Raw genomic sequence first — 115,343 nt, forward strand, 5'->3', positions numbered from 1 at the left:
TCTATTTAAATTTAATTCTCATCGCGTCTGCATTAATACCCTTGTTCACTGGGTACCCCATGGTCGATACAACCATTGATATATAAGGATCAATATGTGAAAAGAACTGTTTCCAGCCTGCACACAAATAGTTCAGCCCTGTTTCACCATCGAGGGTTTTGATAAAGCGATTTTTCGGGCACTCACCAAAACAAGCAAACTGATAAGTACACTCTCGGCATTGTTTAGGTAACGTTGACTCTTTTGCTCGACCAAATTCTTCTTGGCCTTTTGAAAATTGCAGGTCTTCAAGCTTGGCATCATTGATGTTGCCGAGCTTGTATTCTGGGTAAACATAGTGGTCACACGCGAATACATCACCGTTGTGCTCAATAGCTAATCCTTTGCCACACATAGGAGCCAGTGTACAAAGCGGGTTAACTCGGCCCATCCAAGTTTCAACACAAGATTCAAAATACGGAACATTCACTTTGCCGATGTCATTTTCCAACCACTCATCAAAAATGGTGCACAGGAAATCTCCCCATTGATGAGCAGAAACACACCAAGACTCTACAATTGAGTTCGGGTGGCTAGGCTCAGTTTCAGGCATGCCTTGAAAAAGAATCTCTTCTTCAGACCATTTCTGTGGCGCTGTCTCTCGGAATGATTTCGGTTCGACGATAGGGATGAATTGCATCTGTGGCGAACGAATCTCATCGCGTAAAAAGCGGTAGACTTCGAGTGGGTTTGAACCAGTGAGGTTGTTTACACAAGTCAGCGTTGCAAAATTCACGTTGTGTTTATGAAGAAACGCAACACCTTTCATAGTTTGCTTAAAAGTGCCTCGTCCCGAGCGGTTGGTGCGATAAGCGTTGTGGATCATTTCAGGTCCATCAATGCTTAAGCCGACCATAAAATTGTTTTTACTTAAGAACTTGCCCCAATCATCATTAAGTAACGTCCCGTTAGTCTGCAGGTTGTTCTCAATTTTCACGCCTTTCGGGCAATATTTTTTTTGCAGGCGAACTACGTCACGAAAGAAATTAACACCTAGTAACGTCGGTTCTCCGCCTTGCCAATGGAAAACAATCTCAGGAAAATTTTGCTGCTCAATATAGGTCTTGATGTAGGTGTCGAGCATCTCTTCGCTCATTTGAGTCGCGCAACCACGCTCATGGCCTAGCAACTCTTCTTTACTTAGGTAGTAACAGTAAGTGCAATCAATATTACATGCTGACCCAATGGGCTTAGTCATAATATTCATACGTTTCGCGGGTGCTGCTTTTGGCAACATAATGGTGTTGTGTTGAGCTGATTGGGTCATTGTTATTCCTCTTCTCGTTCACTCACATTCACTGTGCGATTACTTCCCTAAGATGGAAACCGATAACGGTTATCTATGACCATTATTCAACAACACTTGTCAGCCGTAATCAGTAGTATTACTGATTCTGTTTTATGGCTTCTTCAACAAACAAGCGAAAACAAAAAGAGCGATCACAAGGATCGCTCTTTTAAGTGGTTCGTCAGCTTTTCAGCGGGGGCTGATTTGACTCGCCAGTTAACTCAATAATATGGATTTGTTACTCAGTACTATTGGTATTGAGCACGCTGCCAAATACTCATCTTCTCAACAATTTTGTCGATAGAGAACGAACCAGGAACTTGGCGTGGCGGGAACTCTTGGAATGTTTTCAAGAATTGGAATGTGTAAGCTGCGCCCAAGTACATGTATGGAACATGCTCAACACGCCATTGAGAGTAACCAATGCCATCTTTATGCGCATTTTCATACGGGTCTTGACGCAGGTTAAAGATGTACGGGAAACGCAGTTCTTCGAACTGACACTGCCAAGTTTCAATGCCGTGACATTGGTTTGCCGTAAACATCACTTTAAAGTCGCCCATACGAACGGCTGAAATATGACCGTCATCAGCCGCATAAACGAAGCCCTTACGAGGCCAATCAGCAGAGTTGTCTGCCGTTGTATTATTGCCTTTCTTAAGTGCTGGCATTAAGTCAAAGCCATCTAGATGAACTTTGTACTCTTTACCATTAAGCTCTTTGCCTTTCTTCAGGTCAGCGACAATGTTTTTCTCGCCAGCGGCACCTAAGAATGTTGGAGCCCAGTCATTGTGCGCCGCAATTTCGTTTGCAACAGAGCCTGCTGGGATCTTGTTCGGCCAACGCATCATTGCTGGTACACGGAAGCCGCCTTCCCACGTTGAGTTCTTCTCACCGTAGTAACGCGATGTTGCGCCATCTGGCCAAGACCATTTCTCTGCACCATTATCGGTCGTGTACGAAACAATGGTGTTATCAGCAATCTTCAGTTCGTCCAGCTTATCAAGTAATTGACCGACCATGTTGTCGTGCTCAACTAGACCATCACCGTAAAGACCACCACGTTGTGACAAACCTTTTGATTCTTCTTTTAGATGAGTCCAAACATGCATACGCGTTGAGTTAAACCAAACGAAGAATGGCTTTTTCTCTTTATGAGCACGGTCAATAAAGTCTAAAGCGCCTTCTAGGAATTCTTCATCCACCGTTTCCATACGTTTAATCGTTAGAGCACCTGTATCTTCGATACGGCCATCAGCGTATGAATGGATAACGCCACGCGGCCCAAATTTTTTCTTAAAGCCAGGCGCTTGTGGGTAATCCGGATGCTCTGGTTCTTCTTCAGCGTTCAGGTGGTAAAGGCTACCCATGAACTCATCAAAACCATTAGCGGTTGGTAGATGCTCATCACGGTCACCGAGGTGGTTCTTACCGAACTGACCTGTCATGTAACCTTTAGCCTTGAGCATGGTTGCAATGGTTGGGTCCTCTTGACGAATACCTTCAGCAGCGCCTGGCATGCCTACTTTTGTCAAACCAGTACGCATTGGATGCTGACCAGTAATGAATGCACTACGACCAGCAGTACAAGAGTTTTCTCCGTAAAAGTCAGTAAATAGCACGCCTTCGTTCGCGATACGATCGATATTCGGAGTCCAGTGACCCGCTTGGCCTCGTGTGTACGCCGAAATATTATCGATGCCAATATCATCGCCCCAAATGGCTAGGATATTAGGGCGGCTTGTATCCGTCGTCGCGTAACTCGCCATTGCAGTCGATGCTAGTACAGCACCTATCGCAAGTTGTAGGAAGGTTTTCTTTTTGAACATAGCTCAAGACCTTTTGTAATTTTAAAAGTAATTTCTTTCCGGGAGCTATTATTTAAGAAACGTAAAACGTGGTAATCAGTAGTATTACTGATTTGAATAATAATGGGATACCTAAGCGAGTAATAATCACCCGTTATTTAGGCAAAAAATTGACTTATAACCCAATAAAAAGCTAGCTTATACATAGAATTATTGTTGATAAGGTTGACTGTATAAGATGAGAAATACCACTGAAATGTCTTTTGAAGATTTGGTAACACAGCAGTCCGACGCCTTAATTGGATCGCCGCCTAAAGACTTTGATGAAACTTGGCAAAGAATTGCTCACACAGTTTTAGATTGGTTCGAAATAGACAGAGTTACACTGTTTCCCAACTCAATGATTATGCTGAACGACGGTAAAACCGTCACTATCTCTCGTGACAACATTCCTAAGCTCAACCCACAAAGCTTTATCAGCGGTAATTATTTAGATTACTTGAAACAGCTCAGAACCAAGAAACGTTGGCTCACTTTTGACGAACATGACATGAGCAATCATAAAATCTCGGTAATCACTACCTTGTATCAAGAAGGTGGACGATGGCATGGCATTATTCCACTGAAGCTATTTGGGCAAGATTGGGGGGCTTTATCATTCTCTAGGTTCCACAGCAATGTAGAACCTCTCTCCGACCAAGATATGAAACGCCTCAAGCTTATTTGCGACATTTGGCTCTGCTATTGGCAACACTCAACAATGGCTAGAAATTTAAAACAAGATCAGCCTACTAATGCAAATGAAGGTGAAAAGCTTCTTTTGTTATCGCCCAAACAGTGCTCGGTTCTAACTCTACTTGCTCAAGGTTTTACGGCAAAACAATGCGCAGAAAAGCTCTTTTTAAGCCCTCGAACCATCGAATCGCACAAGTACCGCATGATCGACATCCTCGAGCTTGAAAACAATACCGAGCTTATCCAATTTGCATTGCGCAATGGTCTTGGTATTGATCAATAGCCCTCTCATATACACAAATATCACTCCTGCTTTGTCCAACTAACACAAACCACTACAGTAGTGGTTTGTATTATTGCAGTAATACTACAGCTTACAAAATCAAGACCATAAATTAATTTAAAGCATCAAGTAAACCTGCTTCACTTAAAGCATTGTCACCTAAACCAATATCGTTTGAAGCAATGCCATCTAAAACAATAAAACCGAAACCAACTTGAAACGCACTTGTCCATAAATAAGTAGTAGCCTCGACCTTCTTTGGCTCATCCAGATCATGCTTTTATTATTCTTCCAGAGTTATCCGTATTTTTACTGATTCCCTCATCCCACTCTCCCCGTAACATTTCGATACATGTCCACTATCAGTGGATTCTCTCTAGCTCAATTTTTTAATTACCCCTTTTAGGAAGCTTTATGAGTTTAATTAGCATGCCGTTTGTTGAAACAGGATTCGACACAGGCTTACACGTTGTCGCAGGGATTGTGCTCATTGGTACCGTAATTGGTGCTTTGTATGCATTTTGGAAGTTTCATGAACTGCCTATTCACCATGCAGATAAAAAGAAACACGGTCAGTTAGGGCTCGTTACTATTTTGACTTGGATTGGTTTTATCTGGCATTGGGTATGGGTAATTGCGGTCATTATTGCTTTTGTCGATGCAGAACAAAGTATTCGCCGTGTCCGCCATATTTGGCATGACGCTTCACCAATTAAAGCGGAAAGCACTGGAGAATAAAAATGTTAGAAGGTTTGGCTATTTGGGCTTTATTTATATATCTACTTAGATTGATTGGTGTGCCTTGGGGAACTCCTTTTAAAACGTTCGCTTATGGCGGCGGAAGCATTTGGCTGCTTTTTGTTTGGGTTGGCTTAATTACATGGGCACCGATGGATCTGTCCGGTGGCTCCGTTGTTCAATCACCTCATATTCAATTACGCCCGGGGTCTACTCGCGTTACAGGGAATATTGAACATCTGTATATATCCCCTAACCAAGAGATCAAAAGCGGTGAGCTGATCTATGACATTGTTAATGACTCATATGAAATTGCGGTTGAGAAAGCTGAATCTCAAGTATCTATCGCACAAACTGCTTATCAACTGGCTGTGCAAGACACCAATATCGCTAATACAAATTTCCGCTCATCTCTTGAAGATATAAAAATCATCAAGAACCAAATATCCGCTGCTAATCAAGACCTCACATTAAAGGTACGTACTTTAAAGCGCTATGTAGACCAAAACACTAAGGTCAAAAATACGGTTACTGAGAGTAATCTTGATCAACAAAGAACCATTGTAGAAGTCGCTCACAGCCAAGTTTTTATCTTAGAGTCGCAGTATGACAAAGCTTTAATCACGGCCGAAAAAAATAAAAACCTAATGGAAAAATCTAAACTGACAGTGATCAGCAAAGAAGCGGATTACCAAAATAAACAAGCTTCTTTAGCTCAAGCTAAGTGGGACCTGTCACAAACCAAGATTTATGCACCAACCGATGGATATGTCACCAACTTTATGGCTCGTGAAGGTCAGTTTGTTGGGGCAATGCCTCGCTTGAAAATGTACAGCAATGAAAAATTCGTATTGATGCGAATTAACCATCAAGCATTTCGAAACATCAAAGTGGGACAGGAAGCTGAATTCGCGACTGCTATTTACCCGGGCAAGATCTTCAATGCTGAAGTAGAAGGTATTGTCGAAGCAACCGGTGAGTCACAAGGTTCATTACTCGCAAGAGAAACTAATGTACGAGCGACAACGGGTAAGAATGTAATGAACAAACACCATTTTGTTCGACTGCGTATATCAGAACCAGAAGGCTACGACATTCCTGTTGGAGCGGTCGGTCTTGCTTGGGTCAATGCAGAAAAGCCAATTCCTTTCCTTAATTTCTTGAATGTTATTCGCGGCATCATCATCCGAATGAAAGCTCAGATTTACTTCTTATATAGCATGTAGGTATGCCATGAACACTTTTCACAAACTATGCGACTTTATTGATGTATCCCACAGAAGAAAAAGTCAGGCAGTACTCTTCATCGTATTTCTATGCCTGCTTAGTACTCACCTATAGCGGCACTTTTATCCAATAAAATTTCCTACTATTCACGCTCCCAAAGGAGCGTGTTGGGCTTAATTCAAACCTAAGTGATACAAATATGAAAAAACTAATTTTACCGCTGCTCATCTGCTCATCATTTGCTAATGCAAGTGGACTACTGTTGCAAGAAGCTGTCACTGCTAATGCAGGAACTGCAGGAGCTGGAGACGGGGTATACACCGGAACTGCAACGGCTAGTTGGACAAACCCTGCAACAATGAGCCACATGGGTGAGAGCAAGACGACGGTTAATATCATGGCACTTTATCTGCAGATGGATTATACCGACTATCAAGCCGATACGAGCGTTATTAATACGCCAGATGGAAATGCGAGTGCCAATACCCTGATGCCATCTATCGGTATATTTCATGTTCAGCAAGTCAGCGAAAAAACACATGTAGGTGTTAATTTTGGTGCGGTTGGTGGGTCATCTATTGAATATGGTGACAACTGGGATGGCGCAAATCACCTAGACAAAGCTTTTATGTCGGCGTTACAACTCAACCCAAATATCAGCTACCAGTTAGATGATAACTGGTCTGTTGCTGCTGGCGTGCAAGTCAACTATGGCATGATCGAAGTAAGTACGACAGGTTTCCAATCAGACATGGGGACAGATTGGGCATTTGGCTATAACTTCGGCGCAATGTATAAAGCTCAAAAATGGTCACTTGGTCTAAGCTACCGTTCGAAGTTGGCACACGATTTTGATGATATTTCAGCCGATCTATCCAATGGCAGTAGCGCTGTGGTTGGCACTGAGCTTGTGGTTCCAGCCATTATTGATTTAAGTGTTAGCTATGATCTTAATACTGATCTCACGTTGCTCTCATCTGTACAATTCCACCAGTGGAGTGAATTTTCAGACACTCCGGTTTACAACGACACACTCAACTCACAACCTAATCTACCTCAGTCAATCGACCGAGATTGGGATGACGTTTGGAAGTTTTCAGTAGGTGCCGATTATCAAGTTAACTCCGACTGGGCTCTAAAAGCTGGTTTCTCTTACGAAACATCACCTCAAGACGATCCAACCAAACAGTGGGTCGATTTACCAGTGGGTGAACAGTACCGTTACTCGATGGGTGCAAGTACTCATTGGGGCACCACTCGTATCGATATTTTCTATGAATATGCTGATTTCGGCACGATGGAAATCGATCGCACAGAAAAAGCCTATACACAAATATACGGAAACTTCGAAGGCAGCATTCACTTTATTGGAATCAACGCCACCTATTAATAAATATATCTTTTTTAAGTGCAGCCCCCGTATAAGCATATTTGTATCACTTTGCTTTAGGTTTTATCGCATCCGTGCAATGAAGACCATTGGGGGCTAGAAGTTAAAAGCTAGAAGCGGTAATCAATACCTACAGATGCGGTCACTTCTTCAGAATTAATGTCGCCCGCTGTCGTGTTTTTGATTTCAATGACGTCGTATTTGAACTCAAACATAATATTTATGTCTTTGTCTGCCACTTTGGTTTTAATTCCTTGAAGCCACATCAGGTTTGCAACGTTCATGTCGACACCACCATACGAAGAGCCAAGGTTTACATTAAACACTGAAAAATGTGTGTCGTTCCATGGGTGCAATGCATACAGATTAACTGATCCTAAGTGTGCATCTTTACCCCCTAAAGCCTGAGTAACTTGATTCGACGTAATTGAAGGAATTGGAGAGCCAGGCATACCGTTAGCTAAGTTGGCAATGTCATCAGTTTTAAAGTCTACATAGGTGTAATTCAATGACGGAAAAAATAAAGTACCATCATCGCTGGAAAGAGGAAGCATGTAACCGGTTGTGTACATACCAGCTGCTTCATCTAAATGATAAACATCAACATAAACACCACCAAACCGGTCGAAATGAGCAGCTCGAAGCCTTGCATTGTGTGACTGTGTGTAATATTCAGCAAACCCTACAGTTTGTGAAATATCACTGGTTAATCCACCAGCACCGCCACCAGCTAGAAGCTTGAGTTCACCTTGTTCATCTGAGAAAACAGCGGCTCTTGCTGAGCTATTCCTTGGATCTGCATCGTGATACTGCTGCTCGTTGTCACTGGCAAATGAAGCTGACGAAACAACCGTTGATGCCATAATCACTGCCGCTGTAATGATATTAAGTCTATTCATTGGAAACCTTAAGAGATGTTCTAAAAACCGATGAGAAGAACTTTAAATAAACTCAGTTTTAGACACTACTTATTTGAATTATTAGCAATGCTAATTCACCAAACCTAGCATTCTCAGTTTCACTAATTTCCTTTAGTTGGTATTTACATGTACAGAAAATATAACGAACAGTTAAATTTAAATTACCTTCGAATTTTTAATGCCATTTATATTTATAGAAGCACTAAAAAAGCAGCTCAAGCTCTTGGAATAACTCAATCAGCGGTAAGTCAGACATTGGCTAAATTACGGGAGTTCACAAACGACAGGCTATTCTATATGTCGGGGAATGAATTAATTTCAACTCACAGGGCAGATGAAATAGGAACCGATCTCAATGAGCATATTGAAATTTTAGATAACCGCCTTTCATCACACCTATTCTCAGACCCTCATCAATTCGACGGAGAGCTGACAATCGCAGTATCAAGTGTATTTCTTGAAGCTATTGCAACGGAACTCACCAGCTCGGTAGTCTTTGATTTGTTCCCTAATGCAAAACTCAATATCACGACTTGGAGCGACAAAACATTTGAGGCAATGCAAAATGGAGAAGTTCACATTGGCCTTAACTTTTATCCAATTGAAGCGCCAAAATCAATCCGCTCAGTCCCGCTAACCAGAAGTGAGCCGGTCATCATAGCGAGAAAAGATCATCCTTGGAGCCTATCTAACCTCAAAAAAGAACAGTTCGGCTCTTACCCTACGGGCGGCATTCTCGTACCTGGGCTCACCGATTTTAATGCGATCCTAGAAAAACAGCACCCCAAATTATTCAACTTTAAATATCGTTCAGCAAGTATGTCTGTCTTAAGTATTCTTGCTGAACATTCGGATATTTTGGCGATAACTGAAACACTTGCCGCATCTATGTGTAGCGAGTCGCTACAATGTTTCCGACCAGAATGGTTAAATGAATTACTGCCTAAACAAATCAGCCACGCCGTATATTACCTTGAGCGAAACCACTCTCACCCACTTTATCAATACGCAAGTGAAGTAGTAAAAAAATCCCTTCAGCAAAAACTTAATGAACTGTCTACGAAGGTCATTGATTGCTAAAAAATACCGTATTTATACTGATGTAGGGTGCTGTTATTCCTATTAATATTCTCAATATAGATTTTTCTGGCTTTATTTATGACTCCTTTACAAGGTTTTGTCATCGCCCCTACTCTAAGACGATAATTAATGAAAAAATTGATTCTAGCCGTTTGTTTAACAAGCCTACTTACGGGTTGCCAAACAACACAAAGACAAAACGCAACCACAGGTGAAATGGAAACCAATTCTGCGACTAAAGGCGTAATGGTAGGTGTGTTAGCTGGAGCTGCCATTGGAGCAGCAACTGGCGATAGCTCTAGTGAACGTAAGAAACGAGCGCTCCGAGGTGCTGCTGCTGGTGGTCTTATTGGCGGTAGCGCAGGTTATTACATGGACAAGCAAGAAGAAGCACTGAGAAATCAGTTAGTTCACTCAGGCGTTCAAGTGAAACGGGTGAGTGAAAATGAACTTCAACTCATAATGGAAAATGGGATCGGGTTTGACTCAGGCTCCTATTACCTATCTTCAGACATCTATTCAACTTTAAATAGTGTGGCACTGATTCTTGGGGAATACCCTGAAACTCAGTTAGATATCAAAGGACATACAGACAGTTCAGGTAGTGATGCAACAAATCAAAAACTATCCGAGCAGCGTGCGCGTTCTGTTGGCGAATACTTAGTAAATCAAAAAGTGGCTTCAGGGCGAGTAGCCACTCAAGGGTTTGGGGAGAGATACCCGATTTGTGATAACAATACTCAGCAAGGTCGTGCATGTAACCGACGTGTTGAAATCAATATTCTATCACTACAGTAATTCTATTTTTTTGAGATGAGTTCTGTGTTTTTTAACCGTTTTCTAAAGCCATTCCTGCTTATTGGGGGGCGTCACTATGTACGCTGGCATCTATGCACTCAACCCAGAAACAGCACACCTCAACGCAAGTTTTATCCCCCTTTGCAATTACTGACATTACCATCGTGACTTACACATTGAGGGACTGGTATGAGAATTACAAACAACGTTCAGTATCGGAAAATTGACTATTTCTCATACCATTTTTCATAAGTGGAATGCTTATTTTAAAGAGCTTACACAGCCTTACAAAGCTAAGTTCTTTAAGTATTAGTTTCAAATCATTGATAAATATAAATAATAAGTTACAAACACTTAACCTTCATCATCTCACGAGGCATTCATACCTACTGAATGTCTCGCCTTTGTTTTATTCTTCCTCCCGCATCACTTTTCAAAAAATTGAACTATGGGCGTCCACGAACTTAGTTTTGATGCCTGCTTATTTTGATGATCACTTAGCATAAACTCGCCGGCGATTAACATGCGATTAAAACAACCTAGTAAATTCAGACATCAACGCGGGTTTACCCTCATCGAACTTATTGCTTGCCTTATTATTTTGGCAATAGTCTCCGCCGTAGCTACGGTAAAAATCAGAAACCTTCAAAGTGATGCACGTATCAGTAAAATACGCGGGATTGCCGGCAACCTGCGTACAGGCATCGATATGATTTACGCAAGGTCTGTTATCGAAGCTGTTGAAAATGAATGCAATGTTGAGGAGGGTAAAAAAACGGAAGTCGAAGGTTTTTTTGTCTGCCATGGCTACCCTATTGCCTACATTGATTCGGTTGTTCGCCTAATGAACATCGACAATAAAGAAACCTTGTACGTCCGAAACAAAACCATTGATGGGCACCGTGTCGCCTCTATTTCCTTCAGTGGTACTCCTTATACATACGAGCCACAGGGCGATTTTTGCCAAGTCCTTTATCAGCCAGAAAAACAGCCCCAAGTCGTGACCCTGCTTGATGCATGCTAAACATTATTCTCACTGGCTTCTGATCCTTTCTGTAAGCATTCCTACTTTTAAGTCATAAAACACTTGAAATATTCTGTATAAAGCATACCGTTATAGTCATGTATAACACCATAAGTTAATAATCATGACTCAATGGAACGATAATCAACCCATATTCAGACAGCTTGCCGATCAAATCATCGCTCAGATCCAGCAAGGGATATGGCAAGAAGAACAGGCTTTGCCTTCCATTCGTTCAGTCGCGGCTGATCTCAAGATCAACCACTTAACTGTGATGAAAAGCTATCAGCTTCTAGTAGATGATGGCTTGGTAGAAAAAAGGCGTGGGCAAGGTATGTTTGTTGCGAAAGGAGCGGTAGAGCAATTGAAACAAGTTTCGAGAGAAGCCTTCCTCAATGAACGTATTCCTGAAATCGCCACCACCTTACAAAATATTGATATGAGTATTGATGACTTCGTTCAGCAACTGACTCTGTGCATGAAGGACAAATAATGACGGCTTTATTATCTGTAGAAAAAGTGACTAAAACCTATTCAAATCATGTAGGTGTGAAAGACATTAGCTTCGAATTAAAAGCAGGCCAAGTACTTGGTTTACTTGGGCATAATGGCGCGGGGAAATCGACACTTATTAAAGCACTACTAGGTGGTCACCATTATAGCGGTGACATCTCAGTCAATGGCTGCCACCCTATTAAACAGCATACAGAAATGATGAAGCACCTGTCTTACATTTCAGATGTGAACGTTTTACCTGAGTGGATGACGGTTAAGCAAATCATCAAATACACAGCCGGCGTTCACCCAAGCTTTAATAAAGAAAAAGCACTCAAAACATTAGAAAGCACCAACATAAAATTGTCCTCTAAGATCAAGCAACTTTCTAAAGGAATGAAAGTTCAGCTACATCTTGCCATCATTATCGCGACAGACACTAAAGTGTTAATTTTGGATGAGCCAACGCTCGGGCTTGACCTCATTTATCGCGACACTTTCTACCGACACTTGTTGGAATGGTTCCATGACGGCGAACGCACTTTAATCATTGCCAGCCATGAAGTCTCTGAGATTGAACATTTACTGACAGATGTTCTCATCCTTAAACAAGGTGAATGTATATTGCAGCAAAGTATGGAAACCATAGATCAAGATTACTTTATTCTTGATGCCGCCACTTCCCATTCAAATGACATAGAAGCACTTAATCCGCTTTCAAGCCAACAAGGGCTAGGCACAACAAAATGGTTACTGAAAGGTCAATATAGAACTCAAGTTGAAAACCTTGGTCAATGCTATCAAGTCAAACTTGCTGATTTGTTTCTTGCCACTCAAACGGGGAAAGCATAATGCATCCAACTCTACATATGCTTGAAAAAGAACTTATCGAGCACAAAATCGTTACGCGCTTACCTTTGTTTGTTGTGCTATGCGGCGTGTTGCTTTTCGTCAGTTTAATCACGAGCAATACAGCCCAACACAGCTTCTTTTTTGAGATGAACGTCACCGGTGATGTGAGCGATATTCATATGGACTTTGCTCGTGATCTTAATATGGTGATCACCTTTGGAGCAGGAGTTATTGCCCTTCTACTAACCACTTTATACATTCCTAAAACATTACGTAAAGAGCGCCAAGAAGGCAGTTCTATGTTTTGGCGTAGTATGCCGGTGTCTAACACCACCACTCACTTAGTGAAGCTTGGTTTTGGTTTAGTCGCTATTCCTGCTATATGCGCGCTTTTAGTTCTGAGTGCCGACCTACTGCTATGGGCACTGAACATGACCAATGACAAACAGCTAGCACTCTTAGTTCACCAAGAATCATTGTTTTATGTATTAACCAATTGGATAGTCTTTTTTGCGCGTATGCTTGTGGTTGGTATAGCTTTGCTTCCTCTCGCAGCAATAACGCTGGCAATATCTCAGCTAGTCAGCTCGCCTATTTTAGTCATCTTAGTATCAGGCTATGCCATTAAGTGGCTGACTATTGGCTTATTCGGCTTTTATGGCATTAGTGAGTTTTTCTCTGAAATACTGTCTCTGCCCCTTAACCTTCTTCTTGCCAGCAATCTGCTTAACGTTTTTGCCAACGTTCATATTTTGTCACTGGTGATATATATCGCTTTGGGTGTAGTGGGTTTTATTGCAAGCCGTAAGCTATATCAAACAGATGATGTGAGCTTAAAAAGCTTATTCAATCGTTAACAACGACTAACTAATTCTAGCTTCTAGCTTCTAGCTTCTAGCTTCTAGCTTCTAGCAAGAAAATCAAAGCTCCTGAGAAATCGGGAGTTTTTTATATGTGAGGTAAAAAGTATAAGTGATTAAAGTCTGTAAGGAGTACAAAAGGGAGGGTTTTAAAGAGCTGACATAAGATGCAAAGGATTATGCGATGTCAGCTCGATGGTGTGTAACGTAATACTTCAAATTTCGATAATGAATCCATTACTTTACGTTTTGACCAAACTTAGCTTTTGATAGCGTGTTGTTTGGCTTATTTCTTTGCTACTTCTTTCGCTGTGTCTTTCCAGTATTGGATGCGAACGCGATGTAATTGTGCTCTTCTCATTTTTTTCATTTTCATTTCCTTTTCATTTATCAGCAGCTCTTCATGAGCTTTTGTTTGCCGACTAATCGAATCTAGCCGTGTTTCACCTTGAAAGCAATGATTCACATCACAAAATATAAAGAGTGATGAGTACCATATACATGACGATATGATCTAGTTATCAATATTCGTCTTTGCATACTTGTTTGTATACTTAGAAGATTAACGAGCCTAAATGACAAAATCATTTCAATCCTACGACAATTCAATGAACGAAAAAGTTCAAACTAGCGTGCATAACTTCGTACAAGCATTACCACAAAGCTTATTACTTAACGTCATTTAAATAACGTGTAATTGCCTCTATCGCCATTTTTACGCTGCTAGGAATTGCCCCTGAATATGGATGCAAAACATATACCGGAGTGGGCTCTAATTGGTATTCAGGTAACCACTCAATGAAAGAATCAGCGTATTCATTAAAGATAAAGTCAGGAAGAATACCCACACCAAGCCCTTGTTTTAGCATGGATATACAACCATAAACGGTATTTGATCTATGCACCATATTGGGCTTCCACACCAAAGATTCTTTGGTATGTTTGTTAAATAACTTGTGCTCAATATTTTTAGGTTGCCAATTATTTGCCACATAAGGAAGCAGCTCTCTGCTTAATAATGCTTCTTTCTCATTTTTGCTGCAGCACAGCACATCAACAAAACTTCCAATGCGTCTTTGTTTTAAGTTGCTTACTGGTGATTCACCAATTCTAATCGCAAGGTCGATATCCTCTTGCATTAAGTCCAACTGAGTATCATGCCCAATGAATTCAAGGCTAAGGTTCGGGTAGCCTTTAAATACATTAGATAGTGCAGGCACAACAATCGAGTCCATCAATGCATGAGAAGCAGTGATCTTCAGCTTGCCTCTTGGTTCAATTTGCTGCTGTTTCACTTCATCCCAAGCTTGTTCCGCGACTTGGTGAATAGCGCAGCAGTGTTCATAAAACCGTTCCCCTTCGGAGGTGAGGCTCTGTTTGCGTGTGGTGCGTTTTAGCAAGGTGACGTCTAAGTCAGACTCAAGCTGCTTAATGTGCTGGCTGACTACCGACTTTGACAGTTCCAACTTTTCTGCCGCTTTCGTGATCGAACCAGACTCCACCACTTTCATGAACACCATCATCTGTCTTAGTTTTTTCATTGTTCTATTTTTCCAAACAGTCTTTTATTTTTACTTTGTTTTTCCAAGCCAATCATAACGGTAAAGTAAGCGACATACACGGTTTAGGAGAAACAAAATGACAAACGAACAAGTATTAGACGCATGTAAAGCCGCTATTTCAGCATGGCAACAAGCATTCAACTCTCAAGACGCTGCTGGCTGTGCTGCACAATATGCAGAAGGAACAGTAATGGAAGCGCGCCCATTTGGTACATTTAATGGCCGTGAAGAGATTCAAGCATTCTGGCAAAACATTATCGACCAAGGCTTTGCTGACGTAGATTACACTGAAGTAAAATGGGAGCCAATTGAAGACGATGGCTTCATTTTGACTGCAAACTGGACGATGAATAAAGCATTTGGTGTGGTTCACCGTGAACATTGGAAAATCCAAGATGATGGCAAAGCACGCCTAGTTTTTGATGATTTCGAAGTACAAGGTGAGCGATAAGCTCAACCAAGGTTCAGTTCCTGTAGCCTCAACACGAGGTGCCAGAACTGAATTCGAAACTAGAAAACCTGCCTGAAATGGTTTCCAACTGAAACCGCAGGCAGGTTTTGTTATTTCAGAGTGATGTTTCTGCTGTTAGCTTGTTAGCTTAAAGATATTCGTTTATTCACCCCAACCTCTTCAACAAAGTCCTCATCATGACTCACCAAAATAAAACTGCCTTTGTATTGGTTCAACGCTTCAGCAAGGATTTGCTTAGACTCTATATCCAGATGGTTATCAGGCTCATCAAGCAGTAAAAGTGGCGCATCTTCAATGTGGCTCACCATCAACATAGACAGTTTCATTTTCTCACCACCACTCAAGTGCTTAACTTCTCGATGAACACTGTCTCTGCGAAAGCCGATACCTGCCAATAACGTTCGAGCTTCACTTTCAATCAACCCTCGGCAAGTGTGCATAATGCTATCAAGCATCGAATCTTCATTTTCAAACAAGCCAAAGTGTTGATCTAAATACATGGTTTTAGTCATGACTTTAAGATCACCTTTGTAGCGGTTGTGCAGACCTTGAATTGCTTTCAGCAATGTAGATTTCCCACACCCATTACTCCCTTGAAGATAACAGCGATCTGATTGTGAAATAGCCATAGATATAGGGATACCCGAACCAAAATCTAATCGACATTCTTCAAGGTTAACTAAGGTTCGCTTCTTTACTTCACTTGATGATTGGAGGTACATGGCTTGAGGTTTAAGGATCTCTTTCTGTTTCATCAGTGATTGCAGCTTTTCTTGGTTACGTCCCATCTGGTTGTGCTGGTTCGTTAGCAAAGCCGAACGGGTTTTCTCGGCTTTCCCTTTCATGGCATCCATTAAAATCTTCGGCTGACTACCAGATTTTCGGATGCGATTACCATGCGCTTCACGCTGCTCCGCTTTTTCTCGGTTAATCTGCGCTTGGCGTTCTATCTTTTTCTTTTCCGTTTTTAAGTGATCAATCTGGCGATTAAGCGCAATACTTTGCTGAGTCATTTGCTCCACGAAGTGATCGTAATTTCCTTTAAAGTATCGCAAACCTAGCTTAGTGAGTTGGTAAATGCCGCCAACTTGTCTAAGTAAGCTTCTATCATGGCTAACCAAAAGCACGCTTCGATGTGACCCTGAATTTGAACTCTCTTGAGAGAAGGTCTGTAAACGCTGAGCTAGCCAAGCTTTACCTACCGAATCCAAATGGTTAGAAGGTTCATCCAACAATAAAATATCGGTGTCAGACTCAAACAATTTATACAATTGCAGCAAAGCTAACTGACCACCACTTAGCGTTGAGCACTGAGTGTCTAAATCACAAGGCACTCTTAAGCCTGCAAGTATGGACTGAGTTCGAGATTCAATATCCCAATCTTCACCAATCAGATCGAAAAATTGATCATCACAGTGCCCTTTTTCTATTGCTCGCAAAGCCAAACGGATTTCAGTTAGCCCTAAATAGTCCGAGATGGTGGTATCACTTGATAAAAGTTCAGAGGGAAGTTGCGAATAGAACCCAATCTTTCCTTGGCGTTGAACGTAACCTTCTGTCGCCACTTGGTTACCATTTAAAAGTGATACCAATACAGATTTCCCAGAGCCATTACGCCCAACTAAACCCGTGAGCCCTGGCTCTAAATTGAAATTAATGTCTTTAAACAACCATTCACCCGTAGAAAGTTGAAAAGACAATTGATGTGAAATTAATGCAGGCATGTGAATACCTCCTTTTACGAAAAAAATGCAAAAGGGGTTATTCCTTCATTCGAATAGTTCGAATATAAAAGGCAGAGCGTCGGATATTTGTGTGCAGATCTAGTCTTGCTGCTGAAAAGCTCTTACTGTTAGTTCTTAGCTGCAATTGCTTAGCTTTTTACATATAGCTTTCAATTACTAGCTGAAGAACTGGCTAAAAGCCGAATGCTGAATTCACTCATACTAATAAATTAGCTTATGAGTAAGCCAACTCGAATGAGAAAATCTACAGCGATATACAAGATAGGTATGACGAAAAGCAACGCCCACTAACCCCGAGAGTCTAAAATTTGATTTAAAAATGACTGTCAGGACGTTAGTACTTCATTATGGCGTTAGCTCCGAAAGATATGATGGCGAGATTATAAGCAATGATGCTGAGTAATTTCAAGGAGAGTTCACCTTAGATGAAATTTTTGATGAATAGCCCTCAAACCAGTAGAATCAACGCCCAATAATACCCTAGCGCGACTTGCTAGCATGATTTACCTTTTCACGAGTTGACGTACCCATATGCCTTCATCAAACACGCTGTTTACCCGCTTTAATCAATCTATCGAGGCATATTCGCTCCCTGAAAAATTCACCTTCCCTTTTTACTACGAGCCGCACCCTTTATGTGAGCTCGCCGCCCAACAGCTGCAAGATCATTTGCTTGAGCAAACAGAGTGGGTTCATGACTTTGGCCTAGAAGAACGCACAGCTTCTGCTAAACAAGAAACGTCAGCTAAACATGAAACGAAAGCCACTAAAGAGCGTGGCAAAATGTTTGGCGTCTTGATTGTGAAAAATGAGCAAGGTGAATTCGGGTTTCTTTCGGCTTTCTCAGGTAAAATTGCTGACCAAAATTTACTTCCAGGCTTTGTGCCACCAGTCTTTGATATGCTAGCTGAAGGCAGTTTTTATCGAGGTCAATTAGCGGGTGTAACAAAAGTCAGCGACCAATATAAAGCCCTGCTGATAGCCCCTGAATATCTCGCATTAAAAGATCAATTGGCTCAAAACGTTACGCAATCTGAGATTGAATTAGAAGCACAGCGCCAGTCCATTATTGAAGGCAGAAAAGAGCGCAAAGCACAGCGTGCAGAAGGCGAAGCTAAACTAGATAAAGACGCGTTACTTGAGCTTACTGATAAGCTGGGAAAACAAAGTGTTGCAGACAAAAACAAACTTAAGTATCTCAAACTAGATTGGGATAATAGGCTGAAAGCATTAAGTGATAAGTTAAGTATTTTCACTGATGAAATAGCACAATTCAAAGAAGAACGTGCTCGTTTGTCGAATGTCTTACAACATAAGCTCTTCCAGCAATACGCTTTTTTGAACACCCACGGTGACATTAAAGATCTGAATGAGATATTTGTGAATACGCCTAATCAAGTTCCACCAGCAGGCTCTGGCGAATGCGCCGCCCCTAAGCTGTTGCAGTATGCTTTTTCACACAATTTCACCCCAATTGCGATGGCAGAATTTTGGTGGGGAGCCTCACCTAAATCTGAAGTCCGTAAACATAAAAAATATTATGCATCTTGCCAAAGCAAATGTGAGCCAATACTCGGACACATGCTGCAAGGCATTGAGATGGACAGCAACCCACTATTAGAAAACCCTGCGGAAGGCAAAGATCTCGATATCATTTATCAAGACGATCATATTGTTGTGGTGAACAAGCCTGCCGAGTTTTTATCTGTACCAGGACGTACAATTAAAGATTCAGCGGCTCTGCGTATTGAGCAGCAATTTACAGATGTGGAAGGACCCTTTGTTATCCACCGATTGGATATGTCGACCTCCGGAATCTTGATTTTTGCATTAACCAAACGCGCTAACAAAAGCCTACAAAAACAGTTCATGGCAAGAGAAGTTAAAAAACGCTATGTGGCTTTGGTAGAAGGCGTATTGAGTGATGATGAAGGTTTTATCCACTTGCCGCTTAGAGGTGACATTAACGATAGACCAAGACAGATGGTGTGTCACGAGCACGGTAAAGTAGCCGAAACCAAATGGGAAGTGGTTGAACGATATGAAGACTCAACCAAAGTTTATTTATACCCAAAAACAGGCCGGACTCATCAGCTACGCGTTCATTGTTCACATACTGAAGGTTTGCATATGCCAATTAGAGGTGACGATTTATACGGTCATAAATCTAACCGTTTGCACTTACATGCTGAAACCCTTGAAGTTGAACACCCCGTAACAAAAGAGTGGTTAGTCTTTAAGGTTGAAGAGGATTTCTGATTAAGCATTAAGCATTAAGCATTAAGCATTAAGCATTAAGCATTAAGCATTAAGCATTAAGCATTAAGCATTAATAGTTGAAATGACTATGTCTGTCATTTCAACTTCTTTCCCACACAGCCTACCCCTTTTGGCTATTTCTGCTCTTATCTTGCACTAAATCAAACTGCGAACAGTAAACGAGACTAGGATAGCCCGCTCGTTTTCTATTGAGTTATGACCATGCTACAAGCAGTAACTATTGCGAGCTCTAATGAGCATCAAGCAGCCAACATTCACACCATTACTGACCGTAAGCCCAGCCTAAAAACTGCAATGTTGAGCTTGATAGAAGAAGTGAAGACCGAGCTCCCTCTCTATGAGTCCGAGACTTTTATTTGCGGACCTAAAGGAAGCTGTATTGGCTGTTCTAAAAAACTGCTGGAACTAGTCGACTCTGAATTGGTGTATTGGGAACACAGCATCGCAAGGGGTGAAGCACCTAACTTTGAAGAGCTTCGCCGATTTGGCAAGCTGTGCAACAGTGTTAGACGCGGGCTTCAGCGCAATGGGTTACTCAAGAAACGTTAATCCAAAAGCAAATCGAAGCATCACTAGTCTGTTGACCATACCCCTTTAAATTCCGGCCATCCCCAATTGGTAATCGCCACATTTTTAAGGATGCCTTGAAAGCGAACCGTTTGCAGATGATGAAACATGGGCAGCAACCAGTAATCCGAAACCAGAGTTGAAGCGATAGGCTCTAACCTTTCTAAGTAGTCAGATAACTCTACTGATGCTTTATGATTGTCCAACTGTCGCTTTAACCAATCGCTGTTTAATGGCCCTAACGCCGAATGAAGCACTGGGTCATTCATGAGCCATGAAAAAAGTGACGAAGGTGCATTATCGTCTAAGTTTAAATTACACAGCACCAAGTCTTCAGTTAACTCATTAGCTTGTGAACGCTGCGCTAATTCTCGATAACTGTAAGTATTCACTTCCACTTCTACTCCATATCTTTTCAAGATATCCGAAATACTTATTGCACAGCGATATAACGCGTAATAGTCATAAACAGCAATCGACAGTTGCTTAGGAATATCGACAGCATTCGATGGAGATCGGTGTATTTTTTGCCACTTAGGAAGAATATTATCGGCATATTCAACGCTAAATGTCCCCTTGTTCGCTTCCAATTGAGACTGAATAGCGTCGGAGCTGACAATTTGAGCGAGGTACTTTCTTTGCTCATGCGTTAAAGGTACCTTTTCCGTCGTCTGGTTAAATAAGATAAACAAGCACCCGTCTTCAACTCTACTGTATTGCTCATCACTCTCAGAAGAAGCAAGATCTGTATCCGTCTTCCCTAATTGATGAAAACAGGCTGAGTTTTGCTCAGAAGACACCTGCATTTGGCTGTCATCAAAACGGGCAGAGCCTGTCATTGATTCCTCAAATTGCCAAATGGTGACTTCATCCGTAAGCGAACGGCAGCCGTAGTAATGATCAAACGCAGCCAGTTTAAGCCTGTCGTGATTTCGCTCCACGATCCTAAATGGTCCGGTACCAATAATATGTTGGGGCGCTGTTTTATGTTGATGGACTGATTTATGTTGGGAGGCAACTTTATGTTGAGGTACAGCTTTCACGGCTTTGCGAGTCACTTGCTCCACTGGTTGAATGGAATACTTCACGCCCGCTAATAAACCCGCAAACCCTTTATCCGCTTTCGATAACTTAAAGCATAGTTGCAGTGGTTGCTCACTGTATACCGACTCAACATGCTCAAGCTCAGCCTGATAAAAAGACAATTCCTTTAGTGCATTAAAAAGAGCAACCAGCTGCTTGGCTTCTATAGTTTGCCCATCATGAAAAGTTAAGCCCGGTCTAAGGTAGAAGATCCACAAATAACGCTCAGAATCATACTGCCAATGATGCGCCAATTCAGGCTCAAGCTTCCCTTCCGAATTGCAACTGGCTAAGCAACTGAATACTTGTCTTAATAGAAAGCGTTCACTACTGCGCTGGATATGGTGGGGAAAAAGATCTTCAAATTTACGCTTGTAAGTGAGCTGGACATGCAATAATCCTTCACGCATGGTCGCGCCAGATGTTTCTTGCAATAGAGAACCAAACACGCTGCGGTCTCCATCAAGAATAGAAAGTGCTTTCTCGTACTTTCCCTCTTCAATAAATTTCGCGGCAATATGCTGTTTTAAGCCAAGCATTGAATATCGCAACGTTAAATTGGAACGCTGGTTTCGCCCAGGTTTCGGTTCCCAAATAATCCATTCTTCTTGATGCATTTTTCCTAATAACGTTCGAGCATGCCTTAAGCTTGTAAAAAGTAACTCGGCAATTTCAGGCAGAGTCACACTCACCTTCACTTCGGCTTCTAAACTCTCCAGCCTCAGGTAGTAACGCATTAAATTTAAATCTGACAAATGGTGAACCTTCTAATAACAAGTCGTTCCGCTTTATGGCTATTGTAATAGAAATTAGCCATGTATCTTTAATAAAGCCAAAAAATAGGAACAATTAATTATTTTAATCTCTGTTTTTATCATCCTATTTATTAATCATAATACTTCCATACCAAGCCACCACTCCTGATAAAGAGTAATGATTATGAAGATACGAACTGAAAAATCAGAACTGAATAAACACTATTTACTCCGTCTTAAATCGGCTAAAACGCAATTTGAGAAAGAGGCGCTTAAAGCACTCATCCAACTATGTCAGTGGAGTAATTAGTACACTGAGAGACTTAAGATTAAGTGAGGCGAGGAATACCGTTTATGCTCCTACCCCCAATATGAGTTAGGACTCGGCTCACTTTCCCTTCAAAAACACCTTAAAACTCCCCGTACCAATAACTCAAACACTCGATAAAAAAACATTGTCGAATCGACAAAATTTATTCGTTTTCCTAAATTCAGCAAAAGCCTTAAGGTGCGCTCCTAAGCCGAGAAGGGAGCAAGAAATAACCCTCTCCTAACTTGGAAACAGATATTAATAAGCAGAGTTAAATAGGCGAAGTTCCAACCATGAACACGCCCATACACTGTTTAAACACGAATGATTTATTACAAAACATTTTTTATTTCGCAGTTACCAACCGGGTATTTACTAAGGAAACGCCATGCGTATCGCAATTCTTTCTCGTAACGAAAATCTATACTCTACTTCTCGCTTAAAAGCGGCTGGAGAAGCTCGTGGTCATCAGGTCGATGTTATCGACACGCTGCACTGTGATATAGATATCGCGAGTAACAATCCGAAGATTCGCTACATGGGTGAAGAGCTACCTCAATACGATGCAGTTATCCCACGTATTGGTGCTTCTATTACCTTTTACGGTACTGCAGTTGTACGCCAATTCGAAATGATGGGCACTTTTTGTATTAATGAATCCGTAGCAATTAGCCGTTCACGCGACAAACTACGCTCGCTACAGCTATTGTCTCGTAAAGGTATTGGCTTACCAAAAACAGGGTTCGCTAGCCGCCCAGACAAGATTCAAGACTTAATCAAAAACGTAGGTGGTGCGCCACTTGTGATTAAGCTTCTTGAAGGTACGCAAGGTATCGGCGTTGTTCTAGCAGAAACAAACAAAGCAGCTGAAAGCGTTATTGAAGCGTTCATGGGGCTTAAAGCGAACATCTTGGTTCAAGAGTTCATTGAAGAAGCAAATGGTGCTGATATCCGCTGCTTCGTAGTTGGCAACAAAGTAATCGCAGCAATGAAACGCCAAGCAGGTGAAGGTGAGTTCCGCTCTAACCTGCACCGTGGTGGTACTGCGCAACTGGTTAAACTAACCAAAGAAGAACGTGCGACGGCAATTAATGCTGCGAAGATCATGGGGTTAAACCTATGTGGTGTAGATATTCTACAATCTAAGAATGGACCAGTAGTAATGGAAGTAAACTCTTCACCTGGTTTAGAAGGCATTGAGAAAGCAACGGGCAAAGACGTTGCTGACATGATTTTCGAATTTATCGAAAAAAACGCAAAGCCAAATGCGAACCGTACTCGCGGTAAAGGCTGATTGAACACCGTTAACTCATGATTGGAAAGAAAATGAACAATAAAATGATCATAGGGAATACTGAAGCATTATGCTTACCTGAGTTAGGGATTGCTCGTTTACATACTCGTGTTGATACGGGTGCAAAAACATCTTCACTGCATGTAGACAATATTGTCTGCTTGAAAGAAGACGGTGAAAAGTACGTTGAATTCGATTTACACCCAGATATCTATCATTTAGAAGAAACGGTGCGTTGTAAAAGTAAGTTAAAGGCGAGCAGAAAGATTAAATCATCGAATGGTGAATCTGAACATCGCTGCGTGATTGAAACCATGCTAGAAATTGGCGGAAAACAGTGGCCTATCGATATTACATTGAGCAACCGTCAAGATATGACTTACATGATGCTGCTTGGCAGACAAGGGATGAGCGATAAAGTGATCGTTGATCCAAATGAGTCATTCTTGCTTCGCAGCGACAGTTAATTCGGCATAATCTGGGTAAGCTGATGCTCCACAAAAGCTTACCCCATGAGAGATGATTGCCCAATTAAAAATGGCGAACCATTATATGGTTCGCCTTTTTTTATTCTTAATTTCACTGTCTAGCTTTTGTCTGGTTATCGAGATTTAAAAGCAAGCGACCACATATATTTCACCAAGCTTTTCGATTTTATTTTTGTCACTCGCCAGTGGGTAACAGGGCTCCGCGGAGCGCTTTCCATTAAGTGTGTAAATGCTTGTTCAGTTAATTGAATTTGCACACCATGCGCCGCAAGTAAAGTATCCACCTCTAGTTTAAAAATACGTTCTACGGATATTCGGTACTGATTCGGATGAAAAATTGGAAATGGTGGGATCAATTTTTTCTTCACTTCAACCATTAAGTCAGCCACATAAGCAATCTTATGCGAAGGGCAATACACGGTTAAGTCACGGTCAGTATGACCTGGAGTTTCAAGTACCTGCCACTCTAAAAATTCAGGAATAGCATCACCATCTTCTAACGTGAAATCCGGCTTCAACTTGCGTGAATACCACAAGTTCGCTTTGGGCTTCCCCAATCGGTTTGCCATCCACCGAGCCAAAGCCAAGTCAGTTAAATGCATTAGAAACCCATCCCAACCGTGGTACCAATCTTTATCTCGCTTGGCTGCGACCAGTCGGCATCCAGTCAAAGCTCTCAATTTATGCGCAGCGCCCGCATGGTCAGGGTGCATGTGAGTAACCACCACAGTGTGTAGATCACTAAAAGGCCGATCTAAGTTCGATTCAATGAAGTCTTTTAGGTGAGGTATATCCGCTCGACATGCTCCATCTAGAAGTAATAATTTATCGGGATATTCCACCAAATACATGACTTGGATATAGCCTTTGATCGTATGAAGTTGCAAATCACATCCTTGTAAAAAAGCTAATTTTAACAAACTAGCAACACATGGTCTGACCAGAATATAGCAGAGATATGGAAATAATGACTTTGCAAAGGTGATTTTAGATACGTTTATTGATACTGATAACAAAAAGCGAGCACAACGCTCGCCTCTTTCCTATCACTCTACCTTCATTGGTTTAAACAAATACACTCTTTACCCCAAAGTCTCGAACTTACTTTCTATCGACGTGAGCAATTCCAAAGCTTCGTCGAACTCATAGTCTGAAACATACTTTTCAAGCTTCATCACTTCTTCACTCAGCCCTGTCCCCGTTAATAAGTCCACTAGTGCTTCGCATGTTTCATTAGCATTCATATCGTACCCATCAATTTCAACCGCTAACTTTCTCATTAAGCTTTGAACCTGAACCATATCGATATTTTGCTGATTGCTTTCAGCTCCTTCTGTATCAGAAGTTCCTTGCGATAACGTATTTAAGTAATCAGTAATCACATTCAACGCTTGTATTGCTGCGCTTTCAATTTGATCAAATAGAGCATTGGTTTGGGGATTCATGGTTTGAGTCGATACAAGAGCATCAGCTTGAGCTTCTGTTTCTAAGAGCGCTAATTCTAGAGCTTCAGTTGCTTCAAAAAGATCAGTACAACTTATGTTGCCTGAAACCCCCTTCAAGGTATGAGTCACAAGAACAGCTTGAGTAATGTCATCACTTTCCAGTGCTTGTTTAATCTCCTCTACAGAGTTCAGCAACGTTTCACTCACCATGCTTAAGGCTTTGTTATAGGACTTCAGTCGTCCTCCCATTCTTGCAACTGCACTTTCAACATCGAAGCCTTCTAGAATAGGAAGTTCAGCTTCGGTTTCACTTAATTCAGATTCTTCCATACCAATAAGCTCTGGCAAGTCACGAGCTTTCGGAGTAATCCATTGGTTTAACACACGGAATAAGACATTCGGATCAATCGGCTTTGCGACGTGATCATTCATACCCGCGTTCAAGCATTTCTCTTTATCGCTTGCCATTGCATTGGCTGTCATCGCGATGATGGGAAGATCGACCATTTTCAGTTCATTTCGTATTTTATCCGTAGCAAGGTAACCATCCATCACAGGCATTTGAATATCCATTAACACCATATCAAACGTGCCATTTTGCACCGCTTCTACCGCTTCTAAACCATTGTTCGCGATAGTCACATTAAATTGTGCCAGCTCAAGTAGTTCAGTGGCGACTTGCTGATTCACTTCATTATCCTCCACCAGCAATATATCCGCTCCACGTACACCTTCTATGATGTCTACATCCATCAGGTTAGTTTGGTTAATCGCAATAGGGTTATTTGTCGCTCTATCATCAAACGCATCAGAAATCGTATCGAATAGGCTGGAGGAAGAAACCGGCTTAGCTAAAAAACCATCTAAGTGAAGCTTTTGCGCTTGTTCTCTTACTTCGTCTTCAGCATATGCCGTTACCATGATGACTTTTGGAGATAAAGAGAGCTTAAGCTTTCGAAGGGATTCAATCGTATCGATACCACTCATATGCGGCATCTTGTAATCCATGATCACCAAGTCATAAGGCTGACCATTCCCATCAGCTTCGGTTAACTCAACGAGAGAAAGCATCCCCGAGCTGACGGCTTCTGCTCGCAGCCCCATAGACTGAGTCATACTAATTAAGATATCGCGAGATTCTTCTGAGTCATCCACTATCAAGGTTTTTAAGCCTTGGTAGTCATTGGATAAACGTGGCAATTTCGCATAGGCATTTACATCAACTGGCAAGTCAACCGTGAAGAAAAAGGTACTTCCAACACCTTCTGTACTCTCACAGCCAATTTCGCCATCCATCAGCTCAACTAGGTTTTTCGAAATGGTTAGTCCTAACCCTGTACCACCATATTGCCGCGTTACAGAGCTGTCCGCTTGAGAGAACGCGGTAAATAGGCGCTGCATCTGTTCATCCGTCATTCCGATTCCAGAATCTTGCACCGTAAAACGAAGCTGAACGGTATTACCCTGGCGGGCAACCAACTCAACTTTTACGACCACTTCCCCTTCTTTTGTAAACTTCACCGCGTTATTAGCTAAGTTCAGTAAGACTTGACCAATACGCAGAGGATCACCCAATAAAACAGGTGGCACGTCAGGGTCAATCGCAATCAAAAACTCTAAGTTCTTCTCGCGTGACTTCACGGTCACAATGTTGGAAATATTATCCATTACTCCATCAACAGAAAATGGAATCACTTCTAAATCCAGTTTTCCTGCTTCAATTTTAGAGAAATCCAAAATATCGTTAATAACGCCCAATAATGAATTTGAGGCATTGAGAATTTTATTGAGATAGTCACCTTGCTTGCGCGTGAGTTCAGTTTGAAGTGCTAAATAGCTCATACCAATAATGGCATTCATCGGAGTGCGAATTTCATGGCTCATATTGGCTAAGAAATCACTCTTAGATTTGGTTGCGTCTTCCGCTGTATTTTTGGCTTGCTCTAGGGCATCTTGCGTCGCTTTACGCTGAGTAATATCACGCACTATGCACGTATAAAAAAACTGCTCGCCAATAATGGCTTTTGCTGAAGATATTTCTATCGCGACGACACTCCCATCTTTACATTTCGCCAAGTATTCCAGCTCTTTACATACGCTAGGCTCTATAACGGTATCTTCAGCAGTATCAATTGGTTTCATTAACATATTGATATTTGCATGGAGTACTTCTAATTTCTGGTAACCAAAAATGCGTTCAGCAGCGGGGCTGAATTCAACAATATCGCCATTTTCATCCAGTACAATAATGCCATCGATCGCCGTTTCAATAATGCTAGTTAAGCTCAAAGTACGCTCGCGAACACTTTGCTCAAGTTCTTCATTCGATTTCATTAATACGGTTTGTGTACGCCTGCCTAGCCATAAGCTCAAGCCTGTTAAACCAATGGTTAGAAAAACGGTGAAAGACAGCAAAGAAACAATCAGGTTTCGAGTAAAGATGTAGCCTTTCAGTGCTTCTTGTTCATCAATTTCCGTTACAAATCCAAACTGGTCGTTTTCTCGCCATACCCAACTGCCCAGTACCGGAATGCCTCGATAATCTAAATAGCCTTCTCCGCTACTGCCTTTCGTATCACGAATGGCTCCTACATAAGCTTTGGTGAAACGCTCATCATCGGTTAAAAACTTATCTTCCGGAATGGCACCCGACACTGCTACTTTCGGTTTCAAAAGCTGCATATTTAAAATGGCATTAGACTCTTTTCCCAATAAATTAGCGTCTTTAAGCGTCTCTTCAAACCGACTTCGAGAAAGGAACATGCCTTGCTTATCAAAAGCATAAGATTCTCCAGATAACCCTACGCTGCCTGACGAAAAAATTTGGCTGAACTCGAAAGCAGGATCATAACGAATCGTCATAGCCGCGATCACTTCTCCTACACCATCAAAAATAGGTGCGGCGATAAACATGGTGGCATCCACATCTTCACCACCATCAGAAAGATCAGAAGCGATCGGCGTGATCAACACAGTTTCACCTAAGAAAACTCTATCCAAAAGTTCCGGTCTTTGCTGTTGAATAACATTCACTTCCCCAAGATTACTGTCGCGCATTGAAGCAATGTTGATTCTATCTTTCGAAATAATGAAGAAGCCTCGGTCGCCGTGCAATGCTTGTTGAGAAGCAAAGTACACACGCAAATCAATGAGCACCGTTGAGAATTTAATTTCTTCTTTGATCGGCTCCACAAGTAATAACTCATCAACCATTGGGTGAAGTGCTGGGTCATTCGCAATAGAGTTAATATAAGAGACTCGGCCATCAATCCATATATCAATACTGGTATTCAGTGCCTCGGTAATGCCTGATAACGAGATTTGGATATTGTGCCTAGTTTGTTGTTCCACTTTTTCAATCACCACATACGCTGCTACCGAAACAATCGACAATACAGCGACAATAAAAGCGCTCGCGACAAGCATCAGTTTATTGGTGTATAAATTACTGATGGTATTATTCGATAGATAGCGATTCAGCAACAGAGGAAACAAGAAAAGAGCGGCAATAACTACCACTATTCCCACTGCGATTTTTAAGATAAGGCTAGTATTAATTTGGCTGGTTGATAGCAACTCTTTTTGCTTCACTTGACCTTCATTTGGCGTTACTGCAAGTGTATTATTTTCGGCATAGATTGCCGTGTACTCATCTTCTGACAGGCGCTTCTGCGCTTTATTTAATGCAGAAATCACGCCTTTATCTACATGATTATTGAACGCCATTAAATATTGAATCTTCTTGCTTGTGACAAGAGCAATGTCCAGATCAACCCATTCATTTTTATAAATAAAATGCTCTAAATTCAACCCGTCAGCAATCAAACCATCTAAGCCACCATTACGTACTTCTTCTAAGCCTGATTGTTCGTCCATGACTTTGCCAAAAAAGACATCAGGATAGAGATTATTAAGCTCGGCAATGTAACGGTTAGAGCCAACGACTCCAATGATTCGTTCTGAAGACAAATCACTTAAGGAGGTGATGGGATTTGATGTATGACGCATTGCCACCGCGTAATAAGACGTGAGAATAGGCTTTTTAATCGAATAGTCTTTGGCTGAATCAAAAAAGTCGCTGTTACCAATGATGATATCTAGATTATCGTTACTGAATGATTCAAACCCGCCATTCAGCATTCCGTCATTATGATATTCAAACGCAACACCAACTTTTTGACCAATCGCTTCTAACACCGCTTGATGAACATCAAACCTAAGCTCACTTGAAACAAACTGGTCGCTGTCATTAATTGCGCTAACAGTAAGTGTTGGCTTTTTCATGACAGATGCTATTTCATCTCGGTTTAATCGCACTGATCCTGCGATATCAAGCGCCAGAATGTTTTGTCGCAATTCGTCCACATCATTCATATCAATATGCTGCATCGCTTTGACCAATATGGAGTGTAATAACGGCTTTTGCTTCGGTACGCCGATATTCATGTTATCCAGCTCACTATTACCGGTGTCTAGCTCACTTTTAATTTCTAAGTCGTAAAGCGCATTTTCGTTGATCACTTGTCTGGCAATAACTACACGGGATAGAACCGCATCCACCTCACCAAATTGCAGAGCTTTAAAGGCTTGTAACGAATCCGGACGAGGCGACAGTGTGACATCATAATCGTCTAACACTTCAGCCAAAAATGACCCTTCAACGAATGAGACTGTTTTTCCTTTCAAAGAATTCAAATCAGTATAAATAGCTGATTTTTTTGTCACGATCGCATTTGGATTACGAGCATAAGGTGGTGTGTATAAAAAAGAGTTTTTTTCACGCTCAGGGGTCTTAATGAGGTCTAGAATCAGATCAAATTCATTATTTGTGGCTTGCTCGTAAACTTTGCTCCAAGGTCCTGAATAAAATTCAAACTCAGCCCCTATTAGGTCAGACAGCAAACGAGCATATTCCACCGAAAACCCTTTCGATTGACCGTTGTAAGTAAAACTAAACGGCTTCCAATCTTGATCGTGACCAACTTTGATAATTGGATTGTCACTTAGCCATTTCGATTCTTGCTCGGTGAGGTCTAGCTTTTTACCTCCAGAGCCCATCGTGCTATTTTTCAGCCACTTAGACAAAATAGCTTGTTTTACGTGTGGAGGGATTTCAGATAATGTCTTCTGAAGAATTGAATGCAATAGAGGCAATGAATTGTGAATAGCCATTGCCCCATCAATTTCATTGGTGCGACCTGCAATACGAACACTACCAATTCCCCTTTGAACTAACTCATAGGAGGCTACAGGAAAGTAATGGATCATGGCATCTGCATGACCAAACAATAACTTATCAATGGCTTCACGAGAACTACCAGCCACCAGCATCTCAATCTCGGGGTAGTTTTCTTTTATATCATGCTCAGCAGACCATTCTGATACCACAACCACTTTTCGCCCTTTTAAATCATCAAGCGAAGTGACGCCTTGGGTGTCATTCCTAACCAGAATAACACTTGGATAATCTAAGTAGCTCTCGGTAAAAAGTAACGGCTGGTCAGTACGCCCATGTGATGAAATCAAAGGCAGAATATCTACCTTACCCGTATTTAATAGCTCGACAGACTGCTTCCAACTTTGCGTTTGTTTTACCTCAAAGCTCAGCCCGGTTTGCGCACTCACATAAGATAATACGTCCGCGACAATACCAATGTAATTGCCTTGCTCATCAAAAAATTCAACAGGGGCAAAATCAGGATCAGCAGCAAATTTAATTACCGAGTTCTTGCTAATCCAGTCTTGCTCGGCTTTCGAAAACAACACCTGTTTAAGAGATGTAGAAGTGCTGTTCTGATCTTCATTATGGATAGCTCGAGGTGAGTGAGCAGAGCCTAAAGTATGGGAGTCACCCCAACTTGGTTGAGATAGAAAAAGTGATGTGAAAAGTACGATCAAAAATGATCGGATCATGCTGCTCATGAAACTGTCCCTGTCAAAATAAAACTTACTTTCCTAGCCTTCGTTCCGTGAAGGTTTCATAACATTAACAGTCTTGCGAACATCATTCTATTAAAGTTATAAATTTCATCATTCACGATGATTAATTTACCACTACTCAGAAATCATCGCCGAGCTTCCCTCAGCATAGCAAAGGCAACATAAAACGATCAGCACCATCATTTACTGGTGAGTAATTTATAAATACGCCGCATAATTAAATAATTTATGCTCAATTATACGGTAACTGTGTTTTTTTATTGCACTCCACTCATAACTCGCATAGTTTTTAATTAAGCTTTGCCTCCGGCACTGCACAATAATTAGATTCAACACGGACGCTGAAGACTCCCTACTTATGAACAGTTTACTATTAAATCAAGAACCCAAAGAGCCAACCTACAATTCAAAAAGGGTGCTGATTGTTGACGACTTCGAGTCAATAACTAAAACTTTGGTCACCATTTTAGAAACTCTAGAATTCAAAAAAATTCATAGAGCCAAAAACGGTCGAGAAGCCTTATCAGTGCTGAAAGACTATAACGTTGATCTAATCATTTCTGATTGGAATATGCCTAAAATGGATGGTCTGGAATTATTAAAAACGATTCGTCGTGATAAGGATTTAGCCCATATCCCTTTTGTCATGGTGACAGGAAATATAGATCAAAGTGATGTAATGACAGCGATTAGTGAGGGAGTGACTGGTTACTTGGTAAAACCATTCTCTCATACCATGCTCATCAACCGAGTTCACAAAGCCTTTAAAGCACCGATACCTCAATTAATCGAAGAGGTTAACGGCCCTGCTGACTTATCACGTCGAGTTAATACCGCTCCTCAACCTGCACCTAATAGTATTCTTCTCGTCGATGATGAACCAAATAACTTAATGGTTCTGGGGGAATTATTAAAAGGGGATTATAAACTGCAAGCATGTCGGTCGGGTAAGAAAGCATTAGAGATATGCGGTAAAGACACCCCACCAGATTTGATTCTTCTAGACATAATGATGCCTGAAATGTCTGGTTTAGAAGTCTGTGAAATTCTTAAGAAAAACCCTTTAACCGAACATATTCCCATTATCTTTGTTTCTGCATTATCACAAACTGACGATGTATTAAAAGGACTAGCTCTAGGCGCTGTGGATTACATCACCAAGCCAGTTACCCCTGAAATTGTGAAAGCTCGTGTAAAAAATCACATAAAGATCGTGCAGCAGCGAATGACAATGCAACAGCAAATTGAAGCCATGGTAGAAAACACACGTATTCGTGATGATATGCATCGTATTTTCAGACACGACCTAAGCAACCCACTGACAGCAATCATTGCTAACCTACCGGTATTAGAAGAAAAAGCCAGCCATTGTGTAGACGAACTGGATATGATTCGAGAGTCATCATTAATGATACAAAAAATGATGAGCAGTCAACAAACTCTGATGAAGCTTGAAGAAAATAAAGGCGCCATTCAATTAGAGCCAATTGATGCGCACTCACTAATCAATAAACTCTGTTTTGGTTTACAAGCTAAATGTGAGAAGAGCAATATCTTCATCCAATACTCTGTACCACCAGAACATCAGTACATGGGAGACTCACTGCTAAGCTACACGATGTTTTCCAACTTAATTAACAATGCAGTAGAAGCTGCGCCATCGGGAAGTAGTGTAAAAATATCAAGTATTCTCGATGCTGAATCTAACACTGTACGCTTTAATATCCACAACTTGGGTGAAATTCCGCCTTCAATTCATTCGACTTTCTTCAATAAATTTGTGACTAATGGAAAAGTAACAGGCACAGGCATTGGCACTTATTCTGCTCGCTTAGCCGCTGAAGCACAAAATGGTGAAATCAGCTTCAAGACGTCTTATGAAGAAGGCACTACGCTGATGATTGTCTTCCCGCTTTTGGAGTAAAGCCCAGCTCCACTATGAAAAACTCAAATAAGTTGATTAAAGCAAGCTGAAGTACGCTTGCTTTAATTTTTAGTAATCCTAAAACTAAAAAGCCTCTCTTTCTATCTTCATACTGGCTCATTACTTGTGAACTAAGCCCTACAAAATAGTAACATCTGCGTTACATCATATATTTAAAAATTATGCAGCGATCTGCTCATGCCTTTGACTAAAGTCTAATAACCTTTGGTCTTAAGTTAGGATTAGGCTTGGATCAAGTTCTGCCTTTTCTTGATACTTTTATAGGCAGGGATTAACCACCGCATAGGACGCTAATATAATGAAAAATTTATCCAAAAAAGTCATTGCTGCATTTATTTCAGGCGCTGTATCTTTTTCTGCTTTTGCTGACAACTTTACGATTGGCACTGGTAGTCAAAGCGGTACCTATTATCCACTAGGGGGCACACTGGCTAAGATTTGGGGTGAAACAATTCCTGACTTTAACATGCGGGCAGAAGTAACGGCTGGCTCTGTTGAAAACAGCATTAAGGTGGCAACAAATAAACAGCTAGCGGGTATTGCAATGGGCAGCGTGGTTCAAAAAGCCCATGATGGTAAAAAGCCGTTTCCAATGAAAATGGATGTCGCTGTCGTTTCAGCACTTTATCCAAATGTGGTGCATTTCATGGTGCCAGCTGCCTCTGACATCAAAAGTATCTCTGATTTAAAAGGTAAAAAAGTATCACTTGGTGCTCCGGGGTCAGGTACACGTACTAGCGCGATTGGTATTTTAGGGGCTCTTGGCATGTCTGAAGATGACCTTAAAGCGCAAAGCTTAAACTATACGGCAACAACGTCTGCTCTTGCGAATGGTCAGATTGATGCTGGCGTTATCGTAGGTAGCTTAGGGGTTGGTGCTGTAACCGAGTTAACTTTAACGCGTGATATTCGAGTTCTATCATTCTCTGCTGATGAGCTAGCAAAAATTTCTGAAGCTATGCCTTCTTTCCAAGCTCTTGAAGTACCTGCGAACAGCTACAATAATGTGCCAGCGTTCAACACTCCTGCGGTTTGGAACGTATTAGTAGTCAACAAAAATGCGGATACAGAACTCGTCTATAACATGACTAAATCTATGTTTGAGAACATCGACCAAGTACGCCAAAGCATAAAAGTAACGAGCTACACAACCGTTGATAACATGCAAATGTTAGGTGGTGTTCCTCTACATGCTGGCGCTCAAAAATACTTAGATGAAGTAAAATAAAGGATTACTATATGCCAGATTCTAAGCCGTCTACTCTGGTTAATATTCCTCTAAAAGTAGCCGCATTTGCGGCTATTGCTTTATCTGTATTTCAAATATGGCAAGGAATAACGGCTGAAATATCAGCACCAGTCTTCAGACCCGTACATTTAAGCTGGGTCATTGTTCTCGTCTTCTTGACTTATCCATTGTTCATGCGTCATCAAGAGTCCGCTTTATTTAGATTGGGACGCATTATTGATTTTAGTTTTTCAGTCGCTCTGATATGGGCTACCTGGAGAATTGCCAATTTTGATTACGATGACATCATGTTTCTTATCGAAGGTGTCAATGGTGCCGATAAGCTTGCAGGTTGCATAACCATTGTCTTATTGCTTGAAGCTACACGTCGAACGGTTGGCCTTGTCATGGTTTCAATCGCGCTTTTGTTTTTAGCATATGCAATGTTTGGTAACTACTTGCCAGCCCAGGTTGCCAGCAATGGGTTCCCATTAGAAGATATTATTCGATTCCATATTTTTTCAACGAATGGGGTATTTGGCGCACCTCTTGCAATTGCCGCAGGCGTGGTATTTATTTTCGTTTTATTCGGCGCTTTCCTACAAGTCACAGGTGCCGGCAATTTCTTTATTGATAGTGCGTTTGCGATTGCTGGGAAATACAGGGGTGGACCTGCGAAAGCCAGCGTTATTTCATCCGCTGCATTAGGGTCTATCTCTGGTTCTGCCATTGCAAATACCGTAACAACTGGTTCGTTAACCATTCCAATGATGAAAAAGCTCGGCTATAAGCCCGAGCAAGCGGCAGGGATTGAAGCGGCAGCTTCAACAGGTGGGCAAATAATGCCACCGGTTATGGGCGCTGGAGCATTTGTTATGGCTCAATTCACAGGCATTCCCTACAGTGAAATATTAGTTGTTTCTATCATGCCAGCCATCCTCTACTTTGCTTGCACCCTGCTATATGTGCACATTATGGCGTGTAAGCTTGGGTTACGTGGGATGGAAACCTATGAAAAGCTTAGCGTTGTCATGGAGCGTGGCTGGCACTTCCTCGTTCCATTAGTACTTATCACTGTATTGCTAATGATGAGCTATTCGCCCGTATTAGTTGGTATTGCAGGGTGCGCAGCAATTCTAGTTGCGTCCATGCTGCGTAAACATAGCAGAATCACTTTAAGTCTGTTCCTAGAAGGCATGAAGCAAGGGGCGCTATTAGCGCTGCCAATTTCGGTTGCGTGCGCTACGGCTGGTATTGTGGTGGGTGTTGTTGGGCAAACAGGTATTGGTTTACAGTTTACTCAATTCTTGATTTCGCTCTCTGGCGGTCACCTGTTTACTGCCCTTGCATTAATCGCAGTGGCGGCTGTAATCCTTGGTATGGGGCTCCCTGTTACTGCCGCCTATATTGTTCTGTCGATCATGGCAGTGCCTACTCTACTTGATTTTGGGGTTGGGTTATTGGCCGCACACATGATTGTCTTTTGGCTATCACAAACTTCAAATGTTACACCACCAATTGCACTCGCAGCTTTTGCAGGAGCCGGTATTGCCAAGTCATCCCCTATGAAATCTGCCGTTCAAGCTTTCAAATTGGCACAAGGGTTTTTCCTTATCCCAATGATGATGGCTTTTTCTGGCTTAATCTGGGTCGATGGCGAGGTTGGTTCATTTGCGATTGCGACCATTAGTACCATTGCTTTAATCATTGCTTTTGCAGGTAGTATTGAGGGTTATATGTTCGGCTACTTAACCAAAGTCGAGCGAATTTTATGGCTATTGGTAGCGGTATGTATGGTGCTCGGATCAAACCTGATTGAGTTTGCTGCAATGGGGTTATTAGCTGTACTCATGGTATGGAACATTAAGAAAGGAAAAGCAAAAGTTACCGTAACACCAGCGACTTAACTCTTATTAGAACTTTAACTTCTATGCACAGCGCATTAAAGTGCTAGTGGAAAACTTAACGCAGGCAGCAGTGATGAACGATTACTGCTGCCTGCGCTATTATCCCCACTTTATAGTATTTTCGCCTACCCTTATTCATTGTTTTTACTAACTTTACTCTAATTACTTCCTTTCTATTCTTGTCAATTCGTCCTATCAATAACTCAACCTGAATACTCATTTATCGTAACGACAAATAAGTCGAATTGTTCACATGCACAATTAGGACTATATAAGTGCTCCTTTTTATAGTCTGGATACAAACACATGAATCAAATGATCGACTCACTAGCAACCCAAGGTTATTACCTATGGGATGGCTTCTTAACGCCCAAAGAAGTGACCGATTTGAGGGACTGCATTCCAGACGATTGGAAGAAAGCACGAATTGGGCGTAATGACGAAGTTGTGAGAGAAGCCGAGATTCGTAGCGATAAGATTCAATGGTTACGTAGAGGCATGGGGACGCCTGTTCAAGAGTTCCTAGATAAAATGGAAGCCATTCGCCTTGCTGCTAACCAAGCTTTCTTCTTGGGTTTATTTGAATATGAAGCTCACTTTGCTAAGTATGAAAAAGGTGACTTTTACCAAAAGCATTTAGATTGTTTTAAAGGAAATGAAAATCGCCGTTTGACTACAGTCTTCTATATGAATGACGAATGGTCTGAAGAAGATGCTGGAGAGTTAGTGGTGTACGACTTAAATGACAAACACATTGCAACAATTCCTCCAAAAGCTGGCCGCTTACTGATTTTCTTGTCAGAGCAATTTCCACACGAAGTTCTACCAACTAATACAGAACGCTTCAGTATTGCAGGGTGGTTTCGAATTAATGGCGTAAAAGATAACCAATTGGATATTGCACATTAAGACCAAAGGTAACGGTAGGAGCTAAACACCACTGAGAGTTTACTCGGTTAAATTCTATTATTTGGGATTAGCCTAACAGTTGAGCTAGGTCTTGTAAGGTATACAGTGGTGACAGTTAGATTTTTCTTAATAGCGTACTATTCGACTTTCTGACAAACCTCTAAAAATACAATTAGATATGTCAGTTATACTTGTCTTTTTTCCGATTTAGTTTCTGATCTGATCCAGTGCGAACCGATCATATCAGCTAAAAAATAAAAGCAGTTAGCCATATTCTTCAATTAAGGATTCAATATGTCACCTATCATTGTTGGTCATCGTGGTGTTTCAGGTACTCATCCAGAAAACACTCGAGCGAGTATCCAAAATGCGATAGATCTTGGTCTTTCATGGATTGAAGTTGATATACAACCAACTAAAGATGATGTGTTAGTCATTTGCCACGATCACAACTTAGAACGTTGTAGTGATGGTAAAGGTCGATTAGATGAACACACTTTGGCTGAATTAAAACAATTAGATTTTGGTAGCTGGTTCTCGCCTGAATTTGCAGGGGAACAACTCTTAACGCTTTCGGAATTATTAGAGTTAGCCGAGCATTCTAAGCTCCAAGTGAATTTAGAGATTAAAATCGATACACACGATCCTGCTCATGTTGTGGCTCTGTTAGCTCAGGAACTTGCATCGACTACTTTACCAAGTAGCCAGTTACTGCTTTCCAGCTTCAGCCACGATGTTATCGAAGAACTCGCACAACATTGCTCTCAATTTCGTATTGGGCTCATCACTGAAAGCTTATCAAACCAAGATAAAGCGGCATTAATAAAAAATAAAGCATTCAGTTGTCATTTGAATTATCAAAATCTCACCAATGAACAGCTAGATTACCTAACAAATTTGGGCTTTGAAGTATGGTGCTACACAGTAAACCATAGTGATACTTTTCCATTAATGAATAAAGTAAACGCCATATTCACTGATTTCCCGACTCGCTTTACCAAAACGCAATAAATGGATAGCCCATTTTCATTGTCACAGCTTTGACAGGCACTAATGTGGCAATGAATAGATAAATACTAGTCAACCATCAATATCAATTGTTGCTTTCAATCGAACCATTTTGAGTTTCCCATGGACATTATCCTTAGCTCCACTTTTCCAGCACTCTTTGCTATTTTCATTTTCGCAGCGATGGTTAGGGGGTTTTCAGGCTTTGGTTTTACCTTAGTCGCTTTACCACTCAGCGCTTTGTTCATGCCAGTTATTGAATTGGTTCCCGTATTCATGCTGATCGACTTACTCGGTAATGTTCAATTGCTTCCTAAGGTGCGCCGTCATGTAGATTGGAAATGGGTTGCTAAAGTTTTTATACCTTGTTTAGTCTTCACACCTGTCGGCTTGCTTCTGCTGAAGTCCGTTGAGCAAGACACCATAGTCTTAATTATTAGCGTATTTATATTTGCTTCTGCACTAATGATTCAAAAAGGTTTTCAATACTCTAAAGAGCCTAAATTCGCCCCCTTTATTCTCGGAAGCTTAGCGGGAGTCATGAATGGCGCCGCTTCAATGTCTGGACCTCCAGTGGGTGCCCATGCCCTGGCTAGCCCAGTTGCACCACACATCGCACGAGCAGGATTGATCGCCTTTTTTGTTCTTGCGGATTCGAGTGCCTTTGTTTCTGCTTCTATTGCGGGTTTGGTCAACAGTAATATTGTCATTCTAACTGCCGCCTTGCTACCCAGTAGCATGCTCGGAGGTTATTTAGGGAGTCAACTATTTGAAAGGTATGGCGGGGAAAAGTTTAAACCGGTTACCGTGATACTGCTAATCACCATAGCCATATTCAGTATACTGAGAGTGATCTAAAGGGCTAACAATCTTAAGAGAAATCACTAAATATTAGATATTGGTGACAAACTAATTGTCCAATTGCTCCTTCTAACGCAATTAATAAAGCATTAGTGCTCGTTATTTAACACAAATGAGTAGATTAAATTTAAGCTCGTTTTCGCCAAGATCTAGTGAGTAACTGGCTAAACGAGCTTATGCTATATATTAAATCGCTTTTAATTAACTTGAAGCACTAAACCATCATTGGTTTCAAGAAGCGTATAATTTTTATTACTGTCACATTCAACCTGATAGCCTTTTACATTCGTAGCAACTTTAAAGTCAGTAATCTGTGAACACTCAATACCGCCATCTTGAATAACTTCTAATGCAGAAATGATATTTTGTGCATCTGTGCTGATACTTGGAATTTCAATATCTGGCAGGCCAAAAGCCATAACATTAAAAGATGTGATCAAAGTTGCGGAAACAATAAATGATTTTTTCATAGTAAGCTCTTTATTATAAATTTCGAAGGAAAATATACGGAGCAATATATTTAATCAATATATATTAACTTTGACACTTCACATTCATGATCTCTATCACCCATATTACAAATGATTTAAAATACAAAACGCTTTCAGTGATCAAGGTGGCAATTTTTAAATTAATCTTTATTATCATGCATTTAAAAAATTAATTTTATAAATTTGGAATGTACCGTTAAAAAAAACATGAATTACAACGTCATTAATGGGGTTTCATCACAGGTAAGGTTGTCCATATTCTAAAATTAAGCATGTTCATCAAAATCATTTATGCCTGCTCATATAGATCACACAATACTCAAGGAAAATTAGATCAATAGTTCACCATTCAATATATATAGGTGTCCCCATCTCAACAAGATTTATAAAATCATCTAACTGTTCATTTGTAATTGCAATACAGCCATTGGTCCAATCAAAACTCTGGATAAAAAGTGGCGAACGAGATTCACCGTTCTTTAAACCATGAATTTTTATATCACCGCCAGCTAACTCACCTCGCTTCTTTGCTTCTTGAGTGTCACTATAATTAGGGTAACTAATATGGACAGAACGATAGAAGCTTGAGTCTTCAGTGACATATTCTAAGATATACCGACCTTCAGGTGTCCGATTATCACCTTCAACTTGCTTATGCCCCTTAGGTTCATCCCCTAGTGCAATCCTATATTCACGGATGACTTCTTTACCACTCAACAGATACATACGTCTCTTTGATTTATCCACTAGAACCAAAGTGATCGTATTTTTTGTCGAGCCACCTTTCAGCGCTTGGTTGCTGTCTAAAGGGAGTGATTTGGCTAAAGGTTGCTTCTTAAACACTGTCTTCTTAAACACAGGCTTATTAACAGTTATCGGTTTGGGATGCTCATAATTAAGTGAAGATGGGTCCGGGATTTGGGATTCTGGAATATCTAATTGCGAGAAGATGTGTGAGGAAGTATTAGCTTTAGAATGAATTACTTTTGAAGACTGTGTTAGCCAGTCTTCAGATGCTTTATCTTTAGCAAAAGTATTTGCCGTTATCAGTAGTAAACATAACAAAGATAAAGCAAATTTAAATGGCATTAAGCCTCCAGATTCATCGACATGGTTCGTGACTGTGTTTCTAACCCAAGAGACTCATAGAAAGCTTGAGCCTGTTGGTTAAATTCCATCACCTCAAGTCGCATTTCAATGGCACCCTCTGATTGAGCCCATTCCTTAAACTTCAACATTAAGGCTTTACCAACCCCTTTATTTTGTATGGTGTCTCGCACCACAATAGTATTCACTCTGCCAATTTTATGAGGTTGGATAAAACTCACACCGCGATTTTGAGACACTTTGCCAACAACGAAGCCGACGACTTGGTTATCACTTACGGCAACGTAAAAAACACCTTGGCGATCAATCATTAAACTTAGCCAATATTCTTCGCTGTCAACGAGACACATACTCGGTGAAGCAAACACCATTGGTGCCCCTGCATGATGCTGACGATTAATTTGGTCAGACAGTTCAAGAATAGACCGAATATCCGCCACTTTCGCAATACGTATTTGCATAACAACCACTTACAATGAATTCTCAATTACCATAGCAAAATCTCCTGCAATGCCCAACCAACAAACCTACGCTTTATTCCGGTCACTTAAATTAATGAACTTAATGCCATTCTCTTTTATTTTAGAGTGTTAATATACTTTCTACATTAATCTTTGAGCCAAAAGATCGGCGCAAAGTCAGCGTGCTCTTCAATACAATACACAAATTAGGTAGCTCAACATGATTAGACTTGCCGTCATTGGTACCAACTGGATAACACAAAAATTTGTACAAGCCGCTTTAGGCACCATGAGCTTTCAACTCAGTGCGGTATATTCACGATCGCTCTCTAGTGCAAAAGATTTCGCAGATGAGTTTGTGACAGCTTCTGCCGACATTTGTCTATTTGATAATTTAGATGAGTTAGCCAAATCGGACAACGTAGATGCAGTGTATATCGCTTCTCCAAACTCTCTACATGCGGAGCAAGCGATGTTGATGATGGACAATGGTAAGCATGTCATTTGTGAAAAGCCAATCGCATCAAACCTCGAACAGGCGCTTCAAGCCGTCGAAAATGCCGAACGTAATCAAGTCGTATTTTTTGAAGCATATAAATCGGAGTTCCTACCTAACTTTAAACAAATCCAAGCAGGGGTATCTAAAATTGGTCGCCTGCACAAAGCACACCTTAGCTACTGCCAATACTCCTCTCGCTACCAAAAGTATTTGAATGGCGAAAACCCGAATACTTTTAACCCAAAGTTTTCTAATGGCTCTCTTATGGATATAGGCTTCTATTGTGTTTCCGCAGCAGTGGCTCTTTTTGGAAAGCCAACTAAAGTGCAAGCCTCAGGAGTATTGCTTAATTCAGGAGTAGATGGGCATGGTGACGCGATATTTTCATACCCAGAATTTAACGTAACCCTATCACACTCAAAAGTGTCTGATTCACACCAACCAAGTGAGATTCAAGGTGAGAATGGTTCTATCATCATTGATCACATAGCCGAATGCACTAAGGTCACGATTGAATATAGAGATGGTAGAACCGAAGAGTTAAGTGTCGAGCAAGCCGATAACTCTATGAGCTATGAAGCAGAAGAGTTTGCTCGCAGAATTAAGCAGAAAGACTTCACACGTGACAAGCGTGCCTTGATTGTTTCGGAAGTTACCACAGAAATGAGAAAGCAGATTGGTGTTCAATTCCCTGCCGATGCCTAGCTTAAGAACACACAGACTTTAGTTCGCATAGGTTTCAGTTCGCGAGAAGGAGCAGAAAAGGTTGTTGGAGCTCTTTGTTCAACAACCTTTATGTTTACATAAAATAGCTCACTCTTTACTTAAACTGCCTTGGTAAATAGTCTGGTTTATCTTCAGGGCGACGTTCTCTTTTCCCAGCAATGATTCGGTTTTTACCAATTCCAACCTTAATTTGATACCAGGTTTCTAAAAATAGCGCCAAACCGGGGCTTGTCCACCATGTTTTGTGATACAGCTTTTTGGTAGCAGCTAATACATCAGGAGATCGTTCAATACATTCTTGAGCGAGTTTATAAGCTTCAGCGTATGGATCTTCAGCTATTTTAGTCACTAGCCCATAATCTTTAGCTTGTTGGCTATCGATGACTTTGGCTGTCATCGACATTTCTAATGTGTGGTCTTGGCGCATTAATTCTCGAAACGCCAACGCGCCACCCATATCTGGAATCAATCCCCATTTGGCTTCCATAATGGAGAAGTTGGCATCTGGGCTAGCAATACGAAAATCCCCACCACTGGCAAGCTGTAAACCACCACCCCAGCACCTTCCATGAATCGCGAAGATCACAGGGCAAGGAATGTCTCGCCAGCCAACAGAAAAACGCTGGGCATCATTAGGTAAAGTAGGCCACCACTTAAATAATAATTTGAGTGCACCTGTCTTACTTGTCAGCAATGATTTTACGTCCAAGCCCGAGCAAAAATCGCTGCCATCACCTTTTACAATAACGGCGCGTACGTGCTTATTACGGCTTAACGATTTCGTGAGATGATTGACGGCTTGAAACATCGGCATATCAATCGCATTGAGTTTATCTGCTCGATTAAGGATCACGGTCGCGATTTGGTTATCATCAATGGTACAAGTCACACGAGGTTGCTCAGACATAGTCCTACTCTAATTAAGAAGTCGTACCAGTAACATATACAAAGATTTAACATTTAGAAAGGAAGCACTTTCAACGTAGAGATGAAGGTCAAAAAACAAACACTCTAGAAAAAAAAAGCCGACCCAATGGATCGGCTTCTGAATTTTGCGCGACGTTTTTAACCGTCACTTATCAATATTTAATCGTCACTTATCAATCTGACGACCCGATGCCCAAGCGTACATCAACTCAAGTGCCACCGTTGCGCCGGCTAAAGCGGTAAGATCGCTGTGATCATAAGGTGGCGAGACTTCGACCACATCCATGCCCACAATGTTCACACCCGCTAGACCACGTAGGATCTTAAGCACTTTGTCTGAATTCAAGCCACCGCATACTGGTGTTCCCGTACCCGGTGCAAATGCAGGATCTAGGCAATCAATATCGAACGTGACATACACGGGCTTGTCACCAATGATGTCACGAATACGAGCAACAATATCATCCGCACTCAGATCGTTTACTTCCATCGCATTGATGACATTGAAACCATGATCATGTTTGTCATACTCAGTGCGAATACCAATTTGCACTGAATGCTTAGGCGAGATAAGCCCTTCATTCGGCGCATGGTAAAACATAGTACCGTGATCATAATTACTGCCATTAGCATACGTATCGGTATGTGCATCGAAATGAATCAATGCCATTTCACCGTGATGCTTTGCGTAAGCACGTAAGATCGGCAATGTGATAAAGTGATCACCACCTAAAGCCAGCATGGTTTTGCCACTTTTTAGTATTTCATTGGTTGCCGCTTCTAAACGATAAGTGAAATCTTCAGCGTCACCACAATCAAAGACTAAATCACCAGCATCAATGACTTTAGCACGATCAAATACGTTGAAATCCCAAGGGAATTTATTACCTTCCCACGCTAAATTTACCGATGCACGGCGAATAGCATCAGGTCCCATTCGAGCACCGGGTCGACCTGACGTTGCCATGTCCAGCGGCACACCTAACACAACAAGATCCGCATCTGATGATATTGGATTCCGAAGATAAGGCTGGCGCATAAAACTCATCGAATTCGAGTAAAGCGAATAATCAGTTTTAGTGAACAAATCATTCATTTAGAAATCCTCTAAATAGGTGTAACCCGCTAGGCCACCTTCTAATTCTTGTAGTATTGTTTGCTGTTCTTTTACATCTACACGTTCCGCAACAAGCTCACGATAATTATCACGAATCTTATCTACATCAATGTGGACATAACGCATCATGTCTTCAACAGTATCGCCTTCGTCTACTCGCTCGATAACCGCTTCACCATTCTCATCAACAGTCACCACGGCACTGTGAGTGTCTCCAAATAGGTTATGCATATCACCAAGAATCTCTTGGTATGCACCCACTAAAAAGAAACCCATCAAGTACGGTTTATCTGCGTTCCAAGCTGGCACTGGCAGAGTCGTTTCAATACCCTGACCTTCCACGTATTGATCAATGGCGCCATCTGAATCACAAGTGATATCTAACATCACGGCACGACGATCTTCTACCTCTTCCAAACCAGACAATGGTAAAACAGGAAATACCTGATCAATACCCCATGCATCTGGTAGGGATTGGAACAAAGAAAAGTTCACGAAAAACTTATCAGCCAACCGCTCATTCAGCTCATCCAAAATTGGACGATGGAAACGATTTTTAGTGCTCATCTGGCGGCTGAGTTCAAAGTAAATTCTCAGCGCTAACTGCTCTGCCCATGCTCTTTGCTGTAGGTTCAAAACACCTGTAGCAAACTGAGAGTGCACTTCAGCCAAGTCACTTTGCGTGTCATTGTAAATTTCAATCAACGCACGAGCATCGCTGCCATCTTGAAGGTTTTTCCAGTTACGCCACATATTTTGTAATAGCGTTGGAGAATCTTCTTCTAAAGCATGGATGTCTTCAGGATGATAAGCTTCTGTCCCGATCACATTGGTGATCAGCACGGCATGGTGCGCCGTCAAAGAGCGCCCCGATTCCGAGATAATCACCGGTACAGGCTGCTGATATTGCAGGCAGACATCACCGACTGTACTCACAATATTACGAGCGTACTCAATCAAGCCATAGTTCATAGAGCTTGAAGACTGGCTACGTGTTCCATCGTAGTCGACCGCTAAACCGCCACCGATATCGAAGTATTTGATATCAGCCCCCATACCACGCAGTTCACAGTAAAAACGCGCTGATTCATTCACACCGTTTCGAATGTCACGAATATTCGCCATTTGTGAACCAAGATGGAAATGGACAAGCTGCATCGCTTCCAATTGGTCTTCTTGTTTTAGGCGTTCAATTACCGTAAGCACTTGCGATGCAGAAAGCCCAAACTTAGACTTTTCACCCCCGCTTGACTGCCATTTACCAGCGCCTTGAGAAGCTAAGCGAATACGAATGCCCAAACGTGGTTTTACACCTAGGCTCTGCGCTTCCTTAAGCACTAGATCAAGCTCTGAAAGCTTCTCTAGCACGATAAAAACTTTGTGCCCGAGCTTTTCACCGATTAATGCTAAGCGAACATATTCTCTGTCTTTGTAGCCATTACATACGATAACCGAACTCGCTTTTTGAGCCAGAGCAAGCACCGCTAAGAGTTCCGGTTTGCTGCCCGCTTCTAGACCAAGTTGCTTAGTTTCTAGCTGAGCTTGGCTTTCTAAAATCTCATCAACCACTTCTTTTTGCTGGTTCACTTTAATCGGATAAACCAACAAGTAATTATTCTGATATTGGTATTCTTCAATCGCTTGGTTAAACGCCTGACACACCCCATGCACACGTTGGTGCAGTATTTGAGGGAATCGAACCAGTACCGGCAGGTTTAGCTGCTTTTGTTCAAGCAGGGAAACGATATTACTGAGAGGAACCTGGTGCGCATTGTCACTACGAGGTGATACATAAACCTCACCTTGGTTATCGATACCATAGAAGCCTTGGCTCCAGTAATGAACGTTATAATCAGCGCGAACACGGTCTAGTTTAGAAATGTTTTCCACATCTAATCTCACATTTAGCAGGGAGAATAAAACATGAATCAGAAGGTCCTGAAATCATACCCGACACAGTGTTTTACACTTTCAAAAACTCTGTGGCGGGCACATTAACGGATAATTTGCAGATAGAATCCAACAAAACAATTTTGTCGTAACGACAAGCAATTTAAGTAATCAAGCCCCGCTTACGGTACAAGGTTACCGTCTGCCAAATTTGATAGAAAATTAATAAATTGAAGCCATTAATCTCAAATAAATTAAAAAATCGGAGTGTTAAAAATCAGAGCTCATAGTTAATTAGAGTTCTTATTGGATTAGAGGCATTAATGAGTAAAAAGCATCAAAGTAATCGCCTTCTTAAGCCTGTTCGCTCAAGGATTCGAGTTGAAATCTCTTCCACCGACAGTGAAGACGTATTGATATAAGGCACCGCTTCTCGGCGGAACATTGCTTCTACGGTTTGTAATTCATAGACACATTGCGAGTCACTCGCGTAGTCACTGCCCGCTAAACGGTTCTCACGGATCTCTGTCAGGCGCTCTGCATCTATGGTTAAACCAAACAATTTGTGCCTATAAATCTCAAACTCCGGTAATAACTTCAAACGCGCTAAATCATCATGAATGAATGGGTAATTCGCGACTCTCAAGCCAAACTGCATTGCCATATAGAGGCTAGTTGGTGTTTTACCACTGCGAGAGACGCCGAGCAAAATAATGTCGGCTTCTTCTAACCCTTTTAAGGTGATGCCATCATCATGGGCTAACGTATATTCAATAGCAGCAATCCTATCAAAATACTTATCAGAATCTTTATTCACGCTACGCGAGCGTTGCAATTTTGGCTTGGGTGCCATCTGAATATCGTCTTGTACTTTTTGCACAATGCTTTCCAGCACGTCATAACAATGTGCAGGAGCTGTCAGCAACTTGGTTTTAATGTCCGGAATAACGATAGAGAAAAACACCAAAGGCTCGATACCTGTAGTGCGATAGGAAATATCGATTTCTTTTAATAAGTCAGAAAGTTTGTCCTCACTTTCGACAAATGGAAAGGTTTTCTCATTTGCTTTAAATGGAAATTGACCTAGAACAACATGCCCTAAAGTCTCACATGTTATGGCCGTTCCATCAGAAACATAGAATACATCACGACTTTGAATATCAATTTGCATATTTTATTTAATTTTTAAAATTATTTTGAGTAGGATGAACACCATAATATCGATAATAAAACCCTGCTGACTATTACGTCCCCCACAGCTTTGAAAAATATCTTCGTTTTTTTTAGCTTTTGACGTAATCGTTTGCCTTTTAAATCCCTACAATGCTTGCGAGAAACAAATGCAAAATAATACTCTTTGGTTTAATGGTCTATCCATGGAAGATGTCGACAAAGTCGGCGGTAAGAATGCTTCACTTGGCGAAATGGTTTCTAACCTAGCCAACGCTGGCGTATCTGTACCTAATGGTTTTGCTACCACATCTTATGCGTTTAATAACTTTCTTGACTACAAAGGTCTTGATGAGCGTATCCACCAACTTCTTGATGAACTTGATGTTGAAGACGTTGACGCACTGCGTAAGACAGGTGCAACGATTCGACAATGGGTTCTAGACGCGCCATTCCCAGAATCACTAGAGCAAGATATCCGAGATAACTACCGCGAACTGATTGAAGGCAACGAAGAATTGTCTGTTGCGGTTCGTTCATCGGCAACGGCTGAAGACCTTCCAGATGCTTCTTTTGCAGGCCAGCAAGAAACCTTCCTTAACGTGAAAGGTATCGATGCGGTTATCGAAGCGACTAAACACGTGTTCGCTTCACTCTTTAACGACCGTGCTATTTCTTATCGAGTACACCAAGGCTTTGATCACCGAGGCATTTCATTGTCTGCGGGTATCCAGCGTATGGTTCGCTCAGACAAAGCCGCTTCAGGTGTTATGTTTACTCTTGATACTGAGTCAGGCTTCGACCAAGTGGTGTTCATCACCTCTTCTTGGGGCTTAGGTGAAATGGTCGTACAAGGGGCTGTGAACCCAGACGAGTTCTACGTTCACAAGCCAATGTTAGAAGCGGGGCATTACCCAGTCGTTAAAAAGACGTTTGGTTCTAAGTTGATCAAGATGATCTACTCAACCAATCAAGAGATCGGCAAGCAAGTTGATATCATCGACACCGATACTCAAGAACGTAACGAGTTCTCATTAAACGATGAAGAGATCAAAGAATTAGCAAAACAAGCGATGATCATCGAGAAGCACTACCAACGTCCGATGGACATTGAGTGGGCAAAAGATGGCATCGACGGTAAGCTTTACATCGTTCAAGCTCGTCCTGAGACAGTATGTTCTCAAAGTGACCAAAACGTCATTGAACGTTACGAGCTAAACAACAAAGCGGATGTCTTGGTTGAAGGTCGCGCTATCGGTCAACGTATCGGTTCTGGTCCTGTACGCTTGGTTGACTCGCTAGACCAAATGTCACTGGTTCAAGATGGTGACGTACTGGTAACCGACATGACAGACCCAGACTGGGAACCTGTGATGAAGAAAGCTTCTGCGATTGTCACTAACCGTGGTGGCCGTACTTGTCACGCAGCCATCATTGCTCGTGAACTCGGTATCCCTGCAATTGTGGGCTGTGGTACAGCAACAAGTAGCCTAAATGATGGCGACACCGTGACAGTGTCATGTTCAGAGGGTGAAACAGGCTACGTTTACAACGGCGAACTCGACTTTGAGATCAAACGTTCTGAGGTTGATGAGCTACCAATGCTGCCAACTAAAGTCATGATGAACGTTGGTAACCCAGACCGTGCCTTCGACTTTGCACAAATCCCGAATGAAGGTGTTGGTCTTGCTCGTCTGGAATTCATCATCAACAAGATGATCGGTATTCACCCTAAAGCTCTGCTGAACTTTGATGAACAAACGGAAGAGATCAAAGCGGAAATCAACGAACGTATTCGTGGCTACAAAGATCCAATCGATTTCTATGTAAGCAAGCTAACAGAAGGCATCGCGACTATCGCTTCCGCGTTCTGGCCTAAGCGAGTAATCGTGCGTATGTCTGACTTTAAGTCGAACGAATACAGCAACCTTGTTGGCGGTAAAACATTTGAACCACATGAAGAGAACCCAATGCTGGGCTTCCGTGGTGCATCTCGCTACATCTCCCCGGTATTTGAAGACTGTTTTGAGCTTGAAACTCAAGCGCTAAAACGCGTTCGTAACGAGATGGGACTGAAAAACGTTGAAATCATGATTCCATTCGTTCGTACTCCAAGCGAAGCGGCATCTGTTATCGACATTCTGGCTAAGTTCGACCTGCGTCGTGGCGACCAGGGTCTGAAAGTCATCATGATGTGTGAGCTACCATCAAATGCAATTTTAGCGGATGAGTTCTTGAAATACTTCGATGGCTTCTCTATCGGTTCAAACGACATGACTCAACTGACTCTTGGCTTAGACCGTGATTCAGGCGATGTTGCGCACCTATTTGACGAGCGTAACCCTGCGGTTAAAGCGATGCTCAAAATGGCTATCGATGCCGCGGCTAAGGCAGGTAAATACGTGGGTATTTGTGGCCAAGGTCCATCTGACCATGACGACCTAGCCGAGTGGTTGATGGAGCAAGGCATCAGCTCTGTTTCACTAAACCCAGATACGGTTATCGACACATGGTTGAAACTGGGTACTGTTGCCAGTAAATAACGCTTCACGCGATACCTAAACCACAAAAGCCAGTCACGATGACTGGCTTTTTTAATGACGCTTCATCCATACAAAATATTATTGGTTTTCCTTTAACTACTACGTCATCAGATCAACATTAGCCGCAACCTAGTTAGGTCTAAAAGATAGAACTAGTAACTATTATTGGTATCAAGCTAACCTTACGTTATCCTTGTCGCCAATCAACACTGAGTGATTCATCACAGTGATGTACCTATCTTCAATACTAATAAGAATGTTATGACTTCTATTACCGCAACTCCTGTACCTTCTCTCGGTCGACAGCTATTTACTATGACATGGCCAATGCTCTTTGGGGTGCTTTCCCTCATGAGCTTTCAACTTGTCGACAGTGCCTTCATTGGTCAATTAGGCGTGCTACCTCTCGCTGTTCAAGGTTTTACGTTACCTATACAGATGATCATCATTGGAATTCAAGTTGGTTTAGGAATCGCAACTACTGCTGTCATTGCTAGAGCCATTGGAGCAAACGAAACACGTTACGCTAAGCAGCTTGGTGGATTAGTCATCGTGATGGGAAGCGTGAGCGTTGCAGTTTTCTCTGTGATCATTTACCTGCTTCGTAACCCTATTTTTCAGCTATTAGATGCACCAGATACTGTATTACCAATAATTGATTCTTACTGGATATACTGGCTGGTGAGCTCTTGGATAGGTGCACTGCTGTATTTCTTTTACAGTGTTTGTCGTGCTAATGGTAATACGATGTTGCCAGGCACAATGATGATCGCAACCAGTGTCATTAACCTTATCCTAGACCCCATTTTTATTTTTACGCTCGATCTGGGTATTAACGGTGCTGCAATTGCAACGATCTTGGCCTTTGGTACTGGTATTTTGATTGTCGCGCCAAAAGTAACAAAGAAGCATTGGATGACGTTTGACTGGCACGATCTCAACATTGGTAAAAGTGTTCAATCAATCGGTCATATCATGGGACCGGCGATGATCAGCCAGTTACTTCCACCAGTATCTTCTATGTTCGCAACAAAACTGTTGGCAGGTTATGGCGCGACAGCCGTTGCAGCTTGGGCACTAGGTTCACGGTTCGAATTCTTTTCAATTGTCGCTGTACTCGCGCTTACTATGTCTATGCCTCCAATGATTGGTCGCATGTTAGGCGAAAAGAAACTGGATGACATTCGTAAGCTAGTTAAGATTGCAGTCATGTTCGTATTAGGGTTTCAAATCACCATTGCGCTAGTCACTTTACTGTTCTCAAGCGGGCTAGCTAGCCTGATGACCAGCGAAGCAGAAGTGTCTACAATTTTAAACTATCACCTACTCATCGTGCCTATCAGCTTAGGTCCTTTAGGCATATGTATGTTGATGGTTTCAGTCTCAAATGCACTAGGTAAATCTTACACTGCACTTACGATCTCAGCATTGCGCTTATTCGCCTTCTTCTTACCATGTTTATGGTTAGGTTCTCAGCTTGCTGGAATAGAGGGTCTGTTCTGGGGAGCCATGGTAGGCAACGTTCTAGCAGGGATATGTGCATGGTTCATGTATCAGCGAGTGATTCAGAAGATAGAGGCTCACTTGACCAATTAGCTACTAACTACTAACTACTAACTACTAACTACTAACTATTGGCTAATAGTTAGTCACATCAACGATTCGTCTCGTCGGTCTAAAAAGCAGCTCATTTGAGGGCTGCTTTTTTTGTTCTACCCTATATTTATCTGACTCTCCATATTATTCATAGTGATCTGGAAATCTCCACGACTTGGCATCATCTCACCTCAATATTCCCAATCGACGCTTTTCTTTTCCCAAGGTATCGAAAATTACCGCACATTATTTTTATGACGTTTAGAAATTGTTCTAGATCATCAAAACCTCCAAAAACAAAAGCTTTGACTTTAATTATGTAAACCTTGATGGAGTTTAAGAAATTAAACTCACATCTCTGGTTTTTGGTGATCACGCTCAAATAATAGTCGTCATTTACGCCATAAATACCTTTATGGAAGATGTTTTAATCAAATTATAGTGGTTTAAAGAAGTTTACTGCACCTTGCTGAAATACCACTAAAGGAGTAGGTTTTAATCATTGAGTTCAAAAATGTAAACCGAAATCATGAATGTAAAACAAGTTCGATTCACAGATGAAGACAGAGAGTGCTTAAGCAATTACTTCCGCTTAGCAGAGACTATTGCTGATTTGATTGGTCCCTACTGCGAAGTGGTCATTCATTCATTTGAAAGCCTAGAAAACTCGGTCGTAAAGATCGTCAATGGTCACCACACGGGTCGTGAAATCGGCTCACCTATCACCGATTTAGGTTTACGCATGTGGAGTACATTCGAGAAAACTGGCGAAGTTTCTCCAAAGAGTTATTTCACTAATGCAGCAGACGGCTCCCTACTAAAATCGACGACCTGTGTGCTAGCTGGTCCACAGAAAAAGCCTATCGGCATGCTGTGTATAAACATGAACTTATCTTTCCCATTTCCAGAAATCGTCAAAACGCTGATGCCTCAGTGTAATGTGCCGCAAACCATTGTCAGCGAAACATTCAGCAACAATGCAAACGACGTGATTCAACAAGCATTGCATTCAGCCATTAAAGAAGTTGATCAAGATGAATCAGTTTCTTCCAAAGGTCGTAATAAAGCCATTATTCGCTGTTTATTTGATAACGGAGTATTTGAGCTAAAAGAGACGACAACACAAGTTTCAGAGCAACTTGGGATCAGCCGACAGGCCGTTTACAAGTTTATCCGTGAATTTAAATCAGAATAAAACCAATAATTTAGGAGTTACATCGTGAAACAGATCATTGCCACTGAACAAGCACCTGCAGCTATCGGCCCTTATTCACAAGGTACGTCTTATGGCGACATGGTTTATACATCAGGTCAATTACCTCTAGTCCCAGAAACCATGCAGTTTGTTGAGGGCGGAATTAAAGAGCAAGCTCGTCAATCTCTTGAAAATTTGAAGGCTGTTTTAGAAGCAAGCGGGGCTGGCTTAGACACAGTATTGAAGACTACCTGCTTCTTATCAGACATGGAGAACTTCGTTGCCTTTAACGAAGTGTATACCGAGGTGTTTGGGGTAGAGAACGCACCTGCACGTTCTTGTGTTGAAGCAGCAAGATTACCAAAAGACGCACTGGTTGAAGTTGAAGCCATCGCATACAGAAAATAACCGACTTAGGTATTAATGGGTATCATAGGAGATTCTCATGAGTGTTTCATTTATCGCATTAAGCGTACTGTTCTTTGGGTTCTACGCACTGCTATCGAACTTCAAAAAGCAAAAGAAAAGTTTTAACTTCCGCGTACTCAGTGCACTTGCTGCTGGCTTGTTGTTCGGTGGCGCAATTCAACTTGTTTTCGGTGTCGGCAACGTTGCGACATCTGGCTTTGCTGAACTAATTTCAGTGTTCGGTAAAGGTTACATCAAACTTCTACAAATGATCGTTATCCCACTTGTATTCGTAGCGATGATCTCTTCGATCATGAACGTTGAAGGCGGTGGCGCGTTATCTCGAATCGCACCAAAGATCATCGGTATTCTACTTTTCACTTGTGCAATCTCAGCGGCAGTTGGTATCGCAAGTATTTACCTATTTGGTATCGATGCAAATGCGCTAGTAAGCACTATCGGCACAAACAGTGCGATTGAAGCTCGCGGTGACTCACTGGTAGCAACACAAGATGCAATGGCGAGTAGTGGTCTGTCAGGTATGGCTCTGTCTATCATTCCAACCAACATCTTCGACATGCTAACGGGCTCTCAACGTACTTCTACGCTATCAACTGTACTGTTCGGTATGTTCCTTGGTTACTGTATCCTTCAAGTGAAGAATCGTAAGCCTGAAAAAGTGCAAAACTTCGTTGATTTCATCAACTCTGCAAAAGAAGTGGTACTTTCAATGGTTCGTGAAATTCTGAAGCTAACGCCTTACGGTGTATTCGCTCTGATGACCACGTTCATGATGACGAACGACCTGTTCGCACTGGCTGAAATGGGCCGCTTCCTTCTAGCAAGCTATGTAGCAATCGGCGTTATGTTCGGCATCCACTTCGTCATGGTATCAATGTTCGGTCTTTCTCCGGCTAAGTTCATGAAGAAAATCTGGCCAGTATTAGTATTCGGTTTCGGCTCTCGCTCAAGCATGGCAGCTATCCCGCTAAACGTTGAAACACAAACTCAACGCCTAGGCGTTGATGAAGAAACAGCAAACATGTCAGCGACATTTGGTACCAGTATCGGTCAAAACGGTTGTGCGGGTATCTACCCAGCAATGCTCGCTATCATGGCAGCACAAGTAATGGGTATGCCTGTTGATTTAAGCTTCATCCTACAACTAATTGCTGTTATCGCGATTGCTTCATTCGGTATCGCAGGTGTCGGTGGCGGTGCAACATTCGCAGCAGTAGCGGTACTGACCATCATGGGTCTAGATATCACAGTGGTTGCGATTCTAGTATCTATCGAAGCGCTAATTGACATGGCTCGCACAGCACTAAACATCTCTGGTTCTATGCTATCAGGTGTTCTAACGGCGAAGAAAAACGGCTCACTGAATACTGAGCAATACGACGCTGATGTTACAGCGACAGTTTCAAAAGAAGCAACAGTATAATTCCCAAACTTAATTAAGAGCACTCCACTTGAGTGCTCTTCTGTTTTTCCTGAGTTCAGGTTATTTAGGTAGTAAATATGAAAGTTGTTGTTATAGGTGGTAGCGCCGCCGGTATGAGTTTCGCAGCAAAATACAAACGTAATCAGCCATCAGACGAAGTCATCGTTTTAGATAAGCGTAGCTACATCTCTTTCGGAGCATGTGGTTTACCTTATTTTGCAGGCGGCATGTTTGATGACACAGAAAGAATGATCTCACGTACACCAGAACAAGCCATCAAATCAGGCTTAGATGTGCGTGTAGAAACAGAAATGGTATCGTTCGACCGTATTGAAAAACAAATTACGGTGCGTAGCCAAGGTGAAGAAAGCACTATTGATTACGATATGCTGGTGATTGCGACAGGCGCACGCCCGATCGTACCATCATTCGGTGAGTTCAATCCAAAACACGTATACACTCTAACGAGCATGGAAGATGGCTTAGCAGTCAAGGAAGCGCTTAAAGATGATAACAAACAGCGTGTGTGTGTCATTGGCGCTGGATTTATAGGCTTGGAAGTATTTGACGCAGCGCATGGCTTAGATAAACACGTGACGATTATCGAGCGTGAACAGCACATCATGAGCCGCCAATTTAGCCCTGAAATTATTGAAGTTGTCGAAGATGCGATTCGTGAATCAGGTGCAGAACTCAAGACAAGTTGCAGTGTGTCTGCGATTCGCGATGCAGAACAAGGTGGTTACATAGTAGAAACCGATAACGGTAATATAGAAGCCGATGTCGTGATCCTGTCACTCGGTTTTAAACCTAACACCGAAGTATTTGAACTACCAAAAGCAGCAAATGGCGCGTTGTTAGTGAATGAATATGGTGCGACTGAGGACGCGTATATTCATGCCGTCGGCGACTGTGCAGTTGTCCATCATATGGCACTAGGCAAACCCGTATATGTTCCTTTAGCGACCACTGCCAACAAACAAGCTCGCATGATGGCAGACAAGTTAGCAGGCAAAGACACTTACATGTCAGGCTTCTTAGGCTCGTCTTGTTTGAAGGTATTGGATTACGAGCTAGCTTGTACAGGCGTATCTGAACTTCTGGCGAAAGAACACAACTTAGATGTGAAAGTATCAACCATTTCAGATAAGAACCAAACAGATTACTACCCAGGTCAAGAAGACATCAAGGTGAAGTTGGTTTATCACCCAGAGACTCACGTCCTGCTCGGTGGTGAGATCGTAGGTAAAAAAGGAGCCGTGGGTCGTATTAATGCACTAGCTGTTGCTATCACCGCTAATATGACGACTCAACAACTAGGCTACATGGACTTCTGCTACGCTCCGCCATTTGCACGAACTTGGGATGCTCTAAACGTCGCTGGCAACGTCGCTAAATAAACAAGCTGAGTATACAAGTTCCAAGTAATGTTCAATTAAACACCAAAGCAGAGCTATTACGCTCTGCTTTTTCATACCTAAAGCACTATGTTTCAGTTCACCGATTAGCCTTCTATTTCAAAGCTTTTGAAGTTTCTGCAATCAAATTCAAGACAAAAAAAAGCCCGCTGATTTCTCAGCGGGCTTTTTAATGGTGGTGGAGGGATAGGGATTTGAACCCTAGAACCGCTATTAACGGTTGCCGGTTTTCAAGACCGGTGCTTTCGACCACTCAGCCATCCCTCCAACAAATTGTCATCAACAGATTAGTGCACTGTAGATGTTGTTACATGTATACACAGGTAACGATATTTAAAGCCTGGCGATGTCCTACTCTCACATGGGGAAGCCCCACACTACCATCGGCGCTATTGTGTTTCACTTCTGAGTTCGGCATGGGATCAGGTGGGTCCACAATGCTATGGTCGCCAAGCAAATTTTGCTTTTACTTCCAGTTTAAAAACTGAAGGCAAAATAATCTGGAAAGCTGTTTTTGTTCTCTTCAAACTCATTCAAGGTCTGGTATTTCTATGAGTCCACAAAACCCCTTGGGTGTTGTATGGTTAAGCCTCACGGGCAATTAGTACAGGTTAGCTCAATGCCTCGCAGCACTTACACACCCTGCCTATCAACGTCGTAGTCTACGACAACCCTTAAGGACGCTTAAAGCGTCAGGGAAAACTCATCTCAAGGCTCGCTTCGCGCTTAGATGCTTTCAGCGCTTATCGATTCCGAACTTAGCTACCGGGCAATGCCATTGGCATGACAACCCGAACACCAGAGGTTCGTCCACTCCGGTCCTCTCGTACTAGGAGCAGCCCCTTTCAATTTTCCAACGCCCACGGCAGATAGGGACCGAACTGTCTCACGACGTTCTAAACCCAGCTCGCGTACCACTTTAAATGGCGAACAGCCATACCCTTGGGACCGACTTCAGCCCCAGGATGTGATGAGCCGACATCGAGGTGCCAAACACCGCCGTCGATATGAACTCTTGGGCGGTATCAGCCTGTTATCCCCGGAGTACCTTTTATCCGTTGAGCGATGGCCCTTCCATTCAGAACCACCGGATCACTATGACCTGCTTTCGCACCTGCTCGAATTGTCATTCTCGCAGTCAAGCGGGCTTATGCCATTGCACTAACCACACGATGTCCAACCGTGTTTAGCCCACCTTCGTGCTCCTCCGTTACTCTTTGGGAGGAGACCGCCCCAGTCAAACTACCCACCAGGCACTGTCCGTAATCCCGATTCAGGGACCGACGTTAGAACATCAAGCATACAAGGGTGGTATTTCAAGGACGACTCCATCACATCTAGCGACGCAATTTCATAGTCTCCCACCTATCCTACACATGTAGGGTCAATGTTCAGTGCCAAGCTGTAGTAAAGGTTCACGGGGTCTTTCCGTCTAGCCGCGGGTACACTGCATCTTCACAGCGATTTCAATTTCACTGAGTCTCGGGTGGAGACAGCGTGGCCATCATTACGCCATTCGTGCAGGTCGGAACTTACCCGACAAGGAATTTCGCTACCTTAGGACCGTTATAGTTACGGCCGCCGTTTACCGGGGCTTCGATCAAGAGCTTCGACCGAAGTCTAACCCCATCAATTAACCTTCCGGCACCGGGCAGGCGTCACACCGTATACGTCATCTTACGATTTTGCACAGTGCTGTGTTTTTAATAAACAGTTGCAGCCACCTGGTATCTGCGACTCTCGTCTGCTCCATCCGCAAGGGACTTCACTGATAAGAGCGTACCTTCTCCCGAAGTTACGGTACCATTTTGCCTAGTTCCTTCACCCGAGTTCTCTCAAGCGCCTTGGTATTCTCTACCCGACCACCTGTGTCGGTTTGGGGTACGATTTCTTATAATCTGAAGCTTAGAGGCTTTTCCTGGAAGTATGGCATCAATGACTTCACTACCGTAGTAGCTCGACATCGTATCTCAGCGTTAATGAAAGTCCGGATTTACCTAAACTTTCCGCCTACGTACTTGGACCTGGACAACCGTCGCCAGGCTCACCTAGCCTTCTCCGTCCCCCCATCGCAATTATAAGAAGTACAGGAATATTAACCTGTTTCCCATCGACTACGCCTTTCGGCCTCGCCTTAGGAGTCGACTTACCCTGCCCCGATTAACGTTGGACAGGAACCCTTGGTCTTCCGGCGAGGGAGTTTTTCACTCCCTTTATCGTTACTCATGTCAGCATTCGCACTTCTGATACCTCCAGCAGCCCTTACAGACCACCTTCAACGGCTTACAGAACGCTCCCCTACCCCACATACCCTAAGGTACGTAGCCGCAGCTTCGGTGTATAGCTTAGCCCCGTTACATCTTCCGCGCAGGCCGACTCGACCAGTGAGCTATTACGCTTTCTTTAAATGATGGCTGCTTCTAAGCCAACATCCTGGCTGTCTGAGCCTTCCCACATCGTTTCCCACTTAGCTATACTTTGGGACCTTAGCTGGCGGTCTGGGTTGTTTCCCTCTCCACGACGGACGTTAGCACCCGCCGTGTGTCTCCCGGATAGTACTTACTGGTATTCGGAGTTTGCAAAGGGTTGGTAAGTCGGGATGACCCCCTAGCCTTAACAGTGCTCTACCCCCAGTAGTATTCGTCCGAGGCGCTACCTAAATAGCTTTCGGGGAGAACCAGCTATCTCCAGGTTTGATTGGCCTTTCACCCCTAGCCACAAGTCATCCGCTAATTTTTCAACATTAGTCGGTTCGGTCCTCCAGTTGATGTTACTCAACCTTCAACCTGCCCATGGCTAGATCACCTGGTTTCGGGTCTAATCCTAGCAACTGTACGCCCAGTTAAGACTCGGTTTCCCTACGGCTCCCCTAAACGGTTAACCTTGCTACTAAAATTAAGTCGCTGACCCATTATACAAAAGGTACGCAGTCACACCACGAAGGTGCTCCTACTGCTTGTACGTACACGGTTTCAGGTTCTATTTCACTCCCCTCACAGGGGTTCTTTTCGCCTTTCCCTCACGGTACTGGTTCACTATCGGTCAGTCAGTAGTATTTAGCCTTGGAGGATGGTCCCCCCATATTCAGACAGGATATCACGTGTCCCGCCCTACTCGATTTCACTGATTATGATGCGTCGGTTACGGGGCTATCACCCTTTGTTGCGACACTTTCCAGAGTCTTCACCTGCATCATTAAAAGCTTAAGGGCTAATCCAATTTCGCTCGCCGCTACTTTCGGAATCTCGGTTGATTTCTCTTCCTCGGGGTACTTAGATGTTTCAGTTCCCCCGGTTTGCCTCCTGTTGCTATGTATTCACAACAGGATACTTACTTATGTAAGTGGGTTTCCCCATTCAGGAATCCCAGACTCAAAAGGTTATTACTACCTAATCTGGGCTTATCGCAAGTTATTACGCCTTTCATCGCCTCTGACTGCCAAGGCATCCACCGTGTACGCTTAGTCACTTAACCATACAACCCGAAAGGGTCTTGTGTATGGCAACTAACCAAGGTTTTTGGTTGTCATCAAGAAGGGTTAATTCTTGATAACTGTTTGCCGGACTCAATTGTGAATCAAACTAAAGTTTGATTCGAATACAAGACACTTGAATGTGTTTGTTGTGTTTATCTAGTTAAAGATAAACATTGAGAACTTTTAAATTTGATTGAATTACTCGTAAGTAATCAATCAGTCAGCTTTCCAAATTGTTAAAGAGCATGAGACTTTAAGAACCAGTGTTCTAAAATTCACATTTTCTAAAGACTCTCAGAGTCAAACATACCAACCAGCGACAAATGAAGTGGTTTGGATATGAATATAACCAAGAATATTTAGAGAATGGTGGGCGATACCGGGCTCGAACCAGTGACCCCCTGCTTGTAAGGCAGGTGCTCTCCCAACTGAGCTAATCGCCCACGATAGTTTCTTTTGTCTTCACTTTTAATAAAAGTGAAAATAAAAGCCATCCTTTTACGCGGAGAAAGAATGGTGGGTCGTGCAGGATTCGAACCTGCGACCAATTGATTAAAAGTCAACTGCTCTACCAACTGAGCTAACGACCCAATGGTATCCCGTAGGGGAGTCGAACCCCTGTTACCGCCGTGAAAGGGCGGTGTCCTAGGCCTCTAGACGAACGGGACACTGCTGGTTTACCTCTATTTAAAAATAGAAATAAATGGTGAAGAACTTGGGAGTTCTTCGTCTCTTTTACTTTCTAAACCTAATCAATCTGTGTGGGTACTCATCAACGATATCTTCGTATAAGGAGGTGATCCAGCCCCAGGTTCCCCTAGGGCTACCTTGTTACGACTTCACCCCAGTCATGAACCACAAAGTGGTGAGCGTCCTCCCCGAAAGGTTAAACTACCCACTTCTTTTGCAGCCCACTCCCATGGTGTGACGGGCGGTGTGTACAAGGCCCGGGAACGTATTCACCGTGACATTCTGATTCACGATTACTAGCGATTCCGACTTCATGGAGTCGAGTTGCAGACTCCAATCCGGACTACGACGCACTTTTTGGGATTCGCTCACTATCGCTAGCTTGCTGCCCTCTGTATGCGCCATTGTAGCACGTGTGTAGCCCTACTCGTAAGGGCCATGATGACTTGACGTCGTCCCCACCTTCCTCCGGTTTATCACCGGCAGTCTCCCTGGAGTTCCCGACATTACTCGCTGGCAAACAAGGATAAGGGTTGCGCTCGTTGCGGGACTTAACCCAACATTTCACAACACGAGCTGACGACAGCCATGCAGCACCTGTCTCAGAGCTCCCGAAGGCACACCTGCGTCTCCGCTGGCTTCTCTGGATGTCAAGAGTAGGTAAGGTTCTTCGCGTTGCATCGAATTAAACCACATGCTCCACCGCTTGTGCGGGCCCCCGTCAATTCATTTGAGTTTTAATCTTGCGACCGTACTCCCCAGGCGGTCTACTTAACGCGTTAGCTCCGAAAGCCACGGCTCAAGGCCACAACCTCCAAGTAGACATCGTTTACGGCGTGGACTACCAGGGTATCTAATCCTGTTTGCTCCCCACGCTTTCGCATCTGAGTGTCAGTATCTGTCCAGGGGGCCGCCTTCGCCACTGGTATTCCTTCAGATCTCTACGCATTTCACCGCTACACCTGAAATTCTACCCCCCTCTACAGTACTCTAGTTCACCAGTTTCAAATGCAGTTCCGAGGTTGAGCCCCGGGCTTTCACATCTGACTTAATGAACCACCTGCATGCGCTTTACGCCCAGTAATTCCGATTAACGCTCGCACCCTCCGTATTACCGCGGCTGCTGGCACGGAGTTAGCCGGTGCTTCTTCTGTTGCTAACGTCAAGAGATAAGCGTATTAAGCTTACCCCCTTCCTCACAACTGAAAGTACTTTACAACCCGAAGGCCTTCTTCATACACGCGGCATGGCTGCATCAGGCTTTCGCCCATTGTGCAATATTCCCCACTGCTGCCTCCCGTAGGAGTCTGGACCGTGTCTCAGTTCCAGTGTGGCTGATCATCCTCTCAGACCAGCTAGGGATCGTCGCCTTGGTGAGCCATTACCTCACCAACTAGCTAATCCCACCTAGGCGTATCCGGTAGCACAAGGCCCGAAGGTCCCCTGCTTTGCTCCATAGAGATTATGCGGTATTAGCCATCGTTTCCAATGGTTATCCCCCTCTACCGGGCAACTTCCTAGGCATTACTCACCCGTCCGCCGCTCGACGCCCAACAAATCATCCGAAGAGTCAATGTTGTCGTTTCCGCTCGACTTGCATGTGTTAGGCCTGCCGCCAGCGTTCAATCTGAGCCATGATCAAACTCTTCAATTTAAGATTTTGTCGGCTCAATGAATACTGACTTCAAAACTAATATTCGCCACTCTTTCGAAAAAGAATAGGAACATGTAATTCTAAAGTTATTACCCCTCTCTTCTTAAATAAATAGGAACAGAATGGTAATGAATTGACTGTGCCAAATAACCACTCTCTATAAAGAGAACAACTATTCGTATTGGTCACTCAGTTCATTGAAACCAAATTGATTTCCGAGGAAATCTTGCTTTGCTAATGCAAAACAAATTTTGATATTCATCAACGAGTGCCCACACAGATTGATAGGTTTAAATTGTTAAAGAGCTTTGCTTATTTAACACTTCCTTTTAACAAGAAGCCTCTCAAAGCGGACGTGAATTCTAGCGATTTAACTTAAAGTGTCAAACACTTTTTTAAATTTAATTTTTTAGAATTTTCGTCTTGCTGATTTTCGCTGAAGCCTTATGGCGTCTGCCGTGTCAGTGAGGCGGCATTATAGAGAACATCTAAAACTTGGCAACCCCTTTTCTTAAAAAAATCAAAAAAAACAACCCAACAGTTCAAAAGTCCATCAAACGAGGCTTTATTGATTATTAATCGTTCAAAACAGACTATAAAATCACAGTTTATCTATTAAACTCTTATCAAAGTCTGCAATGTTCAAGTCAAACTCCCAACGTAATGCTTTTTCTTTAATTATTTCTAATGCTTTTTCCACAGCACTGATTGTAAGCGTGTTGTTATCTAACTCATATACTTGCTTTTGGGTTGTGTAATAGAAGAAAAGAACCGTTAGTGCATCTCGATTTCCTGATTCCGCTTCTTGTTTAATGCGCTTTAGTTTTCTATACACTCGGTTATGTATTTGCTTCAGTTCCCAAACATATAATGCTTCTGTTAGATATGGGTGGGTTTTAAAAACCTTGATGGCACAAACATTCACAGCGATGGCTATGATTACGCCGATAACGTTTAAATGAAAGTTTCCGGTTGCTTCTCCACTAATTGACTCAGAGAAGCCAAATAATGAAATAAGTATTGAGCTTGAACCAATTGCGATAAGCGCAAGAGAAGCAACTAACGCTATAAGCAATACATTCATCTTCTTTCTGTATTCAGTTTTATCAATTTTTTGCAGTTTCATTAATGACTTCCTTCTATTAATGCTCATCATCTTACCTATGGCTATCTTGTCTTCAAGTTTTGCAAACATTCCTGTGGCTCTTGTACCTTATTAAGAATGTCTTTGCCCTTATTCAATGGATTTTAGTCACATCATTTGACTTCATGAATAGAAAGGAGTTACATACCGCATCAAACTGTACTCATCAATTTAATTCAGTATACCTACATGCGTAATACTGAAAGCTAACAAGGTATTTGCTATGCGTTCATTTGTTTTAAGAGCTCGAGCTGCTCCCACAGAAAGTCACCTTATCCTTGAAGGGGTCGGTCAAGATGCTCACACTGAGATTCTTGCCCATACACTGATGAATACAATCTTTGTTGCACAATCTCACCGTGCTGATATCACTGTTCATCTGGTATTAGAAAGTACTAAAGACTTTTCACGAACCATTACTTTCGATTCAAATGAAATTACTAATATTGGCGGGTTTCATGAGGCGGCTCTACTTGCAGCTGTTGTTAGAGCAGCTGACGCCTCTAAAGGAATGACCAAAGAACAAAGTCGTCAGGTTGAACCAGGTATCACAGTTCGAACTGTTAGCTTTGAAAAGCTAATGAAAGAATTAGCCGAAGATCATCAACTCTATATGATGGATAAGAAGGGAACCTTCGTTAGAGATGCTGAGATTGCAGACAATCCATGTTTCTTGTTAACAGACCACATTCCAATGCCGAAAAAGAGCTATAACAGCTTAAAAAGATTAGGAACAGAAAAGATCAGTCTGGGTCCGAATATGCTTTTCGCTTCTCAATGTGTCGTTTTGATCAACAATGAGTTGGATCTACGAGATTTTTAATTCCATTATTTTGGATTAAAACCAATACATTTATAGATAAAGATGAGTTCATTCATCTTTATCTTCTTATCTTCTTATCTTCTTACAAGCATTATTTTAGTTTTCGTATTTACTAACCTCCTATTCATCATTTGTAATTCATCATTATTTCGATTATTATCGAATTAAATATTTAGGAGCACACATGAACTTAGAAGTCGTTGCGAAAGCACTTAAAGAGTTGGGTCACCCTATTCGCCTAACTATTTATAAGAGTGTCGTTAAAGCTGGCTACCAAGGCATTGCAGTTGGAGGTCTACAGGAGGAATTAGGTATCCCTGGTTCTACCTTATCTCACCATATTTCAAGCCTTGCATCGGCAGGTCTAATCAGCCAAAGACGTGAAGGAAGAACCCTATTTTGCGTGGCAGAGTATGAATGCCTCGAAGGCGTTATTGATTTCTTACAAGACGAGTGTTGTGCAAATGAACAGTGCAACTAGTACCGCTTTACAGTTAGAGCAAGTCTGGAAAGACTACCAGCAAGCTTTGAAGACTTTCCTTCATTCTAAGGTTAGTAATTCAGCAGATGTTGATGACCTACTGCAAGAGATTTTGATCAAGACCTATCAAAGCCTTAATACTGTTCAAGATGCAGACAGCGTAAAGGCATGGCTTTTTCAACTGGCGAACCGAACCATCATCGACTTTTACCGGAAACGCTCTCGTCATCAAAGAGACAACGAGCTAGATGCCAGTGATTTATGGTTTACGAATGCCGATCATGATTCTAGTTTTGAGCAAGATTTATCAAAGTGCATTGAACCTTTTATTCAAGCTTTACCGGAGCAGAATGCTTCTCTATTGTTCGCGATTGATATTAAAGGACAAAGCCAAAAGGAACTCGCTAAGCAGCAAGGGATCAGTTACTCGACGGTTAAATCTCGCGTGCAAAAGAGCCGCGGTGAATTGAAGAGATTATTTGAAGAGTGTTGCCATTTATCACTTGATAGCCATGGCAATATCATTGATTGCGATACCAAGCCAGGAAATGACTGTAATAAGTGTTAATCCAGACTAAAACGTTTAATCGATGTTTTTACGAATGAATGTATAAACTAAAAAGCCCGCCTAACTTGTCAATGAAGTTAGGCGGGCTTTTTGATAATCGCATTTAATAATCACAAAAGAGTAAATACAAAACTAGTCGATGCAGAAACCTGATTTTCTTTCTGTATTTTACGCCGCTTTAGCTTGCTGAACAGGCTGATAACGACCGGGTTTGTGGTTCATTGCGAGAATTAAGTTAGTAACAACAGCACCCACTACAGAAAGTAAGATCAGAGTGATATCTACAATAAAGAACGACAATACAACTATGGTACAATCTAAAACCATTTGAATCTTACCTGCACGAATCCCAAACCGCTCTTGCAAGTACAGCGCTAGAATATTAAAACCGCCTAGGCTCATCTTGTGCCTGAAAATAACCAACATCCCCATACCAATTAAACCGCCACCAATTACGGCAGCATAAATAGTATTGATTTCTGCTATTTGGATAACATGATGCAAATGATCTACTGCAAACGAAACAATGGAAACGGCAACAAAGGTATTAATGGTGAAACGCCACCCCATGCGAGTGACAGAAAGAATATAGAAAGGTAGATTGAGAGCAAAGAAAACTTGCCCGAAACTAAAGTCAGAGACCTTAGTTAAAAAGATAGCCAAACCAGCAGTTCCACCAGTCAATAAACCTACTTGATTGAAGAAGATAACACCTAATGAAACCAGTGCGCTACCTAGTAAAAGAGCCAAGAGGTTCTCTCGAAGATTATGATCTTTATCCATGCGCTTATTGCTTCCATATCCCTAAATTTAAAGCTCTTTACTTCATCATGAGTAAAGTGATCGAGCGCATAAAATGACGATCTTTATAAAAAATGTCGAGGAACAGGCTGCTGTTAATTTTTAATTACTGTGTAAAACCTCTGTTACACCATTAAAAATTAAGCTATTTAATGCACCATAGAAAATGCTGTTTTATGAGGTCTTCTTCTAGCACGATCTCTTTCACATCACCCTTTCGTCATAGCTGTTAATCACCGTTGTTAATATCACAGTAGCAACTTCAGTAAAGCCCTTCCTAAGTCATTCCTTCTATGTATGCTTCGAATGGGTTATTCAAGTTTCTAGTTTTGTTTACCTCATCTACATGGAATGGTCAGACTTACTTAACCAATCTATGCATAAAACGCATAGATTGAATCACATATTCTCATTTGTCAGTATTTCATAGCGGCTTTATGATGCGCGCCTATTTTCGACAGACCAGCATTTCGTGACTTATGTTCTCACAATCACTTTTCGCTCAACTATGCAGGATGATCATATTACTGATCATTAGCTTAGTCATCGTTCATCACAGCAAGCCTTTGATTGAGCTATTAGCCCAGCACGCCGTTAACAGTGGGTGCCACCAGCAATCGGGAGAACACAATATGGCTGATCACCAGCATCACCACTAAAGCTACGCCGAATCTAAAACCACATTAGATCTAACGATTCATAACACCGCGCGACACCATTACTAACTGCGAGTACTATAATGAGCATTTTCCGTTTTCCTTTATTAGTATGGCTAGGGATTGGCACACTGATTATCAGTCTAGGGATTAGACAATCATTTGGCATTTTCATGATGCCCATTTCAGAATATTTCGGTACAGGCCGAGAGTTTTTCAGCTTTGCTATCGCGCTTCAAAATCTTCTCTTTGGTGTTTTTCAACCTTTCGTAGGCATGGCAGCAGACAAATGGGGCGCAAGAAAAATCATCATTGCAGGAGCATGCGCCTACGGTTTAGGTCTGTTACTCACCTCAGTGACTACAGAATCAAGCATGTTATACGTATCACTTGGTGCTTTGATTGGCTTGGGGCTAAGCGCAACTAGCTATGTAATTGTGCTTGGTGCAGTAGCCAAAGTAGTGCCAGCTGAACATGCAGCAAAAGCTTTTGGTTTAACAACGGCTGCTGGTTCATTTGGTATGTTTGCTGTGATCCCAGGAGCGCAATACATGTTAAATGAATTTAACTGGCAAACTGCCATGCAAGTATTCGCGCTTTTAACCTGCCTCATGATTTCATTTGCATTATTCATGAGAGCTCCAAAATCACAGGCTTCGGCAAATATTCAAGCTCAAAATGAAGATAATCAAACGTTGAAAGAAGCGTTGAGAGAGGCGTTTTCTCACAAGGGATATTGGCTTATCCATGCCGGATTCTTTGTGTGTGGTTTTCACGTTATGTTTATTGCTACTCACTTACCAAGCTATTTAGCAGATAAGAACTTACCCGCTAGCAGTGCTGCTATGGCTCTAGCTTACGTGGGTATTTTTAACATCTTCGGTTCTTATTTTTGGGGAGTCATGGGGGACAAATTCAGCAAACGTCATGTCATGTCTGCTCTCTATTTCGTAAGAACAGTGGTGATTGCCGCTTTCGTAACACTGCCAGTAACAGAACCGACAGCTGCACTATTTGGTGGTGCTATTGGTTTTTGTTGGCTAGGTACAGTGCCACTTACTTCAGGGCTTGTAAGACAAATTTTTGGTGCTCGCTACCTTTCAAGTCTTTATGGTTTGGTCTTTTTTACTCACCAAGTCGGCAGCTTTTTAGGGGCATGGGCAGGTGGTCGAATTTACGATTACTACGGGTCATATGAGCCAATTTGGTGGTCAACGGTTGTATTAGCATTCCTTGCAGCTTTAATACATTTACCTATCAATGATAAACCCGTTGCACGTCTTCAACCTGCGTTTGCTTAACGCTTTTTCAACTGGGAATAAACGTACGTTTATTCCCGTTTTATTTATCTTATAAACCCATTAATTCTTAATGATTCACCCCTCAAATACATAACGGTAAGAACATGATCCTATAAAGAAATACTTCCCGTTATTGCATCAATCCCGGTGACTTTACTTTATAGTGCTCATTCAGCCCTCATACTCTAATAGTGCATATGCTCACAGACTACTTTGACCAAACCGTCTTAATCGCCATGACTCTCATCTTTCTTGGATCATTCGTCCAAACTGCGATTGGATTTGGCTTAGCTATTGTTGCAGCTCCTGTACTTTTTCTTATTTCTCCCGACTATGTGCCCGCGCCAATTTGTTTAATTGGGCTGTTCATTGCAATATTGAATGCAATGAAGCACCGCTCCAATATTTCTATTGGAGGCTTGAAAGTAGCTCTGATTGGACGAATCCCAGGCTCAATCGCTGGCGGGTTTTTATTGGTGATGGTGTCAACTCAGGTGCTGTCTCTTTGGCTGGGTCTGCTTGTTGTTTTAGCTGTTATCATTAGTTTGCTGCCTTTTAGAATTGAGCCCACACCGATCAAAATGGGTATTGCAGGTTTTTTCTCTGGTTTCTTTGGCACCAGCTCTGGCATTGGTGGTCCTCCAATGGCGCTATTGCTTCAGCATCAAGAAGCCAACCAACTTCGCGGCAATTTATCCGCCTTTTTTGTCTTTAGCTCTATCATCTCGTTGATAGTACAGATTCCTGCTGGTTTCTTTACTTTGCACCACCTATGGATAACGATGCCACTTATTCCAGCTTCTTGGCTTGGCTACAAGTTAGCCTTACTCACCACTCAGACGCTCCCTAAAGAAAAGATTCGTGTCGGAGCTCTTGTGCTCTGCTCAGCAAGTGGGATAACCGCCGTTTGGCAAGGAGTCAGTGGCTTTTAATACATAACTAACAACCCCAATACCATAGTGGGTAGATAGATAAATGAAAGGATAAAGAAGGTTCAGAATATGACTTATGATGAATACAATGAATTTTGCAAAGCTCTTCCTGCCACTAGCTATGTTGTCCAGTGGAATAACTCGCACGTATGGAAAGTCGGAGGGAAGGTTTTCGCGATTGGAGGCTGGGGACCGAATGACCAACCTGCTTTTATTTTTAAAACATCAGATCTAAATTATGACTTTTTGAGCGAGCAAACTGGCTACAAGCCCGCCCCATATTTTGCGTCTAGAGGAATGAAGTGGATACAACACTATGAGTCCACCCCAAACTCGGATGAAGAGCTTATCTACTATCTGAAAGAGTCTTATCGAATCGTTTCTCTCGGTCTAACCAAAAAGAAACAAAAGGAATTAGGATTAAATCAAGAAAGCGAATAAACGGCCAAATTCCCAAAAATCAAATCAAAGCCTTGTTAAATTAAACCCTTGTTAAATAATACTGTCGGTAAATATTGTTTAAGCATAGGGATAGGGATTTTCGGCACCATTAGATAAATCAGCGCTGCTAACACAACAGAACCAATCAAGTCTTCTGGTCGATGCATGCCTAGCCATAAGCGGCTGTAAGCAACCCCAGCAGCCCAAATCATCAGCCCAGCGACCCAAGTAAACTTACGGCTTTCAAAAAACAACCCACCAAAGAAAGCTATACAAGTCGCGACAAAAATAGTGTGTCCAGAAGGGAAAGAGTAATCTTGTTCCCCAAGCCAATGATGCACTCGCCATTCACTCACATTACTTGTCACGTTCATGATCACTTCATTTTTTTCACTTAGTGATAGTTGATAAAAACTTTCAGGGAGTTCGATTAAATCGACTTGAGCAAGGTACTCAGTATAAGGTCGCGGGCTTTCTGTCGAATGCTTCAGCAATGTCTTAGCTGAGAAGCAAATCACTAACAGTAATGAGAGTTGAATAGCCAAGCTTAAAAACTTAATTCGAGGAAATTTTAGTCGTAGCGTTAGTGCACTCAGTACCGCTAAGGTCACAAGAAAACCAGAGCTGCCTGCTGAGTCTGTCAGCAGCGTCATAAAACGGCCCACAAAAGGTTCAATTGATTGCCCAAGGTCAAAATCAACGCCAATCAATACAACAGGCAGAAGTGAATAAAGGCTAAAAGCTAATAACAGTAACCCTTTAGATTTATTGGCAATATAATCAATCATTGTAACGCTGCAGTCCGTGCGGAAAGGGCGAATCCTAACTTAGCCGAATATGAAGAACATCAGGTTTATGTCAGAAATGTTATCCTAAGGCAAAATAACCCTACTTAAGTAGGGACTTATTCGATTGCGCGGTCAACTTGACGAAAACACCAGCCATCGCCGCTTAAAATTTGATTCAGAATAAAGAAACACTCACAAGCCCGACTATGGCTAGCTTCTTAAAACATTTGGAAACTGGTCTTTCAGCTTAACCTTCATTCTTCATTCTTCATTCTTGAGCCAAACTCAACTGCATGAATCTATTTACGGGCACTAAATAACCAATTAAAGACCACCTAACGGTAAATTAAGTGAAACTTTGCTACCAGTCCTTTAAATCTAAGATTGAAAGGATTACCATTCTCTCGCTCACTGCGTTTTTGAAATTTAAATGGCAGCACAATTTAAATTCGTAACGAATGAAGCAACATATTTAATTTTTATTCTCAGGGCGGGGCGCAATTCCCCACCGGCGGTATGTTTAGTTTTCCATTCATATTCAATTTTTATGTATGGATTTTCCTGAATAAGCCCGCGAGCGCTCGATACGTCGAGGTCAGCAGATCTGGTGAGATGCCAGAGCCGACGGTTATAGTCCGGATGAGAGAGAATGAAAACACACCGCTCACATAGTGAGACGGTGTATTTCGTTTTGGATAAAACCATTACACGCGAATCGCCACCGGTAATAAGTGGGGATGGTTGTGTTTGTTTTTAGTCCCTCATACAGCCCTGATTCTGGTGATATTTAGGAGTTTAACCATGAATCAGTCTTCACTACTTGCCGAATTTGGCGAACCAATTACTCGCGTTGAAAATGCTCTCGAAGCCTTAAGAGAAGGCCGTGGTGTATTGCTTTTAGACGATGAAAATCGTGAAAATGAAGGTGATATTATCTACTCTGTCGAGCACCTAACTGACGCTCAAATGGCACTAATGATCCGCGAATGTAGCGGCATTGTTTGCCTATGCTTGACCGACGAACAAGCCAATCAGCTTGAGCTTCCTCCAATGGTTGTTGATAACAACAGTGCGAATCAAACCGCATTCACTGTGACTATTGAAGCGAAAGAAGGCGTGACTACCGGCGTATCTGCAAAAGATCGCGTTACGACTATCAAAACAGCTGCAAACCCAAATGCGAAGCCATCAGACCTTGCACGCCCTGGTCACGTATTCCCATTACGTGCTCGTAAAGGTGGCGTTCTAGCTCGCCGTGGTCATACAGAAGGCACAGTCGATTTAATGCAAATGGCTGGTTTTGCTCCTGCAGGCGTATTATGTGAAGTAACCAACCCAGACGGTACTATGGCTAAAGCCCCTGAGATCGTTGCATTTGGTAAACTGCACAACATGCCAGTACTGACCATTGAAGATATGGTGATGTACCGCAACAAGTTTGACCTTAAGCTCGCTTAATCAAGCGTATTTAACTGGCTAACCCGCCAACTTCTGGCTGAAACGTCATTAAATAAACCCGCTTTACCTCCAAAAGCATTCCAAATAAATAGCCTCACTGATTTCAGTGGGGCTTTTTCACACTCATGTCCTGTAAAAATCAACTCAATTAGCAATTATTATCATTAACAACAATTGATTGTTATGTTATAACATTTCAAGTTTTTAACCATTACTAGGACAAAAGCATGAAAAAGCTTGCCGCACTGGCTCTACTTTCCATCAGTGCACTACTTATATGGACATTCGTACCATCGAAAGACACGGAACCCACCACTCTCAATATTTCAGGTCCCTTCGAATTTACCGATCAAGATTTATCGAAAAACGGCTACCTATTTACACGGTTACAAGTCGTTGAAGCGCTGACTGCTATCGATAAGTCAGGCAACGTTACACCTTTATTAGCGAAAGAATGGACGACTAGCGATAACAATTTACGTTGGGAGTTTACAATACGCCCAGATGTTATTTTCCATGATGGTTCACCACTGACCGCACAAGCCGTTCAAACTTCTCTTTCTCACGCTTTAAAGAAACCTGGCGTATTAAAGCGTGTTCCCATCAAAGAAATATCAGCTTCAGACAACCTTCTAGTCATCGAACTATCTCAACCTTATCGCCCATTACTGGCTGTATTAGCTCATTATACTGCTGCTATCGCTGCACCAAGTTCATTTGATCAACAAGGCAACGTGGCTGAATTAAGTGGCACTGGTCCTTATAAGATTCAAGAGTTGCAAGCACCTCACAAAGCTCATGTTATAAAGAACAATGAATATTGGGGCACAAATGCTTCAATTGAGCATGTTCACTACCTTGCAGGTCATCGTTCTGAAAGCCGTGCTTTATTAGCTCAAACAGGGCAAGCGGATCTCGTCTATACACTAGACCCAGCCAGTATCGATGTTCTTGAATCAACTAAAAATGTTGAACTCGTGATGGAATCTATTCCAAGAACGATCCTAATTAAATTGAATAATGAACACCCATTTTTAGATCATTCAGATGTGCGTCAAGCGATAAGCCTTGCGTTAGACCGAACTGGTATTTCAAAACAAATCGTCCGTGTTCCAGGGTCTGAAGCGTATCAACTGTTTGCACCTTCTCTTGGCGCATGGCACATCGATACCCTTGAGCAAACTCAGCGCAATATCGACCAAGCGAAAACATTACTAGCCGGGCAAGGTTGGCAGCCAAGTGAAGAAGGTATTCTTTCGCGAGAAGGTAAAACCTTCAACATCACTTTAACCACCTATTCTGACAGACCTGAACTGCCTATCGTGGCAACCGCTATCCAAGCTCAGCTTAAAGAAGTTGGCATTCAAGTGAATGTTTCTATCGACAACTCAAGTGCGATTCCATCTAAGCATAAAGACGGAACCTTAGAAATGGCGCTCGTGGCGCGTAATTTTGGCACAACGGCGGATCCCCTAGCCTTGTTAATGCGCGATTTTGCTAGCCATAAAGGCAGTGATTGGGGGCCGATGAACTGGTCTTCTGAAGAGTTCAGCAACTTACTTGAGCGCCTATCGGTTGAACCAAACCAAGAGCAGTATAATCAAATGACTCAAGAGGCTTCATCCATTCTAGCGGAAGAAATGCCACTGATCCCTGTGACTTTCTACACTCAATTAGTGGCGGTCAATGAACGTGTTAACCACTTCTCTTTTGACCCATTTGAGATCAATTACCGTATCTCAGAGATGACGATTAATGATTAATATCTTAATCCGAAGACTACTCCAAGCCGGCTTTGTGGCTTGGAGTATCGGAACACTAACTTTCATATTAATGCGCTTGTTACCCGGCGATTTTGCTTTTCGAATTGCAGCCGGTCGCTACGGGTACGATTATGTAGATGCAGATGCGGCACAAGCGGTTTACCAAGAACTAGGGCTTGATCGCTCGGGTTTTCAGCTATACCTCGAATGGTTGTGGGATCTTCTCCACTTTGACCTAGGTAACTCATTGATCAGCGGTGCACCCGTGATTAATGAAATCAGCCACCAGCTTGGACACTCCATTTTATTGGCAGCCGTCGCAACTGTCATGTCCCTTGTCATTGCTATCCCTATCGGCATTTATTGTGGTAGACGAACCGACTCTTTTGCAGACCACTTCTCACTATTAGGTTCCATCATATTAAGGGCGCAGCCTGTATTTCTGATTGGTTTAGCGTTAGTGATTATTTTTGCGTTACAACTGAATTGGCTGCCTGTAGCTGGCTTTGGACGTGTCGAGTTTATCATTTTACCCGCCCTCGCCTTAGCACTATCACTGGCTGCAATGTCTAGTCGCCTTATAAGAAATGCCACTCATGATGCCATCACAGCTCCTCACTTCTTATTTGCTCGCTTAAAAGGACTGAATGAAACACAAGCTTTTCAGCATCACGCCCATAAGCATATTGCCTTGCCAGTGATTACTTTTGTTGGCGTTCAAGCAACGGGGTTAATTGAAGGGATCATTATGATCGAATCATTATTCTCTTGGCCGGGCATTGGTCACGCCTTAGCTCACGCAATTTTCCGTAGAGATATTCCAATGATTCAAGGGACAGCATTGCTAATGGGGCTTCTATTTGTGGTCATCAATACGTTAGTCGATCTTGTTAACTACCAATTAGACCCAAGGCAGCGTGCTAACAGACCCTCTGCTTTATTTTCAAAATTAAAACCTAATAAACGACAAGCAGAATCCGAAAATAAGAAGGTTAAGATCGTATGAATTTAACAAAGCCGCAATGGTTAGGTCTGATTATCTTAGCCACCTTGTTAAGCGTGGTTATTCTGGAACGTACCTTCTATCAAGGTGATATTGCCACGCAAAATCTAGACCTAGCATTCACCACTCCTTCTGCAGAGGAGCCTTTAGGTCGAGACCATTTTGGGCGCAGTAATCTAGCAAGGTTAAGTCATGCCATCACCACTTCACTTTCTATGGCATTAGTCAGTATCACAACGGCTGCGTTATTAGGAACGTCAATGGGTGTGATAGCAGGTTGGAAACAAGGTTGGTGGGATAAGATATTTTCATTCAACGTGAATATGATACTTGCCATGCCCGGCTTAATCCTTGTTTTGCTTTTTGCAGCCATGGTTCCGGGTTCATTTCTCATTCTGTATATCGCCATATCGCTAATGCTCTGGGTGGATTTTTTCCGAGTATCACGTAACCGAACCTTATCGCTTATTCAGTCGCCGGCTGTTGAAGCTTCCCGCCTTTATGGATTCAACCACTGGTATATATTCAAGCGCCACTTATGGCCAGATTGTCGAAATGATTTATTCACCTTATTTTGTTTTGGTACTGGCAATTCAATATTAGCACTGGCGTCATTAGGGTTCCTGCACGTTGGGCTTAAGCCGCCAGAAGCAGAATTAGGGCTGATGATGGTAGAGCTGTTTCGTTACTACCACCAAGCACCGTGGGTTTTACTTCAACCAGTACTGACCGTTTTTCTTCTCGTATTAAGCTTTCATTTATTAGCTCAAGGAAAACGCGTTACTCAGTCATCAAAAAAACATTCGCATAATAACCCGATGTCTAAACAAGAAAAATCGCAACTAGACAAACAAGCGGACAAAGGAGTAACAGTATGAACGCGATGCTAAAAATTGAAAATCTATCGATTTATACTGACGATCAAACCTTAGTTCATAACCTAAGTTTAGATTTGAATCCCCATCGCCCACTCACTATCTTAGGTGAAACGGGCGCTGGTAAAAGCCTAATAGCCGCAGCTGTTGCAGGCACGCTGCCTGATGCATTAAAACCAGAAGGTGACATTACTTTATTTGATGAACTCAACCCTTTAAATCGAGAACGATTTTGGGGGAAAGAGATCGCTCTGTTACCTCAAGAACCTTGGTTAGCGCTTAACCCATTACGTACTATTGCTTCGCAAATAAGCGAAGTTCATAAGCTGGTATTAAACAAAGATAAATCGACAAGTGAAGTACGCACCCACCACGCACTTCAACAAATGGAATTAGACAGCGATGGCGGGAAATACCCATTTGAACTCTCTGGCGGGATGGCACAACGTGCCGCCTATTTATGCGCAACCCAAGCAGGGGGCAAGCTATTAATTGCAGATGAACCAACAAAAGGGTTAGACGAAAGCAGGCGAGATCATGTTGGTCAACTTCTTCTTTCTCATTGCCAATCATTTGAAACTAAAAAACCACGCGGGCTACTCACCATCACTCATGACATTAAGTTAGCTAAAATGTTAGGTGGCGACATTATTGTAATGAAAGAAGGCGAGATAGTTGAGCGAGGAGATGCGAACACGGTTCTAGAGAATCCACAAGCCGCCTATACAAAGGCACTCATTCATGCACAACCAGAATATTGGTTAATGGAATCCCCATTATCATCACATCCACAGCAAGTTGACTCCAGCTCATCGAATCTCCACATAGTAAAGAAGTCTCTGCTAAAAGTGCACGATCTCTCGATTTATCGTGAAGAAAAAACTCTATTTTCAGAACTCACATTTTCATTAGATCAAGGAGAAGTGCTCGGGATCTACGGAGACAGTGGGTGTGGAAAATCATCACTCGCCGACACCCTTTTAGGTTTACATAACGACTTTTCTGGGAGTATAGACTGGCTTCAAGCCGTCGAAAAAGGACAACGCCTTAAGCTTTATCAAGATCCACCAAGTGCGCATTCTCCTCACGTGACTTTAAAAACGTTACTGAATGACTTATGTGCGCTTCACAAGCTAGACCGAAGCAAGATAACCGCACTTTTAGATAGATTAAGCCTTGATCAAGATCTGCTCGAGCGCCCTTCAAGCCAAGTGTCTGGTGGAGAATTACAAAGGTTTGCGATTTTACGAGCCCTATTAATGAGTCCGAAATTTTTGATTGCGGATGAGCCATCATCGCGTTTAGACCCAATTACAGCAGCCCAAACGCTTAAGCTGATTGTTGAAGTTTCTAAAGAAGCCAATTGTGGGCTTATTTTGATCAGCCATGACCAACTTGCTTTGAGTAAGCTGTGTAATAAAGTGATCGACTTATCGAGCTATTGATTAATGGGGCTACTGACTTACCAAGCTATTGACTTAACGAATTATCAACCTAAAAAAGCTTAGGGATTATCTGTTTTCTCACTGACACATCCGACATTAGCTTTAGTCATATCTTCATCATCCACTCTCCGAATGTACATCTCTGTGTAACCCAATCTGGCTAGCCTTGTATAAAAGGTTAGCTAGATTCGACTCTTTATCTTTCAGGCATATCGACGCCGAAGAACCATTAAAGTCGCTTATTTACTCTAGCTTTCTCACTAATCTAGTGAACCAGTGCACTATTCTAGAGCAGGCACATAATCAAGATAATCATAACCAATTGATTTATTTAAATTAAAAATATGGCACAGATAATGAATTACCACTAAATAGGTATAAACATAAAAGGAGTTAGATATGTTTGTCATTCTTTCAATTGTTACATCGTTAGCCATTCTCACGACATTATTTCACTATTCAACAAAGCGACAAGCGACACTCAGCCAGAAATTTGAAACGCTAGTGTTGATAAGGCAAATACTGCAGCTATCACGACAGCACCGAGCTGCTACTCACTATGCACTGTCCTGCAAACTCACCAGTGAAGCTATTTTTAAGGTCAACGAAATCTACGCTGATATCCTTGAAACATCCGAGTTATTACAAACAAAAGCACCGTTAGATAGTCGGCCAATGTACCGAATCTATCAAAATAAACTCAAAGCAATGCATGATGATTGGCAAAGCCGAAGCTTAGTTCGCAACCAAACTATCCATGGAAAAAACATCAGACACAGCATGTACCTGCTAGATGAAGTGATGATCAACTGGCTTATTCAGTCTGAGCGCGAAGATATGATGAGCGAATATCATATGAACTGGCAACAAGTACTCGACAGCATGGAAGTGCTAACTAAGCTACGAATTTGCATTCCAGATATGGATTCCATTGATGACCAGCAAAGGGTCAAATTTTACTGTGATAAAACCGTTCGAAAGCTGAATCAGCTAGCGCTGATATGCCCACTTAGTATTGCCTCGCCAATAGGCTGCCGAGCGATACACGAACTATCAGAATTAGCATCCAGCGAGACCATCAACTTATCGCCAAAAGCGATGTACGATTTAACCAGCGATGTTTCAACGGTTATCGCCCAAGTCTTTGACCAAGTTTTATCAGATATGACTGAAAGTTTATATCAGCCTCTACCATCTATTCCGTTAGGTATCGTTGAAGGTCATCAAAGCAAGCATAGCTACGTATAAAGTGGTTAGGTACAGCAATGAATGTGGATTGGATACAGACAGTTATGTGTGAAATAGTTATATGTGAAATAGCTATGTGTTGGAATAACTATCAGGAGCCACTCTATAGATAGGTGAGAGAATTCATGACAAGGAGGGAACATAGGCAGTAAATGAAACAAGGCAGTCCTTTATTAGCAATCAAACACTGGAACTTCTCTATTGAGTTCAAATCCGATATTCGTTTGAGTATCGGATTTTTGTATTTTGGAAATAAACCTTCACCATTAAGCATCGCCAAGTTTAATGTCAGAACTCCAAGATTGTGCAACAAAATCAATAAACTGCCGCACTATAGGCAATTGATAACTGCGAGAAAGATAGACCGCCCATAACACGCTGCTGGGTACAACAAATTCATTAAGGATGGGCTGCAGTTTCCCACTATTAATTAAAGGATTTGCCAAATCACAAGGCAGGTGGACAATGCCTTTTCCGTGCTGGGCAGCACTGGCTAATACACCAATATCATTGGCGATTATCGTTCCTGTTACCTCAACAGCTTTATGCTGATTATCTTTGACAAACGTCCAAGAAGAAGCACCTAAGTGCCTAAAACAGTTATGATCTTTAAGATCGTCAATATGCTGAGGTTCACCATACTTAGACAAATATTCAGCTGAAGCACACACTACGGAATCAATAACCATCAACTTGCGAGCGATCAAACTGTCGTCAGGTTGATCAGTATAGCGAAGGGCGATATCTATCCTTTCATCGACCAACTGCGCAAAATGATCCGATGCAAATAGTTCAACTGTGATATTGGGATGCAATTCGGTGAACTGCTCTACAGCGTCGAGTAGTATGTTTTGAGTTAACCCTATAGGTGCGGCAACACGAATTGTGCCCGATAACTGATCATTTCGATTCAAAGCGGTCAGTTCTAATTCGGTGGTTTCATACAGTATTTTTTCACAACGATTTAGTGCCTCTTCTCCCGCAGTTGTAAGGCTCACCTTTCGTGTTGTGCGATGCAGTAATCGTTGTTTCAACCAAGCTTCAATCTCTTGAACGTGGCGTGATACCTGTAATCGACTTAATCCTAAGTGCTCAGCTGCTTGCGTAAAACTGGCACAATTCGCCACCTCTACAAAGCTGCGCATTGCAGTCAATTTATCCATCACACGCTCCCAATTTTTTCTGATTATCCAGTTTGATTCGAGTTTAGCTGCTTAACCAAGTTAATTAGATAACTATATAGATACAATCTACATCATTTGGCGATATTTATCGCAACCTAGTGAGCTATTAGACTGCAATGGCTGTCGAGAAAACGACTCAATAAATTAGAGAATTGGAGAAATATTATGAAAATTGCAGTATTAGGCGCTTCAGGTTGGATTGGTAGTCACATCGCGCAAGAAGCTCAATCTCGTGGGCATGAAGTGGTTGCAGTTGTCAGAGATCCTAGCCGAGTAGAATTGGACAATGTAGAAGTGCGTCAATTTGATCTGCTGAGTGACAACACAAATCTATCCGATGCTTTGTCTGGTGTAGACGCAGTGATCGCATCGATTGGCGGGCGTGCAATGGGTAATCACGACATTGTAAACAACACAGCTAAAAAGCTACTTACTTCATTGCCAAACCTGAACATCCATCGCTTACTTTGGGTAGGAGGAGCAGGTTCGCTTGAGGTCGCCCCTAATGTCGCTCTGGTTACCGTTCCTGATTTTCCTGCTGATTACAAAAACGAAGCTCTTGCACAAAGCGAAGCACTAAAGACTTTCAAACAATCTAGTAGCGAGCTTAACTGGACTTTCATTAGCCCTGCGGCTGAAATATTCCCTGGAGATAAGCTATCGACTTACCGTACTGGTGGTGACCAACTGCTTACAGACGACGCTGGCAATAGCAGGATTTCAGTCATCGATTACGCAATCGCAATGATTGATGAGTTAGAAACCGGTCAGTACCCACGCCAACGCATTGGTGTCGCTTACTAGTCAGCCAATAGATAGAAATAGGCTATAAAAAATAAATACATAAAAATAGTTACGCAAGAAATAAAAAGTTAAAAGCCGCTTACTGAACAAAGCGGCTTTTTCTATTTGTTTGTCGAGCTCATCGCTATACCAATGGCAGGTGACCGGTTTTAACGAAGATAACCGTTTCTTCTTCTACATAAGGGAAGTGCTCGCTCATGTGCGGGCTGCGCATCCAAGTATGTTTGGGGTATTCGCCATGTTCATCTTTAAAAGTGCCAGACAACACAAAGATCTCTTCACCTCCAAAATGACGATGCGGCTGAAAACGCTCGCCCACGGGCCACTTCACTAATGCAACATGTTCGTGCTCAAATTCATGCAATGGCATCACTTGTAAGCCACCAATGCCCGGAAGCCATTCCTTTTCAAGCGTATTAATACGAACTTCAGTTAAGTCCCTTGCATCAAACTGATTGAGCTTAACCAAGATAGTACAGCCACTTTTGCTCGATGGAGAATGCGCACTACCTGGTGGATTACGAATGTAAGTACCCGCTGGGAAATCCCCAGTTTCATCAGAGAAAACGCCGTCTAACACGAAGATCTCTTCTCCTTCCGGATGCGGGTGCTCAGAAAATGAAGATTCAGGATCGTACTTAACTACGCTAGTCGTGTGACCCGATTCTTTATCTTCTCTTTCTAGCGGCTTGCGCCATACCCCTTTGGCTGGGCTCGCGACCCAATCTAATGGTTCGGTTTCTATAACCAATCTCTTTGAAAAATCTATGTTGAACATAGTGGCGACCTTCCTGTTATTATTTTTCTATACGTTCTATCTACATTTTATTCTAGGAATAACGAAAGAGAGAACCCCGAAGCCTTAGCTCACTGGCATTTGCTCAAAGCGACTTTTTACGAAATCAATGAAGGTTCGAATTCGACTCGGTTGATAACGGTCTCGATGGTAGATCGCTGAAAAGTCCACTTTAGGCACCACCCACTCATCAAACACCTGCTCTAGTTGCCCGTCATTAAGTTCTTGTAAGCAATAGATGGTTGGCACGCGAATAATCCCGTTGCCCGACTTCGCGCCCTGTACTAGTACTCGACCATTTTTACATTGCAGTCTGCCCGTCACATGCACATCGACTGTTTTCTTGGTGTCATCTAGCGCTTGAAAGCTCCACTTGCGCACCGAACCCGTTAAACAATCATGATGGATCAAATCTTTGGGGTGATTAGGCTTTCCTTTACGAGCGAAATACTCAGGGCTCGCGAGTGTTCCCATTTCAATATCTAAGAGCTTTCTTGCGATAAAGCCCGCGTCTTCTAGGCTTCCCATGCGAAAAGCAATATCAAACGCATCTTCAATCAAGTCGACTCGGTTACTACTGAAATCAAGGCTAATGCTGATGTCTGGGTAGAGCTGCATGAACTCATTGACCAGATCCGCGATGATCACTTCACCAAGATAACCACCGACACAATTTACTTTTATGTCGCCACGTACTTCTTCGACATCATCCACAGCAGCAATCAGAGCTTGGTCTATATTATCTAAGGCTTGTTCACATCTCGCGTACAGATCTTGCCCTGCGTGCGTCAGTCTTAAGGTTCGAGTGGTACGGATAAACAACGTCACGCCCATCTGCTTTTCTAGGCTACTCACTTGGCGTGATACGTGGGAGCGCGACACATCAAGCTCCTCCGCTGCTTTGGTAAAGTTACCTAAACGAGCGATAAGCACGAAAGAACGAATATCAGACAGGTTAATTTGATTGAGCATGGTCGCCAGCTTAGTTGTGAGATTTTAAGATGATGAAGTAATAGAGAGTACATGTTTATTGTTGCATCACAGCAACAGTGTTTCAAGTAAAGCGCTATATATCAACAATGCTATTTTCCTTAATATACCTCCATCGCAACGAAGCAAGGCAACAAGCACTTGATTCGAATGCACTTAAACAATACGTCGTAGCCAACCGACGCAATAAAAGTACAGAGGAAATAAAATGAAAAAACTAATCGTAATTACAGGTGCAAGCTCTGGTATTGGTGAAGCAATCGCTCGTCGTCTAAGCGATGAAGGCCACCCTCTGCTACTTTTAGCTCGTCGTGTTGACCGCCTTGAAGCGCTTAACCTACCAAACTCTCTATCTTTGAAAGTAGACGTAACAGACAAAGCGTCTTTTGATGCAGCAATCGCACAAGGTGAAGAGAAATTTGGCCCTGTAGATGCGCTTATCAACAACGCTGGTGCAATGCTTCTTGGTCAAATCGATACTCAAGACGCTCAAGAGTGGAAGACAATGTTCGATGTGAACGTAATTGGTCTTCTAAACGGCATGCAATCTGTTCTTGCTCCAATGATGGAACGCAACACAGGTACTATCATCAACATCAGCTCAATCGCGGGTAAGAAAACTTTCCCAAGCCACGCTGCTTACTGTGGTACTAAGTTCGCTGTTCACGCTATTTCTGAAAACGTTCGTGAAGAAGTTGCGGCATCAAATGTTCGCGTTACCACTATCGCACCGGGTGCAGTAGAGACTGAACTTCTGTCTCACACAACATCTCAAGAAATCAAAGATGGTTACGATTCTTGGAAAGAAGACATGGGTGGCGTATTGGCAGCAGACGATATCGCACGCGCGGTATCATTCGCTTACCAACAACCACAGAACGTATGTATCCGTGAGATTGCTTTAGCACCAACTAAGCAACAACCATAGAAACCAATTATCACGCATACATTTGCGAAGTATAAATAGAAAGCGCCACTACTTATTCAGTAGTGGCGCTTTTGTTTGGGTTAAATCGAGTAACAGTAAGCGTGATTAAAATTCAACGCGGTAAACTGACGTGCTGCCACTCACTTCATTGCCAACCGCGATAAAATGGTCACCTGAACGAGTGAAGTACTTGATTGATTCAGGACCTAAATCACCCGCTTGAGGGTTATAAATACCGTTACTGCATTCCCCTTCTTCGTCTACCTGAGTACAGACTGGTTCATCAAAGTTTCGATTATTTACATAAGTGATAAAACGAGATTTAGCAGGCTGGGTCACATCATAAACCATGATGCCACCTTGGCGCTCTAACCCAATAAATGCGTATTGGCGACCATTAATCTTCGCTACTTCAATGGCTTCAGGTTCAGCCCCTTTATCATCACTGCGGTCATCTGCACTCGTGTTGTTATCATTCGTGCTATTAAAGTTCTTTGGATTCGCTTCTAGCGTAATACGAGCAAAATCATCTCCGCTATCAAACACTCGTTTACCAGATTCATCCCATATAGAAAAAGATCGGCTACCGAACGCTTGAACTTTTTCATCAGCGCTGAGTGTGTCTTGCGGTTTAATAACTTTTAATCGACCCAATTGCTTTTTATCTTTCAGAGCTTCAGCTAAAGGGTGGTTCGCATCCACTTTGAGTTTACTCCCTCGCACTTCATCGACATAAGCAATACAAAAGTCTGTTTTAGTCGAGTATTCAGCTGTGTCTTGGTAGTCATCACCATCCCATTCATACTCTTTTTCATCACACTGTTTTTGCGTGACTTCAATGCCATATTCACGACCATCACCTTCATTTGCAGTCATGATATATGTAGCACCATTTACGCTGTAGCTAGTGATACTATCTGGCATATAAAGCCCTTCTAGCATTGGGTTGCTTTGAAAATTGCCAAGCTTTTTATCTTTATTAGAAGCGTCTAATTTCGAGTCTTCCCAAGACTTACCACCAAGACCAAAAATACTATCAATGCTAGCAGTCGCTACATCAATCGCTGCCAAGGCATTATTTTCTTGCAATGCAACATACAACTTTCCATTGTCACCAAACGTCAGATATTCCGGTTCTAAGTCTTGAGCGACTGTGGCAGTTGGCGCTGATACTCTAACCTTATTGGTTAACTCTGAATGACGATATTCGCCAGAGTTAAAGGCTCTAAAATCAATCTGTGACACTTTTGCATCTAAAGGGCTATTTGCGTTTAAAGGACCATTCGACATATCAACCAGAGTCACGCTTCCTTCAGGGTCAATCGAATAGTCAGCATTGGGTTCACCTTCATTTGCTGCTGCTAAATAGCGCCCATCTTTAGAAAAGCTCACCATGTCTGGCAGAGCGCCGGCAGCGTAAGTGGTGATTAGCTCTAGAGTGTCGGAACGATAAAGCGCAATGACGCCATTTTGTTGTTTATTCGAATTTTCAATGGCTACAGCCACGAGTCCATTGTTAGCGGAAACACTGTTTGCTGCACCAATCTCAATACCTGAATGTCGCGCTGCTGACTGCAGATCTATTTGCCCTGAGGGAGTTGGTTTAGTCGAAGAATCTAGCTCAAGAACATCAATAATCTTAGCTTGAGCATTTACAACATAAAGTTTGTCGGTGCATGAATCGTAACTCACAATTTCAGCGGCTGAAGTCGCAAATGGTGCTTGAGCGATAGCACGCCCAACAAGGGTGATGCCCGTTAATTCCGCATCACTGACGGTTGGGGCTTGCTTCTCGGCACATTGAATACCAAAAGAATCACTAGCAGAAAAAGAGCTGACCGTTTGGCTGATCTCTGAAGTGGTATTTTGACTACAGCCACATAATACTGACGTCGCCATTGCTGGGACCAGCAAAGCAAACTTGTTTAACTTATTATTTCTCTGCTTAAAAGCGTTACGATTCATAAATCCTCCATAATTTGAGGGAGGGATACTAAAGGCGAGATATGACAGTAATACTTCTATTATATTAACAAAGCATGACCAATTTGGATCTCGTATGGTTTCCAGACACAAAAAAGCCTGAGCACGAAAGCGATCTCAGGCTATTGTTTTATTCTTTAGAATACTTAAACATTCTTGAAGATAAGTTAGCTAGCGAATGGAATCATTCCACTTAGAATTGATAACCGCCGCCAATCATAAACACCCATGGGTCGATAGTGACATCTGTTGAGTAAGTGGTTCCCCCAGCTTTGTATTTCGCTGTTGTATCTATATCTGCATACCAAACCGATGCATTTAGGAACCAATCATCATTCAACATGTAGTCAGCACCAATGTTCGCCGCCAAACCCCAAGAATCATCCAAAGAAAGGTCACTCAACCCTGCATTCTTACCCGTGCTGTTTAGCTCTTCGTCGAAAAATACCGTGTAGTTAATACCAGCACCGACATAAGGACGAAAATCGCTTTCAGCATCACCGAAGTAGTACTGCACCATAAATGTTGGTGGTAAGTGCTTAGTATCTGCAATCTCACCCAATCCACCTAAGTTTGTCGATATGCTGTGAGAAAATGGCGTAGCCGCAAGCACTTCGAAACTAATGTTATCAGTAATCATATAGCCAAACGTGAGTCCAAGCTGTGTATTCGAATCTACTGAAAATTCCGAACCTGCAGAATTTAATACATCACCACTACTATCATTAGGTGCGACAGTTGCAACACCAGCACGAATAATGATGTCACCTTCTTTATGAGCAAGGACATTCGTTGACATTAGGGCTGTTAAAATAGCTAAACCACATACTGTTTTTTTCATTATTATTTCCTTTTGTAGGGCTTTCTTTTTATTAGTGAATGAAGAATCATTTCTTAATTTGCGTGCAAGGTAACACCACAATAACCCTACTTTTTTGATGGAAATCAATTTGTGAAATCTATTAATTAAACATTTACATTTATATCGATACGATCACTTTATAGGCGATTTTTATTGACAGTTTTGTAATGCAACTTTTATGTGCATCAGTTCCGTATATGGTTATTTTCCACTGTACTCTGACCGGTAAAATCACCAAAAGTAAGCAAGTGCCCGATTGCGTGCCACTTTTTGGTGCGATCCTCAAATCTACTACGATCTTATCTATACTATTCAACAGGTTAGTTTTGGCTTAATGCTTGCTAATTACATAGGTAACCAAATAAAAACATAACGTATAGAGGCTCTGATTATGCAAGATACATTAACTATTGTATTAGCAGGCGGTGTTGGCTCTCGCCTTTCACCACTAACGGACAACCGAGCGAAACCTGCCGTTCCTTTTGGTGGAAAGTATCGAATTATTGACTTCACCTTAGCGAATTGCTTGCACTCTGGGCTTCGTCAAATATTAGTGTTAACTCAATATAAATCGCATTCTCTACAAAAACACTTACGTGACGGGTGGTCGGTGTTAAACCCAGAGTTGGGCGAATTTATTACCAATGTACCGCCACAGATGAGAACGGGAGACAGTTGGTACAGCGGAACTGCCGATGCGATTTATCAAAATTTATACCTGCTCTCTCGGAGCGATGCTAAGCATGTTGTTGTTCTTTCTGGTGACCATATCTACCGTATGGATTACGCCCCAATGCTTGCACAACATAAGCATTCCAAAGCCGACTTAACGGTTGCATGTATGGAAGTGTCTATTGATGAAGCCAAGGAATTTGGCGTAATGGAAATAGACGACGCACAACAAATTCAGAATTTTTCAGTAAAACCCAACTATCCAGCTTGCGTACCAAACAAGCCAACACGCAGCCTTGCGTCTATGGGGATTTATATATTCGATAAAGAGGTATTAATTAGAGCGTTACTTGATGATGTAGAAGACCCAAATTCAAGCCATGATTTTGGTAAAGATGTGATACCAAAACTGGTCGATAACCAAAGAGTCTACGCTTATAAATTTGGTGATGAAGCCGGGCGCGTCACTCAAGATACTTATTGGCGAGATGTCGGTACCATTGATTCTTACTACCAAGCCAATATGGACTTGTTGAAGCCAATTTCTCCCATTGATTTATACCAACCAGATTGGGCAATACGAACCTATGAACCTCAACAGCCACCAGCTCGAACGGTTGCCTCAGTAGAAGGCAACCAAGGAATCTTCATTAATTCAATGATTGCCAATGGTGTGGTAATAGAGGGAGGTTCGGCTCAGAACTCCATCTTTTTCCCAAAAGTTAAAGTCAATAATGCCGCCATTGTGATTGATAGTATTCTATTTGAAGAGGTCGAAATCGGTAAGAATTGTCATATCCAAAACTGCATCATTGATAAGCACGTAAAAGTGCCAGATGGCACCACCATAGGCCTTAATGACAAGGTCGATGCAGAACGATTTCACATTTCAAAAAATGGCGTGATTGTCGTGCCATCCTCTTACGAATTCACATCTTAGTATTTTAATACTATGTAGCAGAGGCAGCGAAAGGCTGCCTGTGTTCGTAGGATTCTTTTCACGCAGATAAATAATCTAGTTGGAGTAATGTTCTATCTTTTGGATCACTACAATAGCAGTGAGTAGCTAGCTTAACGAGATACAAAACTTCATTTAGGAGGAAAACTTAACTGCAGACTGTGGCAACACTGCTAACCTTATTAGAGAGAAAAATAGGATATGAACGAGCAACCCAATGTATATTGACGCTCTGAACCTTTAAAAAAGTCGATCAGAAATAGTGCCAACAAGCTGCAAAAAACCAACATAGAACGTATTAGGAATAAGAATAGATACAATAAAATTTAGAATGGAGTTTTTTTGCACAGTCTTCGTTTTGTCGAAACATAATATGCGTGCTAGTTACCCTATATTCAAGGGGCTCAATAGAGATTATTTGATAACATGGAAGTCAATCACACATGTGTGAATACCTTCTTGGTCAAATTACCGCATCTTTGCTACGTTTAGGTTACACAGTCATTGGAAAGGTATGATTTATGAAAGTAAACGTTCAAACACATCACGTATCAATTAACGACGACTCACGAAAAGAAATCGAAAGTAAGTTCGATAAAATCGCTAACCACTTTCCACAATTGATCAGTTGCGACATTATTATTACGAAAGAACACAACCAACATCAGGTAGAGGTGTTCACAAACTACGAAGGTGTTCGAGTTTCAGCAAAATCAACTGACGATGTAATGTATCCTGCAATCGCTGCTTCACTAAAAAAACTAGAAGCGGGGCTAAGCAACCGAAAAGGACAATTAAAGTCTGATTTACACGAGAAGCCAACAAGCACAAAACCAGAAATCGCTTCAGATATCATCCAAGAGATGAAACTCGTTTAAACAGTATTGTTACAGATTCTAAGGGCCAGCATTTTGCTGGCCTTTTTCGTTGTTAGTCATAAATCCTTAAATCCAGAGTAATAATTATCATCAAAAACACACAATGTTAAAAATGCGATTTTATTAAAAAACACCGTCAAAACACACTTGGGTCTTTCTAAATAAGCTTGTAATATCAATGGCTCTTATCAGTTAAATATGGATGTTATGATGAAAAAACTCGCTTTAGTGATCTTTCTTGCGACTCAGCTTATGGCCTGTACAGAAGTGGGCAGTGAAGCTTGGTGTCAGGATATGAAAGATAAGCCGAAAGGTGACTGGACCACCAATGAAGCCACTGATTTCGCCAAACACTGTATCTTCTAAACTCAATCTCTTATTTAAGCCACTTGAACTTTGACAAAAAGATCAGGTGGTGGGCTTAAAAACAAACATCTCAAAACTCTAGTAACTTAACCAACCACCCTCTCAATGACATTAGCGAGCTTAAGTATGAAAGTAAGCATGGAAGAACAGCTTAATGCGCAGTGGAAAGACATAAACTGGGTATTCACCGATGTCGATGACACCCTAACCTGGGAAGGATCTTTACCACCAGAGACATTAATTGCGCTTCAGAAACTCCGAGACAACGGAATTAAAGTCGTTGCGGTAACAGGGGCATGTGCAGGCTGGTGTGATCACATCGCCCAGCTTTGGCCTGTTGATGCAGTACTTGGTGAAAATGGGGCTTTTTTACTTAAAAAGGAATCAGGCTCACTGAAGATAAGCACTAACCTTCCACTAGCCGATATCAGAGCAAACCAAGCTAAGCTAAAACAACAAATAGAAGCCATTCTTACCCGCTACCCAGAGCTATCACTCACGTTAGATCAAGAATACCGTCTATGTGAAGTGGCGATTGATATTGGGCAGAACTGTGAGCCCGTTGATCAAAAAATAGTGCAAGCAGTACTGAAAGAAATCCATGAATTAGGCGCTCACGCAACCGCCAGTTCTATTCACATTAACGCTTGGTATGGTGACCATTCTAAGAGAAATGCAGTTCATCAGTTTTTGGAAGAACAAGGATTTTCAGAAGGAGATATTCACCAGCATACCTGCTATGTGGGTGACTCTATGAATGATCAGCAGATGTTTGAATCTTTACCTCTCACCATTGGTGTAGCAAACATCCAACATTATTGGGACAAGTTAGAGCACCACCCTAGCCTCGTTATGTCTAAACCGGGCGGATATGGTTTTGCTGAGTTCACCGAGAAACTTCTTGTGATTAAAAAGGCTCTTTCTTAATAGACCCGGCACATAAAAAGACCTCGCACTTAAAAGATAAAGTTAGAAGCATAAAAAAACGACCACTAGGTTGACCGAAAGAACCTAGGGTCGTTTAAGCTATAAAGTGTCACTTTAAGCTCTAAACTGTTATGAATTGTATTTATCTCAATGACTAAATGAGCTTGTTACGAATATGGATTACTACGGCTTCGGCAATAATCACTACGGCAAAAATACTCACTAACACCATGGATACTTTCTGCCATTCAAATAGGTTTTGAGCATCATTTAGAATAACGCCAATACCACCCGCACCAACTAGCCCTAACACTGCTGACTCTCGTACATTGATATCCCAACGGAATAAAACAATAGAGTAAAAAGCTGGCATCACTTGAGGCCAATAACCTTTAAGTAAAATACTCATCCAAGAAGCGCCAGTCGCTTTCAACGCTTCAATTGGCCCCATGTTCACTTCAGCAATGGCTTCCGCTAACAGCTTCCCTACAAAGCCGATACTACGAATGGCAATCGCCATAATGCCTGCAAGAACACCAGGGCCAAACAGTGCAATAAACAAGAGTGCCCACACTAATGAATTCACAGAACGAGAAGACACAAGAAAGAATTGAGCAACCCAATTTAGTGCTTTATTAGGCGTAATATTTGGCGCATTCAATAACGCTAAAGGAATAGCAAAAACCAAGGTAAACAAAGTACCTAAAGTTGCGATATGCAACGTTTCAATCATCGCTGCATGAATGGACTCTGGATAGAATGCATAATCAAGCGGCACCATGCGTTCAAACATATCTGCAAACTGAGCTGGGGCGTCATACAAGAACTCTGGAATCACTTCAACAGTCTGCCATGACCACACAATCGCACACACTAAGCTAAGGTAAATCGCAAACCGAGCGATGCGCTCATTAAACGTAAAACGTTGCCATTCTTTATCTATAGAAGCCGTTGTCATTAGAAGACTCTCCTAACAATATTTGAAAGAAATTCACCTACAAGAATCAATGCGATTATGGTCATCAATATAGCCGCAACAAAATCGTAATCAAAACGCTGGAATGCCGAGAAAAGAGTGCCACCTAAACCGCCAGCACCAACAATGCCGACCATAGTAGAATTACGTAAATTCGAGTCCAGCTGGTAACTTGCAAAACCAATGAAGCGGGTAAATACTTGTGGCATAACAGCATATAGGATCACGCTAGTGAAACTTGCCCCTGTCGCTTTTATCGCTTCCACAGGTTTAAACGAGATTTCTTCAATAGCTTCTGCGAACAACTTGGCAATGAAACCAATTGAAGCAAAAACCAAAGTTAAGATCCCAGCCAAAGCGCCAAAGCCCACGGCTTTCACAAACAGAATTGCGATGATCACTGGGTGAAAAGAACGACATAAAGCAATGAAGCCACGTATCGGCGTTGAAACAATTGAAGGCATCATATTTCTAGCAGCAAGCAAGCCTAAAAATAGTGAAATAACAATGCCAAAGAAGCTCGAAATAATCGCAATCTGCAAACTCTCAGCCAGACCGCTCAGCAGTAAACTGGTGCGAGAAAAATCTGGCGGGAACATCCTTGCAAGTAATCGCTCACTTTCGCCAAACCCTATAATAAGCCGATCAAACGTTAAGCCTAATGTCGAAAAGCTATAGAACAGATACGCTACAATCGCAGCCATAATTGCTCGATTCGTCCACGACGTTTTAAAAGGGTTTTCCCTATTTACTGCTTTTCTTGAAGCATGCGTACTTGATGAGTTCTGAACAGCACTATCTTGTGTTAATCCAGCCATGATTCACCCCCATAAATGATTTTTAGATCATCTTCTGAGATCCCTTCAGGGCTGCCATCGTAGTGAACTTTACCATTACACATTCCAATGATGCGTTTCGCGTAACGTTTCGCTAAGTTCACATCATGAATGTTAACCAGAACTGGAATGTTTTTCTGTTCAGCGAAGGTTTCCATTAACTCCATAATCTCAACCGCTGTTTTAGGGTCAAGTGATGACGTGGGTTCATCAGCCAACAATATATATGGGTCTTGCATGACCGCACGGGCGATACCGACACGTTGTCTTTGCCCGCCAGACAAACTATCCGCTCGTTGGTTCGCGAAATCTTGTAAACCGACAAATTCGAGTAGCTCAAAGGCTTTATTTAAGTCTTCAGTTGAGTAGTTTCGACGCCATGCATTCCACGCCGACATGTAACCCAAACGCCCGCTTAATACGTTTTCGATGACGGTTAAGCGCTCAACTAAATTGTATTCTTGAAAAACCATGCCGATATGGCGACGCTGCATTCGAAGCGCTTGTCCTTTCAGTTGAGTAAGATCGGCACCATCAAATATGATTTCACCTTGGCTAGGATCGTTTAGACGGTTGATACAGCGTAGAAGCGTACTTTTACCTGTGCCTGATGGTCCGATAATGGCGATAATACCTGGTTCATCAATATCAATATTAATGCCTTTAAGAATCGGCTTACCTGCCACATATTCATGAAACAGGTTATTAATCTTTATTCCTTCATAGCTTGCGACAGCCATACTGCATTTCCTTGTGCAAAATTTAAGATGATCTATGCCCTACCCGTGAGGGCATAGATTTAAAATGCGCTTATCAATTGGATAAGCTAAAGAGGTAAATGTGATTATTGTTTGGTTAAGCGTGTAATCTGTAACTAGTGAAAGCTATTCGTTATTGGTGAGTCGTTATCTAGTAACGCTCTCCAATAACAATCACGAGTTAATGAGGCGCTACTGGCTAGCCGCTTGTTTTGCTAACGCCGCTGCTTTTTTCTTCGCACGCTTCGCAGCATCTTTCTCTGCTAACTTCTTCAAACCAGTTTTTGTGTAAGCCGTACCGGTTGCGTGTGCAATATCACGAATGACATCCCATTCTTCTTGGTATGAAATTGGAGAGAATCGGTCTGCACCTTTGAATGAGGCACTCATTTCTTCAGTAAAGCGGTAACTGAAGAACGCTTCTTCAATCTTCTCAACCAATTCTGGTTTTAGGTTGTAAGCATAACCAAATGCAGAGGTAGGGAAGCGAGGGCTGCGGTAAATAATTTTTAGTTCAGAATCATCAACTCGTCCTGCTGCCACCATGCGATCATAGACATCCGATGCCACGGGTGCTGCATCATAATCCCCATTAAACACGCCTAGAATTGATTGGTCGTGCTTACCTGAGTAAAGTACTTTGTAGTCTTCATCTGGCACTAAACCTTTCGCAGGGAATAAAGCTCGTGGGGCAAGGTTACCAGAGTTGGAAGAAGCAGAAGTATGCGCAACCTTTTTGCCTTTCAAGTCAGCCATAGTATTAATACCGCTGTCTTTACGAACAATAGTGATTAAGTTATAGCCTTGGAAACCTGATTCATCACCTTTCACAGCGATTGGTACGTAACCCGCTAAGTTAACGGCATAGCCCGTAGGACCTGTAGAGAATCCAGCAACATGAAGTCGGCCTGAACGCATAGCTTCAACTTGAGCTGAGTTAGAGTGAACCGTGTAATAAATAACGCGTTTACCAGTAATCTTGCTCAAGTGAGCTTGGAAATCAGCAAACGCATCTTTGTACAATGCAGGGTCTTCTACTGGTGTATAGGTAAACACAAGCGTACTTGGATCATTCCATTCATCAGGATTCTTTGGTGAATCGGCAACCAAATCTTGGTTTTCATCACAGTATCTATCGTCTAGCACACCACGGCTAGAGCAGTCGCTTGCCATAGCCATTGATGGAAGCAGTAATGAGCTAGCGATTAACAGTCCTTTAACACTGATTTTCATATTCAAACCTTATTTTACTTATTGTTGAAAGTCGAACTCACTATTGCACCCTTCATGCCAAAAAAATAATTATTACTTTTCAACAACTTAAATTGAGCAACTAAAACACCACTCTAGTATGAGTCATAAGTGTCCAAAGGTATTTAGTTAGTTTGGGTCACTTTTGTCCCTTACTTTCCCACACAAAAATCTTAAACAAAAAAAGAGCCCGAAGGCTCTTTTCAATATAACTAACCGCTTGTACTTATATCAATATTAGTTAATAACGTTGGTTAGTAATATATGTTAAGTAAAATCTTAATTAAGACTTACTATTCATACAGTTATCATAGTAAGTCACGGTCGCAGGCCAATCACTGAATACACCCAGTACGCCCACATCTTGCGCGAGCACGTCTAACATTTTCATCATGTCGCCATCATTATTAATGCCTTGCTTAACCGTTTGATAGTACCAGCCGCCACCTTGATCAAGTGGACCTGAACGCTCCAAAGTCCAAGCAATAATATCTAGGTCCGCTTCTTTCGCTAACTTCGCATAGTTAGATGCGACCATTTCATTTTTGTCATTCAGATCAACCAGTGCAAATAGTGGTGGAGCAATAATATTCACGCCCGCATCGCGCAGCTCTTTCATATTTTTCACTGACGCAACAAAATCCGCTTGATCATATACACGATCATCTAAGTACACGGCTTGTTTTCCGAATTTAGGCGCTTTATTTACCCAGTACTTCACGTCATCTAGGTTGAATGATTGCAAGTAAGTCTCTGATGGTTTGAAGCCCGCTTCTTTTAACTCATCAACTAGCTTTTGAGCATACATCTCTTGAGAGAAGCCATTGAACGGCATTTCCACTGAAGCCGACTTCAGTTCAGGAGTAACCTTCACACCATGTGCTTTAAATAGCTCTGCACTTTCAGCGTGTGTCATTAACGTCCCACTTTGACTATATAAGTCTGTGCGCCAGCCTGGAGTACCATTCATGTACTCTTCAACCGTTGTCGCTTTAGGGTTAGCACCATCCATTTTACCTTTCAGAGTTCTAAATTCCGCTAGAGTAAAATCTGATGTTCGGCATTCAACTTGTGCATCTTCCCCAGTTGCAGGGTTTGCTGGTGTAAATGGCGTTGAGCATTTCTTTGCAAGCTCAGGGTGAGCCAAAACATCTGTTGTGGTGTGAAGATCACTCTGAGAGTGACGACAAACAAGCTCTTTATCTTTGGTAAACGTCACGTCACATTCAACGACACCCGCTCCCATTTGAATCGCAGCTAGGTACGATTCTTTGGTGTGCTCCGGAAACTGCATAGCAGCTCCACGGTGACCAATTGAAAAATCGCTGCGATGAAAAGGTCCCTCACTACAACTCAGTAGCTTGGTTTTTAAAGGGCTCTCATCCATATTGTTGACTAAAAAGAGGGGACGAGGACCTAAGTTTGCTGACTCTTGAGCTGCCCATGCAGTCATTGAGCTTAGCCCTAGAACTAGGGCAATAGACCCCTTCAGTATTTGCTTCATGTTTGTATCTCCTTGCAAAAGCAATTTTTCTTTTACTTTCCATTATTAGACCAAATCGATATTGAACTACCGCGATACAGGTTTGCGGTAATACCAAAATTGGACTCCTGTGAACTTGCGCCACAACCATCAATTGCACGCATTGTGCCAAATACTAAAATTCTTTTATTACAATCACTTGAAGTATTAGTTAATTTATAAGGCAAATAAATGGGTCATTAATGTCTTTATTAAATTTCTATGGTTTGTGCTTCTCTTTTATCCATACTTAACCCTCTTAACTCTTAGCCATTAGCCATTAGCCATTAGCCATTAGCCATTAGCCATTAGCCATTAGCCATTAGCCATTAGCCATGATAAGAGAGCACTAAGCTTTGAAGCTGTCTTTATCTAATTGGTGTTTCTTCATTTTTCGATAAAGCGTTTTTCGGGGTAAATTCAATTTACTCGACACTTCATTTATATTGCCTCCCGCTTCTATGAGGGCTTCAGTTAATACGTTTCTTTCGTATTGCTCCATCTGCTTTTCAAAGGCGAAATCTTCCCCTGTAGACTCACAAATTGGCGATTGAAGATCAAACCCATCCCCGACAATACCTAAGACGAACCTATCTGCCACATTACGTAATTCACGCACGTTGCCAGGCCATTCGTGCCGGCAAAGCTGTTGTATTTGCTCAGGGTAAATTGTGGAAGGTCGCGTTCTGTACTTTTGGCTGGCTTGGATGACAAAATGTCTAAACAGCACCTGAATATCTTCTTTACGCTGGCGAAGGGCGGGTAGATTTAAGCTCGCAATATTTAATCGATAGAAAAGGTCAGCCCTAAACTCACCCGTTTCACTTAGGCTTGCTAAATCAGCTTTACTGGCCGCTACAACTACAATATCTACTGGGATTAACTCATTCCCTCCGACTCGTTCAATCATGCGTTCTTGAATGACTCGAAGTAGCTTGATCTGAACAGTAATCGGCATACTTTCAATTTCATCAAGAAATAGAGTGCCTCCATTCGCTTGTTCAATTTTACCAATTCGCTTTTTGTTCGCACTGGTGAAAGACCCAGCTTCATGCCCAAACAATTCACTTTCAATGATGCTTTCTGTCATACCACCGCAGTTTATTGCCACAAAAGGCTTAGCTTTTCGCCTGCTGAATTGATGAAGCGCACTGGCTATCACCTCTTTACCAGTACCCGTTTCGCCATTGATGATGGTATCCACACCGGTATGAGCCAAAGCCAGAACTTGCTTACGTATTGTGTCCATCGCTTTAGATTGCCCGATCACCACAGACTCAATAGGCAAAATATCGCCTTCATCACCTTGAGACGCTTTAGGACGGCTTTGCTCGCTTTGAGCCAAGGCAAGATCGAGTTTTTCAATAAGTTCGTCGGTATTCAATGGCTTTTCCAGAAAATCGAACGCGCCCAATTTCATGGCTTCAATTGCCATTGGTATATCACCATGACCACTCATAAGAAGTACGGGCACATTTGGTGCTCTATGCTGAATGGAACTCAATAACGTTAATCCGTCTACCTTTGGCATTCTCACATCACAAAGCACGACAGATTGGCTGTTCGAATTGAGTGATTTCAGCCCCACATTAGGGTCAGTAAAAGAGCTAACGCAGAATCCTTCAAGCTCTAACATTTCACTCATGGCTTCAACTACGTCCATTTCGTCGTCAATGAGAACAATATGCTTTTCAAAGACGGTGTTTTTTTCAAATGTCATGAGTCTGTGCCTTTTTGAAGTGTGACAATAAATTCGGAGCCTTGGTGTTCAACCGATTTAACATGAATTGAACCACCAAAATCTTTGATTATGTTGTATGCGATAGACAAACCCAGCCCAAGCCCCTTTCCTGATGATTTACGAGAATAAAAAGGGTCAAAAAGGTGAGGTAAATCTTCTTGTGGAATACCCAACCCATTATCTTTGACTACAATTTGCACCGATGTTCGTGTTTCTTCGGTTGAGATAATGATGCTAGGGGCGTCTCGTTTTTCAACGGCATCTAAAGCATTACTGATCAGATTAACCAGCACTTGCTCAAGCCGGATACTGTTGGCTTTCACCCAAAAAGATCCAGTGTTGTCATACACAACGGGGACATTATTCTGGCGAGTTTCGAAAAGCTCAATAGCATCACCAATCACCTGTTCAAGCTCGACGTTTTGAATCTTCCCATCGCTTTTTCTTGAAAAAGCTTTTAAGTGACGAGTAATCGCAGACACCTTTTCCAGCAACCCTTCAATTTTTTGTAGATTCAGAACAACCTTATCTTCACGGCCTTTATCCAACCAAAGTTGAGCACTGCGAACGTGGCTATTAACGGCTGTGAGGGGCTGATTTATCTCATGGGTGATCCCTACACTCAATTGCCCTAAAGCCGCTAACTTACCCGCTTGTACTAACTCATCTTGCGTAATTCGCAGCTTAGCTTCTGCTATCGTCCGTTCTTCCACTTCAGCTTCTAACTTACGATTAGTTTGTTTCACTGCTTTCGCCGTCATTTGAAATACCTTTAAGTACTTCGCCATTTGGGTAACTTCATCTTTACCCCTGATGGATACTTCAGTGTCTAAATGCCCCGTTGAGATAGCGAACATATTGTCTTTTAACTGTAAGAGTCGCTCTAAAATGCTTTTACGAACGTAAAACCACGAAATAGCGGCGGCAGCCAAAATACTGAATAAAGAAAGAAATAAAGAAAGCTGCTGGTTAGATTGAAGGGAAAGCTGAGCTTCATTAATTGACTGATCAATATTGCGGTTAACGGTACTGGTGTTACGTTCAATTTGCACCGTCAATTGATTAAGATACTCACGGCTATTTTGCAAAAAGTATTGTTCTTGGTAGCGATAATCCAAAGCTTTGTTCTTAAGTTCATATAAACTGCTCGAACTGGAAGCTAAGTTGTATATAACAGTAAGTTGATGATCAAGCTCCGGAAAGTCGCTTCTCAGATCACCATTCACCCATAATGCCCACCACTCTTCACCAACCTGCTCAAGGCGGTAACTCGTGTAATCGAGTTCATTAAAGCTTGAGTCGTTATACAGCTTTTCAACCAAACCTAATTGGTAATAGAGAAGCGATTTTAGCTGAGTATATTGAATCTCTTCTTTACGGGCGTCTGGCAAATTATCCAACGAGTCGCTTGCCTGTTGCAGCAAAGGATAAAAGCCTTCGAGTAAGTTACGTAACTCTTTATTTAACAATTCCAGTTCAATTTCACTTTGGTAAAGTAAACTCAAACTGTGGTCAACTTGGGCGATAAGATCTTTAAAATAGGCATGATAGTCAGGAAAGTTAACCATAATGCCATCCATGACTTCAATTGCGGTCTCAATATCTTGCATGGCTTGCTTACGTTCAATATTGGACTCTGCACCTCCAAGCTGAGAAGAGGTCGAAATGATCACTCTCACCATGTCATTTAATCGAGCAGCTTGTTCCAAAGCGGGGATCTCGCTTTCTTTCAACTCGACTAAACGCTGATTCAAATCTTTAAACGTAAATGATGAAACGACAGACAAAAAAATGGTAGTCAAAGAAAGCATTGCCAAAGCCAGTACTAAACGGTGCCCAATGCCTTTCCAGCCAAGCCACTTCCGATGAGGGCTATTGATAATAAATGGCGATTGAAAACGCGGCATGCCTTTAAAAACAACACTGGACGGGTCGGATTGACTGCTCACTTACGCCACCTTACTAAACGTCTGACTGCCTATGAAAATAAAACTTACCACATGCTAAAAGCTGTTAACTATAGCTATTAAGCATTAAAAACCGGTAAAATTAACATTTGATATAAGACACTATAACAATTGATTTATAAAGTGCTCTTCCCCGTTTTTGAGATAACAGAGAGTGACGCCACCGACAGAACCTTTATTGGTATCAATAACTATAAATTTTTATTTCATTTATTTTCAGGGACATATTGCACGATTGGTGATGAAAGTTTGTAGTCAATCATGCTTTGTATAAGAAAGTTAGAACATATCGTGACTAAGATCTCTCAGCCTATCCTCTACTCCCGATCCCTCATTTTTATGGAGGATTTATAGAACATTGGGATGATGAATAATAAGATCGAATCACAATAATAAGGACCATAACGTGAAACTTTCTTTATCCAATACTGCTCTGGCAATTTCAGCGATCCTACTCGCGGGTTGTCAGTCTTCACCTGAATCTGTTCAAGCACCAACCGTCGCTGCATATCAATGCCAAGCTGACAATAATACTGCTGTTAATGATCTTAGAATCTATCAAGTAATGGTAGAAAGTTTCGTAGATGGCGATAACTCGATTGGTCATGGGACGGGTTACGGCACCAGCCATCATAATGGCGACATTCAAGGCATTATTGATTCACTGGATTACATTGAATCATTAGGCATGAACGGCATTTGGCTGACTCCTATATTCAATTCTGAACCAGTTGCAGGGCAAGATCACTGGGCAGACCGATTAGATGCAACAGGGTACTTTGCTACTGATTTTTTCAATATCGACCCTAGATTTGGCACATTAGAAGACGCTAAAAAATTAGTGGAAGAAGCACATGCTCGTGGCTTATATGTATTCTTCGACGGTGTATTTGGTCATCATAAGAAAAACGTAGTTCCCTCCCCAACAGGTAAGCTTCCTCACGGCGAAGATAACCCTGTTTCTTACCCAGAAAGCTTAGCTTTCTATCAAGAAGTGGCTGAATATTGGATTAAAGAATTAAAAATTGATGGGTGGCGTTTAGACCAAGCTTACCAAGTACCAAAAGAAGCATGGACTCAGATTCGTGAAACCGTGGATACTGCTTCATCTCAAGTTGAATACGTTAATAACAAAGGCGAAACGGTTAACCCATTAGGCTACATGGTCGCGGAAATCTGGGCGGGTGAAAACCGCATTATAGAGACTGGCTATGGCAGCAATGAAGCTCCTGCATTGTGTTCTGCATTCGATTTCCCTATGCGCTATCGCCTAACAGAAACTTTTGCTGTAAATGAAGCAGGGGTTGGCGGGAAAGATGGAGAATGGTTAGCAGAAGGTATGTCTTTACATTCATTGTACCCAGACCATGCTAAACCAAACCTAATGATAGGTAACCATGACTTAGTGCGTTTTGGAGACTTAATGCAACGTGGTGATATTGCATCTCCACAAGATAAAGAATACTGGCAACGTTACAAAGCGGCTTTCTCTTTCCAAGCGGCTTATACAGGACCTATTACGACTTATTACGGCGATGAAATTGGCGATCAGTTAGAAGGATTTGCAAGTAAGGTTTGGACAGATGGCTGCGCGGTTGATGGCTTATGTGATGATCACGTTGCCCGTACAAGTGCAAAAATTGAAAACATTACGGCTCAGCTAAACGCTAATGAGCAAGATCTAAAACAATACGTTACGGATTTGATGGAGCTGAGAAAAAATCACCCTGCATTATCGCAAGGTAAACGTACCAACCTTATTGCCAGTGACGTCGCTTATGTTGACCACAAAGCCTTTGAAGACAAAGCCATTGTTTACGCGGTTAATGTGACAGATCAAGCTCAAACCATCGCGCTATCGCAAGAAAAATCGGCTTCTTTAGATGACTTGAACGACCTTCAGTCTAACCAAGCTATTGCTGCTAATAATGGGGAATATGCCATTGCCCTTGAACCTTTTGAAGCTCGCTTCTTAGAAGTGACTAAACCGAGTGACAAAGCGCCTATTGGGGTGGTTATCGCAACCGGAGGCGAAGTGGGGAGCGGTTTCATGGCTCAATGTGATAATCCAACCGTTGAAGGTACAGGTCCTATCACTAGTCAGCTTTATGTCGTAGGTAACTTCGCAGATTCTGGTTGGAAGCATGTAGCAAAACGCGGATTAAAATATAAGGGCGATAACACCTATCAAGTTGTCACTACTGAAAAACCAGGTAGCTATCGCATGCAGTATGCTTCTAAATCGTGGTCTCCACAATTTACGGCAGATGGTCTAAACCTTAAGTTGGGGCAAATGAATCCACTAACCAAAGGTGGCTATGGTCAAGATACAGCAATTACGATCCGTAATGGTGGTAAGTATGTATGGAGCTTACAGTTCGATGACTCAGGTAAACCATTACAAATTATGGCTTCAAAGTGTGCGGAATAATCACTGCTTAAATAGATAAATAGGCAGAAAAAAAGCCCCAGACGATACACTCGCTTGGGGCTTTTTAATGAATAAAATAAACAGCTCGATTACGACTTCACAAGCAAGTGATTGCGATTATCACGGCTACTACGAATAAGCTCATCACTCTCATCCATATCTTCTGATTTTGCCAAGCGGTCATAAAGCAACACGTTCACCGTTGCAGCAAGGTTCATGCAGCCTACAGTAGGAACATAAACCACATGGTCAGCACGGTCTGCAACATCTTGAGTGATTGACCCATCTTCAGGACCAAATATATATATGGCTTTCTCAGGATGCTTAAAACGAGGTAAAGGTACTGCGCCTTCCGCTAATTCTACACATACGATCTGGGTGTCGGGGTCTAAGTCATCAAGAAATGACTCAGCAAAAGTAAGAGGAATCGTTCGTGCCGCACTTTTCGTATCAGTATGAAACTTAGCAGCTTTAGCATAACGCTGACCCGTGTATTTAACTTCATCAACTTGGTAGCAGCCAGCCGCGCGCATTACCGCACCCACGTTGGTTGGGCTTTTAGGGTTGGTTAGCCCTACGGTTACATGGCTTTTTTTCATCGTTCATCTCACTTCGCAAAGCTTCAGCACAAGAGCGTGCAGGAAAGCGCCGCATTCTAGCAAAGCCCCCACTCACTCGCCAAGCCCAGTAAGCCTGTTTAGTGGAATTTATAAGCGAGGGTCAACTTTAGATTTGAAGATTCAATCTATTGTTTTGGTAAATTTATTGGTTGGCTGACAGTTACTTGTTGGTTGATAGTTACTTAATAGTGAGTTACTTAATTGATAACTGCTCAGAGAGATAGTCCACCAGCAGGCGAACTTTAGGAGATAAGTTTCTATTGTGAGGATAAAGCGCCCAGATCCCTTCTTTGTCGTCTCGAAAGTCAGAAAGAACCTCAACCAATTGGCCAGATTCCAGCTCTTCACTCACGTAATAATCCGGGAGTTGAACTAAACCGACGCTCTGTTTGGCTGCATCTAACAAGGCTAATCCGCTATTACACTTAATACGACCATTCACTCGAACGCTTCGGGATTGCTTATTTTCTTTAAAGCGCCAATGCTCGAAGCTTCCCAGTAAACACTGATGGTTAGCAAGCTCAGACAAAGTATGAGGCTCGCCATATCGCTCAATATATTCAGGGCTAGCACAAATGAACAGCTGCCTTTGAGAGAGCTTCTTAGCAATCAAGCTGGAATCTTCCAAGCGGCCTAAACGAATCGCGACATCAACGCCAGAGTCAATCAGATCCAGCTTTTGATTGGTCAACATCAATTCCAATTCCACCTGCGGATACAGCTTTAAAAATCGGTGTAAAATTGGGGCAAGTTCTCGTTCGCCATAAGTCACAGGCGCAGTCACTTTCAATAAACCTTTCGGCGTCGATTGCATTTGGGTAACAGCAAGCTCAGCAATTTCTAGACCTTCCACTAACTGCTTACATTGCTGAAAGTACAGTTGCCCCGCTTCCGTCAGGGACACTTTTCTTGTGGTTCGGTTTAAAAGCTTAACAGCCAAACGTTCTTCAAGGTTGGCGACACGTCGGCTTATTTGAGCAACCGATGTTGCAAGCTTTTGCGCGGCGCCAGTAAAGCTTTCACGTTCTGCCACTGCAACAAACTCACTGACCCCTTCCCAATTTGCCATCTAAACTGCCTATATGATTTTTAAAACCTGTCATACAGTGTATTTGAGTTATAAAAAGGAGTCACGCTCGCCGTTTTTCATTCTTCCCCACAGTTATGCCGATTACTTAGCAAAGGGCACTACAATTACTTAACAAGAGACAGATCAGAAGCTTGGTCTTGATGTCTAATTAATATTTTGGGCTTTCTAGTGACTAAGTACACAGCCAACGCTGCAAGAGCAAAGCCTAACCCGCCAAGCGCATCAAAAGACTCACCAAACATTAACCAGGCTTGAATGGCTGTAACAGGTGGCACAAGATAAAAAACAGATGCAACTGAAGATGCAGCCCCGTGCTCAACCATATACAAAAGGAGCAATACAGCAAAACAAGACAACACCACCACTAACCATAACAGTGTTAATAAAAACTCAATACTCCAGTCTACTTTCCCTGTTTCGAATTGCATCGCTACTGGTGCAAACAACATCCCTGCCGCTAGGTATTGGATCATTGCGGAACCCACAATATCCGTCCCTTGGCAAAATCGTTTCTGGTAAAGCGTACCAAATGTAATACCAAATAATGCAAGCATACAGGTACCAAAAGCGAATAAGCGATGTTCGTCATTTTGCCACTCAATATCGCCAATCAAAACCAAGCATATGCCTAAGAATCCAAGCCCTAATCCTAGCCATTGAGAAAGCCTGAACTTCTGTTGTGAAAAACCCACCATCACAAGAGCCGTGATGATTGGCTGTAAACCAACTAGCAAAGAACTGAGCCCAGCCGGCATACCAGAACCAATCGCTAGATAGCTCCCGCCAAGATAAAAACCATGGATAAGCACGCCAACGATAAAGGCATGAATGAAGGCTTTTCCTTTAGGTATGTTTCGCTTCAATAGCCAGACTAGTGCACCAAAAAGCATGACATTTCCTACCATACGAATCGATAGCAAAGTCGCCGGTTCTGCGTATTCCAAACCTAACCTTGCTCCAATAAATCCTGACGCCCAAAGCCAAACAAATACAAATGGAATCAATTTTAACAACATAATCAGGCCTCAGGTCGTTGATGGAATATGCAGCTACTTTAATTGGGTACAAGAAACTTAAAAGATACAGATTTAATCAATTTTTTGGGTACAGATTTGAGACTTAAATAGAGAGGCGCGGTAAAGTAATTCACACGATACGTTGCAAATAACTTCTGCAGTGCAATAAGCGTTTTAGCTTTGGTTTAGATACGGCGATGGCAATGGCAATGGCAATGGCAATGGCAATGGCATGTTAGGAAATGAGTAGATACGAAAAAATAGGAAAGGCATGAATTCGAAGAGTAAATACCATCAAGTTGAAAATCATTTATTACTTTCTATCGAGAAAGGGGTTTTCATGCCTGAAGATAAGCTCCCATCGATCAGGATTTTAAGCCAACAGCTCAACGTAAGTAAAAACACAGTAATTCGAGCCTACCAAGAACTTGAAGCCGTTGGGATTATCTATTCGGTTGCCAAATCTGGGTATCGGGTGAAGCCAAATTTAACTCAGCAACAATCCATTCCTGTAGAACCTAGTAAAGTTGATTTACTGTCTCTCTCTAAGTCGGTACTCAGCTACCCTGAAGGGAAGCCGATTTTGCCAACCGGATCTGCCCACCCAAATACTAATTCGAATGCCATTAAAAGCTTATACGCTGAAGTCGGCAGGCATAGCCGAATGCAGAGCCAAATACCAAGCCATTACCAACTGCCTCCAGGCAACGATCTGCTGATTCAACAGCTACTGCGGATCAGTCAAAGTATGGGAATTAATGCCGCTAAAAGTGACTTGGCGATTACTCATGGAGCACAGCAGGGTATCAGCCTTGCATTGCGAGCACTTACTCAGCCCGGAGACATAGTAGCGATTGAATCTCCATGTTATTTCGGCAGCTTATTATTACTTGAATCGTTAGGCTTACAAGTATTAGAAATACCCAGTAATGACCATTACGGAATTGATGTAGAAGAACTTAAAAAATCAATACAAAAGTGGCCGGTGAAAGCCATTATTGTTACACCTAACTTCACGAACCCTTCAGGTGCAAGAATGCCTCTAGAGCATAGGAAGAAATTGCTCAGCTACAGTGAAGATATCCCTATTATTGAAGATGATGTGTTTGGCGGGTTAAGCGCAGACAGCGGGCTTCCCGCTTTAAAAGCGCTGGATAAAACAGGCAGAGTTATTTACGTCAGCTCCCTATCTAAAACTCTAGACTCAAGGCTAAGAATTGGTTGGATCATTTCAGAGCGCTATCAAAAACAGATCGAGAAACATTTGATCTGTGAAAGTATGGGAAGCTTGAATTTAATGCAGTCAGCCGTAGGTGAGTTTTTAACGACTGGGAAGTATCGTAGCCATTTAACCAAAATGCGCCGCGTGTATCAGCACAACCAAAAGCGTTTTGCCCATTATTTGGTGCAATCATTGAACCAGTTTTCGAACTTAGAAAACCGTTTTAATTTAACTCGCCCTCAAGGCTCGTACCTCGTTTGGTTAACTTTGCCTTTTGAGGTAGACAGTTCTCTTCTTTATCGGGAATGCCAAGAGCAAAAAATCATCATTCTACCGGGTACCGTATTCGGCACAAAAGAGCAGTATAAAAATTGCGTTCGAATGAGTGTGGCAAATTTTGAAGACACAAAAGACTGGCGAATCGGTATAGAAAAATTCGCGAGCCTTGTCAGTAAACATGTCTCAGAGAGAAACCGTTAACTAACCCAAATCTAAAAACCAAAACCAAAACCAAAACCAAAAAAGCTTAGTTTCAAAATCTAGAAATTCGCATAATGCTGGCTTCTAAACTTCAAAATCTAAGCTTTTTAATTAGTAGGCTTAAACGATAAGTTAACATCGTTAAAAGCTTTTAGTTGGAAGGTTCCACTCTAATGTAAGCTAACCAAACCTAATAACTGCATACCAAAATAGTTACACTTCAAATTGAGACACTAATGAATCCAGTGACTCACATTGCTCAGCTAATGCCATACATGCGTTTTCTGCACTGCTGGCCATTTCAACCATATGCATTGTACTTTCCGCAATTCTTTGGACATTTTGGTTCACATCTTCAGATACATTAGATTGCTGAGAAGCGGCAATCGCAATTTGTGTGTTCATCTCATTCATAAGACCGATAGAGCTTCGAATTTCACTCAAAGAAGACGCCGCAGTTTCCGCTTGCTCGATGGTTTTTTCACTGCTCTGCTTGCTCTCATTCATCACACCAACCGCTTGCTTGGCACCCGCTTCTAAACGTTCAATCATTGACTCGATTTCACCAGTACTCTCTTGCGTTTTACTTGCCAAAGCACGAACTTCATCCGCTACTACAGCAAAGCCACGCCCTTGCTCTCCAGCTCGTGCAGCTTCAATCGCAGCGTTCAACGCCAATAAGTTGGTTTGTTCAGCGATACCTTTAATAACGCCCAAAATGGAAGCGATATTTTTAACATCACTATCCAATTCGTGCACAACACTGCTTGCGTGATCTATATCTGTTGCAAGTTGCTCAATTGAAGTCACTGTAGACCCAAGAGTATTGTTGGCGGATTCTACTTCGCTATTGGCACTATTACTGGCAGTAGCTGCATCATTTGCATTGTTGCTTACCGTTTCACTGGTGACCTGCATCTCATGAACAGCAGCCGCTACTACTTCACTTTCTTGCTGTTGATTTGCAGAGAACTCCGCCACACTTTGGGTTAATGATTTGATGTTTTCCATCTCAGCACGCACCGCATTGGAAGCAAAAATAACTTGTTCAACCGTGATGTGAATCTTGCTGACGAACTCATTAAAAGCCCCACTTAAACGACCAATTTCATCTGTCCCTTCCACTGTCATTCTCTGTGATAAGTCACCGTCTCCTGAAGCAATCTCATTCATCGCTTTTTCAACATTCTGGATCGGTTTAATGATGAAACGATTTGAAGACCACATCGCAAACACTGCAGCAAAAAATGCTACGCCAATACCAATCTCTAGAGTCAATTTACTCGACTGTATCGAATCATCCGCTTGTTTACGCAAAGCAATTTGTTTCGTTTCAATCAGTCCTCGAATTGAAATTAGTTGCTCACGAATTGTGGTGAATTCTTTATCAATGGCATGAGATTGCGATTCGTTATATGCGTGTGCATTCTGCGGGTTATTAAACATAGGTTCGTGTAGTGACACCCAGTTACGCATTGATTTTACAAGCCGTGTTAATTCACCTCGTGAAGAAGAGTTAAGCACACCTGCATCATAAAGTTGTTGGACACTTTCAAACCTTGGCACGATTTTGTAGGCGTTATCTTTAAATTCGTGTTGCTGGTACGCAATAGCAGCGTCATCGTCAGCAAGCAGTAAGCCTTGGGCCGCTGCAATTACTTGGTAAATATCTCGGTAACCATCTTCGATATTTTCAAGGACTGGCTGCACTACATTATTCAGTTCATGGTTTATTGCGGCCTGTTCATTCGACTTAACAACGTTAAGCACTGTTACCATAAAAAACAGAACAACAATAACGATCAGAGGGATCGCGATTTTACTCTTAATGGAAATATTGTTGATATTCATAAAGGCTCTACAACCATATAAGTGAGGGATAAGAAATAAGTTGCAATAATATACCGTACAAGGCGTATTTATAGCTAGGTGTTTGAGAAGTAACTCTCAAATTTAGACTGCAGTATAAGCCTAGCAGTAAAAACCTTTCGGGGTACTTTTCTCTCAACATTTCAATAGGTGTGCAATTTTCAATCAATTGATTTAATTATAGTCAGTATCAGTTAAGCTAATGCAGTAAAACTGGTGAACTCACTTAAATAGCCTCATAATGTACGGCTCAAAAATAAGTAGGTAAAAGCATGAAAATTTGTGGTGTTGAAATTAAAGGCAATGATGCAATCATCTGTCTCCTTTCGCTTTCTGACGGTGTATTTAACATTCCAGACTGCCGAGTTTCGAAGGTTTCTATTGGTGATGCAAACGACACACAGAAAATGAAAGACTTTCAATTTTCTTTTGCAAAACTTATGGAAGATTACCAAGTAGACAAGGTTGTTATTCGCCAACGTCAAACTAAAGGCAAATTTGCTGGCGGTGGTTTTGGTTTCAAACTTGAAGCGGCGATTCAACTGATTAACGACCTTGATGTCGTGGTAGTTGCTCCAACTCAAATTAAAGAAAACCTTAAGCGTCATCCATTAATGATGAAGTTTAAAGAAACAGGTCTTAAGCAATACCAAGAAGCTCCGTTCACAACGGCTTATGCTTGCTTAATGGACAAAAGTGCTTAATCGTCTTATTTTACAATTCTAGTGAGCCTTCATTAGAATTGTAAAAATCGAGCAGCAATAAAAAATGGCGGTTATTTAGCGTTCTTTTTAATTAAGAACATTAAATAACCGCCATTTTTACATCTGAATAATGCCTAAACTTAATGAGTGTTCACATTGAAGTTAACCGCTAAAGCTAAAATTGATATAAAGATTTAATAGTTTCTCTTAGCCAAATAATCACCGGATTATAAGCGTTTCTTTTGTGCCATAACATAGTGAAAGGAATGAGTAATTTATCTTTGTATTCATCATTAAGTGGAATGGGCAGACACACTAAATTTGGGTGCAATTGCTCAGTGTATTTCGAACAATACTGAGGTGCCGTGGTCATCATATGATGATGAGGTTGCGCTGCCATAAACAGTGACTGCTCAAAGCTCGCCATCGTCAATGCAATGTTTCTCTTCAGCTCAAGATCAATCAAAACTTCATCTAACGCCCACGTTTCACTTTTCTCCCACACGATGTTGATATGTGGGTAGCTTAAGAACGTGTCCATATTCCATTCTTGCTGTAAAGCGGGGTGATCTTTTCGCAGATAGACAACTGGCATATCATGAAATAGCACTTCAAAGTCAATAAAGTAAGGCAAAGCACTCAGCGATTCTTTCGACCTTGGGTGTGTTTCTCTTCCTGAAAAGCCGATATCTGATTCACCACGTACTAAAGCATCAATCGAGTCATAATCCCAACTGCGCGTTTTAACTTTGGCATTGGGGTATCTTTGATAGGTTTCTTTCAGTAGATCATTCAACATGATCAAAAACAGGGGCGATTCGACCTCCAAGCTCAAGGTAATGTCGCTGGGCGTTTCATCCCCTCTTTTTGTCAAAATTTGGCTGCCGATTTGTAACCAATCTTGTAGATCATGCGCCATGCTCATTGCCAAAGGGGTTGGAGCTAACCCTTGAGGCGTTTTGACAAATAGCGGGTCTTCAAACCAATCTCGCAATTTGGTGAGTGATTTACTGACAGTGGAAGGTGTAACATTCAGCTTCTTAGCCGTTTTAGAAACACTTTGCTCTTGCAGTAGCAATTGCAAAGTGAACAGTAAATTCAAATCAAGACGCGCGAGTGATTTCTTCATAGTCATTTTGAGTGCAAGATGGACGTACCCATAATATTAAAGCCAAGCCAATAACACCACCACCAGCAAGAATAAACGCCAGCATTCCCAATGCGCTCACTCCGATCACACCCATAAACCAGATATAAAATGCAGAAGTGCATACTTGTGCGACGCCCAAAATAGAACTCGCAACACCGGCTCGTTTCGAATAAGGACTCAATGCTTGACTCATTGTGACGCCAAAACCTAAAGAAAAACCAGCAGATACGAGCCCAAAACCGATGAAGGTGACAGCATGATCAAGTTGATAACTAAATGATAAACTGACAAGGCTTGCAGCCGTCACCAATAATAATTGAGCCGCCGCCATCAGCGTTCGTTGCTTAAAAATAGACAATGCAAATGGTGCAGAAAAAGACACCAACATACTGACGAACGCCGTGCCTGCCATCACCGCAGAATAGCCAGCTCGGTCTAAACCTAATTCGCTCATCAATAGCATGGGAGAGACATTCACGTAGGTTAAAATTGCAGTTACTGCCAAAGATGTCATGACCACGCGGCTAACAAAGAAAGAGGTCTTAAACGATTCCACTTTCCAAGCATCATCAACTGGCTGATCATCATTCGCGCTATCTTTCGAACTGTTTTGGGGCGGCATCCCCTTAACCAAAGAAGTATTTGTTGAAGGAATCCTTTTTGAAAAGGTCTCTTTTAAAACAAACAGAGATAGCGCCACCACCACACCCATTCCTGTCATAGTGACAAACAAGCTCTGCCATGGGTATTGCGTCATGATCAAATGCCCAAGAACAGGCGCAAGTACAGGAACAATACAAGTGATACCATTCAGCATCGACAAGATTTTCGCGCGTTTTTTATCGTCTAAAACATCCCGAAGGATCGCAAAAGCCACAACATAGCAGGAGCCCGCCCCAATGCCTTGCACAAATCGAGCGATCAAGAAAAACTCAGCATTCTCAGCGGTCCCCCCAGTGAAAGAAGCGATAGAAAAAATGACTGCACCAGCGATGGCAACTGGCTTTCTGCCAATCGCGTCTGCTAATTTTCCAGCAAACAGCATAGTAGCAGCCATACCGGCGAGATAAATGGAAAAGGCGATATGGAGCTGAGCTTCAGAGGCGTGTAAATCAGCCGCTATTTGCGGTAAACCTACCAGATATAAGTCAATTGCGGTTGGATAAAGCAGCACTAACGCAAAGCTGCAAAAAAGAAAACGTAACATAAAACCTCAGAGAAGAATCCTAAACACAATAGGAAAGAATGATCTGTGAAGATGTTACGTCTTCAATAAGATTGTGACGATTGGCTTATGCGACAACAGGTATGTCCGATTACGACATACCGTTTTTGTTAATCAGGTGAGAGACTTAAACATCAAACAATTCGACACCAGATATTTAGTCAGTTGCTAACGGCTTTAGATCTGAAAATGAAGCTTCCAGTTTAATACCAAATTGAGTTCGAAGTGTTTCTAGATAAGACTCATTTTCTTCTAACACCGTTTCTTCCGTGATGCCATTCACTACCTTTTTCATCGTGTTATTAAAAATAGTCACAATGCCATTCTCAATTGGAAACGCAGCAATACGAGAAGTCACAAACAAAGACTTAGGGTGATTCGACACATAAAAATTACCATATGATTTATCCGCGTCATACACGTTGGTCATATCAAGACTGTACAAGCTTTGCCAAATAAAGCCTTCATTGTCGTCAGGTAACTTCACTTGAAGCATGTAACCAAATTGCTCAGTTTCTATAAAACGAAACGTTTGAATATCAGTAGAAAGCTCTTTATCAGTGACTAAAGGCAAAGGAGAACGAGGTGTGTGAGAACCAAAGCCCGCATCAACAATCCATAACTGCTCATCTAGGTTAACGACACTGACTTGGTGGCTTCTTCCGGTAGGCTCACCAGCTAAATGTACTCTTCCCAATAATGCTCTCGTGTCAAAACCGGTCGCTTTCAAAGTTTTCAAAAGAAGACCATTTAGTTCAAAACAATAGCCACCGCGTTCTTTATGAATCAGTTTGTTGATGAGTTCTTCATCACTCAGTGAAATACTTTTCCCTAAGGCAATATCGAAATTCTCGAATGGTATTCTTCGGTGTTGAGCGTTGTGTAAAGCCTTCAACCCTTCTTCGGTTAAAGCTGGTTTGGAAGTAAGCCCTACTTTTGTTAGATAGCTATCAAAGTCACTGTTATTCATTGTATCCCTCCAGAAATTTTCGATAAGTGATTAGTTCTTTCGTGAACCATACCAATGTCGGCATCATAAAACTTCAAGTTAACTTGAGATCAAGAGGTATTTCAAAAAGTGCTGCTTTTGATTTCGTAGAATTGCAGTTAAAGCAGTAACCTCTTTCACCCATTGAGGGGTGTCAGTACGAGAAGAACCACAATATAAGATCAGTGCTTGTTCGATTACGGATGTGACTTAGGAAAAGGCTATTTGTTTAGTAAACCCATTGAAGAGCGAGAAGAAAATTAATGCGAAAAAAAGGTAAGCACTAAAGAAGAGAGTGCTTACCTAATTTGTTAATCAAGAATAATATGAGGCAAGTAACGCGACATATCTTGTGTCACTAACGACCGGTCTTCTCGAATTGAAATGCCAGCGGGTTCATCATTGATCAACCAACTGCCCACCAATGTGTAGTTATCACCAAACTTTGGTAAAGGGTGGAAAGCTTGAATGATATGCCCCTCCTCCCCATACGGTCCTTCAGTATCTAGCACCAATTTATTATCCCGTACTACCTGTATATTGGCACCTTCACGAGAAAAAAGCGGCTTAATCACATGGTCTTTTAGCTCTGCATTTTTTAGGCTTTGTAGCTTAGGATCATCAGAAAAATAAGAAGCCAGCAAGTTAGGATGGTTAGGGAATTTCTGCCATAGCAGGGGAAGCAACGCTTTATTCGACAAGATCGATTTCCACATCGGTTCTAGCCAGTTCACTTTCGCGGTATGCAGGTGCTTAGCGTACTCTTCTTGAAACATAAATTCCCAAGGGTACAACTTAAACATCCAACGAATAAGGTTATCTTCTGAATCAGTAAATTCACCGTCTTGAGTTAACCCTATATCTTCAATATGAACAAACTTAGTGTCGAGCCCAGCTTCAATGGCGCAATCTTGCATGTACTGCACGGTCCCGCGATCTTCTTCAGTGTCTTTACAACACGAAAAATGTAATGTTTGTCCCGGTTGCAACCTAGATAGCTCTTGGAATCGCGCCATCATTAGCTCTTGCAGCAAGTTAAACTGGTCTGAGTCGCGTCTTAATTTCCCAGACTTCACTTGGTCTTCTAGCCAAAACCATTGCCAGAATCCAGTTTCAAACAGAGAAGTCGGGGTATCTGCATTGTTCTCATAGAACTTAGCAGGGCCATTACCGTCATAAGCTAAATCAATACGTGAATAGAGAGAAGGTTCTTTACGCATCCATGAATTTTGGACTTCTTGCCACATGGCTTCAGGGATTTGAAAGCGCTTTAACCAGAACTCATCTTTAACCACCATGTCGACCACCTCAAGACACATTTCATGGATCTCTTGAGTCGGCTGTTCAAGGTCTTGCTCGATCTGTTTAAGCGTAAACTGATAATAAGCAGTTTCATCCCAATAAGGTTCTTCATACATGCTATGGAAGCCAAAGCCGTATTCCGCGGCTAAGTGCTTCCAATTTTTGCGGGGGGTCGAGCTCAGTCGAAGCATTATCCGCCCCAACTCTTACTAGAGCTCTTAGAACTGCTCCAACTTGATTTAGCAGAGACTGTTGAACCGAAACCGCCGCGAGAAATGGTTCTTTTCGCCGTTGCTTTCGGTTTTAAATCCTCCCGACTGACCGAGATTTTGCCACGCTTATACGTTTTACCGTAGTTACGTCCATCAGAAGAAATCCAATCACCGTAAAACACGCTATTTCGGTAGGTAGAAGTGAACATTGGCTGTGAATAATGACGTCTGTCATCTATAAGACGGCTGAACATAAAGCCAGCCATTGCAGGCATAAACCAATTGTTCTGCGGCGCAGCAACACAACCACTGAAACCAAACTCACTCGCGCAGTCATTCATTGACTTAAACTTAGGTGCGGTGCGATCAGCTTCTATTAACGCTTCTTGATAAGCAGTTTGACACTCCGCAGTATAGCTAGGGTGATCGCTAATACATTCATCGATAGTACCGTAGATATTGGTTTGTACTGAATCATCACTGCAACCAGAAATCATCGCGGTGGTTACGGCAACTGAAATTGGCGCTAGGCTAAATTTACGCCAGTTTTTACGCATCTCTGGCAGAATTACATTTTGGCTACGTTTCATTACGCCTCCTAGTAAGTCATACAAGCAGCGTTTAGCAAACCAATCGCAATCGACATTGAGCCCATCACAATACCTGCAGGGATCTCATTATCTTTAATACGATCAACCAATTTAGGCATGAAACCAAAACGGACGATAGCAAAAGCAAGCAGCTGTGCAATTAACGCAACAACACCCCAAACTGCAAAGTCGATAAGGTTAACTGAATTAGTTGCCGCACCCGCAATGGCTAAACTGTAACCGATGAATGCACCAGATAAAGTCAAACCTGCTGCCACGTTTTTATCATCTTTAACGAGCTTCCACTCGTCATAAGGTGTGCAGCGAATATAGACGAACTTGAATAGTAATAAGAAAAAAATCGACAGCGCAAAATAAAGTGCGAATGCACCTAAGCCTGCCAGTGAGTTCAATAATTGAGACATGAGCCTTCCTTGATGGCGAAAATAAAAATTAAATTTAGCTGATTAATGTAAAGTCGGTGGGTGTTAAGTTGATGCCTGTACTCGTCACGACACTTCGGTCATGCTGATTGTTAACAATCGTTTCCTCACCGCTGACCAAAAGCGACTCAAAAAGATCATCAGAAACTTGTCGTTCATACACCATCACAAATTGATCGGTCGTGGTCATATTTCCAGACTGATCCCACGTGGTTTCTGTCATAGGAACAGGGCGAGTGTTTTCCCAGACTTTAGTGAAGACTTGTTCTTCTAATGTTTTCTCCGCCGTCACGATCTCGTTATCAAGTACAGCTTGCCAGCGAGCTTGAGTATCAATGGGTTTAGATTCATAGAAGTACCATAGCTTCACTTCTTCAACACCAGACTCATCAGTGCCGTGCTGAAGTATTTGCAAAAAACCTTCATCGTCTGTGTAGTAACGCAGCAAACGGCTTTGACTATCGAGCTTAACTTCACCAACCGCTTTGATTATCTGAGTTCGAGCAGCCCCTTCAATGGTTAGATCGGGTTCTATAATTTTAAGCTTAAGATCGTCAAGTTCAAAAGCGCCGCCTAAGCGAAGGCCAAGTACTTCCGGTGCTTGTGGGCGTTGAGGTTTCTCTTCTTTTTGTTTCTTAAACCAACCAAACATCGCTTTCTCCAAAGTCGTGAGTCAGTAATATGAGTGTATGGTCAAAGAGATTGAGCGCAATATAAAGCCACCACGCATGAAATAAACGTCGTGGCGGCATTGCACTCAATAATAGTTGACGATTACTTACCTAGAATGCGCGCAAGTTCATCTTCTGCTGAACTGCTGCCTGCGCCACTGATTCCAGCCTCTGCCAGCTTCTTGTCTAAGCTGCTACCAGATTGCTCTTCTTGAAGTTCCGCAGATGCTTCAAATTGAGCTTGTCTTTCATCTTGACGACGTTTAATACGATCAAGAGATTCAACCGCCGTATGCATTTTGGCATTCGCACCAACATTCGTCGCCGATACTGCCGCTTGAGCTTTTTGAACGGCTTCATTAGCTTTAACAACGTCGACTTGCTGCTCAAGTTGACGCAGTTTATCTTTGGCTTGGGCGATGTTGACACGCATCGACTGATCCGACTGCGTGAACTGCTGTAGGTAAGTTTCTTCGGCTTGCTGTTCATTACGCAATGACGCAACTTTAGTTGCACATTCTAATGCTAACTCTTGCTGCCCCTTTTCCATCGCTGAACGAGCATGACCTTCATATTCAGCGATTCCAGCATCAAAGCTTGTGACTTTCTTCTGAGAAAGCTTACGCTTCGCGATGATTTTAACCAAAGCTTCATCTGAACGGCGAAGTTCCTCTTTCGCTTCACGAATCTCTTGATCAAGAATACGTAATGCTTGATTGTCTGCTGCCGCTTCTGCTGCTTCGTTAGCGCCACCTTTGATTGCGGTAACTAATTTTTTCCATACACTCATAGCGGGCTCCTTATAGGTATTCTTGATATAGGTCGATGAAAGCTTCTACGTTTCTAAACAAAGTCGCGACTTCAATAACAATGCTCTCTTGCTTCGATTGCGAAGACAACGAACCAAACGCGGTATAATAGCTATTGCCATTCACATCATTAATGCCAATGGTCGATAGTGGGAACATTTTATGTGTACGCAGAATGGTTTCATTCAACACAGGAATATCTTTTACATCCGCTTGAGCGAACAGTAAAACTTCAACCAAAATTTGCT

93 protein-coding genes, 4 tRNA genes, 3 rRNA genes and 1 riboswitch (1 of these 101 cut by a window edge) are annotated in these 115,343 nt (G+C 42.1%); of the genes, 50 read left to right on the forward strand and 50 right to left on the reverse strand.

The genetic code is table 11. The annotated features are described in order from the left end of the window. Position 1 precedes the first annotated feature (1 nt). Together OCU78_RS20800 and OCU78_RS20805 are read right to left on the reverse strand one after the other, a co-directional pair. Positions 2-1,312 (reverse strand): anaerobic sulfatase maturase, encoded by a 1,311-nt coding sequence (locus tag OCU78_RS20800; RefSeq protein WP_373367627.1) that lies wholly within the window; start codon positions 1,310-1,312, stop codon positions 2-4. Positions 1,313-1,575: 263 nt separating this feature from the next. Continuing rightward, the gene (locus OCU78_RS20805; RefSeq protein WP_137373664.1) at positions 1,576-3,156 is read right to left on the reverse strand and encodes an arylsulfatase; all 1,581 of its coding nucleotides are present in this window, start codon (positions 3,154-3,156) and stop codon (positions 1,576-1,578) included. A 217-nt stretch (positions 3,157-3,373) separates the two neighbouring features. Between OCU78_RS20805 and OCU78_RS20810 the strand changes: the two genes are divergently transcribed. The 4 genes from OCU78_RS20810 to OCU78_RS20825 all read left to right on the forward strand — a co-directional run bounded on the left by OCU78_RS20810 (position 3,374) and on the right by OCU78_RS20825 (position 7,508). Further along, the gene (locus tag OCU78_RS20810; protein ID WP_137373663.1) at positions 3,374-4,153 is read left to right on the forward strand and encodes a response regulator transcription factor; all 780 of its coding nucleotides are present in this window, start codon (positions 3,374-3,376) and stop codon (positions 4,151-4,153) included. Positions 4,154-4,567: 414 nt separating this feature from the next. Then, positions 4,568-4,891 (forward strand): MFS transporter, encoded by a 324-nt coding sequence (locus OCU78_RS20815; protein ID WP_137373662.1) that lies wholly within the window; start codon positions 4,568-4,570, stop codon positions 4,889-4,891. Between the two features lie 2 nt (positions 4,892-4,893). Then, positions 4,894-6,117, forward strand: a complete 1,224-nt coding sequence (locus OCU78_RS20820) for an HlyD family secretion protein (RefSeq protein ID WP_137373661.1) — start codon at positions 4,894-4,896, stop codon at positions 6,115-6,117. A gap of 200 nt (positions 6,118-6,317) precedes the next feature. Further along, complete coding sequence (locus OCU78_RS20825; RefSeq protein WP_137373660.1) at positions 6,318-7,508, forward strand: OmpP1/FadL family transporter; 1,191 nt, start codon at positions 6,318-6,320, stop codon at positions 7,506-7,508. A gap of 110 nt (positions 7,509-7,618) precedes the next feature. On the opposite strand, the gene OCU78_RS20830 is transcribed toward OCU78_RS20825, so the two are convergent. Further along, entirely contained in the window at positions 7,619-8,407 is a 789-nt protein-coding gene (locus OCU78_RS20830) for a hypothetical protein (RefSeq protein WP_137373659.1), read from the reverse strand. Between the two features lie 147 nt (positions 8,408-8,554). Between OCU78_RS20830 and OCU78_RS20835 the strand changes: the two genes are divergently transcribed. The 6 genes from OCU78_RS20835 (at position 8,555) to OCU78_RS20860 (ending at position 13,534) form a co-directional block, all read left to right on the forward strand. Continuing rightward, on the forward strand, positions 8,555-9,508 hold the full coding sequence (locus tag OCU78_RS20835; RefSeq protein ID WP_137373658.1) for a LysR family transcriptional regulator: 954 nt from the start codon (positions 8,555-8,557) through the stop codon (positions 9,506-9,508). 129 nt (positions 9,509-9,637) lie between these two features. After that, the gene (locus OCU78_RS20840) at positions 9,638-10,306 is read left to right on the forward strand and encodes an OmpA family protein (RefSeq protein ID WP_137373657.1); all 669 of its coding nucleotides are present in this window, start codon (positions 9,638-9,640) and stop codon (positions 10,304-10,306) included. Positions 10,307-10,829: 523 nt separating this feature from the next. Beyond that, a complete protein-coding gene (locus OCU78_RS20845) occupies positions 10,830-11,330 on the forward strand; it encodes a prepilin-type N-terminal cleavage/methylation domain-containing protein (RefSeq protein WP_137373656.1) in 501 nt (166 codons plus the stop codon). A 124-nt stretch (positions 11,331-11,454) separates the two neighbouring features. Then, a complete protein-coding gene (locus OCU78_RS20850) occupies positions 11,455-11,823 on the forward strand; it encodes a GntR family transcriptional regulator (protein ID WP_137373655.1) in 369 nt (122 codons plus the stop codon). After that, positions 11,823-12,677, forward strand: a complete 855-nt coding sequence (locus OCU78_RS20855) for an ABC transporter ATP-binding protein (protein WP_137373654.1) — start codon at positions 11,823-11,825, stop codon at positions 12,675-12,677. Before OCU78_RS20850 ends, OCU78_RS20855 begins: the two co-directional genes overlap by 1 nt. Continuing rightward, positions 12,677-13,534 (forward strand): hypothetical protein, encoded by an 858-nt coding sequence (locus tag OCU78_RS20860; RefSeq protein WP_137373653.1) that lies wholly within the window; start codon positions 12,677-12,679, stop codon positions 13,532-13,534. Before OCU78_RS20855 ends, OCU78_RS20860 begins: the two co-directional genes overlap by 1 nt. A 671-nt stretch (positions 13,535-14,205) precedes the next feature. Here the strand turns inward: OCU78_RS20860 and OCU78_RS20865 are convergent. Further along, on the reverse strand, positions 14,206-15,078 hold the full coding sequence (locus OCU78_RS20865; protein ID WP_137373652.1) for a LysR family transcriptional regulator: 873 nt from the start codon (positions 15,076-15,078) through the stop codon (positions 14,206-14,208). A 97-nt stretch (positions 15,079-15,175) separates the two neighbouring features. Here OCU78_RS20865 and OCU78_RS20870 point away from each other — a divergent pair, with 97 nt between their 5' ends. After that, on the forward strand, positions 15,176-15,550 hold the full coding sequence (locus tag OCU78_RS20870) for a YybH family protein (RefSeq protein ID WP_137373651.1): 375 nt from the start codon (positions 15,176-15,178) through the stop codon (positions 15,548-15,550). A 143-nt stretch (positions 15,551-15,693) separates the two neighbouring features. On the opposite strand, the gene OCU78_RS20875 is transcribed toward OCU78_RS20870, so the two are convergent. Then, positions 15,694-17,295 carry an ATP-binding cassette domain-containing protein gene (locus OCU78_RS20875; protein WP_137373650.1) on the reverse strand — a complete coding sequence of 534 codons (1,602 nt, stop codon included), beginning with the start codon at positions 17,293-17,295 and terminating at the stop codon, positions 15,694-15,696. A 552-nt stretch (positions 17,296-17,847) separates the two neighbouring features. On the opposite strand from OCU78_RS20875, the gene OCU78_RS20880 reads away from it, so the two are divergent. Together OCU78_RS20880 and OCU78_RS20885 are read left to right on the forward strand one after the other, a co-directional pair. Next, on the forward strand, positions 17,848-19,575 hold the full coding sequence (locus OCU78_RS20880; protein ID WP_137373649.1) for an RluA family pseudouridine synthase: 1,728 nt from the start codon (positions 17,848-17,850) through the stop codon (positions 19,573-19,575). Positions 19,576-19,797: 222 nt separating this feature from the next. Further along, positions 19,798-20,145 carry a hypothetical protein gene (locus tag OCU78_RS20885; RefSeq protein WP_240701740.1) on the forward strand — a complete coding sequence of 116 codons (348 nt, stop codon included), beginning with the start codon at positions 19,798-19,800 and terminating at the stop codon, positions 20,143-20,145. Positions 20,146-20,168: 23 nt separating this feature from the next. Here OCU78_RS20885 and OCU78_RS20890 read toward each other — a convergent pair whose 3' ends face one another. Further along, positions 20,169-22,001, reverse strand: a complete 1,833-nt coding sequence (locus OCU78_RS20890; protein ID WP_137373647.1) for an SgrR family transcriptional regulator — start codon at positions 21,999-22,001, stop codon at positions 20,169-20,171. A gap of 184 nt (positions 22,002-22,185) precedes the next feature. Between OCU78_RS20890 and OCU78_RS20895 the strand changes: the two genes are divergently transcribed. The 3 genes from OCU78_RS20895 to OCU78_RS20905 all read left to right on the forward strand — a co-directional run bounded on the left by OCU78_RS20895 (position 22,186) and on the right by OCU78_RS20905 (position 24,072). Next, positions 22,186-22,311, forward strand: a complete 126-nt coding sequence (locus OCU78_RS20895) for a hypothetical protein (RefSeq protein WP_257217113.1) — start codon at positions 22,186-22,188, stop codon at positions 22,309-22,311. Between the two features lie 388 nt (positions 22,312-22,699). After that, positions 22,700-23,605, forward strand: coding sequence for a 30S ribosomal protein S6--L-glutamate ligase (gene rimK, locus OCU78_RS20900; protein ID WP_019824669.1), 906 nt, complete (start codon positions 22,700-22,702; stop codon positions 23,603-23,605). A gap of 32 nt (positions 23,606-23,637) precedes the next feature. Continuing rightward, on the forward strand, positions 23,638-24,072 hold the full coding sequence (locus OCU78_RS20905) for an ATP-dependent zinc protease family protein (protein ID WP_137373646.1): 435 nt from the start codon (positions 23,638-23,640) through the stop codon (positions 24,070-24,072). A gap of 134 nt (positions 24,073-24,206) precedes the next feature. Here the strand turns inward: OCU78_RS20905 and OCU78_RS20910 are convergent, their stop codons facing one another. Both OCU78_RS20910 and OCU78_RS20915 read right to left on the reverse strand, forming a co-directional pair. After that, a complete protein-coding gene (locus tag OCU78_RS20910; protein ID WP_137373645.1) occupies positions 24,207-24,980 on the reverse strand; it encodes an MBL fold metallo-hydrolase in 774 nt (257 codons plus the stop codon). 195 nt (positions 24,981-25,175) lie between these two features. Then, entirely contained in the window at positions 25,176-31,460 is a 6,285-nt protein-coding gene (locus OCU78_RS20915; RefSeq protein WP_137373644.1) for a response regulator, read from the reverse strand. Between the two features lie 376 nt (positions 31,461-31,836). On the opposite strand from OCU78_RS20915, the gene OCU78_RS20920 reads away from it, so the two are divergent. The 6 genes from OCU78_RS20920 (at position 31,837) to OCU78_RS20945 (ending at position 39,333) form a co-directional block, all read left to right on the forward strand. Then, complete coding sequence (locus tag OCU78_RS20920) at positions 31,837-33,402, forward strand: response regulator (protein WP_137373643.1); 1,566 nt, start codon at positions 31,837-31,839, stop codon at positions 33,400-33,402. A gap of 319 nt (positions 33,403-33,721) precedes the next feature. Continuing rightward, the gene (locus OCU78_RS20925; RefSeq protein WP_137373642.1) at positions 33,722-34,651 is read left to right on the forward strand and encodes a TAXI family TRAP transporter solute-binding subunit; all 930 of its coding nucleotides are present in this window, start codon (positions 33,722-33,724) and stop codon (positions 34,649-34,651) included. A gap of 11 nt (positions 34,652-34,662) precedes the next feature. Beyond that, positions 34,663-36,558 carry a TRAP transporter permease gene (locus OCU78_RS20930; protein WP_137373641.1) on the forward strand — a complete coding sequence of 632 codons (1,896 nt, stop codon included), beginning with the start codon at positions 34,663-34,665 and terminating at the stop codon, positions 36,556-36,558. A 306-nt stretch (positions 36,559-36,864) separates the two neighbouring features. Further along, positions 36,865-37,467 carry a 2OG-Fe(II) oxygenase gene (locus tag OCU78_RS20935; protein WP_137373640.1) on the forward strand — a complete coding sequence of 201 codons (603 nt, stop codon included), beginning with the start codon at positions 36,865-36,867 and terminating at the stop codon, positions 37,465-37,467. A gap of 294 nt (positions 37,468-37,761) precedes the next feature. After that, complete coding sequence (locus OCU78_RS20940; RefSeq protein WP_137373639.1) at positions 37,762-38,478, forward strand: glycerophosphodiester phosphodiesterase family protein; 717 nt, start codon at positions 37,762-37,764, stop codon at positions 38,476-38,478. A 120-nt stretch (positions 38,479-38,598) separates the two neighbouring features. Next, positions 38,599-39,333: a sulfite exporter TauE/SafE family protein gene (locus OCU78_RS20945; protein WP_137373638.1), complete on the forward strand. Its 735-nt coding sequence runs from the start codon at positions 38,599-38,601 to the stop codon at positions 39,331-39,333. A gap of 200 nt (positions 39,334-39,533) precedes the next feature. On the opposite strand, the gene OCU78_RS20950 is transcribed toward OCU78_RS20945, so the two are convergent. The 3 genes from OCU78_RS20950 to OCU78_RS20960 form a co-directional block, all read right to left on the reverse strand. After that, on the reverse strand, positions 39,534-39,806 hold the full coding sequence (locus OCU78_RS20950) for a hypothetical protein (RefSeq protein WP_137373637.1): 273 nt from the start codon (positions 39,804-39,806) through the stop codon (positions 39,534-39,536). 363 nt (positions 39,807-40,169) lie between these two features. Then, the gene (locus OCU78_RS20955) at positions 40,170-40,616 is read right to left on the reverse strand and encodes a L,D-transpeptidase family protein (protein ID WP_240701747.1); all 447 of its coding nucleotides are present in this window, start codon (positions 40,614-40,616) and stop codon (positions 40,170-40,172) included. Positions 40,617-40,915: 299 nt separating this feature from the next. Next, positions 40,916-41,395 (reverse strand): GNAT family N-acetyltransferase, encoded by a 480-nt coding sequence (locus OCU78_RS20960; RefSeq protein WP_137373635.1) that lies wholly within the window; start codon positions 41,393-41,395, stop codon positions 40,916-40,918. Positions 41,396-41,615: 220 nt separating this feature from the next. Here OCU78_RS20960 and OCU78_RS20965 point away from each other — a divergent pair, with 220 nt between their 5' ends. Continuing rightward, positions 41,616-42,599: a Gfo/Idh/MocA family protein gene (locus tag OCU78_RS20965; RefSeq protein WP_137373634.1), complete on the forward strand. Its 984-nt coding sequence runs from the start codon at positions 41,616-41,618 to the stop codon at positions 42,597-42,599. A gap of 115 nt (positions 42,600-42,714) precedes the next feature. Here OCU78_RS20965 and OCU78_RS20970 read toward each other — a convergent pair whose 3' ends face one another. The 4 genes from OCU78_RS20970 to ppsR all read right to left on the reverse strand — a co-directional run bounded on the left by OCU78_RS20970 (position 42,715) and on the right by ppsR (position 47,725). Continuing rightward, positions 42,715-43,527: a crotonase/enoyl-CoA hydratase family protein gene (locus OCU78_RS20970; RefSeq protein ID WP_137373633.1), complete on the reverse strand. Its 813-nt coding sequence runs from the start codon at positions 43,525-43,527 to the stop codon at positions 42,715-42,717. A gap of 186 nt (positions 43,528-43,713) precedes the next feature. Next, positions 43,714-44,643, reverse strand: coding sequence for an agmatinase (gene speB, locus OCU78_RS20975; RefSeq protein WP_137373632.1), 930 nt, complete (start codon positions 44,641-44,643; stop codon positions 43,714-43,716). Beyond that, complete coding sequence (gene speA, locus OCU78_RS20980) at positions 44,644-46,554, reverse strand: arginine decarboxylase (RefSeq protein ID WP_167494037.1); 1,911 nt, start codon at positions 46,552-46,554, stop codon at positions 44,644-44,646. It lies immediately after the preceding gene. 337 nt (positions 46,555-46,891) lie between these two features. After that, positions 46,892-47,725 carry a posphoenolpyruvate synthetase regulatory kinase/phosphorylase PpsR gene (gene ppsR, locus OCU78_RS20985; protein WP_137373630.1) on the reverse strand — a complete coding sequence of 278 codons (834 nt, stop codon included), beginning with the start codon at positions 47,723-47,725 and terminating at the stop codon, positions 46,892-46,894. Positions 47,726-47,894: 169 nt separating this feature from the next. On the opposite strand from ppsR, the gene ppsA reads away from it, so the two are divergent. From ppsA to OCU78_RS21015, 6 genes are all read left to right on the forward strand, one after another. Beyond that, positions 47,895-50,267, forward strand: coding sequence for a phosphoenolpyruvate synthase (gene ppsA, locus OCU78_RS20990; protein WP_137373629.1), 2,373 nt, complete (start codon positions 47,895-47,897; stop codon positions 50,265-50,267). 261 nt (positions 50,268-50,528) lie between these two features. Then, complete coding sequence (locus tag OCU78_RS20995; RefSeq protein ID WP_137373628.1) at positions 50,529-51,863, forward strand: MATE family efflux transporter; 1,335 nt, start codon at positions 50,529-50,531, stop codon at positions 51,861-51,863. A gap of 529 nt (positions 51,864-52,392) precedes the next feature. After that, a complete protein-coding gene (locus tag OCU78_RS21000; protein WP_180033712.1) occupies positions 52,393-53,058 on the forward strand; it encodes a helix-turn-helix transcriptional regulator in 666 nt (221 codons plus the stop codon). 24 nt (positions 53,059-53,082) lie between these two features. Next, a complete protein-coding gene (locus tag OCU78_RS21005) occupies positions 53,083-53,466 on the forward strand; it encodes a RidA family protein (RefSeq protein ID WP_137373625.1) in 384 nt (127 codons plus the stop codon). A gap of 37 nt (positions 53,467-53,503) precedes the next feature. Beyond that, positions 53,504-54,910: a cation:dicarboxylate symporter family transporter gene (locus OCU78_RS21010; RefSeq protein ID WP_137373624.1), complete on the forward strand. Its 1,407-nt coding sequence runs from the start codon at positions 53,504-53,506 to the stop codon at positions 54,908-54,910. Between the two features lie 77 nt (positions 54,911-54,987). Further along, on the forward strand, positions 54,988-56,310 hold the full coding sequence (locus tag OCU78_RS21015; protein WP_137373623.1) for a CoA-disulfide reductase: 1,323 nt from the start codon (positions 54,988-54,990) through the stop codon (positions 56,308-56,310). 194 nt (positions 56,311-56,504) lie between these two features. Here the strand turns inward: OCU78_RS21015 and OCU78_RS21020 are convergent. From OCU78_RS21020 to OCU78_RS21055, 8 genes are all read right to left on the reverse strand, one after another. Further along, positions 56,505-56,595, reverse strand: a tRNA-Ser gene (locus OCU78_RS21020). Positions 56,596-56,666: 71 nt separating this feature from the next. Further along, positions 56,667-56,782, reverse strand: a 5S ribosomal RNA gene (gene rrf, locus OCU78_RS21025). A gap of 126 nt (positions 56,783-56,908) precedes the next feature. Beyond that, positions 56,909-59,802 (reverse strand): 23S ribosomal RNA (locus OCU78_RS21030). 368 nt (positions 59,803-60,170) lie between these two features. Continuing rightward, a tRNA-Val gene (locus OCU78_RS21035) sits at positions 60,171-60,246 on the reverse strand. A 71-nt stretch (positions 60,247-60,317) separates the two neighbouring features. Further along, a tRNA-Lys gene (locus tag OCU78_RS21040) sits at positions 60,318-60,393 on the reverse strand. A gap of 2 nt (positions 60,394-60,395) precedes the next feature. Beyond that, positions 60,396-60,471: transfer RNA gene (locus OCU78_RS21045), tRNA-Glu, on the reverse strand. Between the two features lie 121 nt (positions 60,472-60,592). Next, a 16S ribosomal RNA gene (locus tag OCU78_RS21050) occupies positions 60,593-62,147 on the reverse strand. Together the 16S, 23S and 5S rRNA genes with 4 tRNA genes alongside form the textbook arrangement of a ribosomal RNA operon. 601 nt (positions 62,148-62,748) lie before the next feature. Beyond that, the gene (locus tag OCU78_RS21055; protein ID WP_137371613.1) at positions 62,749-63,273 is read right to left on the reverse strand and encodes a DUF3087 family protein; all 525 of its coding nucleotides are present in this window, start codon (positions 63,271-63,273) and stop codon (positions 62,749-62,751) included. Positions 63,274-63,514: 241 nt separating this feature from the next. Between OCU78_RS21055 and trmY the strand changes: the two genes are divergently transcribed. The 3 genes from trmY to sigZ all read left to right on the forward strand — a co-directional run bounded on the left by trmY (position 63,515) and on the right by sigZ (position 65,163). Next, a complete protein-coding gene (trmY, locus tag OCU78_RS21060; protein ID WP_137371614.1) occupies positions 63,515-64,114 on the forward strand; it encodes a tRNA (pseudouridine(54)-N(1))-methyltransferase TrmY in 600 nt (199 codons plus the stop codon). Between the two features lie 184 nt (positions 64,115-64,298). Then, positions 64,299-64,595 carry an ArsR/SmtB family transcription factor gene (locus OCU78_RS21065; protein ID WP_102453375.1) on the forward strand — a complete coding sequence of 99 codons (297 nt, stop codon included), beginning with the start codon at positions 64,299-64,301 and terminating at the stop codon, positions 64,593-64,595. Further along, positions 64,579-65,163, forward strand: a complete 585-nt coding sequence (sigZ, locus tag OCU78_RS21070; protein ID WP_137371615.1) for an RNA polymerase sigma factor SigZ — start codon at positions 64,579-64,581, stop codon at positions 65,161-65,163. The genes OCU78_RS21065 and sigZ overlap by 17 nt, the downstream gene beginning before the upstream one ends. Before the next feature lie 168 nt (positions 65,164-65,331). On the opposite strand, the gene OCU78_RS21075 is transcribed toward sigZ, so the two are convergent. After that, complete coding sequence (locus tag OCU78_RS21075; RefSeq protein ID WP_137371616.1) at positions 65,332-65,946, reverse strand: YitT family protein; 615 nt, start codon at positions 65,944-65,946, stop codon at positions 65,332-65,334. Positions 65,947-66,703: 757 nt separating this feature from the next. On the opposite strand from OCU78_RS21075, the gene OCU78_RS21085 reads away from it, so the two are divergent. The 3 genes from OCU78_RS21085 (at position 66,704) to OCU78_RS21095 (ending at position 69,294) form a co-directional block, all read left to right on the forward strand. After that, complete coding sequence (locus OCU78_RS21085) at positions 66,704-67,921, forward strand: MFS transporter (RefSeq protein WP_137371618.1); 1,218 nt, start codon at positions 66,704-66,706, stop codon at positions 67,919-67,921. Positions 67,922-68,118: 197 nt separating this feature from the next. Then, on the forward strand, positions 68,119-68,853 hold the full coding sequence (locus OCU78_RS21090) for a sulfite exporter TauE/SafE family protein (protein WP_137371619.1): 735 nt from the start codon (positions 68,119-68,121) through the stop codon (positions 68,851-68,853). Positions 68,854-68,922: 69 nt separating this feature from the next. Beyond that, the gene (locus tag OCU78_RS21095; protein WP_137371620.1) at positions 68,923-69,294 is read left to right on the forward strand and encodes an MmcQ/YjbR family DNA-binding protein; all 372 of its coding nucleotides are present in this window, start codon (positions 68,923-68,925) and stop codon (positions 69,292-69,294) included. A gap of 35 nt (positions 69,295-69,329) precedes the next feature. Here the strand turns inward: OCU78_RS21095 and OCU78_RS21100 are convergent, their stop codons facing one another. Then, positions 69,330-70,082, reverse strand: a complete 753-nt coding sequence (locus OCU78_RS21100) for a phosphatase PAP2 family protein (RefSeq protein WP_137371621.1) — start codon at positions 70,080-70,082, stop codon at positions 69,330-69,332. Positions 70,083-70,559: 477 nt separating this feature from the next. After that, positions 70,560-70,737, forward strand: a riboswitch (FMN riboswitch). A 146-nt stretch (positions 70,738-70,883) separates the two neighbouring features. Here OCU78_RS21100 and ribB point away from each other — a divergent pair. The 6 genes from ribB to OCU78_RS21130 all read left to right on the forward strand — a co-directional run bounded on the left by ribB (position 70,884) and on the right by OCU78_RS21130 (position 77,874). Then, positions 70,884-71,540, forward strand: a complete 657-nt coding sequence (gene ribB / locus OCU78_RS21105) for a 3,4-dihydroxy-2-butanone-4-phosphate synthase (RefSeq protein WP_137371622.1) — start codon at positions 70,884-70,886, stop codon at positions 71,538-71,540. 227 nt (positions 71,541-71,767) lie between these two features. Beyond that, positions 71,768-73,303: an ABC transporter substrate-binding protein gene (locus tag OCU78_RS21110; RefSeq protein WP_137371623.1), complete on the forward strand. Its 1,536-nt coding sequence runs from the start codon at positions 71,768-71,770 to the stop codon at positions 73,301-73,303. Further along, positions 73,296-74,309, forward strand: a complete 1,014-nt coding sequence (locus tag OCU78_RS21115; RefSeq protein WP_137371624.1) for an ABC transporter permease — start codon at positions 73,296-73,298, stop codon at positions 74,307-74,309. Before OCU78_RS21110 ends, OCU78_RS21115 begins: the two co-directional genes overlap by 8 nt. Further along, positions 74,306-75,184, forward strand: coding sequence for an ABC transporter permease (locus OCU78_RS21120; protein WP_137371625.1), 879 nt, complete (start codon positions 74,306-74,308; stop codon positions 75,182-75,184). The genes OCU78_RS21115 and OCU78_RS21120 overlap by 4 nt, the downstream gene beginning before the upstream one ends. Beyond that, a complete protein-coding gene (locus OCU78_RS21125; protein WP_137371626.1) occupies positions 75,181-76,626 on the forward strand; it encodes an ABC transporter ATP-binding protein in 1,446 nt (481 codons plus the stop codon). The genes OCU78_RS21120 and OCU78_RS21125 overlap by 4 nt, the downstream gene beginning before the upstream one ends. 399 nt (positions 76,627-77,025) lie before the next feature. Further along, positions 77,026-77,874, forward strand: coding sequence for a hypothetical protein (locus tag OCU78_RS21130; protein ID WP_137371627.1), 849 nt, complete (start codon positions 77,026-77,028; stop codon positions 77,872-77,874). 266 nt (positions 77,875-78,140) lie between these two features. Here the strand turns inward: OCU78_RS21130 and OCU78_RS21135 are convergent, their stop codons facing one another. Then, on the reverse strand, positions 78,141-79,037 hold the full coding sequence (locus OCU78_RS21135) for a LysR family transcriptional regulator (protein ID WP_137371628.1): 897 nt from the start codon (positions 79,035-79,037) through the stop codon (positions 78,141-78,143). A gap of 186 nt (positions 79,038-79,223) precedes the next feature. Here OCU78_RS21135 and OCU78_RS21140 point away from each other — a divergent pair, with 186 nt between their 5' ends. Further along, positions 79,224-79,862 (forward strand): NAD(P)-dependent oxidoreductase, encoded by a 639-nt coding sequence (locus OCU78_RS21140; RefSeq protein ID WP_137371629.1) that lies wholly within the window; start codon positions 79,224-79,226, stop codon positions 79,860-79,862. A gap of 124 nt (positions 79,863-79,986) precedes the next feature. On the opposite strand, the gene OCU78_RS21145 is transcribed toward OCU78_RS21140, so the two are convergent. Then, the gene (locus tag OCU78_RS21145; protein ID WP_137371630.1) at positions 79,987-80,640 is read right to left on the reverse strand and encodes a cupin domain-containing protein; all 654 of its coding nucleotides are present in this window, start codon (positions 80,638-80,640) and stop codon (positions 79,987-79,989) included. 84 nt (positions 80,641-80,724) lie between these two features. Further along, positions 80,725-81,630 carry a LysR family transcriptional regulator gene (locus tag OCU78_RS21150; RefSeq protein ID WP_137371631.1) on the reverse strand — a complete coding sequence of 302 codons (906 nt, stop codon included), beginning with the start codon at positions 81,628-81,630 and terminating at the stop codon, positions 80,725-80,727. Positions 81,631-81,856: 226 nt separating this feature from the next. Between OCU78_RS21150 and OCU78_RS21155 the strand changes: the two genes are divergently transcribed. Continuing rightward, on the forward strand, positions 81,857-82,576 hold the full coding sequence (locus OCU78_RS21155) for an SDR family oxidoreductase (RefSeq protein WP_137371632.1): 720 nt from the start codon (positions 81,857-81,859) through the stop codon (positions 82,574-82,576). A 105-nt stretch (positions 82,577-82,681) separates the two neighbouring features. Here OCU78_RS21155 and OCU78_RS21160 read toward each other — a convergent pair whose 3' ends face one another. After that, the gene (locus OCU78_RS21160) at positions 82,682-84,541 is read right to left on the reverse strand and encodes a choice-of-anchor I family protein (protein ID WP_180033653.1); all 1,860 of its coding nucleotides are present in this window, start codon (positions 84,539-84,541) and stop codon (positions 82,682-82,684) included. Positions 84,542-84,752: 211 nt separating this feature from the next. After that, the gene (gene ompW, locus OCU78_RS21165) at positions 84,753-85,400 is read right to left on the reverse strand and encodes an outer membrane protein OmpW (protein ID WP_137371633.1); all 648 of its coding nucleotides are present in this window, start codon (positions 85,398-85,400) and stop codon (positions 84,753-84,755) included. 412 nt (positions 85,401-85,812) lie between these two features. Between ompW and glgC the strand changes: the two genes are divergently transcribed. The 4 genes from glgC (at position 85,813) to OCU78_RS21185 (ending at position 89,222) form a co-directional block, all read left to right on the forward strand. Continuing rightward, entirely contained in the window at positions 85,813-87,033 is a 1,221-nt protein-coding gene (gene glgC / locus OCU78_RS21170) for a glucose-1-phosphate adenylyltransferase (RefSeq protein ID WP_137371634.1), read from the forward strand. A gap of 539 nt (positions 87,034-87,572) precedes the next feature. Next, on the forward strand, positions 87,573-87,929 hold the full coding sequence (hpf, locus tag OCU78_RS21175; RefSeq protein ID WP_137371635.1) for a ribosome hibernation-promoting factor, HPF/YfiA family: 357 nt from the start codon (positions 87,573-87,575) through the stop codon (positions 87,927-87,929). A gap of 210 nt (positions 87,930-88,139) precedes the next feature. Next, positions 88,140-88,295 (forward strand): DUF3012 domain-containing protein, encoded by a 156-nt coding sequence (locus OCU78_RS21180; RefSeq protein WP_137372241.1) that lies wholly within the window; start codon positions 88,140-88,142, stop codon positions 88,293-88,295. A 138-nt stretch (positions 88,296-88,433) separates the two neighbouring features. After that, positions 88,434-89,222 carry an HAD-IIB family hydrolase gene (locus OCU78_RS21185; protein ID WP_137372242.1) on the forward strand — a complete coding sequence of 263 codons (789 nt, stop codon included), beginning with the start codon at positions 88,434-88,436 and terminating at the stop codon, positions 89,220-89,222. A 154-nt stretch (positions 89,223-89,376) separates the two neighbouring features. On the opposite strand, the gene phnE (OCU78_RS21190) is transcribed toward OCU78_RS21185, so the two are convergent. The 7 genes from phnE (OCU78_RS21190) to OCU78_RS21220 all read right to left on the reverse strand — a co-directional run bounded on the left by phnE (OCU78_RS21190) (position 89,377) and on the right by OCU78_RS21220 (position 98,213). Then, positions 89,377-90,180 carry a phosphonate ABC transporter, permease protein PhnE gene (gene phnE / locus OCU78_RS21190; protein WP_137371636.1) on the reverse strand — a complete coding sequence of 268 codons (804 nt, stop codon included), beginning with the start codon at positions 90,178-90,180 and terminating at the stop codon, positions 89,377-89,379. Next, positions 90,180-91,016 (reverse strand): phosphonate ABC transporter, permease protein PhnE, encoded by an 837-nt coding sequence (phnE, locus tag OCU78_RS21195; RefSeq protein WP_137371637.1) that lies wholly within the window; start codon positions 91,014-91,016, stop codon positions 90,180-90,182. The genes phnE (OCU78_RS21190) and phnE (OCU78_RS21195) overlap by 1 nt, the downstream gene beginning before the upstream one ends. Continuing rightward, positions 91,004-91,774 carry a phosphonate ABC transporter ATP-binding protein gene (gene phnC / locus OCU78_RS21200; RefSeq protein WP_137371638.1) on the reverse strand — a complete coding sequence of 257 codons (771 nt, stop codon included), beginning with the start codon at positions 91,772-91,774 and terminating at the stop codon, positions 91,004-91,006. The genes phnE (OCU78_RS21195) and phnC overlap by 13 nt, the downstream gene beginning before the upstream one ends. Positions 91,775-91,984: 210 nt before the next feature. Then, positions 91,985-93,025 carry a phosphate/phosphite/phosphonate ABC transporter substrate-binding protein gene (phnD, locus tag OCU78_RS21205; protein WP_137371639.1) on the reverse strand — a complete coding sequence of 347 codons (1,041 nt, stop codon included), beginning with the start codon at positions 93,023-93,025 and terminating at the stop codon, positions 91,985-91,987. 301 nt (positions 93,026-93,326) lie between these two features. After that, complete coding sequence (locus OCU78_RS21210) at positions 93,327-94,547, reverse strand: glycerophosphodiester phosphodiesterase family protein (RefSeq protein ID WP_137371640.1); 1,221 nt, start codon at positions 94,545-94,547, stop codon at positions 93,327-93,329. Positions 94,548-94,914: 367 nt separating this feature from the next. Next, positions 94,915-96,285: a sigma-54-dependent transcriptional regulator gene (locus tag OCU78_RS21215; RefSeq protein WP_137371641.1), complete on the reverse strand. Its 1,371-nt coding sequence runs from the start codon at positions 96,283-96,285 to the stop codon at positions 94,915-94,917. Beyond that, positions 96,282-98,213: an ATP-binding protein gene (locus OCU78_RS21220; RefSeq protein ID WP_137372243.1), complete on the reverse strand. Its 1,932-nt coding sequence runs from the start codon at positions 98,211-98,213 to the stop codon at positions 96,282-96,284. Before OCU78_RS21220 ends, OCU78_RS21215 begins: the two co-directional genes overlap by 4 nt. A gap of 466 nt (positions 98,214-98,679) precedes the next feature. Between OCU78_RS21220 and OCU78_RS21225 the strand changes: the two genes are divergently transcribed. Further along, positions 98,680-100,704: an alpha-amylase family glycosyl hydrolase gene (locus OCU78_RS21225; RefSeq protein ID WP_373367611.1), complete on the forward strand. Its 2,025-nt coding sequence runs from the start codon at positions 98,680-98,682 to the stop codon at positions 100,702-100,704. Positions 100,705-100,793: 89 nt separating this feature from the next. Here the strand turns inward: OCU78_RS21225 and OCU78_RS21230 are convergent, their stop codons facing one another. The 3 genes from OCU78_RS21230 to OCU78_RS21240 form a co-directional block, all read right to left on the reverse strand. Further along, positions 100,794-101,303 carry an RNA methyltransferase gene (locus tag OCU78_RS21230; RefSeq protein ID WP_137371643.1) on the reverse strand — a complete coding sequence of 170 codons (510 nt, stop codon included), beginning with the start codon at positions 101,301-101,303 and terminating at the stop codon, positions 100,794-100,796. A gap of 214 nt (positions 101,304-101,517) precedes the next feature. Next, positions 101,518-102,393: a LysR family transcriptional regulator gene (locus OCU78_RS21235; RefSeq protein ID WP_137371644.1), complete on the reverse strand. Its 876-nt coding sequence runs from the start codon at positions 102,391-102,393 to the stop codon at positions 101,518-101,520. A gap of 125 nt (positions 102,394-102,518) precedes the next feature. Beyond that, positions 102,519-103,430 (reverse strand): DMT family transporter, encoded by a 912-nt coding sequence (locus OCU78_RS21240; RefSeq protein WP_137371645.1) that lies wholly within the window; start codon positions 103,428-103,430, stop codon positions 102,519-102,521. Positions 103,431-103,701: 271 nt separating this feature from the next. On the opposite strand from OCU78_RS21240, the gene OCU78_RS21245 reads away from it, so the two are divergent. Continuing rightward, the gene (locus OCU78_RS21245; RefSeq protein WP_137371646.1) at positions 103,702-105,132 is read left to right on the forward strand and encodes an aminotransferase-like domain-containing protein; all 1,431 of its coding nucleotides are present in this window, start codon (positions 103,702-103,704) and stop codon (positions 105,130-105,132) included. A gap of 213 nt (positions 105,133-105,345) precedes the next feature. On the opposite strand, the gene OCU78_RS21250 is transcribed toward OCU78_RS21245, so the two are convergent. Next, positions 105,346-106,983 carry a methyl-accepting chemotaxis protein gene (locus OCU78_RS21250; RefSeq protein ID WP_137371647.1) on the reverse strand — a complete coding sequence of 546 codons (1,638 nt, stop codon included), beginning with the start codon at positions 106,981-106,983 and terminating at the stop codon, positions 105,346-105,348. Positions 106,984-107,273: 290 nt separating this feature from the next. Between OCU78_RS21250 and OCU78_RS21255 the strand changes: the two genes are divergently transcribed. Next, a complete protein-coding gene (locus OCU78_RS21255; protein WP_137371648.1) occupies positions 107,274-107,705 on the forward strand; it encodes a DUF3010 family protein in 432 nt (143 codons plus the stop codon). A 175-nt stretch (positions 107,706-107,880) separates the two neighbouring features. On the opposite strand, the gene yidZ is transcribed toward OCU78_RS21255, so the two are convergent. From yidZ to OCU78_RS21300, 9 genes are all read right to left on the reverse strand, one after another. Further along, on the reverse strand, positions 107,881-108,834 hold the full coding sequence (yidZ, locus tag OCU78_RS21260) for an HTH-type transcriptional regulator YidZ (protein WP_137372244.1): 954 nt from the start codon (positions 108,832-108,834) through the stop codon (positions 107,881-107,883). After that, positions 108,809-110,062, reverse strand: a complete 1,254-nt coding sequence (locus OCU78_RS21265; protein ID WP_137371649.1) for an MFS transporter — start codon at positions 110,060-110,062, stop codon at positions 108,809-108,811. The genes yidZ and OCU78_RS21265 overlap by 26 nt, the downstream gene beginning before the upstream one ends. A 175-nt stretch (positions 110,063-110,237) precedes the next feature. Further along, on the reverse strand, positions 110,238-111,050 hold the full coding sequence (locus tag OCU78_RS21270; protein ID WP_137371650.1) for an arylamine N-acetyltransferase family protein: 813 nt from the start codon (positions 111,048-111,050) through the stop codon (positions 110,238-110,240). Positions 111,051-111,379: 329 nt separating this feature from the next. Beyond that, entirely contained in the window at positions 111,380-112,561 is a 1,182-nt protein-coding gene (locus tag OCU78_RS21275) for a glutathionylspermidine synthase family protein (protein WP_137371651.1), read from the reverse strand. Next, on the reverse strand, positions 112,561-113,172 hold the full coding sequence (locus OCU78_RS21280) for a DUF1190 domain-containing protein (protein WP_137371652.1): 612 nt from the start codon (positions 113,170-113,172) through the stop codon (positions 112,561-112,563). Before OCU78_RS21280 ends, OCU78_RS21275 begins: the two co-directional genes overlap by 1 nt. Before the next feature lie 8 nt (positions 113,173-113,180). Next, positions 113,181-113,597, reverse strand: a complete 417-nt coding sequence (locus tag OCU78_RS21285) for a DUF350 domain-containing protein (RefSeq protein ID WP_137371653.1) — start codon at positions 113,595-113,597, stop codon at positions 113,181-113,183. Positions 113,598-113,631: 34 nt separating this feature from the next. After that, positions 113,632-114,267, reverse strand: coding sequence for a YjfK family protein (locus OCU78_RS21290; protein WP_137371654.1), 636 nt, complete (start codon positions 114,265-114,267; stop codon positions 113,632-113,634). Between the two features lie 122 nt (positions 114,268-114,389). Then, entirely contained in the window at positions 114,390-115,076 is a 687-nt protein-coding gene (locus OCU78_RS21295; protein ID WP_137371655.1) for a PspA/IM30 family protein, read from the reverse strand. Between the two features lie 10 nt (positions 115,077-115,086). Next, on the reverse strand, positions 115,087-115,343 hold the 3' portion of the coding sequence (locus OCU78_RS21300) for a DUF2170 family protein (protein ID WP_137371656.1). Its footprint extends 130 nt past the window's final position; the window shows 257 of its 387 coding nt (coding positions 131-387); the start codon falls outside the window, past its right edge; it ends in the stop codon at positions 115,087-115,089.

Source organism: Vibrio gallaecicus, assembly GCF_024347495.1.
Lineage (GTDB): Bacteria > Pseudomonadota > Gammaproteobacteria > Enterobacterales > Vibrionaceae > Vibrio > Vibrio gallaecicus.

What these genes read in the sequence shown, in the direction of transcription:
- OCU78_RS20805 (WP_137373664.1), bottom strand. Translation starts at nt 3,156, where the DNA reads ATGTTCAAAAAGAAAACCTTCCTACAACTTGCGATAGGTGCTGTACTA.
- OCU78_RS20810 (WP_137373663.1), top strand. Translation starts at nt 3,374, where the DNA reads ATGAGAAATACCACTGAAATGTCTTTTGAAGATTTGGTAACACAGCAG.
- OCU78_RS20815 (WP_137373662.1), top strand. Translation starts at nt 4,568, where the DNA reads ATGAGTTTAATTAGCATGCCGTTTGTTGAAACAGGATTCGACACAGGC.
- OCU78_RS20820 (WP_137373661.1), top strand. Translation starts at nt 4,894, where the DNA reads ATGTTAGAAGGTTTGGCTATTTGGGCTTTATTTATATATCTACTTAGA.
- OCU78_RS20825 (WP_137373660.1), top strand. Translation starts at nt 6,318, where the DNA reads ATGAAAAAACTAATTTTACCGCTGCTCATCTGCTCATCATTTGCTAAT.
- OCU78_RS20830 (WP_137373659.1), bottom strand. Translation starts at nt 8,407, where the DNA reads ATGAATAGACTTAATATCATTACAGCGGCAGTGATTATGGCATCAACG.
- OCU78_RS20835 (WP_137373658.1), top strand. Translation starts at nt 8,555, where the DNA reads ATGTACAGAAAATATAACGAACAGTTAAATTTAAATTACCTTCGAATT.
- OCU78_RS20840 (WP_137373657.1), top strand. Translation starts at nt 9,638, where the DNA reads ATGAAAAAATTGATTCTAGCCGTTTGTTTAACAAGCCTACTTACGGGT.
- OCU78_RS20845 (WP_137373656.1), top strand. Translation starts at nt 10,830, where the DNA reads ATGCGATTAAAACAACCTAGTAAATTCAGACATCAACGCGGGTTTACC.
- OCU78_RS20850 (WP_137373655.1), top strand. Translation starts at nt 11,455, where the DNA reads ATGACTCAATGGAACGATAATCAACCCATATTCAGACAGCTTGCCGAT.
- OCU78_RS20855 (WP_137373654.1), top strand. Translation starts at nt 11,823, where the DNA reads ATGACGGCTTTATTATCTGTAGAAAAAGTGACTAAAACCTATTCAAAT.
- OCU78_RS20860 (WP_137373653.1), top strand. Translation starts at nt 12,677, where the DNA reads ATGCATCCAACTCTACATATGCTTGAAAAAGAACTTATCGAGCACAAA.
- OCU78_RS20865 (WP_137373652.1), bottom strand. Translation starts at nt 15,078, where the DNA reads ATGAAAAAACTAAGACAGATGATGGTGTTCATGAAAGTGGTGGAGTCT.
- OCU78_RS20870 (WP_137373651.1), top strand. Translation starts at nt 15,176, where the DNA reads ATGACAAACGAACAAGTATTAGACGCATGTAAAGCCGCTATTTCAGCA.
- OCU78_RS20875 (WP_137373650.1), bottom strand. Translation starts at nt 17,295, where the DNA reads ATGCCTGCATTAATTTCACATCAATTGTCTTTTCAACTTTCTACGGGT.
- OCU78_RS20880 (WP_137373649.1), top strand. Translation starts at nt 17,848, where the DNA reads ATGCCTTCATCAAACACGCTGTTTACCCGCTTTAATCAATCTATCGAG.
- OCU78_RS20885 (WP_240701740.1), top strand. Translation starts at nt 19,798, where the DNA reads ATGCTACAAGCAGTAACTATTGCGAGCTCTAATGAGCATCAAGCAGCC.
- OCU78_RS20895 (WP_257217113.1), top strand. Translation starts at nt 22,186, where the DNA reads ATGAAGATACGAACTGAAAAATCAGAACTGAATAAACACTATTTACTC.
- rimK (WP_019824669.1), top strand. Translation starts at nt 22,700, where the DNA reads ATGCGTATCGCAATTCTTTCTCGTAACGAAAATCTATACTCTACTTCT.
- OCU78_RS20905 (WP_137373646.1), top strand. Translation starts at nt 23,638, where the DNA reads ATGAACAATAAAATGATCATAGGGAATACTGAAGCATTATGCTTACCT.
- OCU78_RS20915 (WP_137373644.1), bottom strand. Translation starts at nt 31,460, where the DNA reads ATGAGCAGCATGATCCGATCATTTTTGATCGTACTTTTCACATCACTT.
- OCU78_RS20920 (WP_137373643.1), top strand. Translation starts at nt 31,837, where the DNA reads ATGAACAGTTTACTATTAAATCAAGAACCCAAAGAGCCAACCTACAAT.
- OCU78_RS20925 (WP_137373642.1), top strand. Translation starts at nt 33,722, where the DNA reads ATGAAAAATTTATCCAAAAAAGTCATTGCTGCATTTATTTCAGGCGCT.
- OCU78_RS20930 (WP_137373641.1), top strand. Translation starts at nt 34,663, where the DNA reads ATGCCAGATTCTAAGCCGTCTACTCTGGTTAATATTCCTCTAAAAGTA.
- OCU78_RS20935 (WP_137373640.1), top strand. Translation starts at nt 36,865, where the DNA reads ATGAATCAAATGATCGACTCACTAGCAACCCAAGGTTATTACCTATGG.
- OCU78_RS20940 (WP_137373639.1), top strand. Translation starts at nt 37,762, where the DNA reads ATGTCACCTATCATTGTTGGTCATCGTGGTGTTTCAGGTACTCATCCA.
- OCU78_RS20945 (WP_137373638.1), top strand. Translation starts at nt 38,599, where the DNA reads ATGGACATTATCCTTAGCTCCACTTTTCCAGCACTCTTTGCTATTTTC.
- OCU78_RS20950 (WP_137373637.1), bottom strand. Translation starts at nt 39,806, where the DNA reads ATGAAAAAATCATTTATTGTTTCCGCAACTTTGATCACATCTTTTAAT.
- OCU78_RS20960 (WP_137373635.1), bottom strand. Translation starts at nt 41,395, where the DNA reads ATGCAAATACGTATTGCGAAAGTGGCGGATATTCGGTCTATTCTTGAA.
- OCU78_RS20965 (WP_137373634.1), top strand. Translation starts at nt 41,616, where the DNA reads ATGATTAGACTTGCCGTCATTGGTACCAACTGGATAACACAAAAATTT.
- OCU78_RS20970 (WP_137373633.1), bottom strand. Translation starts at nt 43,527, where the DNA reads ATGTCTGAGCAACCTCGTGTGACTTGTACCATTGATGATAACCAAATC.
- speB (WP_137373632.1), bottom strand. Translation starts at nt 44,643, where the DNA reads ATGAATGATTTGTTCACTAAAACTGATTATTCGCTTTACTCGAATTCG.
- ppsR (WP_137373630.1), bottom strand. Translation starts at nt 47,725, where the DNA reads ATGCAAATTGATATTCAAAGTCGTGATGTATTCTATGTTTCTGATGGA.
- ppsA (WP_137373629.1), top strand. Translation starts at nt 47,895, where the DNA reads ATGCAAAATAATACTCTTTGGTTTAATGGTCTATCCATGGAAGATGTC.
- OCU78_RS20995 (WP_137373628.1), top strand. Translation starts at nt 50,529, where the DNA reads ATGACTTCTATTACCGCAACTCCTGTACCTTCTCTCGGTCGACAGCTA.
- OCU78_RS21000 (WP_180033712.1), top strand. Translation starts at nt 52,393, where the DNA reads ATGAATGTAAAACAAGTTCGATTCACAGATGAAGACAGAGAGTGCTTA.
- OCU78_RS21010 (WP_137373624.1), top strand. Translation starts at nt 53,504, where the DNA reads ATGAGTGTTTCATTTATCGCATTAAGCGTACTGTTCTTTGGGTTCTAC.
- OCU78_RS21015 (WP_137373623.1), top strand. Translation starts at nt 54,988, where the DNA reads ATGAAAGTTGTTGTTATAGGTGGTAGCGCCGCCGGTATGAGTTTCGCA.
- OCU78_RS21055 (WP_137371613.1), bottom strand. Translation starts at nt 63,273, where the DNA reads ATGAAACTGCAAAAAATTGATAAAACTGAATACAGAAAGAAGATGAAT.
- trmY (WP_137371614.1), top strand. Translation starts at nt 63,515, where the DNA reads ATGCGTTCATTTGTTTTAAGAGCTCGAGCTGCTCCCACAGAAAGTCAC.
- OCU78_RS21065 (WP_102453375.1), top strand. Translation starts at nt 64,299, where the DNA reads ATGAACTTAGAAGTCGTTGCGAAAGCACTTAAAGAGTTGGGTCACCCT.
- sigZ (WP_137371615.1), top strand. Translation starts at nt 64,579, where the DNA reads ATGAACAGTGCAACTAGTACCGCTTTACAGTTAGAGCAAGTCTGGAAA.
- OCU78_RS21075 (WP_137371616.1), bottom strand. Translation starts at nt 65,946, where the DNA reads ATGGATAAAGATCATAATCTTCGAGAGAACCTCTTGGCTCTTTTACTA.
- OCU78_RS21085 (WP_137371618.1), top strand. Translation starts at nt 66,704, where the DNA reads ATGAGCATTTTCCGTTTTCCTTTATTAGTATGGCTAGGGATTGGCACA.
- OCU78_RS21090 (WP_137371619.1), top strand. Translation starts at nt 68,119, where the DNA reads ATGCTCACAGACTACTTTGACCAAACCGTCTTAATCGCCATGACTCTC.
- OCU78_RS21095 (WP_137371620.1), top strand. Translation starts at nt 68,923, where the DNA reads ATGACTTATGATGAATACAATGAATTTTGCAAAGCTCTTCCTGCCACT.
- OCU78_RS21100 (WP_137371621.1), bottom strand. Translation starts at nt 70,082, where the DNA reads ATGATTGATTATATTGCCAATAAATCTAAAGGGTTACTGTTATTAGCT.
- ribB (WP_137371622.1), top strand. Translation starts at nt 70,884, where the DNA reads ATGAATCAGTCTTCACTACTTGCCGAATTTGGCGAACCAATTACTCGC.
- OCU78_RS21110 (WP_137371623.1), top strand. Translation starts at nt 71,768, where the DNA reads ATGAAAAAGCTTGCCGCACTGGCTCTACTTTCCATCAGTGCACTACTT.
- OCU78_RS21115 (WP_137371624.1), top strand. Translation starts at nt 73,296, where the DNA reads ATGATTAATATCTTAATCCGAAGACTACTCCAAGCCGGCTTTGTGGCT.
- OCU78_RS21120 (WP_137371625.1), top strand. Translation starts at nt 74,306, where the DNA reads ATGAATTTAACAAAGCCGCAATGGTTAGGTCTGATTATCTTAGCCACC.
- OCU78_RS21125 (WP_137371626.1), top strand. Translation starts at nt 75,181, where the DNA reads ATGAACGCGATGCTAAAAATTGAAAATCTATCGATTTATACTGACGAT.
- OCU78_RS21130 (WP_137371627.1), top strand. Translation starts at nt 77,026, where the DNA reads ATGTTTGTCATTCTTTCAATTGTTACATCGTTAGCCATTCTCACGACA.
- OCU78_RS21135 (WP_137371628.1), bottom strand. Translation starts at nt 79,037, where the DNA reads ATGGATAAATTGACTGCAATGCGCAGCTTTGTAGAGGTGGCGAATTGT.
- OCU78_RS21140 (WP_137371629.1), top strand. Translation starts at nt 79,224, where the DNA reads ATGAAAATTGCAGTATTAGGCGCTTCAGGTTGGATTGGTAGTCACATC.
- OCU78_RS21145 (WP_137371630.1), bottom strand. Translation starts at nt 80,640, where the DNA reads ATGTTCAACATAGATTTTTCAAAGAGATTGGTTATAGAAACCGAACCA.
- OCU78_RS21150 (WP_137371631.1), bottom strand. Translation starts at nt 81,630, where the DNA reads ATGCTCAATCAAATTAACCTGTCTGATATTCGTTCTTTCGTGCTTATC.
- OCU78_RS21155 (WP_137371632.1), top strand. Translation starts at nt 81,857, where the DNA reads ATGAAAAAACTAATCGTAATTACAGGTGCAAGCTCTGGTATTGGTGAA.
- OCU78_RS21160 (WP_180033653.1), bottom strand. Translation starts at nt 84,541, where the DNA reads ATGAATCGTAACGCTTTTAAGCAGAGAAATAATAAGTTAAACAAGTTT.
- ompW (WP_137371633.1), bottom strand. Translation starts at nt 85,400, where the DNA reads ATGAAAAAAACAGTATGTGGTTTAGCTATTTTAACAGCCCTAATGTCA.
- glgC (WP_137371634.1), top strand. Translation starts at nt 85,813, where the DNA reads ATGCAAGATACATTAACTATTGTATTAGCAGGCGGTGTTGGCTCTCGC.
- hpf (WP_137371635.1), top strand. Translation starts at nt 87,573, where the DNA reads ATGAAAGTAAACGTTCAAACACATCACGTATCAATTAACGACGACTCA.
- OCU78_RS21180 (WP_137372241.1), top strand. Translation starts at nt 88,140, where the DNA reads ATGAAAAAACTCGCTTTAGTGATCTTTCTTGCGACTCAGCTTATGGCC.
- OCU78_RS21185 (WP_137372242.1), top strand. Translation starts at nt 88,434, where the DNA reads ATGGAAGAACAGCTTAATGCGCAGTGGAAAGACATAAACTGGGTATTC.
- phnE (WP_137371636.1), bottom strand. Translation starts at nt 90,180, where the DNA reads ATGACAACGGCTTCTATAGATAAAGAATGGCAACGTTTTACGTTTAAT.
- phnE (WP_137371637.1), bottom strand. Translation starts at nt 91,016, where the DNA reads ATGGCTGGATTAACACAAGATAGTGCTGTTCAGAACTCATCAAGTACG.
- phnC (WP_137371638.1), bottom strand. Translation starts at nt 91,774, where the DNA reads ATGGCTGTCGCAAGCTATGAAGGAATAAAGATTAATAACCTGTTTCAT.
- phnD (WP_137371639.1), bottom strand. Translation starts at nt 93,025, where the DNA reads ATGAAAATCAGTGTTAAAGGACTGTTAATCGCTAGCTCATTACTGCTT.
- OCU78_RS21210 (WP_137371640.1), bottom strand. Translation starts at nt 94,547, where the DNA reads ATGAAGCAAATACTGAAGGGGTCTATTGCCCTAGTTCTAGGGCTAAGC.
- OCU78_RS21215 (WP_137371641.1), bottom strand. Translation starts at nt 96,285, where the DNA reads ATGACATTTGAAAAAAACACCGTCTTTGAAAAGCATATTGTTCTCATT.
- OCU78_RS21220 (WP_137372243.1), bottom strand. Translation starts at nt 98,213, where the DNA reads ATGCCGCGTTTTCAATCGCCATTTATTATCAATAGCCCTCATCGGAAG.
- OCU78_RS21230 (WP_137371643.1), bottom strand. Translation starts at nt 101,303, where the DNA reads ATGAAAAAAAGCCATGTAACCGTAGGGCTAACCAACCCTAAAAGCCCA.
- OCU78_RS21235 (WP_137371644.1), bottom strand. Translation starts at nt 102,393, where the DNA reads ATGGCAAATTGGGAAGGGGTCAGTGAGTTTGTTGCAGTGGCAGAACGT.
- OCU78_RS21240 (WP_137371645.1), bottom strand. Translation starts at nt 103,430, where the DNA reads ATGTTGTTAAAATTGATTCCATTTGTATTTGTTTGGCTTTGGGCGTCA.
- OCU78_RS21245 (WP_137371646.1), top strand. Translation starts at nt 103,702, where the DNA reads ATGAATTCGAAGAGTAAATACCATCAAGTTGAAAATCATTTATTACTT.
- OCU78_RS21250 (WP_137371647.1), bottom strand. Translation starts at nt 106,983, where the DNA reads ATGAATATCAACAATATTTCCATTAAGAGTAAAATCGCGATCCCTCTG.
- OCU78_RS21255 (WP_137371648.1), top strand. Translation starts at nt 107,274, where the DNA reads ATGAAAATTTGTGGTGTTGAAATTAAAGGCAATGATGCAATCATCTGT.
- yidZ (WP_137372244.1), bottom strand. Translation starts at nt 108,834, where the DNA reads ATGAAGAAATCACTCGCGCGTCTTGATTTGAATTTACTGTTCACTTTG.
- OCU78_RS21265 (WP_137371649.1), bottom strand. Translation starts at nt 110,062, where the DNA reads ATGTTACGTTTTCTTTTTTGCAGCTTTGCGTTAGTGCTGCTTTATCCA.
- OCU78_RS21270 (WP_137371650.1), bottom strand. Translation starts at nt 111,050, where the DNA reads ATGAATAACAGTGACTTTGATAGCTATCTAACAAAAGTAGGGCTTACT.
- OCU78_RS21275 (WP_137371651.1), bottom strand. Translation starts at nt 112,561, where the DNA reads ATGCTTCGACTGAGCTCGACCCCCCGCAAAAATTGGAAGCACTTAGCC.
- OCU78_RS21280 (WP_137371652.1), bottom strand. Translation starts at nt 113,172, where the DNA reads ATGAAACGTAGCCAAAATGTAATTCTGCCAGAGATGCGTAAAAACTGG.
- OCU78_RS21285 (WP_137371653.1), bottom strand. Translation starts at nt 113,597, where the DNA reads ATGTCTCAATTATTGAACTCACTGGCAGGCTTAGGTGCATTCGCACTT.
- OCU78_RS21290 (WP_137371654.1), bottom strand. Translation starts at nt 114,267, where the DNA reads ATGTTTGGTTGGTTTAAGAAACAAAAAGAAGAGAAACCTCAACGCCCA.
- OCU78_RS21295 (WP_137371655.1), bottom strand. Translation starts at nt 115,076, where the DNA reads ATGAGTGTATGGAAAAAATTAGTTACCGCAATCAAAGGTGGCGCTAAC.